Source organism: Ruegeria sp. N10, assembly GCF_056531545.1.
The window spans coordinates 1-110,687 of record NZ_JBQFLY010000009.1; the positions used below are offsets into that span (position 1 = coordinate 1).

Annotated in this window: 119 protein-coding genes and 1 tRNA gene (1 of these 120 running past the window's edge); 50 read left to right on the plus strand and 70 right to left on the minus strand. The window is 57.1% G+C overall.

Features of this window, described 5'->3' with window-relative positions:
* Window positions 1–261 precede the first annotated feature (261 nt).
* Window positions 262–876 carry a protein-methionine-sulfoxide reductase heme-binding subunit MsrQ gene (msrQ, locus tag ACR0JI_RS12940; RefSeq protein ID WP_480494588.1) on the minus strand — a complete coding sequence of 205 codons (615 nt, stop codon included), beginning with the start codon at window positions 874–876 and terminating at the stop codon, window positions 262–264.
* Window positions 877–880: 4 nt separating this feature from the next.
* Window positions 881–1,783 carry a protein-methionine-sulfoxide reductase catalytic subunit MsrP gene (msrP, locus tag ACR0JI_RS12945; protein WP_480476886.1) on the minus strand — a complete coding sequence of 301 codons (903 nt, stop codon included), beginning with the start codon at window positions 1,781–1,783 and terminating at the stop codon, window positions 881–883.
* Window positions 1,784–2,161: 378 nt separating this feature from the next.
* Between msrP and ACR0JI_RS12950 the strand changes: the two genes are divergently transcribed.
* Both ACR0JI_RS12950 and ACR0JI_RS12955 read left to right on the plus strand, forming a co-directional pair.
* The gene (locus ACR0JI_RS12950) at window positions 2,162–2,977 is read left to right on the plus strand and encodes a cyclase family protein (RefSeq protein ID WP_480474870.1); all 816 of its coding nucleotides are present in this window, start codon (window positions 2,162–2,164) and stop codon (window positions 2,975–2,977) included.
* Between the two features lie 97 nt (window positions 2,978–3,074).
* The gene (locus ACR0JI_RS12955; protein ID WP_480474869.1) at window positions 3,075–3,698 is read left to right on the plus strand and encodes a class I SAM-dependent methyltransferase; all 624 of its coding nucleotides are present in this window, start codon (window positions 3,075–3,077) and stop codon (window positions 3,696–3,698) included.
* Window positions 3,699–3,751: 53 nt separating this feature from the next.
* Here ACR0JI_RS12955 and clpB read toward each other — a convergent pair whose 3' ends face one another.
* Both clpB and ACR0JI_RS12965 read right to left on the minus strand, forming a co-directional pair.
* Window positions 3,752–6,370 carry an ATP-dependent chaperone ClpB gene (gene clpB, locus ACR0JI_RS12960; protein ID WP_480494586.1) on the minus strand — a complete coding sequence of 873 codons (2,619 nt, stop codon included), beginning with the start codon at window positions 6,368–6,370 and terminating at the stop codon, window positions 3,752–3,754.
* A 125-nt stretch (window positions 6,371–6,495) separates the two neighbouring features.
* Window positions 6,496–6,813, minus strand: a complete 318-nt coding sequence (locus tag ACR0JI_RS12965) for a hypothetical protein (RefSeq protein ID WP_209599181.1) — start codon at window positions 6,811–6,813, stop codon at window positions 6,496–6,498.
* Between the two features lie 140 nt (window positions 6,814–6,953).
* Between ACR0JI_RS12965 and pyrF the strand changes: the two genes are divergently transcribed.
* Together pyrF and ACR0JI_RS12975 are read left to right on the plus strand one after the other, a co-directional pair.
* Complete coding sequence (gene pyrF / locus ACR0JI_RS12970; RefSeq protein WP_480474867.1) at window positions 6,954–7,658, plus strand: orotidine-5'-phosphate decarboxylase; 705 nt, start codon at window positions 6,954–6,956, stop codon at window positions 7,656–7,658.
* A 350-nt stretch (window positions 7,659–8,008) separates the two neighbouring features.
* On the plus strand, window positions 8,009–9,262 hold the full coding sequence (locus ACR0JI_RS12975) for a DNA polymerase IV (RefSeq protein WP_480474866.1): 1,254 nt from the start codon (window positions 8,009–8,011) through the stop codon (window positions 9,260–9,262).
* Between the two features lie 2 nt (window positions 9,263–9,264).
* Here the strand turns inward: ACR0JI_RS12975 and ACR0JI_RS12980 are convergent, their stop codons facing one another.
* Window positions 9,265–10,125, minus strand: a complete 861-nt coding sequence (locus ACR0JI_RS12980) for an N-formylglutamate amidohydrolase (RefSeq protein ID WP_267365028.1) — start codon at window positions 10,123–10,125, stop codon at window positions 9,265–9,267.
* Window positions 10,126–10,274: 149 nt separating this feature from the next.
* On the opposite strand from ACR0JI_RS12980, the gene ACR0JI_RS12985 reads away from it, so the two are divergent.
* Both ACR0JI_RS12985 and ykgO read left to right on the plus strand, forming a co-directional pair.
* Window positions 10,275–10,349: transfer RNA gene (locus ACR0JI_RS12985), tRNA-Val, on the plus strand.
* Window positions 10,350–10,439: 90 nt separating this feature from the next.
* A complete protein-coding gene (gene ykgO / locus ACR0JI_RS12990; RefSeq protein ID WP_008755722.1) occupies window positions 10,440–10,565 on the plus strand; it encodes a type B 50S ribosomal protein L36 in 126 nt (41 codons plus the stop codon).
* 65 nt (window positions 10,566–10,630) lie between these two features.
* On the opposite strand, the gene ACR0JI_RS12995 is transcribed toward ykgO, so the two are convergent.
* A complete protein-coding gene (locus ACR0JI_RS12995) occupies window positions 10,631–10,954 on the minus strand; it encodes a SemiSWEET transporter (RefSeq protein WP_480474865.1) in 324 nt (107 codons plus the stop codon).
* A gap of 283 nt (window positions 10,955–11,237) precedes the next feature.
* On the opposite strand from ACR0JI_RS12995, the gene ACR0JI_RS13000 reads away from it, so the two are divergent.
* From ACR0JI_RS13000 to ACR0JI_RS13010, 3 genes are all read left to right on the plus strand, one after another.
* The gene (locus tag ACR0JI_RS13000) at window positions 11,238–12,254 is read left to right on the plus strand and encodes a Fe(3+) ABC transporter substrate-binding protein (protein ID WP_480494584.1); all 1,017 of its coding nucleotides are present in this window, start codon (window positions 11,238–11,240) and stop codon (window positions 12,252–12,254) included.
* A gap of 117 nt (window positions 12,255–12,371) precedes the next feature.
* Window positions 12,372–12,926 carry a helix-turn-helix domain-containing protein gene (locus ACR0JI_RS13005; protein WP_480494582.1) on the plus strand — a complete coding sequence of 185 codons (555 nt, stop codon included), beginning with the start codon at window positions 12,372–12,374 and terminating at the stop codon, window positions 12,924–12,926.
* The gene (locus tag ACR0JI_RS13010) at window positions 12,923–13,444 is read left to right on the plus strand and encodes an N-acetyltransferase family protein (protein ID WP_480494580.1); all 522 of its coding nucleotides are present in this window, start codon (window positions 12,923–12,925) and stop codon (window positions 13,442–13,444) included. The genes ACR0JI_RS13005 and ACR0JI_RS13010 overlap by 4 nt, the downstream gene beginning before the upstream one ends.
* 16 nt (window positions 13,445–13,460) lie before the next feature.
* On the opposite strand, the gene ACR0JI_RS13015 is transcribed toward ACR0JI_RS13010, so the two are convergent.
* On the minus strand, window positions 13,461–14,261 hold the full coding sequence (locus ACR0JI_RS13015) for a phenylalanine 4-monooxygenase (protein WP_480494578.1): 801 nt from the start codon (window positions 14,259–14,261) through the stop codon (window positions 13,461–13,463).
* 119 nt (window positions 14,262–14,380) lie between these two features.
* Here ACR0JI_RS13015 and ACR0JI_RS13020 point away from each other — a divergent pair, with 119 nt between their 5' ends.
* A complete protein-coding gene (locus tag ACR0JI_RS13020; RefSeq protein WP_480494575.1) occupies window positions 14,381–14,839 on the plus strand; it encodes an Lrp/AsnC family transcriptional regulator in 459 nt (152 codons plus the stop codon).
* A 151-nt stretch (window positions 14,840–14,990) separates the two neighbouring features.
* Here ACR0JI_RS13020 and ACR0JI_RS13025 read toward each other — a convergent pair whose 3' ends face one another.
* From ACR0JI_RS13025 to ACR0JI_RS13045, 5 genes are all read right to left on the minus strand, one after another.
* A complete protein-coding gene (locus tag ACR0JI_RS13025; RefSeq protein ID WP_480494573.1) occupies window positions 14,991–17,783 on the minus strand; it encodes a bifunctional aconitate hydratase 2/2-methylisocitrate dehydratase in 2,793 nt (930 codons plus the stop codon).
* A gap of 921 nt (window positions 17,784–18,704) precedes the next feature.
* Entirely contained in the window at window positions 18,705–19,214 is a 510-nt protein-coding gene (locus ACR0JI_RS13030; RefSeq protein WP_480474858.1) for an adenylate/guanylate cyclase domain-containing protein, read from the minus strand.
* Window positions 19,215–19,503: 289 nt separating this feature from the next.
* Window positions 19,504–20,220 (minus strand): hypothetical protein, encoded by a 717-nt coding sequence (locus tag ACR0JI_RS13035; protein WP_480494571.1) that lies wholly within the window; start codon window positions 20,218–20,220, stop codon window positions 19,504–19,506.
* 186 nt (window positions 20,221–20,406) lie between these two features.
* Window positions 20,407–22,824 carry a DNA topoisomerase (ATP-hydrolyzing) subunit B gene (gyrB, locus tag ACR0JI_RS13040; protein WP_480474814.1) on the minus strand — a complete coding sequence of 806 codons (2,418 nt, stop codon included), beginning with the start codon at window positions 22,822–22,824 and terminating at the stop codon, window positions 20,407–20,409.
* A 114-nt stretch (window positions 22,825–22,938) separates the two neighbouring features.
* Window positions 22,939–23,511, minus strand: coding sequence for a TetR/AcrR family transcriptional regulator (locus ACR0JI_RS13045; RefSeq protein ID WP_480494569.1), 573 nt, complete (start codon window positions 23,509–23,511; stop codon window positions 22,939–22,941).
* Between the two features lie 100 nt (window positions 23,512–23,611).
* Between ACR0JI_RS13045 and ACR0JI_RS13050 the strand changes: the two genes are divergently transcribed.
* A complete protein-coding gene (locus tag ACR0JI_RS13050) occupies window positions 23,612–24,178 on the plus strand; it encodes a carboxymuconolactone decarboxylase family protein (protein ID WP_480494567.1) in 567 nt (188 codons plus the stop codon).
* Here the strand turns inward: ACR0JI_RS13050 and recF are convergent.
* The 6 genes from recF to mutM all read right to left on the minus strand — a co-directional run bounded on the left by recF (window position 24,175) and on the right by mutM (window position 30,800).
* Window positions 24,175–25,272, minus strand: coding sequence for a DNA replication/repair protein RecF (recF, locus tag ACR0JI_RS13055; protein WP_480476884.1), 1,098 nt, complete (start codon window positions 25,270–25,272; stop codon window positions 24,175–24,177). The genes ACR0JI_RS13050 and recF overlap by 4 nt on opposite strands.
* Before the next feature lie 57 nt (window positions 25,273–25,329).
* Window positions 25,330–26,451, minus strand: coding sequence for a DNA polymerase III subunit beta (gene dnaN, locus ACR0JI_RS13060; RefSeq protein WP_480474811.1), 1,122 nt, complete (start codon window positions 26,449–26,451; stop codon window positions 25,330–25,332).
* Window positions 26,452–26,675: 224 nt separating this feature from the next.
* A complete protein-coding gene (gene dnaA / locus ACR0JI_RS13065; RefSeq protein ID WP_480474810.1) occupies window positions 26,676–28,061 on the minus strand; it encodes a chromosomal replication initiator protein DnaA in 1,386 nt (461 codons plus the stop codon).
* Between the two features lie 555 nt (window positions 28,062–28,616).
* Window positions 28,617–28,880 (minus strand): 30S ribosomal protein S20, encoded by a 264-nt coding sequence (gene rpsT / locus ACR0JI_RS13070; protein ID WP_039541017.1) that lies wholly within the window; start codon window positions 28,878–28,880, stop codon window positions 28,617–28,619.
* A gap of 225 nt (window positions 28,881–29,105) precedes the next feature.
* Complete coding sequence (locus ACR0JI_RS13075; RefSeq protein ID WP_480494565.1) at window positions 29,106–29,882, minus strand: enoyl-CoA hydratase; 777 nt, start codon at window positions 29,880–29,882, stop codon at window positions 29,106–29,108.
* Window positions 29,883–29,948: 66 nt separating this feature from the next.
* On the minus strand, window positions 29,949–30,800 hold the full coding sequence (gene mutM / locus ACR0JI_RS13080) for a bifunctional DNA-formamidopyrimidine glycosylase/DNA-(apurinic or apyrimidinic site) lyase (RefSeq protein WP_480474808.1): 852 nt from the start codon (window positions 30,798–30,800) through the stop codon (window positions 29,949–29,951).
* A gap of 86 nt (window positions 30,801–30,886) precedes the next feature.
* On the opposite strand from mutM, the gene ubiE reads away from it, so the two are divergent.
* Entirely contained in the window at window positions 30,887–31,639 is a 753-nt protein-coding gene (ubiE, locus tag ACR0JI_RS13085; protein ID WP_480494563.1) for a bifunctional demethylmenaquinone methyltransferase/2-methoxy-6-polyprenyl-1,4-benzoquinol methylase UbiE, read from the plus strand.
* Between the two features lie 3 nt (window positions 31,640–31,642).
* Window positions 31,643–33,172 carry a 2-polyprenylphenol 6-hydroxylase gene (ubiB, locus tag ACR0JI_RS13090; RefSeq protein ID WP_480474806.1) on the plus strand — a complete coding sequence of 510 codons (1,530 nt, stop codon included), beginning with the start codon at window positions 31,643–31,645 and terminating at the stop codon, window positions 33,170–33,172.
* Between the two features lie 95 nt (window positions 33,173–33,267).
* Here the strand turns inward: ubiB and ACR0JI_RS13095 are convergent, their stop codons facing one another.
* Window positions 33,268–34,443 (minus strand): acetyl-CoA C-acyltransferase family protein, encoded by a 1,176-nt coding sequence (locus ACR0JI_RS13095; protein WP_480474805.1) that lies wholly within the window; start codon window positions 34,441–34,443, stop codon window positions 33,268–33,270.
* A 116-nt stretch (window positions 34,444–34,559) separates the two neighbouring features.
* Here ACR0JI_RS13095 and ACR0JI_RS13100 point away from each other — a divergent pair, with 116 nt between their 5' ends.
* The 5 genes from ACR0JI_RS13100 to ACR0JI_RS13120 all read left to right on the plus strand — a co-directional run bounded on the left by ACR0JI_RS13100 (window position 34,560) and on the right by ACR0JI_RS13120 (window position 39,241).
* The gene (locus ACR0JI_RS13100) at window positions 34,560–35,123 is read left to right on the plus strand and encodes a helix-turn-helix domain-containing protein (RefSeq protein WP_480474804.1); all 564 of its coding nucleotides are present in this window, start codon (window positions 34,560–34,562) and stop codon (window positions 35,121–35,123) included.
* 110 nt (window positions 35,124–35,233) lie between these two features.
* Window positions 35,234–36,418: a glycine C-acetyltransferase gene (locus ACR0JI_RS13105; RefSeq protein WP_480474803.1), complete on the plus strand. Its 1,185-nt coding sequence runs from the start codon at window positions 35,234–35,236 to the stop codon at window positions 36,416–36,418.
* 14 nt (window positions 36,419–36,432) lie between these two features.
* Window positions 36,433–37,461 (plus strand): L-threonine 3-dehydrogenase, encoded by a 1,029-nt coding sequence (gene tdh, locus ACR0JI_RS13110; protein ID WP_480476882.1) that lies wholly within the window; start codon window positions 36,433–36,435, stop codon window positions 37,459–37,461.
* A gap of 64 nt (window positions 37,462–37,525) precedes the next feature.
* Window positions 37,526–38,410, plus strand: coding sequence for a tryptophan 2,3-dioxygenase (locus tag ACR0JI_RS13115; RefSeq protein ID WP_480494561.1), 885 nt, complete (start codon window positions 37,526–37,528; stop codon window positions 38,408–38,410).
* A gap of 3 nt (window positions 38,411–38,413) precedes the next feature.
* Window positions 38,414–39,241 carry an alpha/beta hydrolase gene (locus ACR0JI_RS13120; protein ID WP_480494560.1) on the plus strand — a complete coding sequence of 276 codons (828 nt, stop codon included), beginning with the start codon at window positions 38,414–38,416 and terminating at the stop codon, window positions 39,239–39,241.
* Window positions 39,242–39,307: 66 nt separating this feature from the next.
* Here ACR0JI_RS13120 and infB read toward each other — a convergent pair whose 3' ends face one another.
* The 6 genes from infB to pip form a co-directional block, all read right to left on the minus strand.
* Window positions 39,308–41,794 carry a translation initiation factor IF-2 gene (infB, locus tag ACR0JI_RS13125; protein ID WP_480474800.1) on the minus strand — a complete coding sequence of 829 codons (2,487 nt, stop codon included), beginning with the start codon at window positions 41,792–41,794 and terminating at the stop codon, window positions 39,308–39,310.
* An 8-nt stretch (window positions 41,795–41,802) separates the two neighbouring features.
* Window positions 41,803–42,426 carry an RNA-binding protein gene (locus tag ACR0JI_RS13130; RefSeq protein WP_480474799.1) on the minus strand — a complete coding sequence of 208 codons (624 nt, stop codon included), beginning with the start codon at window positions 42,424–42,426 and terminating at the stop codon, window positions 41,803–41,805.
* 22 nt (window positions 42,427–42,448) lie between these two features.
* The gene (gene nusA, locus ACR0JI_RS13135; RefSeq protein WP_480474797.1) at window positions 42,449–44,068 is read right to left on the minus strand and encodes a transcription termination factor NusA; all 1,620 of its coding nucleotides are present in this window, start codon (window positions 44,066–44,068) and stop codon (window positions 42,449–42,451) included.
* Window positions 44,068–44,658: a ribosome maturation factor RimP gene (rimP, locus tag ACR0JI_RS13140; protein WP_480474795.1), complete on the minus strand. Its 591-nt coding sequence runs from the start codon at window positions 44,656–44,658 to the stop codon at window positions 44,068–44,070. Before rimP ends, nusA begins: the two co-directional genes overlap by 1 nt.
* Before the next feature lie 160 nt (window positions 44,659–44,818).
* A complete protein-coding gene (locus tag ACR0JI_RS13145) occupies window positions 44,819–45,640 on the minus strand; it encodes an ABC transporter substrate-binding protein (RefSeq protein WP_480474793.1) in 822 nt (273 codons plus the stop codon).
* Window positions 45,637–46,614, minus strand: coding sequence for a prolyl aminopeptidase (gene pip, locus ACR0JI_RS13150; RefSeq protein WP_480474792.1), 978 nt, complete (start codon window positions 46,612–46,614; stop codon window positions 45,637–45,639). The genes ACR0JI_RS13145 and pip overlap by 4 nt, the downstream gene beginning before the upstream one ends.
* Window positions 46,615–46,662: 48 nt before the next feature.
* Here pip and ubiG point away from each other — a divergent pair, with 48 nt between their 5' ends.
* Both ubiG and ACR0JI_RS13160 read left to right on the plus strand, forming a co-directional pair.
* Window positions 46,663–47,409 (plus strand): bifunctional 2-polyprenyl-6-hydroxyphenol methylase/3-demethylubiquinol 3-O-methyltransferase UbiG, encoded by a 747-nt coding sequence (gene ubiG / locus ACR0JI_RS13155; protein WP_480474791.1) that lies wholly within the window; start codon window positions 46,663–46,665, stop codon window positions 47,407–47,409.
* 36 nt (window positions 47,410–47,445) lie between these two features.
* Window positions 47,446–47,940 (plus strand): hypothetical protein, encoded by a 495-nt coding sequence (locus ACR0JI_RS13160; protein ID WP_480494558.1) that lies wholly within the window; start codon window positions 47,446–47,448, stop codon window positions 47,938–47,940.
* Window positions 47,941–47,963: 23 nt separating this feature from the next.
* Here the strand turns inward: ACR0JI_RS13160 and ACR0JI_RS13165 are convergent, their stop codons facing one another.
* From ACR0JI_RS13165 to ACR0JI_RS13180, 4 genes are read right to left on the minus strand one after another with little or no spacing between them, the layout of a single operon-like run.
* Entirely contained in the window at window positions 47,964–48,404 is a 441-nt protein-coding gene (locus ACR0JI_RS13165; protein WP_480474789.1) for a MarR family winged helix-turn-helix transcriptional regulator, read from the minus strand.
* Between the two features lie 12 nt (window positions 48,405–48,416).
* Window positions 48,417–49,247: a carbon-nitrogen hydrolase family protein gene (locus ACR0JI_RS13170; protein ID WP_480494556.1), complete on the minus strand. Its 831-nt coding sequence runs from the start codon at window positions 49,245–49,247 to the stop codon at window positions 48,417–48,419.
* Window positions 49,247–49,504, minus strand: coding sequence for a glutaredoxin 3 (gene grxC / locus ACR0JI_RS13175; protein WP_480474786.1), 258 nt, complete (start codon window positions 49,502–49,504; stop codon window positions 49,247–49,249). The genes ACR0JI_RS13170 and grxC overlap by 1 nt, the downstream gene beginning before the upstream one ends.
* 38 nt (window positions 49,505–49,542) lie before the next feature.
* Window positions 49,543–50,307: a double zinc ribbon domain-containing protein gene (locus ACR0JI_RS13180; RefSeq protein WP_480494554.1), complete on the minus strand. Its 765-nt coding sequence runs from the start codon at window positions 50,305–50,307 to the stop codon at window positions 49,543–49,545.
* Here ACR0JI_RS13180 and ACR0JI_RS13185 point away from each other — a divergent pair.
* Both ACR0JI_RS13185 and hemH read left to right on the plus strand, forming a co-directional pair.
* A complete protein-coding gene (locus ACR0JI_RS13185; RefSeq protein WP_480474783.1) occupies window positions 50,288–51,118 on the plus strand; it encodes a methyltransferase domain-containing protein in 831 nt (276 codons plus the stop codon). The two genes, ACR0JI_RS13180 and ACR0JI_RS13185, sit on opposite strands and share 20 nt — an antisense overlap.
* A gap of 57 nt (window positions 51,119–51,175) precedes the next feature.
* Window positions 51,176–52,225: a ferrochelatase gene (hemH, locus tag ACR0JI_RS13190; RefSeq protein ID WP_480474782.1), complete on the plus strand. Its 1,050-nt coding sequence runs from the start codon at window positions 51,176–51,178 to the stop codon at window positions 52,223–52,225.
* A 161-nt stretch (window positions 52,226–52,386) separates the two neighbouring features.
* Here hemH and ACR0JI_RS13195 read toward each other — a convergent pair whose 3' ends face one another.
* Window positions 52,387–52,569 carry a hypothetical protein gene (locus tag ACR0JI_RS13195; RefSeq protein WP_480474781.1) on the minus strand — a complete coding sequence of 61 codons (183 nt, stop codon included), beginning with the start codon at window positions 52,567–52,569 and terminating at the stop codon, window positions 52,387–52,389.
* Window positions 52,570–52,708: 139 nt separating this feature from the next.
* Window positions 52,709–53,308: a L,D-transpeptidase gene (locus ACR0JI_RS13200; protein ID WP_480494552.1), complete on the minus strand. Its 600-nt coding sequence runs from the start codon at window positions 53,306–53,308 to the stop codon at window positions 52,709–52,711.
* A gap of 169 nt (window positions 53,309–53,477) precedes the next feature.
* Between ACR0JI_RS13200 and dalA the strand changes: the two genes are divergently transcribed.
* The gene (gene dalA, locus ACR0JI_RS13205) at window positions 53,478–53,993 is read left to right on the plus strand and encodes a divisome-associated lipoprotein DalA (protein WP_209507204.1); all 516 of its coding nucleotides are present in this window, start codon (window positions 53,478–53,480) and stop codon (window positions 53,991–53,993) included.
* A gap of 53 nt (window positions 53,994–54,046) precedes the next feature.
* On the opposite strand, the gene ACR0JI_RS13210 is transcribed toward dalA, so the two are convergent.
* The 7 genes from ACR0JI_RS13210 to ACR0JI_RS13240 form a co-directional block, all read right to left on the minus strand.
* Window positions 54,047–54,511, minus strand: a complete 465-nt coding sequence (locus ACR0JI_RS13210) for a PTS sugar transporter subunit IIA (protein WP_267363095.1) — start codon at window positions 54,509–54,511, stop codon at window positions 54,047–54,049.
* Window positions 54,512–54,568: 57 nt separating this feature from the next.
* The gene (gene hpf, locus ACR0JI_RS13215) at window positions 54,569–55,132 is read right to left on the minus strand and encodes a ribosome hibernation-promoting factor, HPF/YfiA family (protein WP_480474777.1); all 564 of its coding nucleotides are present in this window, start codon (window positions 55,130–55,132) and stop codon (window positions 54,569–54,571) included.
* 252 nt (window positions 55,133–55,384) lie between these two features.
* Window positions 55,385–56,143: an LPS export ABC transporter ATP-binding protein gene (gene lptB / locus ACR0JI_RS13220; RefSeq protein ID WP_480474775.1), complete on the minus strand. Its 759-nt coding sequence runs from the start codon at window positions 56,141–56,143 to the stop codon at window positions 55,385–55,387.
* Window positions 56,143–56,634, minus strand: coding sequence for an LptA/OstA family protein (locus tag ACR0JI_RS13225; protein WP_480494550.1), 492 nt, complete (start codon window positions 56,632–56,634; stop codon window positions 56,143–56,145). Before ACR0JI_RS13225 ends, lptB begins: the two co-directional genes overlap by 1 nt.
* 3 nt (window positions 56,635–56,637) lie before the next feature.
* Window positions 56,638–57,237 (minus strand): LPS export ABC transporter periplasmic protein LptC, encoded by a 600-nt coding sequence (gene lptC, locus ACR0JI_RS13230; protein WP_267363092.1) that lies wholly within the window; start codon window positions 57,235–57,237, stop codon window positions 56,638–56,640.
* 11 nt (window positions 57,238–57,248) lie between these two features.
* Entirely contained in the window at window positions 57,249–58,217 is a 969-nt protein-coding gene (locus tag ACR0JI_RS13235; protein ID WP_480494548.1) for a KpsF/GutQ family sugar-phosphate isomerase, read from the minus strand.
* Complete coding sequence (locus ACR0JI_RS13240) at window positions 58,214–58,828, minus strand: ribonuclease D (protein ID WP_480474769.1); 615 nt, start codon at window positions 58,826–58,828, stop codon at window positions 58,214–58,216. Before ACR0JI_RS13240 ends, ACR0JI_RS13235 begins: the two co-directional genes overlap by 4 nt.
* 133 nt (window positions 58,829–58,961) lie before the next feature.
* Here ACR0JI_RS13240 and ACR0JI_RS13245 point away from each other — a divergent pair, with 133 nt between their 5' ends.
* From ACR0JI_RS13245 to ACR0JI_RS13280, 8 genes are all read left to right on the plus strand, one after another.
* Window positions 58,962–59,219, plus strand: a complete 258-nt coding sequence (locus ACR0JI_RS13245) for a metal-sensing transcriptional repressor (RefSeq protein WP_480474768.1) — start codon at window positions 58,962–58,964, stop codon at window positions 59,217–59,219.
* A 3-nt stretch (window positions 59,220–59,222) separates the two neighbouring features.
* A complete protein-coding gene (locus ACR0JI_RS13250; RefSeq protein WP_480474767.1) occupies window positions 59,223–60,542 on the plus strand; it encodes an MFS transporter in 1,320 nt (439 codons plus the stop codon).
* Between the two features lie 52 nt (window positions 60,543–60,594).
* Complete coding sequence (locus ACR0JI_RS13255) at window positions 60,595–61,023, plus strand: Lrp/AsnC family transcriptional regulator (RefSeq protein ID WP_480474766.1); 429 nt, start codon at window positions 60,595–60,597, stop codon at window positions 61,021–61,023.
* 72 nt (window positions 61,024–61,095) lie between these two features.
* A complete protein-coding gene (locus ACR0JI_RS13260) occupies window positions 61,096–61,794 on the plus strand; it encodes a transglycosylase SLT domain-containing protein (RefSeq protein ID WP_480494546.1) in 699 nt (232 codons plus the stop codon).
* A gap of 69 nt (window positions 61,795–61,863) precedes the next feature.
* A complete protein-coding gene (flhA, locus tag ACR0JI_RS13265) occupies window positions 61,864–63,891 on the plus strand; it encodes a flagellar biosynthesis protein FlhA (protein WP_480476880.1) in 2,028 nt (675 codons plus the stop codon).
* Window positions 63,888–64,661, plus strand: a complete 774-nt coding sequence (locus ACR0JI_RS13270) for a flagellar biosynthetic protein FliR (RefSeq protein ID WP_480494544.1) — start codon at window positions 63,888–63,890, stop codon at window positions 64,659–64,661. Before flhA ends, ACR0JI_RS13270 begins: the two co-directional genes overlap by 4 nt.
* Window positions 64,658–65,746 carry an EscU/YscU/HrcU family type III secretion system export apparatus switch protein gene (locus ACR0JI_RS13275; RefSeq protein WP_480494542.1) on the plus strand — a complete coding sequence of 363 codons (1,089 nt, stop codon included), beginning with the start codon at window positions 64,658–64,660 and terminating at the stop codon, window positions 65,744–65,746. The genes ACR0JI_RS13270 and ACR0JI_RS13275 overlap by 4 nt, the downstream gene beginning before the upstream one ends.
* Entirely contained in the window at window positions 65,743–66,126 is a 384-nt protein-coding gene (locus ACR0JI_RS13280; protein ID WP_480494540.1) for a hypothetical protein, read from the plus strand. The genes ACR0JI_RS13275 and ACR0JI_RS13280 overlap by 4 nt, the downstream gene beginning before the upstream one ends.
* 34 nt (window positions 66,127–66,160) lie before the next feature.
* On the opposite strand, the gene ACR0JI_RS13285 is transcribed toward ACR0JI_RS13280, so the two are convergent.
* From ACR0JI_RS13285 to ACR0JI_RS13325, 9 genes are read right to left on the minus strand one after another with little or no spacing between them, the layout of a single operon-like run.
* Window positions 66,161–66,661, minus strand: a complete 501-nt coding sequence (locus ACR0JI_RS13285) for a flagellar basal body-associated protein FliL (RefSeq protein ID WP_480494538.1) — start codon at window positions 66,659–66,661, stop codon at window positions 66,161–66,163.
* Between the two features lie 9 nt (window positions 66,662–66,670).
* Window positions 66,671–67,402, minus strand: coding sequence for a flagellar basal body L-ring protein FlgH (gene flgH, locus ACR0JI_RS13290; protein ID WP_480494536.1), 732 nt, complete (start codon window positions 67,400–67,402; stop codon window positions 66,671–66,673).
* Window positions 67,402–67,818: a flagellar basal body P-ring formation chaperone FlgA gene (gene flgA, locus ACR0JI_RS13295; protein WP_480474755.1), complete on the minus strand. Its 417-nt coding sequence runs from the start codon at window positions 67,816–67,818 to the stop codon at window positions 67,402–67,404. The genes flgH and flgA overlap by 1 nt, the downstream gene beginning before the upstream one ends.
* Complete coding sequence (gene flgG / locus ACR0JI_RS13300; RefSeq protein ID WP_480474753.1) at window positions 67,818–68,603, minus strand: flagellar basal-body rod protein FlgG; 786 nt, start codon at window positions 68,601–68,603, stop codon at window positions 67,818–67,820. The genes flgA and flgG overlap by 1 nt, the downstream gene beginning before the upstream one ends.
* Window positions 68,604–68,624: 21 nt before the next feature.
* Window positions 68,625–69,335, minus strand: coding sequence for a flagellar hook-basal body complex protein (locus tag ACR0JI_RS13305; RefSeq protein ID WP_480474751.1), 711 nt, complete (start codon window positions 69,333–69,335; stop codon window positions 68,625–68,627).
* Window positions 69,335–69,607, minus strand: a complete 273-nt coding sequence (locus ACR0JI_RS13310) for a flagellar biosynthetic protein FliQ (protein WP_480474749.1) — start codon at window positions 69,605–69,607, stop codon at window positions 69,335–69,337. The genes ACR0JI_RS13305 and ACR0JI_RS13310 overlap by 1 nt, the downstream gene beginning before the upstream one ends.
* A gap of 4 nt (window positions 69,608–69,611) precedes the next feature.
* Window positions 69,612–69,902, minus strand: coding sequence for a flagellar hook-basal body complex protein FliE (fliE, locus tag ACR0JI_RS13315; protein ID WP_480474747.1), 291 nt, complete (start codon window positions 69,900–69,902; stop codon window positions 69,612–69,614).
* A gap of 11 nt (window positions 69,903–69,913) precedes the next feature.
* On the minus strand, window positions 69,914–70,300 hold the full coding sequence (flgC, locus tag ACR0JI_RS13320) for a flagellar basal body rod protein FlgC (RefSeq protein ID WP_480474745.1): 387 nt from the start codon (window positions 70,298–70,300) through the stop codon (window positions 69,914–69,916).
* Between the two features lie 12 nt (window positions 70,301–70,312).
* On the minus strand, window positions 70,313–70,699 hold the full coding sequence (locus ACR0JI_RS13325) for a FlgB family protein (protein WP_480474743.1): 387 nt from the start codon (window positions 70,697–70,699) through the stop codon (window positions 70,313–70,315).
* An 87-nt stretch (window positions 70,700–70,786) separates the two neighbouring features.
* Between ACR0JI_RS13325 and ACR0JI_RS13330 the strand changes: the two genes are divergently transcribed.
* The 6 genes from ACR0JI_RS13330 to ACR0JI_RS13355 all read left to right on the plus strand — a co-directional run bounded on the left by ACR0JI_RS13330 (window position 70,787) and on the right by ACR0JI_RS13355 (window position 78,025).
* On the plus strand, window positions 70,787–72,124 hold the full coding sequence (locus ACR0JI_RS13330) for a FliI/YscN family ATPase (protein WP_480494533.1): 1,338 nt from the start codon (window positions 70,787–70,789) through the stop codon (window positions 72,122–72,124).
* 88 nt (window positions 72,125–72,212) lie between these two features.
* On the plus strand, window positions 72,213–73,052 hold the full coding sequence (locus ACR0JI_RS13335) for an OmpA/MotB family protein (RefSeq protein ID WP_480494531.1): 840 nt from the start codon (window positions 72,213–72,215) through the stop codon (window positions 73,050–73,052).
* Between the two features lie 91 nt (window positions 73,053–73,143).
* Window positions 73,144–74,439 (plus strand): flagellar hook protein FlgE, encoded by a 1,296-nt coding sequence (locus ACR0JI_RS13340; protein ID WP_480474739.1) that lies wholly within the window; start codon window positions 73,144–73,146, stop codon window positions 74,437–74,439.
* 33 nt (window positions 74,440–74,472) lie between these two features.
* The gene (gene flgK, locus ACR0JI_RS13345; protein WP_480494529.1) at window positions 74,473–75,924 is read left to right on the plus strand and encodes a flagellar hook-associated protein FlgK; all 1,452 of its coding nucleotides are present in this window, start codon (window positions 74,473–74,475) and stop codon (window positions 75,922–75,924) included.
* A 2-nt stretch (window positions 75,925–75,926) separates the two neighbouring features.
* Entirely contained in the window at window positions 75,927–76,934 is a 1,008-nt protein-coding gene (locus tag ACR0JI_RS13350; RefSeq protein ID WP_480474734.1) for a flagellin, read from the plus strand.
* Window positions 76,931–78,025: a flagellar basal body P-ring protein FlgI gene (locus ACR0JI_RS13355; RefSeq protein ID WP_480474732.1), complete on the plus strand. Its 1,095-nt coding sequence runs from the start codon at window positions 76,931–76,933 to the stop codon at window positions 78,023–78,025. Before ACR0JI_RS13350 ends, ACR0JI_RS13355 begins: the two co-directional genes overlap by 4 nt.
* Before the next feature lie 53 nt (window positions 78,026–78,078).
* Here ACR0JI_RS13355 and ACR0JI_RS13360 read toward each other — a convergent pair whose 3' ends face one another.
* The 8 genes from ACR0JI_RS13360 to ACR0JI_RS13395 all read right to left on the minus strand — a co-directional run bounded on the left by ACR0JI_RS13360 (window position 78,079) and on the right by ACR0JI_RS13395 (window position 85,324).
* Window positions 78,079–78,723: a DUF1523 family protein gene (locus ACR0JI_RS13360; RefSeq protein WP_480474730.1), complete on the minus strand. Its 645-nt coding sequence runs from the start codon at window positions 78,721–78,723 to the stop codon at window positions 78,079–78,081.
* A gap of 10 nt (window positions 78,724–78,733) precedes the next feature.
* On the minus strand, window positions 78,734–79,000 hold the full coding sequence (locus ACR0JI_RS13365; RefSeq protein ID WP_480474728.1) for a hypothetical protein: 267 nt from the start codon (window positions 78,998–79,000) through the stop codon (window positions 78,734–78,736).
* A 1-nt stretch (window position 79,001) separates the two neighbouring features.
* Complete coding sequence (locus tag ACR0JI_RS13370) at window positions 79,002–80,339, minus strand: DUF6638 family protein (protein WP_480494527.1); 1,338 nt, start codon at window positions 80,337–80,339, stop codon at window positions 79,002–79,004.
* A 148-nt stretch (window positions 80,340–80,487) separates the two neighbouring features.
* Window positions 80,488–80,820 (minus strand): hypothetical protein, encoded by a 333-nt coding sequence (locus tag ACR0JI_RS13375; RefSeq protein ID WP_480494526.1) that lies wholly within the window; start codon window positions 80,818–80,820, stop codon window positions 80,488–80,490.
* The gene (locus tag ACR0JI_RS13380; RefSeq protein WP_480494523.1) at window positions 80,817–82,748 is read right to left on the minus strand and encodes an AAA family ATPase; all 1,932 of its coding nucleotides are present in this window, start codon (window positions 82,746–82,748) and stop codon (window positions 80,817–80,819) included. The genes ACR0JI_RS13375 and ACR0JI_RS13380 overlap by 4 nt, the downstream gene beginning before the upstream one ends.
* A 55-nt stretch (window positions 82,749–82,803) precedes the next feature.
* Window positions 82,804–83,925, minus strand: coding sequence for a hypothetical protein (locus ACR0JI_RS13385; protein WP_480474721.1), 1,122 nt, complete (start codon window positions 83,923–83,925; stop codon window positions 82,804–82,806).
* Complete coding sequence (locus tag ACR0JI_RS13390) at window positions 83,925–84,227, minus strand: hypothetical protein (RefSeq protein WP_480474719.1); 303 nt, start codon at window positions 84,225–84,227, stop codon at window positions 83,925–83,927. The genes ACR0JI_RS13385 and ACR0JI_RS13390 overlap by 1 nt, the downstream gene beginning before the upstream one ends.
* A gap of 14 nt (window positions 84,228–84,241) precedes the next feature.
* Window positions 84,242–85,324 carry a hypothetical protein gene (locus ACR0JI_RS13395; RefSeq protein WP_480494521.1) on the minus strand — a complete coding sequence of 361 codons (1,083 nt, stop codon included), beginning with the start codon at window positions 85,322–85,324 and terminating at the stop codon, window positions 84,242–84,244.
* A gap of 286 nt (window positions 85,325–85,610) precedes the next feature.
* On the opposite strand from ACR0JI_RS13395, the gene ACR0JI_RS13400 reads away from it, so the two are divergent.
* Entirely contained in the window at window positions 85,611–87,086 is a 1,476-nt protein-coding gene (locus ACR0JI_RS13400; RefSeq protein ID WP_480474715.1) for an NAD-dependent succinate-semialdehyde dehydrogenase, read from the plus strand.
* A 168-nt stretch (window positions 87,087–87,254) separates the two neighbouring features.
* Here the strand turns inward: ACR0JI_RS13400 and ACR0JI_RS13405 are convergent, their stop codons facing one another.
* From ACR0JI_RS13405 to ACR0JI_RS13435, 7 genes are all read right to left on the minus strand, one after another.
* Complete coding sequence (locus ACR0JI_RS13405) at window positions 87,255–88,181, minus strand: DMT family transporter (RefSeq protein WP_480494519.1); 927 nt, start codon at window positions 88,179–88,181, stop codon at window positions 87,255–87,257.
* Between the two features lie 170 nt (window positions 88,182–88,351).
* Window positions 88,352–88,819: an Hsp20 family protein gene (locus ACR0JI_RS13410; RefSeq protein WP_209599221.1), complete on the minus strand. Its 468-nt coding sequence runs from the start codon at window positions 88,817–88,819 to the stop codon at window positions 88,352–88,354.
* Window positions 88,820–88,941: 122 nt separating this feature from the next.
* Window positions 88,942–89,757 (minus strand): trypsin-like serine peptidase, encoded by an 816-nt coding sequence (locus tag ACR0JI_RS13415; protein WP_480494517.1) that lies wholly within the window; start codon window positions 89,755–89,757, stop codon window positions 88,942–88,944.
* Complete coding sequence (locus ACR0JI_RS13420; RefSeq protein ID WP_480494515.1) at window positions 89,754–90,545, minus strand: trypsin-like serine peptidase; 792 nt, start codon at window positions 90,543–90,545, stop codon at window positions 89,754–89,756. Before ACR0JI_RS13420 ends, ACR0JI_RS13415 begins: the two co-directional genes overlap by 4 nt.
* A gap of 120 nt (window positions 90,546–90,665) precedes the next feature.
* Window positions 90,666–91,979 (minus strand): glycolate oxidase subunit GlcF, encoded by a 1,314-nt coding sequence (glcF, locus tag ACR0JI_RS13425; protein ID WP_480474707.1) that lies wholly within the window; start codon window positions 91,977–91,979, stop codon window positions 90,666–90,668.
* Window positions 91,980–91,983: 4 nt separating this feature from the next.
* Window positions 91,984–93,084, minus strand: coding sequence for a glycolate oxidase subunit GlcE (gene glcE, locus ACR0JI_RS13430; RefSeq protein WP_480474706.1), 1,101 nt, complete (start codon window positions 93,082–93,084; stop codon window positions 91,984–91,986).
* A gap of 49 nt (window positions 93,085–93,133) precedes the next feature.
* Entirely contained in the window at window positions 93,134–94,573 is a 1,440-nt protein-coding gene (locus ACR0JI_RS13435; protein ID WP_480494513.1) for an FAD-linked oxidase C-terminal domain-containing protein, read from the minus strand.
* Window positions 94,574–94,653: 80 nt separating this feature from the next.
* On the opposite strand from ACR0JI_RS13435, the gene ACR0JI_RS13440 reads away from it, so the two are divergent.
* Window positions 94,654–95,364, plus strand: coding sequence for a DUF599 domain-containing protein (locus ACR0JI_RS13440; protein WP_480476878.1), 711 nt, complete (start codon window positions 94,654–94,656; stop codon window positions 95,362–95,364).
* A 35-nt stretch (window positions 95,365–95,399) separates the two neighbouring features.
* Window positions 95,400–95,747 (plus strand): hypothetical protein, encoded by a 348-nt coding sequence (locus tag ACR0JI_RS13445; RefSeq protein WP_480476876.1) that lies wholly within the window; start codon window positions 95,400–95,402, stop codon window positions 95,745–95,747.
* Between the two features lie 3 nt (window positions 95,748–95,750).
* On the opposite strand, the gene ACR0JI_RS13450 is transcribed toward ACR0JI_RS13445, so the two are convergent.
* The 4 genes from ACR0JI_RS13450 to ACR0JI_RS13465 form a co-directional block, all read right to left on the minus strand.
* Window positions 95,751–96,236 carry a flavodoxin family protein gene (locus ACR0JI_RS13450; RefSeq protein WP_480474704.1) on the minus strand — a complete coding sequence of 162 codons (486 nt, stop codon included), beginning with the start codon at window positions 96,234–96,236 and terminating at the stop codon, window positions 95,751–95,753.
* A gap of 1 nt (window position 96,237) precedes the next feature.
* Window positions 96,238–96,708 carry a 23S rRNA (pseudouridine(1915)-N(3))-methyltransferase RlmH gene (gene rlmH, locus ACR0JI_RS13455; RefSeq protein ID WP_480474703.1) on the minus strand — a complete coding sequence of 157 codons (471 nt, stop codon included), beginning with the start codon at window positions 96,706–96,708 and terminating at the stop codon, window positions 96,238–96,240.
* 44 nt (window positions 96,709–96,752) lie between these two features.
* Window positions 96,753–97,112, minus strand: coding sequence for a ribosome silencing factor (gene rsfS, locus ACR0JI_RS13460; RefSeq protein WP_209599225.1), 360 nt, complete (start codon window positions 97,110–97,112; stop codon window positions 96,753–96,755).
* A gap of 164 nt (window positions 97,113–97,276) precedes the next feature.
* Window positions 97,277–98,629, minus strand: coding sequence for a mechanosensitive ion channel family protein (locus ACR0JI_RS13465; protein WP_480474701.1), 1,353 nt, complete (start codon window positions 98,627–98,629; stop codon window positions 97,277–97,279).
* Between the two features lie 115 nt (window positions 98,630–98,744).
* Here ACR0JI_RS13465 and ACR0JI_RS13470 point away from each other — a divergent pair, with 115 nt between their 5' ends.
* Genes ACR0JI_RS13470 through leuD form a run of 4 tightly spaced genes read left to right on the plus strand, consistent with a single transcriptional unit; the run spans window position 98,745 to window position 101,514 of the window.
* The gene (locus ACR0JI_RS13470) at window positions 98,745–98,840 is read left to right on the plus strand and encodes an isopropylmalate isomerase (RefSeq protein ID WP_245220657.1); all 96 of its coding nucleotides are present in this window, start codon (window positions 98,745–98,747) and stop codon (window positions 98,838–98,840) included.
* Between the two features lie 43 nt (window positions 98,841–98,883).
* The gene (gene leuC / locus ACR0JI_RS13475; protein ID WP_480494511.1) at window positions 98,884–100,287 is read left to right on the plus strand and encodes a 3-isopropylmalate dehydratase large subunit; all 1,404 of its coding nucleotides are present in this window, start codon (window positions 98,884–98,886) and stop codon (window positions 100,285–100,287) included.
* Between the two features lie 37 nt (window positions 100,288–100,324).
* On the plus strand, window positions 100,325–100,867 hold the full coding sequence (locus ACR0JI_RS13480) for an HdeD family acid-resistance protein (protein ID WP_480494509.1): 543 nt from the start codon (window positions 100,325–100,327) through the stop codon (window positions 100,865–100,867).
* 41 nt (window positions 100,868–100,908) lie between these two features.
* Window positions 100,909–101,514: a 3-isopropylmalate dehydratase small subunit gene (leuD, locus tag ACR0JI_RS13485; RefSeq protein ID WP_480474698.1), complete on the plus strand. Its 606-nt coding sequence runs from the start codon at window positions 100,909–100,911 to the stop codon at window positions 101,512–101,514.
* 24 nt (window positions 101,515–101,538) lie between these two features.
* Here the strand turns inward: leuD and ACR0JI_RS13490 are convergent, their stop codons facing one another.
* A complete protein-coding gene (locus ACR0JI_RS13490; RefSeq protein ID WP_480474697.1) occupies window positions 101,539–101,742 on the minus strand; it encodes a hypothetical protein in 204 nt (67 codons plus the stop codon).
* Between the two features lie 105 nt (window positions 101,743–101,847).
* Between ACR0JI_RS13490 and ACR0JI_RS13495 the strand changes: the two genes are divergently transcribed.
* Both ACR0JI_RS13495 and ACR0JI_RS13500 read left to right on the plus strand, forming a co-directional pair.
* Complete coding sequence (locus ACR0JI_RS13495) at window positions 101,848–102,678, plus strand: hypothetical protein (RefSeq protein WP_480494507.1); 831 nt, start codon at window positions 101,848–101,850, stop codon at window positions 102,676–102,678.
* A complete protein-coding gene (locus ACR0JI_RS13500; protein ID WP_480494505.1) occupies window positions 102,675–103,703 on the plus strand; it encodes an endonuclease/exonuclease/phosphatase family protein in 1,029 nt (342 codons plus the stop codon). The genes ACR0JI_RS13495 and ACR0JI_RS13500 overlap by 4 nt, the downstream gene beginning before the upstream one ends.
* Here the strand turns inward: ACR0JI_RS13500 and ACR0JI_RS13505 are convergent.
* Complete coding sequence (locus ACR0JI_RS13505; RefSeq protein ID WP_480494503.1) at window positions 103,700–104,602, minus strand: Rossmann-fold NAD(P)-binding domain-containing protein; 903 nt, start codon at window positions 104,600–104,602, stop codon at window positions 103,700–103,702. The two genes, ACR0JI_RS13500 and ACR0JI_RS13505, sit on opposite strands and share 4 nt — an antisense overlap.
* An 84-nt stretch (window positions 104,603–104,686) precedes the next feature.
* On the opposite strand from ACR0JI_RS13505, the gene ACR0JI_RS13510 reads away from it, so the two are divergent.
* On the plus strand, window positions 104,687–105,580 hold the full coding sequence (locus ACR0JI_RS13510) for a LysR family transcriptional regulator (RefSeq protein WP_480494501.1): 894 nt from the start codon (window positions 104,687–104,689) through the stop codon (window positions 105,578–105,580).
* A 3-nt stretch (window positions 105,581–105,583) separates the two neighbouring features.
* On the opposite strand, the gene ACR0JI_RS13515 is transcribed toward ACR0JI_RS13510, so the two are convergent.
* Window positions 105,584–106,111, minus strand: coding sequence for a redoxin domain-containing protein (locus ACR0JI_RS13515; protein ID WP_480494498.1), 528 nt, complete (start codon window positions 106,109–106,111; stop codon window positions 105,584–105,586).
* Between the two features lie 91 nt (window positions 106,112–106,202).
* On the opposite strand from ACR0JI_RS13515, the gene leuB reads away from it, so the two are divergent.
* Entirely contained in the window at window positions 106,203–107,306 is a 1,104-nt protein-coding gene (gene leuB, locus ACR0JI_RS13520; protein WP_480494496.1) for a 3-isopropylmalate dehydrogenase, read from the plus strand.
* A gap of 70 nt (window positions 107,307–107,376) precedes the next feature.
* Here leuB and ACR0JI_RS13525 read toward each other — a convergent pair whose 3' ends face one another.
* Window positions 107,377–109,551 carry a transglycosylase domain-containing protein gene (locus tag ACR0JI_RS13525; RefSeq protein WP_480494495.1) on the minus strand — a complete coding sequence of 725 codons (2,175 nt, stop codon included), beginning with the start codon at window positions 109,549–109,551 and terminating at the stop codon, window positions 107,377–107,379.
* Window positions 109,552–109,810: 259 nt separating this feature from the next.
* Between ACR0JI_RS13525 and ACR0JI_RS13530 the strand changes: the two genes are divergently transcribed.
* Both ACR0JI_RS13530 and ACR0JI_RS13535 read left to right on the plus strand, forming a co-directional pair.
* On the plus strand, window positions 109,811–110,149 hold the full coding sequence (locus ACR0JI_RS13530) for a P-II family nitrogen regulator (protein WP_117871083.1): 339 nt from the start codon (window positions 109,811–109,813) through the stop codon (window positions 110,147–110,149).
* A gap of 33 nt (window positions 110,150–110,182) precedes the next feature.
* Window positions 110,183–110,687: the beginning of an ammonium transporter gene (locus ACR0JI_RS13535; RefSeq protein ID WP_480494493.1), read on the plus strand. It continues 821 nt past the right edge of the window; 505 of the gene's 1,326 nt are visible here — the first part of the coding sequence; the start codon lies at window positions 110,183–110,185; its stop codon lies beyond the right edge, outside the window.

Below are 110,687 nucleotides of genomic sequence, written 5' to 3' on the forward strand. Positions count from 1 at the left end.
GGTGCGTCTCAACCGTCTTTCCAGTCCGTCAGGCCAACCTCAGCTGCGCCGGTGAAGGGGTATTTACGGATTAGACTCCCCACCCGCAAGCGGAAAATGAACAAAAACTATAGAAAATGCAGATTGCAAAATTAGTTATTTATTTTCAAATTGTTAGCGGCTCGCTATCAAGCGGAAGTGAGCCAAAATCGTCGGAAACACAGACGGGGTTCCGCACTTTATCGCCTTGTTCACAATGTTACTCACAGACTCGCTTCCGAGTCAGGCAGAATCTGCTGTGTTGGACTGGAGTGACAGGCTTGGAATCGGCAACCGGAGGGTAAGAAGGATGACGATAGCTGCCAAGTAGATCAGCGGCTCGATCTGAAACCCTTTTGCCAGCATCACATAATGCAGGCCACCCAGCAAAGCGGCCGGGTACACCAGCCAATGCAGCCTGCGCCAACGCGGCCCCAGATGGCGCACCGACCAGTTGTTGGATGTTACCGTCAGAGGCAACAGCAAAAGAAACGCCCCCATTCCAACTGTAATATAAGGACGCTTGAGAATATCCGCCCAAATCTGGCTGGGAAGCTGTACGTCCAGAACCAGCCAGACAAGGAGATGCAGGCTGACATATACAAAAGTCAGCACGCCAATGGCCCGACGGAACTTCATCAGGTTCAAGCCCACAAATCGGCGCAAAGATGTGATGGCCAGGCCGGCAATCAGCAATTGTAACGCCAGTTCGCCATAGCGGTGCTCCAGCGCCTCAATCGGTTCGATCCCCAAACCGCCAGTCAGGCCAAGATAGAACAGCCAGGGCGCAGGCAGCACCCCCATCAAATAAACAGCCCATACCGGAATACGCCGGAGTGTCTGATTGATGGCTTGCATGATTCTAGTAATTCCTGGCCAGATCCATACCTTCATAAAGGCTGGCGACTTCTTCTTCATAACCGTTGAACATCAGCGTCGGTTTACGCGAGGCAAACAAGCCGCCGCCGATTTCACGTTCAGAGGCTTGTGACCAGCGCGGATGATCCACGTTCGGGTTTACATTGCTATAAAACCCGTATTCTCGCGAATTGGCCATATTCCAACTGGTGGGCGGCTCTTCTTCAGCAAGCGTGATGCGGACAATCGACTTGATCGATTTAAACCCGTATTTCCACGGCACGACCAGACGCAAAGGCGCGCCGTTCTGATTTGGGATCGGCTTGTTATAGATACCAGTGGCCATGATCGTAAGCGGATGCATCGCCTCATCCAGGCGCAAACCCTCGCGATAGGGCCATTCCAGAATTGGATAGCGTGTTCCCGGCATCTCATCCGGGCGGTGGGCCGTTTCGAACGCCACGTATTTCGCGCCCTCTTTAATCCCTGCCATGTTCAGAAGATCGGCCAATTCGAACCCGTTCCATGGAATGACCATCGACCAGGCTTCAACGCAACGGAAGCGATAGATGCGTTCTTCGATCGTCATCTCGGACAGGATGTCCTTGAAATCATACTCACCGGGACGATCGACCAGACCGTCAATCTTGACGCTCCAGGGTTCGGTCACCAGCGTATGTGCATATTTCGCCGGATCATCTTTTCCGGTCCCGAACTCATAGTAGTTGTTGTAACTCGTGATCTCTTCCCACGTGTTCGGCTCCAGCGCATCCTGCGCCGCAGCTGGTCGACCCATTGCCGCCAAACCAACACCCGCCATCCCGGACATGACCTGCCGCCGGTTCAGGAACGCCGCCCGTGGGGTGACGTTGGCATGTGTCAATGTATTGGTCCAGCGATGCGCCATCTGGGTCTCCGTCATATTCGTTTGTCATTACATATTTAGGGTGCTGATAGCACAGACCCATGGAAACAGGCGTCACGTTTGAGCGACGTGATTGTAACGTTCCGGTTGGCGACAGGCCCAGACAGGCGGACTGTGCCGCGCTTTGCCCGTTTTCGACGGTCGTCACGACCTGAGCCAACTCGCGGTGCTCGAACATTACGCCGGGCATATACGTTTTACTCAGAGCTGGCTCTGAAAGGAGAATTACAGCCGGGTAGCCTGCCTGCAGTCTTTACAACTGCGGGTCTAAAACTGCACTCTGTCCGACAGGCACCATACGCGATCAACAGTGTGGCGGGCCTGTTTTTGCAGCCTCGTGGCCGCAATGGGAGGACAAAAATGTGTGATATCTGTGTAATGAACGCCGTAAAAGACAGGATGCTGTCCCGGCGCGGGTTCTTCAAAGCTGCTGCGGCATCGGGTGTTGCGGCTGCCGCAACCGGAGCAATGGCACCGGCCACACTGGCCGCGGGGCATGGCGGTGTCCAAGACATGACCCACACGCTCAGCCCGGAGTTCCCGACCTGGGGCGGAGAGCCGGGCATCTCGGCTGAACAGGCATTCAATTTCGCGGAACACGGATTCAATCTGTTCAATTTGTCGATTAATGAGCATACGGGCACGCATATAGATGCCCCACTGCACTTTTCTGCGGATGGAGCTTCAGTCGATGAAATCCCGGTCTCAGATCTGGTTGCACCACTTTGCGTGGTCGATATCGCAGCCCGCGCAGCAGAAGACGCCGATACGCGTTTAACCCCTGATGACCTGAAAGCCTGGATAGCCACCAACGGTGACATCCCCGACGGGGCCTGCGTCGCCATGCACTCGGGATGGGCAGGCAAAACCGCTACGGATAAGTTCCGCAATTTCGACGGCGAAGCGCAGCATTACCCAGGCTTTCACGTTGAAGCTGCGCAGATGCTGATGGAGGAAACCGGGGCGCGGTCAATTGCCGTTGACACCTTGTCACTGGATCACGGCATGTCTGCGGATTTCGCCACCCATTATGCCTGGTTGCCTTCTGGCCGGTTCGGGATCGAATGCCTGGCCAATCTGGACCGGGTACCCGCGACGGGCGCGACACTTGTTATTGGCGCACCGAAACACGCTGGCGGCACCGGAGGTCCGGCGCGGATACTTGCGCTGATCTGACCTAACTGACGTACGGCGAAACTGGCCCGCTTTCTTCAGTGGGCCAGTTTCCTTCTGCGCATTCCATGAGTGGTAGGCACTGAGAGAAAGCCAGCCAATGGGCAAGACCAAATCTGATACCACACGGCGCTATGATACCGCTGCACCAAAATGGCGGGATAAGATGCGTGCTCTTGGTTATTACGATGCGTATCTTGGTTTTCTGTCAGCAAGTCAGCTCGCGCCAGAGCACAACAATCGGGTTGTTGATATCGGTGCCGGAACCGCCTCGTTTGCAGAAGCCTGGGTCGCTGTTCATGGGTCACCCGTCGAAGTAACCCTTCTCGAACCCAGTCAAGCCATGTTGAAACAGGGTCAAAGCGCGTTACAGGCGCGGGGTGTCGAGCCAAGACTTGTGCAGGGCTTGTTAGGGTCTGTCGTTCTGGAACCCGCTGATGTGGCACTGGCTGCGCATGTCATCGAACATTGCCTCGATCCTTTGTGCGCACTTGAGCAGATTCACGATTTGATGCGCCCTAGTGGTCGTTTGTATCTGGTGGTGTCAAAGCCGCATTGGTGCAATGCGATCATCTGGCTGCAATGGCGCCATCGCACATTCGGCAGAGAAGAAATTCTGGGACTATTGCACAAAGCTGGCTTCGAATGCGAATGTGAGCACTCATTTCCCGCAGGCCCACCATCCCGGACAAGCCGGGGAATTTTGGCGCGTCGGAGAACGTAGATTCAGACAAATAAAGACCCGCCAATACGGCGGGTCTTCCGTTTGTGCCTAAGTCAATGCACCACTGCGTCATCCGGGCGGGGCCGCTCCGACGTCCCCAACCGGTCACCGATGATCAAGCCATCTGCCCCGGCGGTGACTGGAACGACCTCACCATCCTTGATATCACCAGCCAGCAGCGCTTCGGCCAGCGGGTTCTGCAGGGCGCGCTGAATCACGCGTTTCAGCGGGCGGGCTCCGAAGACAGGGTCATAGCCTTCGTTGGCCAGCCATTCCTTGGCGCCATCGTCCAGGGCCAGCTCGATCTTGCGGGCCGCCAGGCGTTTTTGCAGACGCGCCATCTGGATATCGACGATGCCATCCATATCGGCCCGCTTGAGCCGGTCAAAGATGATTGTTTCGTCCAGACGGTTCAGGAACTCGGGCCGGAAATGTGCCCGCACCGCATCCATCACGTCACGGCGGGCCTGCGCGCTGTCCGCGCCATCGGGCAACTGGCTGAGCGCCTGAGAGCCGAGGTTTGACGTCAGAATGATCAGCGTCTGCTTGAAGTCCACGGTGCGGCCCTGACCATCGGTCAGCACACCGTCATCCAGAACCTGCAACAGCACGTTGAACACATCCGGGTGCGCCTTTTCGACCTCGTCAAACAGCACGACCTGATAGGGCCTGCGCCGCACGGCTTCGGTCAGCACACCGCCTTCGTCATAACCGACATAGCCCGGAGGGGCACCGATCAGACGGGCAACCGCGTGTTTCTCCATGAACTCGGACATGTCGATGCGCACCATCGCGTTGTCGTCGTCGAACAGAAAGTTCGCCACGGCCTTGGTCAGCTCGGTCTTACCCACGCCGGTCGGTCCGAGGAACAGGAACGACCCCAGTGGGCGGCCTTCGTCATTCAGACCCGCTCGCGCACGGCGCACGGCGTTGGCGACAGCAGTCACCGCTGCATCCTGACCAATCACGCGGGAATGCAGAGCGTCTTCCATCCGCAACAGCTTCTCGCGCTCACCTTCCAGCATTTTCGAGGTCGGGATACCGGTCCAGCGTTCCACGACAGAAGCAATCTGTTCAGGGCGCACCGTTTCCTCGGCCATCATACCATTGCTTTCGGCGTTCTCGGCCTCGGTCAGCTTTTTCTCAAGCTCGGGGATGACGCCATAGGACAGTTCCCCCGCTTTGGCCAGGTTGCCTTCACGCTTGGCGATCTCAAGATCAGCGCGCGCCTTGTCGAGCTGTTCCTTCAGGTCACGGGCACCCGCCAGCTTGTCGCGTTCGGCCTGCCATTGCGCTGTCATCTCGGCGGATCGTTCCTGCAAATCGGCCAGGTCCTTTTGCAAGGTTTCTAGACGATCTTTCGAGGCCGCGTCATCTTCAAGCTTCAGTGCCTCTTCCTCGATCTGCATCTGGAGGATGTTCCGGTCGAGTTGATCGAGTTCTTCGGGCTTGCTGTCGACCTCCATCCGCAAACGCGATGCGGCCTCGTCGACAAGGTCGATCGCTTTGTCGGGCAGAAAGCGGTCAGTGATATAGCGGTGCGACAGGGTCGCCGCTGAAACAAGCGCTGAATCCGAGATGCGCACACCGTGGTGCAGTTCGTACTTTTCCTTGATGCCGCGCAGGATGCTGATCGTATCTTCGACCGTCGGCTCCTGTACCATTACAGGCTGGAACCGGCGCGCAAGGGCTGCGTCTTTTTCCACGTATTTGCGATACTCATCCAGCGTGGTTGCACCGATACAATGCAGCTCGCCTCGGGCAAGCGCAGGCTTGATCAGGTTGGCAGCGTCCATGGCGCCGTCCGATTTCCCGGCACCGACCAGCGTGTGCATCTCGTCGATGAACAGGATGATTTCACCCGCAGCTTCAGTCACCTCGGTCAGAACGGCCTTGAGGCGTTCTTCGAATTCACCGCGGTATTTCGCGCCAGCAATCAACGCACCCATGTCGAGCGCCAGCAGCTTCTTGTCCTTCAGCGATTCCGGCACGTCACCGTTGATGATACGCAGGGCCATGCCCTCGGCAATCGCGGTCTTACCGACGCCGGGCTCACCAATCAGAACCGGGTTGTTTTTGGTGCGACGCGACAGAACCTGCATCGAACGGCGGATTTCCTCATCCCGACCGATGATCGGATCAATTTTGCCTTCGGCTGCAGCCTCGGTCAGGTCACGCGCATATTTCTTGAGCGCGTCATAGCCTTCTTCCGCCGACGCGCTGTCAGCAGTGCGACCCTTGCGAATGTCGTTGATCGCCTCGTTCAGTTTTTGCGCTGATACGGCTCCGGCGTCCAATGCATCCTTGGCCTTGGACTTCACCATGCACAGCGCCATCAGAACACGTTCAACCGGCACGAAACTGTCGCCTGCCTTTGAGGCTATCTTTGCGGCCTCGTCCAGGACTTTGACAGTCTGGCCATCCATGTAAATCTGGCTCGCGTCACCGCTGACCTTGGGGATTTTCCCCATCGCGCTGTCCAGCGCTTCAACCACGCGGTTCGGGGCCCCACCCGCGCGCGTGATCAGGTTGCTGGCCAACCCCTGATCGTCATCCATCAGTGCTTTGAGTATATGCGTTGGCTCCAGCCTCTGGTGCCCCTCGCGCAGCGCAATGGTTTGCGCTGCCTGCACGAATCCCCGTGCCCGCTCGGTGAACTTGTTCAAGTCCATGATATTCTCCTTTTCCAAGCGCCCCGTTTTGACATGCCCGCCTGGCAGCACATGTCGGTCGAAGCCTCACATTCAATCTGGGAAATATCTTCGGTGGTTCAAGAGGCTAAAACACAGAAATCGACCTATTCGCGCTGGATGGTATAGACTGAATAACCACCGGTCTCGGCAACCTGAACGGCACCCAGATCATTTACCAAAGATTGGGCTGCCGCACTTCCCGTCGGGCAAGAAACCAGATCTGCCGTATGGTCCAGGAAATTGCCGGTAAACGCCGTTTCACCAGTAAGTTGACACCAATCATCCTCGGACCTGTAACCACCAACCAAACGCAAATCGTCATTGGTCGGCACAGGTGCAGCCCCTGTATCCGTCTCCTCGGGCGGCGTTTCATTACATGCGGCCAGTGCAATCAACGCGCCCAACAAAACCAGCTTTTTCATTTGTCGCCCCTTATTTTGAATTCGAGTTTTCAATACAGAGCACGATAACACGATTTGAAGCTGCCTGCGCGGCTTAGCAGATGGACAGAGCGGCCCGAAGCCGCTAGGACGCAGACGTTTGCCAAAAAGGAGCGCCCCCCATGTCTGATGACCGCCTGATCGTAGCCCTTGATGTTCCCAACGCTCTGCAAGGGTTGGCCATGGCAGAACGTTTGGGGGACAGCGTTTCTTTCTACAAAATCGGGCTGGGTATGCTGACCGGTGGCGGGTTGGCATTGGCCAACGAGCTGAAACAGGACCACGGCAAGCGCATCTTCCTGGACATGAAATTGTTCGACATTGGCAATACTGTAGAAAATGCCGTTCGGGGGTTGGCGCAATTCGATCTGGATTTTCTGACCGTGCATGGTGACCCTCATGTGGTGCGCGCTGCCAAAGAAGGTGCTGCGGGTAAAGACCTGAAGATCCTCGCCGTGACCATCCTGACCTCGCTGAACCGCGACGATTTGGACGCAAGTCTTCTGAAATCCGGCGATGTGCAGGACTTGGTTGTCGAACGCGCGGCCAAAGCCTTTGAAGCCGGAGCTGATGGCGTTATCGCCAGCCCGCAGGAAGCCGCCCTGATCCGTGCTCTGCCACAGGCTGAAGGGCGTCTGATTGTAACCCCTGGTGTGCGCCCGGCTGGCGCAGCGCTTGGTGATCAGAAACGTGTAGCCACCCCGGCAAGCGCCATTCAGGATGGCGCAGATCACATCGTTGTTGGCCGCCCGATTTATCAGGCAAAAGACCCAAAGGCCGCTGCTGAGGCCGTTCTTTCCGAATTAAATTCTCTCAAGGTGTGCTAAGACCACCTGGTCATTTCAGGTGGGTTTTGCGTTGGATTTTCCGCGCAACAAGTTGACCTAAGGTCACTTTTTGACGAAACCGCGCCAAATCGTCTCTGTGCCAGAAAACACACATTCAAAACCCGAGTTTTCTCGGCACAACCTTCATCCTATCGAAACTAATGATTTTCAGCGATTCTGAAGGGGAAATACTCCCCTACGAACCGCTTCTTCCTGAGGTTCGTTACTTCCCCCCGCGATGTGCGGGGGGTCTTCTTTTCAAATCATCCCATGCCAGCAGGGCCTTTGATCCAGGATCACAGGTGATATAAAGAACTTCCAAGCCAACTGCGGAACGCATGAGGACGCAGATGCCCGGTCTTTGCCGAGATTGCCTGACCACATTGTCAAACGAACAACGCTGTACTGCCTGTGGCAGTCCGCGGGTAAAGACTCACTCGGAACTGTTTGACCTGTCGATTGCCCATATGGATTGTGACGCCTTCTATGCCTCGGTGGAGAAACGTGACAACCCTGAACTGGCGGACAAACCGGTTATCATTGGCGGCGGCAAGCGCGGCGTTGTTTCAACTGCCTGCTACGTTGCCCGTATTCGCGGTGTCCGGTCGGCCATGCCCATGTTCAAGGCGTTGCAACTCTGCCCCGAAGCCGTCGTGATCAAGCCGCGCATGTCCGTCTACGCCCAGGTGTCGCGCGACATCCGCGCCATGATGGATGAATTGACACCCGTGGTCGAACCCCTGTCGCTGGACGAAGCCTTCATGGACCTGTCGGGAACCGAACGTTTGCATGGCGCGCCACCGGCCGTCATGCTGGCGCGTCTGGTCAAGCGCATGAAGGATGAAATCGGTGTCACCGGCTCAATCGGGTTAAGTCACAACAAGTTTTTGGCCAAGGTCGCATCGGACCTCGACAAACCGCGCGGATTTTCAGTGATTGGCAAGGCGGAAACGGCAGAGTTTCTGAGTGACAAACCCGTAAGGTTGATCTGGGGCATTGGCCCGGCTGCGCAGGAAGCGCTGGACCAGGCCGGGATCAGAACTTTCAGTGATTTGCTGCGTTGGGATCAGGAAGCGCTGACCGCGCGGTTCGGCTCAATGGGATATCGCCTGTGGCACTTGGCTCGGGGTCAGGACAAGCGACGCGTATCGGCGCATGAGCCGATGAAATCCATCAGCAACGAGACGACATTTTTCGAAGATACGTCGAGCCTTGATATTCTGGACGGTCATTTGTGGCGGATGGCCTTGAAAGTGTCGGACCGCGCCAAGGCAAAGGATCTGGCTGGTCGGGTTGTCACGTTGAAACTGAAGAAAGCCAATCACAAGATCCTGACGCGGCGCGTATCCTTGCGGGATGCGACACAGATTGCCGACCGGATTTACCGCACGGCCCGGGGCCTGTTCGATCAGGTTGGCGATCAGGGGCCATATCGATTGTTGGGCTGTGGTTTGTCCGACCTTTGCCCGGCTGATCAGGCGGATATTTCCGGCGACTTGCTGGATCCGGATGCTGCCCGCAGATCCAAGGCCGAACGGGCCACGGACGAGATTCGCCAGCGGTTCGGGGCCGAAGCAATCATGAAGGGCCGTGCGCTGCGCTGAAGCTACTCCGCCGCCAGACGCTCTGGGCTCGCACCCAGGCTGGAAATCTCGCGAACCACCTGCCTGAGCAGCTTCGAGAACGCCATGAAATTGGCATTGGGCGCGATTTTTTCTTCGTCCATGTACAAAGCGCGATCGATCTCGATCTGTACAGCGTGCTGCTGGCGACCGGGACGACCATAGGTTTGCGTCACATATGCTCCGGCAAAAGGCGCATTGCGTGCCACGTTGAGACCCGCTGCCGCGAAAGCGGCTTCAATGATATCGACGACCTCTGACGACGCGGACGCGCCAAACCGGTCGCCCAGCACGATCTCGGGCCGCCTTCCGCGCGCAGTGCCCGCCATGGCCACCGCCTCGTGCGGCATCGAGTGGCAGTCCACCAGAATTGCCTGTCCGAACATCTCGTGTGATTCGGCCAGCAGGGATTTCAACCGCGCATGATAAGGGCGCCAATAGGTGTCGATGCGCAGCCGCGCTTCGTCCATGGTAAGTTTGCCGCGATAGATTGCCCGACCGTTGGCAACTACGCGGGGAATCACCCCCAGCCCTGACGCGACCCTTGGATTATGCCCGTGCCTGCGGGCACCGCTGATCAAGGCCGGGTCAAGCTCATCCAGGCTGCGGTTCAAATCCAGATAGGCACGCGGCATGGCCGCCTTGATCAAAGGGGCACCGTTTTCCGCCGCGGGCGCGAACAGCTGATCAACAAAGGCGTCTTCTGAGGATCGAATCACGCTCCGGTTCAACACGGACCGGTTCAGAAATGCCTCAGGATACTCCCGCCCGCTGTGTGGCGATGAAAAAACCACGCACGAGGTGCGGTTTTCGGGCATATCCAATACATAGGCTGCGCTTTGCATGATCCCTCCGTGTTCGCAATCAACATAGACCGGAAAAATTGTTCTTCCAAACCCCTTGAACCCTTTTGCGACTCCTTTTATAGACCCCGCTACCGGCGCGGGGATCCGCGCCCCATTTCGTTATGGGGCACGGCACGCAAAGGGAAAGTGGGCGGTTAGCTCAGCGGTAGAGCACTTCGTTGACATCGAAGGGGTCACAAGTTCGATCCTTGTACCGCCCACCATCGTTTCACTGTTCCGGTTGTCCGGGGCACCCGAGTAACCCAGGCGCTGGCCACGTCCTTGATGAAGGCGCCGCAGATTGGAGACAGACCATGAAGGTCAAGAACTCGCTCCGCTCGCTCAAGAACCGGCACCGCGACTGCCGGATTGTGCGTCGCAAAGGCCGCGTCTACGTGATCAACAAGACGCAGCGCAAGTTCAAAGCTCGTCAGGGCTAAGAACTGCACATCACTGCTTAAAGAAACCGCACCTTCGAGTGCGGTTTTTTTTGTTCTACCCGCGCCTAAAATGTAATCCCTGCATGGATCAGAATGCCCACGACCATAAGAAAGTTCAGAACCATCGAAATCCCGTTGCCGACATAGATTGGAAGCTTTCCAACAACCAAGCCGTAAGCAAACCAAAGCAGGGACAAGGCGGTATATAGCGACCAAGACAACAAGGATTGTCCCGAGGCATGGTGCGAATGCGTCAAATACAGCTTCACGAGCTGCGGCAGTGTGGCAAAAGGACCAACCACGCCAACAAAAACCATGAACCCTTCAAAGCGCGACATCCAATGGCCAAGGTTAGATTTCTCCAATTTTTCAGCCAGTGTTTCGGGCATATCTCACGTTCTTCCTTTAAGTGAATAAGACGGCATGTTCTTTTTCTCGGACAATCTGTCTTGCCAAAATATCCGCTAGAAGCGCTTGGACCAAGTCCCTCGACCACGTTACCACCAACCTTCCCCCCCTCGTATGCCTTCAGAGCATCGCATATTGAACGTCACTAGCGACCTTTTGACCAAGTAAATCAGTCAGATTTACTTGCATCCCGCCCAGAATCGTATAATTGAGAAAATCAGTCGGATTAATGACCGACCCGAAATTCAATTGTTGAGGCACACAATGCTGAAATCCACGACCTGCCTGGCCGCCGCGCTGTCGGCTCTGATCGCAACCTCTGCCGCCGCCGAAGGCGAGCTGAACCTTTATTCGTCGCGCCACTATGACACCGACGAACGGCTGTATACCGACTTTGAAGACGCAACCGGCATCAAGATCAACAGGATCGAAGGCAAAGCGGATGAACTGATTGCCCGGATGGAAGCGGAAGGCGCAAACTCACCTGCCGACGTGATGCTGACCGTGGACACGTCGCGCCTGGCACGAGCCAAGAACGCAGGTATCCTGCAATCGATCGACAGCGCAAAACTGGAAGAGCGCATTCCAGCCAACCTGCAGGACAGCGACAATCAGTGGTTTGGTTTCTCGCAACGCGGTCGGATCATCTTTTTCGACAAGGAAAACGTGACCAACCCGCCGGCCACCTACGCTGATCTGGCCAAACCGGAATACAAGGGAATGGTTTGTATCCGGTCTTCGACCAACACCTACAACCAGACCCTGCTGGCGTCGATCATCACACACGAAGGCACTGAGGCCGCCAAGTCCTGGGCCGAGGGTGTTGTCGCCAACATGGCGCGTGACCCGCAGGGCGGGGACACCGACCAGTTGCGCGGCATCGTTTCGGGCGAGTGTGACATCGCGGTTTCGAACACCTACTATTTCGCGCGTTCCATTCGCACAGACGTCAAAGGCTTGTCCGCAGACCGCGACATGATCGGCTGGGTCTTCCCGAACCAGGACAGCTATGGCGCGCATATGAATCTATCCGGTGGTGGGGTCGCCGCGCACGCACCCAACAAGGAAAACGCGATCCTGTTCCTTGAGTATCTGGCCAGCGATCAGGCGCAGAAATACTTCTCGGCGGGAAATGACGAGTTCCCGGCTGTTCCAAATGTCGAACTGGCCGAGTCCGTCAAGGCGTTGGGTGAATTCAAGGCCGACGACGTGAACCTTTCAGACGTTGCAAAGAACATCCCCGAAGCGCAGAAGATCTTTAACGAAGTTGGCTGGAAGTGATCTTTCTTAGCGCTGACTTATTGAAAAGGATGCGGATTGTCCGCATCCTTTTTCGTTGATATGTGATATTTGTTAGTGTATTTTCTCATATATGAGAAATTTTTTCACGATGGTGTAATGCCTGACACCCTGTCAAACCGCCTTGCCAATCGCCTGAGCGAGCTGCGCCGCGGGCGCGGTTGGTCTTTGGATTACCTTGCCGAACGCAGCAGGATCAGCCGCGCCACCTTGTCCCGTATGGAAAAAGGGGATGTCAGCCCAACAGCCGACAACCTAGGCCGTCTGTGTGCTGCATACGATCTGCCGATCTCACGCCTGCTGATGATGGTTGAAGACAGCTTTGACCCCAAGGTTCCATTCGAACACCAGACCGAGTGGCGCGACCCTGAAACCGGCTTCACCCGCCGTGCTGTTTCACCACCCGCAAGTGGATTAAACGCCGAGGTTCTGGAATGCCACCTTCCCCGGGACAGGGTCATTACCTACGAAGTGCCAACTAAATCGGGGCAAGAGCATCATCTGATCTTAGTGGACGGAGCGCTTACCCTGACAGTCGATGGAGCACCCCACGCGCTGAACGCCGGGGATTGCCTGCGCTACCATCTGTCGGGACCGACCCGGTTTGAAACAGGGGCGTCGCGTGGCGCACGTTACCTGCTGGTGCTTATATGATCACGCGCCTGACCGATAACGATTTTGACGCGGCTCTGGACGACCTGGCAGAAATCCTGCATGCCTGTGTTCATGATGGGGCCAGCATAGGTTTCATACTTCCGTTTACCCTGAATGATGCGCGTGCGTACTGGCAACAAAACGTACAGCCCGATCTTAGGTCAGGTAAGCTGGACTTGTTCGTTTCGAATGACGGTTCCCGCATTGCAGGCACCGTTCAACTGATCCCGGCGACAATGCCCAACCAACCCCACCGCGCCGACGTGGCGAAACTTCTGGTCCACCCCAACGCCAGACGGCGGGGGTTAGGCCGATCCCTGATGAATGCGCTTGTTCTTCGGGCGCGAGAGGTGGGGCGCACGGTGCTTGTACTTGATACGCGCAGCACCGACCCCTCGCGGCTGCTTTATCAAAGCCTTGGGTTTCAGATCGCGGGGGAAATACCGAATTACTGCCGGAACCCATTTGAACTAAAATTTGAGCCCACAACCTATATGTACAAAAACCTTGACCCTTGAAAAGACGCGGCCCCCGCTACTCGGCGGCGCTAACCTTTTCGGGGAACTTGTTCGGCAACAGCCCGAGGCGGCGCGCACGACGAACATCTGCCAGCAGGTCCCGTTCGGCGGCCTCAAACAACTCTTCAGGGTCATCCAGAACAAAATACCCCATCTGGTGCATGTCGATCCGGTAGGGCGTTCGCAGAATCGTAAGAACGTCAAATGGGTCACGATCGGGTATGTCGCTGGTCACGGCATAGACCAGTTCTGTCGGCGACGACGCCAACCCTGAACCCAGCGCCTTGATCTGACCGTTCTGGCGACGCAGGCCAAATTCGATCGAAAACCAGTAGAGCCTGATCAACCAGGCATAATCCGCGTCATCTGCCTGCTTTCCGGCTAGCCCGATGGCGTGGCTGAACGCGGCAAAACGCGGATCACTTAACAACGGGGTGTGTCCGAAAATCTCATGAAAGATATCCGGCTCTTCGATATAGTCGAAATCTTCCCGGGAGCGGATGAAAGAAGCGGCCGGAAAAACCCGATCCGCCAGCATCCCGAAAAACGTCTTGAACCCGATCAGCGCCGGAACCGGCTGCACCCGCCAGCCGGTCAGGTCCAGCAGCCGTTTCGAAATTTCTGCACAAGAAGGCACTTTGGTCTTCGGTAGGTCCAGCCGCGCCAAACCGCTTAAGTATTCCGGCGCCATATAGCGCCGTACGTTTTCTTCCTGTGCCGCGTAAAGATCAGCCCAGACCGCATTCTCTTCGTCTGTGTAGGTAATGTGGCCATATTCATCCGCCAGTTTGGCGACATATTTGGTCGATTTGGGCATCAGCATCCTCCTGCATGAGATCAGGATACCTCAACTCACATGGAGAATTTGTTTTGATATTCTGAGTATCGCCCGTATTATGAACGAAACATTCCGAGATATTGCCATTTGCGGGCCAAATGCTTCACCCTGCCGACATTGATATTTTGCGAGAGCTTCAGGCCAGTGGACGCCTGTCCATGCAGGAACTGGCCGACCGGACCGGGTTGTCGGCCTCGCAATGTTGGCGCCGCGTCCGTGACCTTGAATCGTCCGGGGTGGTTTCAGGGTATCGCGCGCAGGTCTCTGCCAAGGCAGTCGGCCTGAATGCCATTGCCTATGTCCACGTCGCGCTGAAGGACCATCAGGAAAACAGCATCTCGGCGTTTCTTCGTCTGGTCGAGACCGAGCCGCAAATCGTCGAGTGCGCCTCGATCACCGGGGATCACGACTTTATCCTGAAGGTTTACGCCAAAACCCCTGAGGATCTTGAGGTCTTCATCATGCAGCGCCTGTTGAAATCAGGGCTGGTCCGCGACACCCGCAGCAACTTTGTGCTTCGCCAGACCAAGACCCGCGGCCCTTTACCCATTCTTTGACAGGGTCCACCGAAACGGAACCTGAGCGGCTCTGTTAGCGGCATAACCCATCCTTTCAAAGACGTGGTGTTGAAGGGCTGGGTGTGTCACTCAGTTGGAAAAGCTCGGCCACCATTTATTGGCGGCCGGGCTTACAAGGATCAAAACGTCTTCAGAAGTGAGCCGATTTCGCGGTCGCGGGCTTTTCCATCGGCGGCGCGAACTTAGTCAAATCGATCCCCTTTACTGCCGACTTGTATTCCTCGGCGGTTGGGGTCCGGCCCAATATAGCCGAGAGCACGACAACCGGTGTCGACGCAAGCAGGGACTCACCCTTTTTCTCATCGGAGTCTTCAACGACACGACCCTGGAAAAGGCGCGTGGATGTCGCCAGAACGGTATCGCCTTTTGCAGCCTTTTCTTGGTTCCCCATGCAAAGGTTACAGCCGGGCCGCTCAAGGTACAGGATATTTTCGTATTCCGTGCGTGCCTTGTTTTTCGGAAACAGATCGTCGAATTCAAAGCCCGAGTATTTCTGAAGAATGCTCCACTCGCCTTCTTCTTTCAGCTCATCGATGATGTTGTAGGTCGGTGCTGCGACAACCAGCGGGGCCTTGAATTCGACAGTGCCCTGTTCCTCTTCAAGGTTCTTAAGCATCTGCGAGACGATAATCAGATCGCCCTTGTGCACCATGCACGACCCGACAAAGCCCAGATCGACCTTCTTTTCACCCTTGTAGTAGGAAACCGGGCGGATAGTGTCGTGGGTGTAACGCTTTGATACGTCAGCGTTGTTCACATCCGGGTCGGCTATCATCGGTTCGTCGATCTCATCCAGATCAACGACGAGCTCGGCAAAATACTTGGCGTTTTCATCGGGTTTCAGGGCCGGCTTTTCACCCGACCTGATCTCCGCTATCCGCGCATTCGCCTTGTCGATCAGACCTTGCAGCGTCTGGGCTTCGTTTTCCATACCCTTGTCGATCATGATCTGGATGCGGCCTTTGGCGATTTCCAGAGATTCAATCAGCGTGTCATCTTCGGAAATACAGATCGAAGCCTTGGCCTTCATCTCGGCCGTCCAGTCGGTGAAGGTGAACGCCTGATCCGCCAGCAAGGTGCCGATATGAACTTCGATGATCCGGCCCTGGAAGACGTTGTCACCGAATGTCTTCAACATCTGCGACTGGGTGGCGTGAACCACGTCGCGGAAATCCATATGGTCTGCCATCTGGCCCTTGAAGGTCACCTTCACCGATTCAGGGATCGGCATCGTGGCTTCACCGGTGGCCAGCGCCAGCGCAACGGTGCCCGAATCCGCTCCAAACGCTACGCCCTTGGACATGCGGGTGTGCGAGTCGCCGCCAATGATGATGGCCCAGTCATCCACGGTGATGTCGTTCAGCACCTTGTGGATTACGTCTGTCATCGAATGGTAAACACCCTTGGGATCACGCGCAGTGATCAGGCCAAAGTTGTTCATGAACTTCATCAGTTTGGGAATGTTCGCCTGCGCCTTTGCGTCCCAAACTGACGCTGTGTGGCACCCGGACTGATATGCGCCATCAACGATGGGCGAGATCACGGTTGCCGCCATGGCTTCCAGCTCCTGCGCGGTCATCAGGCCGGTGGTGTCTTGCGACCCAACGATATTGACCTTCACCCGAGCATCCGAGCCCGCGTGCAGAACCTTTCCGTCAGCCATGCCAACCGCGTTTTTGTTGAAGATCTTCTCGACAGCTGTCAGGCCCTGACCCTCGTGCGAGATTTCCTTGGACGGAGCAAATGCAGATTCCAGCGCAACGCCAAGGGTTTCGGCCGCAAAGGTCTGCAGCTTCTTGCCAAAGACAATAGCGTAAGAGCCGCCAGCCTTGATGAATTCGACCTTTTGCGGCGTGAAGGACGACGATACATCGACAAGCTCTTTATCGCCTGCTTCGTTGTAAAGCTTCTTGTCCTTTGTGTTGATGGTCAGAACGGTTCCGGTTTCGACCGAGTATTTCTGTTCAAGGACAGGACTTTCGTCGTTGTTCAGGATCGGGTTGCCGTCGTCATCCAGCTTTTTGACCCAGTTCTTCAGGTCAATGCCGATACCTCCGGTCACGCCAACGGTGGTCAGAAAGATCGGTGAGATTCCGTTTGTTCCCGCGACAACTGGTGCGATGTTCACAAAGGGAACATAAGGGCTGGCTTGCGTTCCGGTCCACAAGGCGACGTTGTTGACGCCGGACATGCGCGACGACCCGACGCCCATGGTCCCTTTTTCGGCGACCAGCATGACACGTTTGTCCGGGTGTTGTTTCTGCAAATCCTGAATCTCGGCCTGTGCCGCCGGTGTGATCATGCATTTGCCATGCAGTTCCCGATCCGCACGAGAATGCGCCTGATTACCGGGCGACAGAAGGTCGGTGGAAATGTCTCCTTCGGCCGCGACATAGGTCACAACCTTGATTTCCTCTTCGATGTCAGGCAGCCGGGTAAAGAACTCGGCCTTGGCATAGCTTTCCAGAATGTCCTTTGCGATCGCGTTTCCGGCCTCCAAAGCAGACTTGAGGCGCTGGGTATCCGCATCATACAGGAACACCTGCGTTTTCAGCACCTCTGCCGCCTGACTTGCGATCGACGCATCATCGCCCAGCGCCAGATCCAGCAGAACCTCGACCGAGGGGCCGCCTTTCATATGTGACAACAACTCGAACGCGAAGGCCTGCGAGATTTCTTCGACCGAGGCTTCACCCAGTATGATCTCTTTCAGGAACCGCGCCTTTTCACCAGCTGCGCTGGTTGTACCCGGCAGCGTGTTGTAGATGAAATAGGACAAAGACTCGGCGCGATGAACGTTGTCCACATCTTTGATTTGTTCAATGATTTCCTGAAGCAGCGCACCGTCTTCAATGGGTTTGGGGTGCAAACCTTGCTCTTTGCGCGTCTCGATCTCGTTCAGGTATTCTGTATATAGGCTCATGACGGTTCCGACCATTTAGCTGGTGCGCTGGCAGGTAATAAACCAGCGCCTTAATTTTGTATGCCGCGGTATACTAAATGCTCACAACTTGCAAGACTCTCTCCTGCGACCCTGTGTCCTGATCGAGGATGTATCTGTCGAAATATCTGTCCGTCATGCGTGATTTGTCTGTCGCGGCCAATTGGTATCAGCACACTGGTACCCTAGCCCCCAGTGGCGGAAATCAGTTCCTTGGCCAGTGGCAAGTGTGAGTAACCCAGCCGAGACGGTGTCAATCCCAATCGCAAAATCACCATATCATGAGAGGGGAAGATTCCAATGGACTGTCCATCATGCCCCCGCAACCAGACCGCATCTTCAAAAGGTGGCACATCTCCGGGTGCTTCCAGCCAAAGGTGGCCCTTGGCATATTTGCCATCCGAAGCCGCTTATCGCTGACTCATGCCCTCAGCACACGGCAAACGAACTTTACGATACAAATCCACGGTGAAGATCCTCCCTCCCTCCGTCAAAAGAAAGGGCAAAGCTGGACGACTTATTCGCGCCCGCAGCAGGGTCATCCCGCCGCTACTGTGGCAGGCTTTCTCACCGCCGTTCTCATGGTCGTCCGCCTCAGTGGAGCTGAACCTGTAGGTCGCTGCCTGTGCTCGCAGGAAGTGATCATATGCTCCTAGCATATACGGGCGCTTGTGGGCAGAACGAGATCGATCTTAACCTGTCTTATGCTTGGTGCAATTGAAGCTACAACGTTCTCAGAAATTTGACCCTGGAGGTCAAAAACATCGTCGCGCTTGCCATCGTATCGATCCGCCCAGTCATGCGATCCGGTTTGCGCGCCAATCAGCTTTCCAGTCACACCCAACCGGTTACCAACTCCACAATCAGAACCCTCCAGCACGTAGCGGACACCAAGTTCACGGCCTATACGACGCACATCAACAGAAAGCCCTTTGTAAGAAAAGAAGAGTTTCGGGCGACTACGAATGTCCAGGGCACTCTGGACAAGCTGGTAATAATGTCTTCGGTAATACCTTCTGCGAAATAGTCCTGCTCTGCGTCAGACGGCAGATTTTCAAACGCCAATACGGCCACTGGAGGTTTGTCAGGGCGAGATTGAGCTGCTGGGCGCGTGGTGACGAATGAAGTCTGAACAGAGTAGGCTGTCACAGTGCGCGCGATATTCTTCAGGTATTGCGATCCTATTTCTGCGAACGCAATATCCACCTTACCTATGACGTCTTCGTATACCCCCATTGAAACGATAATGCCTACGGGAGGAGCCAGACCTTCCAGCCGGGCCGCGATGTTGACGCCGTCACCAAGAACATCACCGTTGTCATCAAAAACATCACCCGCGTGAATTCCCATACGAAATTGAACCTCCGGGATTTGCCCGCGTGCCGCGTTCCGCTCAACCATCTGACGCTGCATCGTTTCCGCACACGCCACCGCATCCAAAACCGAAGAAAACTATGCAAAAAACCGTCACCGGTCTTTTTGAACAGGCGCCCGCCATTCAATCCGATATGCGGCTCCAGCGCTCCAAAGTTACCCTTGTTAGCGTGCAAAGTGGCCTGCTCGTCAGTACTGACAAGCGCGCTATAGCCAACAATGTCAGCTGCGAGTATTGCCGCTAGGTGTCGTTCCAAACAAAAACCCTCCCGCGCATCCAATTTAAAGAAGTGTCACAAGGATATTAGGGGCTTCTCGTACAAATCGCTTAGGCTACGTCTCGAAAGTCGGCCGCACGATAAGGCACAATCAGTTCAGAAATCGGCGCCAGGATACCGCGTTTGCGAAGTGGGTCCGCACTCATGTCGAGTAGGAGTTCATCGTGATAGTGGAACATGTGAAGCAGAAGTGTGGCGGAACGTGCCGGCCCTTTTGGCATCCATGATTGTTTCCAGGACTTGAGCGCATCGATATCGCTTTGCATGGCCTCAGCATCCGGTAGGAGCACACGACCTGCAACGACTTCCGCAAGCCATTTGGCCTGAAGCGCGAAGGTCGTCACACTCATGAAGGAGGACGCCCGACCCACGAATGCAAGGTTTGGCACCGAGGGGTGCAGGACATGCCGGTATAAATAGAACCCATCCGGCCCATCATCCAAAGAGTTGAGTATCGACTTCGGTAGATATGGGTAGCCGGTCTTCCAGCCCGTGCCGAAGACCACGCAATCGACCTCAAGAGAATCCCCATCCGCAAGGTCGATTCCGTTGGAAGAGAATGCACTCACACCTGTTCGATGTGCAGAAATCTTACCAGATCGGATAAAGTCGATGAGCTCAGGACGTGGAACCATAGTTACTTCCGTAAACGCGTCGAATTCGACAGGCGTCTCAGGCATCAGGGTCTCACCACGTGCGATTTGCGTTCGCAATCGTTGCTGGGTACTGAGCAGCAGTTCTACGATACGCCAGAACAGCCAGGGCAACGGATATCCTATTGAGTGGATAGCGCGCACGATTGGGCTGGGTCTCACATACGGAGGGATCAGGGCTGCAACAAGGCGTGTCAGCATTCCCCATTTGAAAGGAAGAACACCCAGCAATTTGCGCGGAACAGGCCAGTGTGCGGTTCGGAATACGAGGTGAACCTTTTCCGCGACACCCACAAACCGTCAGAAATCCAGATTCTCGACGCTCAGTGCGTTTTTCTGGATAAATTCTCGACGAGGTTCGACAACATCACCCATTAGCTTGGTGAACAGATCGTCAGCTTCCACCATATCGTCAACGCGCACTTGCAGCAGCGTGCGTGCATCCGGGTCCAAAGTCGTTTCCCAAAGCTGGCCGGGGTTCATCTCTCCCAGACCTTTGTAGCGCTGCAAGGACAGGCCCTTTTCCCCTTCTTCCAGAATGGCGCGCAACAGGTCCAGCGGACCGTGGATCAATTGGCTACGATCACGGCGGATCAACGTGGCCGAAGTGTTGTAGACCTCTTGCAGGCTTTGCGTGAAGTTGCCTGTTTTGCGCGCTTCGCCCGACCGCAACATCGGGCCGTCCAGGGTGCGAACCTCTTCGACACCACGCAGAATGCGGGCCAGCCGAATTCCGTGATCCTGTGTGATCCGGCCCTGCCAGCCACGCTCATACTCCAGCGCGATCAGGTCCAGACGGGCTGCAACCTTGTCAGCCACCCCTTGCAGGTCTGCGTCCACCGCACCCGGCACAAAGGCTCCTGCAACGGCGGCCTGTTCCAGAATGTGGCGCGGGTAGTGCGTCGGGAAGGCGTCCAGAACGCGTTTCAACTGGCGCGCTTCGTCCACCACGCGGGCCAGGTCCTGCCCGGTGATCTCTTCACCCGAACCCAGTTTCAGCACGGCGCCCTCGATCCCCTGGTTGACCAGATAATCGTCCAGAGCCGCCTGATCTTTCAGATAAACCTCTGATTTTCCACGAGAAACCTTATAAAGCGGCGGCTGCGCAATATAAAGATACCCACCTTCGATCAGCTCAGGCATTTGCCGGTAGAAGAACGTCAGCAGCAGAGTCCGGATGTGCGCACCGTCCACATCCGCATCGGTCATGATGACAATCTTGTGGTAACGCAACTTTTCAATATTGAACTCATCACGGCCGATACCCGTGCCCAGAGCCATGACAAGATTACCGATCTCTTGCGAGGACAACATCCTGTCAAACCGCGCGCGTTCCACGTTCAGGATCTTACCGCGCAGAGGCAGAACCGCTTGTGTCAGCCGGTCACGGCCCGTTTGCGCCGACCCTCCGGCTGAATCACCCTCGACAAGGAAGACTTCGGTTTTGGACGGGTCTTTTTCGGAACAATCCTTCAGCTTCCCCGCCAGATAGTTCACATCCATTGCCGTTTTGCGGCGGGTCAGTTCACGCGCCTTGCGCGCGGCCTCGCGCGCCAGTGCAGCTTCGATGATCTTGCCGACGATCGCCTTGGCCTCGGTCGGGTTTTCTTCGAACCACTCGGCAAGTTTTTCGTTCATCAGACCCTCGACCGCTGGGCGAACCTCGGAACTGACCAGCTTGTCTTTGGTTTGCGACGAGAATTTCGGATCAGGCACTTTGACCGACAGCACACAGGTCAGACCTTCGCGCGCGTCATCACCGGTAAAGCTGACCTTTTCCTTTTTCGCGATCCCGCTGGACTGCGCGTAGTTGTTGATCGTCCGGGTTAGGGCACCACGGAAACCCGCCACATGGGAACCGCCATCGCGCTGAGGAATATTGTTGGTAAAGGGCAGTACAGACTCGTGATAGCTGTCATTCCACCACATTGCGATTTCCACACCGATATCGTCGCGCTCGCCCTTGATATAGATCGGCTCGGACATGGCAGGGGTTTTGGACCGGTCGAGGTACTTGACGAACTCCTTGACCCCACCTTCATAGAACAGCTCGGTTTCCAGCCGTTCCGCCGGACGCTCGTCAATCAGGATGATCCGAACGCCCGAATTCAGGAAAGCCAGTTCGCGCAGGCGTTTTTCCAATGTCTCGAATGAGTATTCAAGGTTCGAGAATGTGTCGGTCGAAGCCAGAAACCGCACCTCTGTTCCTGTCCGGTCCCCGCATTCGCCGACAACCTTCAGGTGCTCAACGGTTTCGCCACCTTCAAATCGCGCGATGTGCTCTTTGCCATTGCGCCAGACGCGCAGTTCCAGCCAATCCGAAAGCGCGTTCACCACGGAAACACCCACACCGTGCAGGCCGCCCGAAACCTTGTACGAGTTGCTGTCGAATTTCCCACCGGCGTGCAGCTGGGTCATGATGACCTCGGCCGCCGACACGCCTTCTTCCGGGTGGATGTCCACCGGAATACCGCGTCCATTGTCGCTGACCGAAACACTGGAATCGGCGTGAATTTTCACCGTCACATGGTCGGCATGACCCGCCAAAGCCTCGTCAATCCCGTTGTCGACAACCTCATACACCATATGGTGCAGACCCGAGCCATCATCCGTGTCCCCGATATACATGCCGGGGCGTTTGCGAACTGCCTCCAAGCCTTTGAGAACCTTGATAGAATCTGCGCCGTATTCTTGGGGGGCCTGTGCGTCTTCGGACATTCAGTCAGTACCTATATTATTTTGGTAACTTATACGTTTTCTGGTAGGGATTGTCACGCCATCCCCCAATATTTTGTGTTGTTCCGGATCGTTTTTTGCCGCCCGAAAAAGGGATCACAAACGATCGATATCAGAAGCGATATCCGCGGCAATTTCCAACGCGTCGACATCCTTGCGCTCGGCCGACAATCGCAGCCCGAGAATGTCCGACTGATACCGTGCCGCCAGTCGATCCGGATCATGTCCCGCCCCGATTTCACCGGCATCCTGAGCCCTGCGAAACAGATCAGCGAAACAGCCTTTCATTTCCGCCATGTGATGCGCCGCCTGATCCGCAAGGTCATGATCCTTCGCCTTCAACTCGGCATATGTCTTTGCCAACATGCAGGCCTTTGCCGGGGTCTCGACCACTTCGATCACCAATCGGGGCTGCGCTTTCAGCGCCTCCTTCGGACCCAGTCTCTCTGCCAGGGCCTTTAAGCGCGCCACACCTTCTTGCGTATAACTCTCCAGCGTCAGCGCATAGAGCGCATCTTTCGACCCGAACGCCGCATAAAAACTGCCAGGCTTCAGCTTCAGTTCCCGCTCCAGATCCTTCAGCGATGTACCAGCCCAGCCCTGACGCCAGAAGATATCCTTCGCCTTCGCGATCAACACGTCACGATCGTATGCGGGTTTGCGGGGCATCAGCATCACCAATTTTTGAACGTTCACTCAAGTATATACTTGAGCGTTCACTCAAGAAACCCTAAATACGACCCACCGCGCCAGAAACAGGAGTTCCGACATGGCCAATTTCCCGTCTCACGACCTCGAAACCGCGCCTGAAGCGTCCAAACCGCTGCTGCAAAAGTCTCAGGCCGCTTTTGGTCGCTTGCCCGGCCTGCATAAGGTCATGGCCGAAAGCCCTCAGCATCTGGAAGGCTATCAGGTTCTGCACGGCCTGTTCCTGCAAACTGATTTCGACAATGATGAGAAAACCGTCGTCTGGCAGACCATCAATGTGGAAAACGAATGCCACTACTGCGTGCCCGCCCACACCGGGATCGCCAAGATGATGAAGATCTCGGACGAGATATCGGACGCCCTGCGTAACGAAACTCCGTTGCCTTCAGCCAAACTCGAAGCACTGCGCACCTTCACCCTGCAAGTGATGGAAACCCGCGGCAACCCGACCGACGACCAGCTTCAGGCGTTCTTTGACGCGGGCTATTCACACCGCGCGGTTCTGGATGTCGTGCTTGGTCTGGCCCAGAAAACCATGTCGAACTACGTCAACCACATGGCCAAAACCCCGGTGGACGAGGTTATGCGCGGCTTTCTGTGGGAACGCAAAGTCAGTGAACCGGCCTAAGCGGTCACGACCGAGCCCTGATCGCTGTCGGTAACGATCAGCGTCTGGGCCCGGTCGCCCATTTCCGCAAACAGTTCGGGCCCGGTACCCGTCATCCAGGCCTGAGCGCCCAGCGCGCAAATCTCGTCATAAAGCGCTGCGCGCCGCCCAGCATCCAGATGCGCGGCCACCTCATCCAGCAGAACGATCGGAGGTGCGCCCAGCATCGCCGCCAGCGCCCGCGCATTGGACAGGATCAGCGACACCAAGAGCGCTTTCTGCTCACCAGTGGAACACTCCCGTGCCGGCACGCCCTTGGCCGCGAACACACCGTACAGGTCGGACCGATGCGGCCCCACCAGGGTTCGGCCCGCTGCCAGATCCCTGAACCGGCTCTCGCTCAACGCGTCTCGCAAATCTTCCGCCGTCTCGGGCATTGCGCCTTCGGTTTGCACCAACTCCAGTTCGGCAGAAGGAAAGACTGTTTCCGCCCGGTCCTGCGCCGCCCGCAGAAGATCCAGCGACCTCAACCGCGCGGTATGGATGCGGTGCCCCGTCTCGGCCAACTGCCCTTCAAGCGCGGCGTACCAATGCGCATCCCTGATCTGCTCTTTCAGCAGACGGTTACGTTCGCGCATCGCTTTTTCATAAATCAGCGATGTTTCAGCGTGGGCCGGGTCAAAACTCAGCGCGATACGGTCCAAAAACCGACGGCGTCCCTCAGCCCCTTCAATCCACAGACGGTCCATGGACGGGGTCAGCCAGACAACCCGCGCAAGTTTCCCCAGATCGATCTGGGTCGCCGACTTGCCATCAATTCGAACCTGTCGCGCCGCGCCGACCTCGGACCAGGTTTCGATCTCAAACCGCTGCCCCTGAGCGTCCAGCAACCCGGACAGTTTCCAACCCAACGCCTCGGGCCGCCGGGTCATCTCGGCCGCGCTCGCCCGCCGCATCCCGCGACCGGGCGAAAACAGCGACACCGCTTCAAGAATATTGGTCTTCCCGGCCCCGTTCGGCCCGTGAATGGCAACCGGCCGGCCGTCCAGAGACAACCGCGCCAGCTTGTGAGATCGAAAATGCGAGACCGTAAGCTCGGTCAGGGCCAATCCCATGACCCCTCCCTTCATCTTTTCAAAAATACTCCCGCCGGAGGCATCGCATCCGCGCGATCAGACGCGCATCGGCATGACGACGTATACAGCGCTCAGATCGTTGCCTTCACGCATCAATGTCGGGTCACCAGCTGAGTTGAACAGGAATACTGCATTCTCACGATCCACCTGAGACGCAATCTCCAACAGGTATTTGGCGTTGAACCCGATCTCCAACCGCTCATCCCCGTAAGCGACAGCCAGTTCTTCCTCGGCGGCGCCACTGTCAGGTGCGTTCACCGACAAGATCAGCTTGTCGCCTTCCAATTGCAACTTCACTGCCCGCGACCGTTCCGACGAAACAGTCGCCACGCGATCTACGGCCTGCGCGAATTCAGCGGCATCCACTTCAAGCTTGCGGGTATTTCCTTGTGGGATAACACGTGTGTAGTCGGGGAAGGTGCCGTCAATAACCTTCGACGTCAGCGTGATATCCGGCGTGGCAAAGCGTACCTTGGTTTCACTGACCGAAACGGCGATATCCATCTCGTCGTCATCCAACAGCTTGCGCAACTCGCCCACTGTTTTGCGAGGCACGATCACGCCGGGCATATCCGCCGCGCCATCCGGCAAATCTGCGTCAATTCTCGCAAGCCGGTGGCCATCGGTGGCCACACAACGCAACACTTTTCCACCCTCGGACCCATCTGCCACATGCATGTACACACCGTTAAGATAGTACCGGGTCTCTTCGGTCGAGATGGCGAATTTTGACTTGTCGAACAACCGGCGCAGCAATGCTGCCGACGCGCTGAAATTCGATTGATATTCCGAGGACGCCATCATCGGAAAATCTTCTTTTGGCAGTGTCGCCAGCGAAAAATTCGACCGACCCGCTTCAACTGTCAGCCGTCCTGCGGCGCTGTCAGCAGTCAATGTCACCAGCGCACCGTCCGGCAGTTTGCGCACAATCTCATGCAGGGTTGTTGCCGCGACGGTCGTCGCGCCCGCCTTTTCGACCTGTGCGGGTGCCTTATCGACCACTTCGATATCCAGATCGGTAGCACGGAACTGGACCTGATCGCCTTCGGCCTCGATCAGGACATTGGCAAGTATAGGAATGGTATTGCGACGTTCTACAACGGACTGAGCCTGCGAAACGGCTTTAAGAAGGGTGCCGCGTTCAATGCTGATCTTCATACCCTCAATTCCTCTGACTTGCGTACCGACATGGGCGGGACTGGCACGTTAGCGGTTCCACCCCGAGGCACAAGGATTTTTTACGGATTTCTGGGTTGGAATGCACCAACCGTCAAGTGCGGCGTGCCCCACACGCCTCAGTTCTGGTGCAACCGTGGATTCTTACGCACAAAAAACGCCCCGGCACAGAAGTCCGGAGCGTTCCTTAGCACTACTGGCCCGGTTCAGGCTTCGAGAGAACGGCGCAGCATCTCCACGTCTTCAGCGATCTGACCATCGGTCAGTTTCAGCTCTTCAATGCGCTTAACGCCATGCATGACCGTGGTGTGGTCGCGCCCGCCAAACCGGCGGCCGATCTCTGGCAGCGACCGGCTGGTCAGCTGCTTGCACAGATACATCGCCACCTGACGGGGGCGCGCGTAGGATCGCAGGCGCTTGGGACCGATGATATCGGACATGCGGATGTTGTAGTATTCGGATACTTTCCGCTGAATCTCTTCAACCGTGATCTTACGCTCGGATGCGCGCAGGACATCTGCCAGACAATCCTGCGTCAGCTCCATGTCGATCTCGCGTCCAACCAACGAGGCAAAGGCAAACAGACGTGTCAGAGCACCTTCCAGCACGCGGACATTGGTCGAGATACGATGAGCCAAAAATTCAAGGACGCCATCTGCAATCGTCAGGTCGGGATAGGAACCGCTATATTGCTGGACCTTGTTCTGAAGAATGCCCAGACGCAATTCATAGTCGGTCGGATGCAGGTCAACGACCAAACCACATTGAAGGCGGGACTTTACGCGATCTTCCAGATCCTTGATTTCGCCTGGGGCGCGGTCGGCCGAGATGATGATCTGCTTGTTCTGATCCACCAGCGCATTGAACGTATGGAAAAACTCTTCCTGAGTAGAATCCTTTCCGGCAATGAACTGCACGTCATCGACCATCAGCACATCCACCGAACGGAACAAATGTTTGAAATCCATCATCCGGCGTTCCCGCAGGGCCTGCACGAAGCGATACATGAACTGTTCGGCTGACAGGTACAGGACATTCAGTTGCGGATGCTTGGTTTTCAGCTCCCAGGCAATTGCGTGCATCAGGTGGGTCTTACCCAGACCCACTCCACCATACAGAACAAGCGGGTTGAATGTTACCGGGCCGCCTTCGGACACACGGCGCGCGGCAGCATGGGCCAGCTCGTTGGGTTTACCCACCACAAAACTGTCAAAGGTGAAACGTGAATCGAGCGGCGCGGCCTGCAACGACTCCAAAGCGTTCTGCGCACTATCCGTCGCCGCTAAGGGTACCGGCTCTGGCTGAGTTTCGGTGACCACCTTGGCTGCGGGCTTGGGACGCGCGGGCGAGTTGGCAGCAACACGGAAGTCCAGACGCTGAACGGTTTCCCCAGCCGTATTCAGCTCGTACAAGATGAGGTCCGCAAAATTCTGGCTAACGTAGTTCCCCATAAAGTTCGTTGGCACGGAAAAAACCGCCACACCATCCTGCAGCTCTTTAAATTCCAGAGGCTCGATCCATGTGGTGTAATTATTCCGACCGACAGCCTTCAGCAATTTGTTACGCAGTAGTCCCCATTTCTCTTGTGTCATTCAGCGCCTCACGCATCCCATTCTTATTGGCCTGTCGGCCTTATCATACGAAGCCGGTTGCCCGGTCTTGTATTCACACGCCCAAAGGGAACCTGTCGCCAAACCTAACGGCTTGGCGGGATTGCCCCTGAAAGTTCGGTGCACCCGGATTTTCGACGCTCAACAATAAATGAGCGTCCCGAAACTCGGGCTGCACGTCACAATCTCAATTTTCAGACAGGGCCGAGAATCCCGGATAATCCGGACTTCGCGGCAGATCGGCAGCCCAGCTTGCGCCAGTCGTCGACGAATGTTTCCTGATCGATCTGATGCCCGTCAGTCCGATCGAGTAAACAGCCTGTCCCCCCAAGCGAGTGAATCGCTGACATCAGTGGTAGCAACTTGAAATGGGGCGCGGCAACGAAACTCTGATATTGACTCGGGTCTTTGGTCGAAAGAATCTCTCGGTTTCGTGAAGGCGCGGTATTCCGGCAACACGAAAAAAGGCGCCGCAATGCGCAGCGCCTTTGACATTAGTTCAGCCTTGCTGACTTGACCTAAGGTAACCCGCAGGCTTCAACCCAGAGCTTTGACCCGGGCCGACAGGCGCGACATTTTACGCGCAGCAGTGTTCTTGTGGAACACGCCTTTGGTGACGCCGCGCATCAGCTCGGGCTGGGCGGCGCGCAATGCTGCGGTTGCCGCATCTTTGTCACCGGATGCAATCGCTTCTTCGACTTTACGCAGATAGGTGCGGATGCGCGAACGACGCGCTTTGTTAACAGCGAAACGCTTTTCGTTCTGACGGGCGCGTTTCTTTGCCTGGGGCGAATTTGCCATGTGTCTCTGACCTTCGTTCGGTACGGTTATCAAGGGTTGCGCGCCACGGATATATCCGCACCGGATCAGAAATCACGAGTGTGAGTCGGGCCAAGCGGGCCGCACGCGCATGTATTGCGGCGCTCAATACCGAACATTTCAAGGATTGCCAAGCCGATTCTTGGATCTCACAGACCCGGCAAAGAAAAGGCAGGCAACACCCGCCTTTCATTAATCTCTTGCGTTTTACTTGTCGCGAAACTGCGCAGCCCGCTTTTCAAGAAACGCCGCCATGCCCTCTTTCTGGTCTTCGGTGGCAAACATGGAATGGAAGACCCGACGCTCAAACAGCATACCTTCACTCAGCGGAAGCTCGTAACTACGATTGACCGCTTCTTTTGCCGCAGCTGCCGTCAGTGCCGATTTCTCGGCTATTTTTTGCGCCGCACCGACGGCTTCTTCGATCAGCTTCTTGGCCGGTACGACCCGGCTGACCAAACCAGCGCGCTCGGCTTCGTCCGCGTCCATGAACCGCCCAGTCAGGTTCATGTCCATCGCCTTGGACTTGCCGACAAAGCGCGTCAAACGCTGGGTGCCGCCCAACCCGGCTATGACGCCAAGGTTGATTTCAGGCTGGCCGAATTTTGCAGTGTCCGCCGCAATGATGAAATCGCAAAGCATTGCCAACTCGCATCCCCCACCCAGAGCATAGCCCGCGACCGCGGCGATGATCGGTTTGCGAATCGCCGAAACCCGATCGTTTGCATCAGCAAAAAGGTTGGTTGTGTAGACATCGACAAAGCTCATCTCGGACATTTCCCTGATGTCCGCGCCTGCGGCAAAGGCCTTGTCCGATCCGGTGATGACGATGCAACGCACCTTGTCGTTGCTGTCCGCCTCTTCCAGCGCGGTACACAACTCACCCAGTAACTGGGAGTTCAGCGCATTCAACGCATCTGGTCTGTCGAGTTTGATTAGGGCGACGTGGTCTTCGATTTCGACGATGATCGTCTCAAAAGCCATGAGAAAAAAGCTTCCGGTTGTTCCGTTCAGTTACGAGTCCTTACCACGCGAATTCTCTGGATCAAGCTATCTTTGGCATTGCGCACAGTAGAAGGATGAGCGACCGGACTGGGTGATTCTCTGGATCAGACCATTGCAACCCTCGGTCCGGCAGGGCTTTCCTTCACGACCGTAGACATCAAAGCTGTGCTGAAAATATCCAAGTTCTCCATCAGCTTGCCGGAAATCCCGCAGGGATGATCCGCCTGCTTGGATCGCGTCCTGCAACACCTTCCGAATGATAGGAACCAGCGACGCGACACGTGCCGCAGAAATTTGCCCTGCTTTGCAACGTGGCGACACCTTGCCGCGATAAAGCGCTTCGCAAACATAGATATTCCCCAATCCGGCAACGATTCCCTGATCCAGCAGGGCTGATTTGACTGGGGTATTCCTGCATTTGAACGCCTCAATCAGGTGTTGCTCGTGGAAATCATTGCCCAAGGGCTCTGGTCCCAGAACCGCCAGAAGCTTGTGATCCTCGGCTGTGGCTGTGGGCAGCAGGTCCATCGCTCCAAACCGGCGAGGATCGTTAAAGGTGATACGCGCCCCGTTGGCCATGTGAAAAACAACATGGTCATGTTTCTCAGCGGCAGGATGTTCGCGCAGGAAATGACCTAGTGGATCGCCTGACACCGTCATTCGCCCCGACATCCCCAGATGAATCAACAAGGTCTCACCACTGCTGAGATCGGCCAGGATATATTTTGATCGCCGCCTTAACCGATCCACCCGCTGCCCGGTCAGCCGTTCTGCCATGCGTTCGGGAAATGGCCAGCGCAGATCCGGGCGGTTCACATCGGCGCGTGCGATCTCGACTCCCTCCATCGCAAGGCTCAGGCCGCGTCTTACGGTCTCGACCTCGGGCAATTCTGGCATTACAGGGCTCCTATTCCAAAGGGCCGCATTGTGCCCCGCTTCCAGAGCCCTATAACAGAAGCGAAATTCGACAAACGGCAAGGCTTATGTCCAACAACAGCGACAACACCACTCATTTCGGGTTCGAAACCGTACGCGAGGCTGACAAGGCCGGGCGCGTGCAGGGCGTGTTCAACTCGGTCGCCTCGAAATATGACGTGATGAACGATGTCATGTCGATGGGTATCCACCGGGTCTGGAAAGACGCGATGATGGACTGGCTAGCTCCGCGTCCCGGTCAGCGTTTGCTGGATGTTGCGGGCGGAACCGGTGACATTTCCTTTCGCTTTCTGAAACGTGCAGGCTATGGCCATGCCACGGTTCTTGATCTGACAGAACCCATGCTGGTCGAAGGCCGGCAACGCGCCGAAGCCGACCAGATGGCCGACAGCCTGAACTGGGTGGTGGGCGATGCCATGGCCCTGCCGTTCGAGGACAACACCTTTGACGTCTACACGATCTCGTTCGGCATCCGGAACGTGACCCGCCCGCAAGAGGCCCTGAACGAAGCCTTTCGCGTGCTGAAACCCGGTGGCCGCCTGATGGTGCTGGAGTTCAGTCAGCTTCCCAATGACGGGTTGCAAAAGCTCTATGACCTCTACAGTTTCAATGTCATTCCACGCATGGGAAAGCTGATCGCGAATGATTACGACAGCTATCAGTATCTGGTGGAGTCGATCCGTAAGTTTCCTGATCAGGAAACCTTCCTGAACATGGTCCGAACTGCTGGCTTCGAAAACGCCAAATACCGCAATCTCAGCATGGGTATCGCCGCGCTGCATTCCGGCTGGAAAATCTGACACATGCGTGGCCCACATAATATCATCCGCCTGATCCGAACGGGTGCCACGCTTGAGCGCACCGGTGCCATGAATGTCGTGCTGGATGCATTCGAAGCCCCGCGCCCGCTTCGCGTCATCGCCCATGCTTTGGGCAAACCGTTTCAGTGGCTGGGCTACAAAGGCGACCCGCAGATGCCACCCGCAACCCGCGCCCTGACCGCTTTGGGTCCGGCATATATCAAATTCGGGCAGGTGCTTTCCACCCGCCCTGATGTCGTCGGCAACGAACTGGCAGAACAGTTACGTGTCCTACAGGACAAACTCCCGCCTTTTTCCCGGACAAAAGCCATGGCCGAGGTTGAAAAGGAACTTGGACAGCCTGTGGCGGACGTGTTCTCTGAGTTCAGTGAACCTATTGCAGCCGCATCCATCGCTCAGGTCCACAAAGCCAAACTGGTTAGCACAGGCGAAGATGTCGCCGTCAAAGTTCTGCGCCCGGGGATCGAGCGCGCATTTCGCAAGGATGTGGATGCATTTTATTTCGCCGCTCGCATCGTGCAGCTTTTCGCCCCCGGTGCCCGCCGTCTGAGGCCCATGGAGGTCATTGAACATTTTGACGGCGTTGTTCGGGGCGAATTGGATCTGCGTCTGGAAAGCGCTGCCGCCTCGGAATACGCGGCCAACACAAAAGACGACACAGGGTTCTGGCTGCCGCCCGTCTTGTGGTCACTGTCAGCACGGCGCGTGATGACACTCAGCTGGGCCGACGGTGTTGCATTGGGTGAAAATGACGCACTGGACGCCGCAGGCCACGATCGCCGCGACCTGGCTGAACGTGTGCTGCGTCTGTTCCTTCTTCACGCCTTGCGCGACGGCTATTTCCACGCCGATATGCATCAGGGCAACCTAAAGGTCGCCGCCAACGGTGACATCATCGCTTATGATTACGGTATCATGGGCCATATCGACGAATACACGCGCCGGGTCTATGCCGAGATCCTGTTCGGTTTCATCCGCCGCGACTACAAGCGCGTGGCCGAAGTGCATTTCGAAGCCGGTTACGTTCCTGCACACCAGGACGTCGATGAATTCGCCCGCGCCCTACGTGCGGTTGGTGAACCCATCTTCGGTATGGATGCCTCGCATATTTCGATGGGCCGTTTGTTAAGCTATCTGTTCGAAGTGACAGAGCGTTTTGGCATGGAGACACGTACCGAGCTGATCCTCCTACAGCGCACGATGGTCGTGGTTGAAGGTGTTGCCCGGTCACTGGATGACCACATCAATATCTGGGAAGTCGCCCGCCCCGTGGTCGAAGATTACATTAAACAATCCATCGGCCCGCGCGCCGCGCTTCGTGACTTTGCCAAAACCGCTTTGGTTCTGGCACGCTTTGGTCCGCGCCTGCCGACATTGGTCGAAAACGCGTTGATTGCACAGACACACAAAGAAGAACCGGAAAACTCGGGTCTTTTGCCAAAAATCCTGCCCGCCGCTCTCGGTGCAGTTGCCGGCGCAGCCATAGTTCTGTTGATCACGACACTCGGCTGATTGTGATCCGCAGCTTCATCTGGCTGAAAATATCCTCGGGGGGAATCGCGCCTTGCGCGATGGGGGGCAGACAGCCCCCCTTGCCCAAACCCGGATCAGAGCCGCTCGATGGCAATGGCGATCCCCTGACCGCCGCCAATACACATGGTGATCAACCCTTTTGATCCGCCTGTACGCTCCAACTCGTAAAGTGTCTTCATGGTAATGATGGCGCCCGTCGCGCCTACAGGGTGCCCCAGTGCTATCGCGCCTCCATTCGGGTTCACTTTCGCTGCATCCAACCCAAGCTCCTGATTGACGGCCAGCGCCTGCGCGGCAAATGCTTCGTTGCTTTCGATCACATCGAAATCTTCCACCGAAAGACCCGTCTTCCTGAGCAGGTTTTGCACGGCCGGTACCGGGCCAATACCCATGACTTCGGGGCGCACGCCAGCATGTGCATAGCCGATTACACGTGCTTTTGGCTTCAACCCGGCCTTTTCCGCCGCATCCGCCGTTGCCAGAACCATCGCCGCCGCGCCATCGTTGATGCCCGAGGCATTGCCTGCCGTTACACGCCCATCTTTCTTGAACACAGGTCGCAACCCGGCCAGCGCTTCGGCGGTCGTCGCTTTGGGATGCTCATCAACTTTGAAATCCACCATGTCCCGCTTGACCTTCACCTGAACGGGCACGATCTGACTTTCGAAATATCCGGCTTCAATTGCGGCGGCCGCGCGGGTCTGGCTGGCAAGGGCGAATTCGTCCATCTGTTCACGGCTGATCTGGTGTTCATCGGCAACGTTCTCGGCCGTCACACCCATGTGCCCTGTGCCAAAGGGGCAGTTCAACGCACCCAGCATCATGTCCAGTGATGTGACATCACCCATTTTCGCGCCCCAGCGTGCCTGTGGAACAATGTAAGGGCTTCGCGACATGCTTTCTGCCCCACCTGCCACGGCAAAATCGGCATCGCCAAGCATCAAGGACTGCATTGCCGACACGATCGCCTGTGCGCCTGAACCACACAGTCGGTTTACATTCATCGCAGGGGTGCCGTTCGGAATCCCGGCCTGCATCGCGGCAACGCGCGACAGGTACATGTCCCGAGGCTCGGTGTTGATGACATGACCAAACACAACATGCCCGATTTGAGCACCTTCTACCCCTGACCGCTCCAAGGCCGCTTCGGTGACCACCGTCGCCAGATCAATGGGCGCGGTTGACGCAAGTGCGCCACCAAAAGTTCCAATCGCGGTGCGCGCACCATCCAACAATACGATGTCTGTCATGTCTTTCTCCTCTTGGAATCGTCGTCAGTATGCACATGCAGCATGATCCTGTCCTATAGGACGTGCCGTCACGGATGGAATTGACAAGCGGGATCCCAACACGCATGGATTCCGTCATGACGGAGAACACAGACGATATCCTGAACCTTTTGCCCGCCCGCCTGAAAGACGCACGCCGGGCCAAAGGACTGTCGCTGGAAGCAGTCGCAAACCTGAGTGGCGTGTCCAGATCCATGGTTAGCCAGATCGAACGCGGGGAAAGTAGCCCGACGATCTCGACCCTCTGGAACCTGACCCGTGCGCTACAGGTGGATTTTGCCGGTCTTCTGGAAGGTTCAAAAGCCAGTGATCAGATCGAGGTGCTGCGCGCGTCCGAAGTGCCCAGCATCGACAATATGGGGCAGAACTGCCGCATTCGCATCCTGTCCCCGCCGGAAGAGGCCGGAGGTCATGAGGTTTACGATATCGAGTTCGACAAAGGCGGGGCCTTGAACAGCCAGCCCCATGCGCGCGGCGCGCGTGAGCAGCTGACCGTGCTGGAAGGCGCCGTCAAGGTTACATCGGGCAGTGCCGTGTCGGAACTGAGCCGAGGGGATACCGCCCGCTATGCCGCGGATATCGTGCATTCCATCTCGGCCAAAGAACCAGCGCGGGTGTTTCTGATCGTAAAGAACGCGTAACATCAGCAGATTTCCGCCTTCACGGAAAATTTTCCTGTATATTGAAATTCCCCTATTTGGGAAATCCATCCGCTATGTTAGACGTGCGACTCAGTTGAACGGAGGTCGCCATGGCAGATGCATTCCTGTCCCACATCACGGACACACTCGCGCAGATCGAATCCGAGGGGCTGTATAAGCGCGAACGAATGATCACCTCGCCTCAGGGCGGTGAGATTACGGTTGGCGGCAAACGGGTGATCAACCTGTGCGCCAACAACTATCTGGGTCTTGCGGATCACCCCTCGCTGATTGAGGCCGCAACAAATGCGATGGGTCCGAAAGGATTCGGTATGGCCTCGGTCCGGTTCATCTGCGGGACGCAGGATATTCACCGTGAACTGGAACAGCGGTTGGCCAAGTTCCTGAACAAGGACGACGCGATCCTGTTTGCGGCCTGTTTTGATGCCAATGGCGGGCTGTTCGAACCGTTGCTGGGGCCTGAAGATGCGATCATTTCGGACAGTCTGAACCACGCCTCGATCATTGACGGGGTGCGGCTGTGCAAGGCCAAGCGCTATCGCTATCTGAACAATGACATGAACGACCTGGAAGCGTGGCTGAAGCAAGCGCGCGAGGATGGCGCGCGTCACATCATGATCGCAACCGATGGCGTGTTCTCGATGGATGGCTATCTGGCCAACCTGCCGAAAATTCGCGAACTGGCTGACAAATACGACGCCATCGTGATGGTCGATGATTGCCATGCAACGGGCTTCATGGGGCCGCGCGGTGCAGGAACACCGGATCACTTTGGTGTTGATGTCGACATTCTGACTGGAACTTTGGGCAAGGCACTTGGGGGGGCAATCGGCGGCTACATCGCCGGGCCGCAGCCAGTGATCGACCTGCTGCGGCAGCGGGCGCGGCCCTATCTTTTCTCGAACTCGCTGCCGCCATCCATCGTCGCCGCAGGGATTGAGGCGATCCGCCTGGTCGAAGAAGGCGACATTCTACGCGCGCAGTTGTTCGGAAACGCAAAGTACTGGCGTGCCGGTTTGGAAAAGCTTGGCTTTGACGTTTTGCCCGGCGAACATCCGATCATCCCTGTCATGCTGGGCGACGCGACGCTGGCACAAGAGATGGCCACCAAGCTGTTTGACGAGGGCGTGTATGTCTCGGGCTTCTTCTTTCCTGTTGTTCCCCGCGGGCAGGCGCGGATCAGAACACAGATGAACGCCGCCCTGACGCGGGACGAACTGGACCGCGCTCTGGCGGCCTTTGGCAAAGTCGGCAAGGAACTGGGGGTGATCTGATGCGACCCAACACGATGAAAGCGCTGGAAAAGTCGAAACCCGAAGAGGGGTTGTGGATGGTACAGGCCCCGGTCCCGGAAATCGGGCCGGATGAGGTGCTGATCAAGATCAACAAGACCGGAATTTGCGGTACCGACATTCACATCTGGAACTGGGATGAGTGGGCCTCTCACACCGTTCCGGTTCCGATGATCACTGGTCATGAGTTCGCTGGGGAAATCGTTGAGATTGGGCGCAACGTAACCGGCCTGAACGTTGGGCAGCGCTGTTCCGGCGAAGGGCATCTGATCGGCACTGAAAGCCGTCAAAGCCGCGCAGGCAAGTTTCACCTCGACCCCGGCACGCGCGGGATCGGGGTGAATGAACAGGGCGCGTTTGCGCAATACCTGAAACTGCCTGCCTTCAATGTTGTTCCCCTACCGGATGATATCCCGGATGAGATCGGGGCAATCCTTGATCCGCTGGGCAATGCGGTACACACCGCGTTAAGCTTCGATCTTCTGGGCGAAGATGTCCTGATCACCGGCGCAGGACCCATTGGCATCATGGCCGCCGCCGTTGCCCGCCATGCAGGTGCCCGTAACGTGGTGATTACCGACATAAACGCTGAACGATTGAAACTCTCGGAACATGTCGTGCCGTCGGTGCGGACCGTTGATGTTTCCAAACAAGATTTGCACGATGTCATCGCACAGCTAGGAATGAAAGAAGGCTTTGATGTGGGGCTTGAAATGTCCGGCTCACAAGCCGCGCTTGACCAGATGGTCGAAGCGCTTGTGATGGGTGGGAAAATCGCCTTGCTGGGGATACCGCCGGGGAAATCTCCAGTCGACTGGTCGCGTATCGTTTTCAAGGCGATCACAATCAAGGGTGTCTATGGTCGCGAAATGTTCGAGACCTGGTACAAGATGATCGCCATGCTGCAAAATGGCTTGGATGTGTCCCGCGTGATCACGCATCGCTTTGCGGTTGATGATTTCGCGGATGGTTTTGCCGCGATGAAATCCGGCCTCTCAGGCAAGGTTGTCCTTGACTGGACCTAACCCGCTGGAAAGTTACGAACTCAACGCCTAGACAGGTGCAAGGATCGCACAACGGAGGCATGAGATGGGCGAGAACAAAGACGATCGTCTGTTGCAAAGAGGTGTCGAAGACACTCTGATCACTGATTTCGCCGAGACACATCGCAAAAGCTATGGAGATTTTCTGCAACTCAAAACGTTGCTGAATCTGCAAAAGACCTTTCAGGACCCTGCGCAGCCGGACGAGATGCTGTTCATTATTATCCATCAGGTCAGCGAACTGTGGCTGAAACTGATGCACCACCAACTGGTCGAGGTGCGCCGTTTTCTGCAACAGGATGAATTTGGCCCAGCCATGAAAAACCTCGACCGAATCAAGGCCATTCAACGGCAGTTGATTGCGGCTTGGGAAACCCTGCTGACCATGACGCCTGCCGACTATATGACGTTTCGGCAGGCTCTTGGCAGCTCGTCAGGGTTTCAGAGCTACGGGTATCGGCAGATCGAATTCATTCTCGGCAACAAGGATGCCTCAACACTGAAGGTCCATACGCATGACCCAGAGGTGATGGAGATGCTGAATGCCGCACTGACCAAACCGTCGCTTTATGACGAGGTGTTGCACATGTTGGCCCGCCAAGGGTTCGATGTGCCCAAAGATCTGATCGAACGCGATTACGCCCAACCCTATTCCGGCGATTCGCGCGTGGTGCAAATTTGGGTGGAGGTGTTTCGAAACACTGAAAAATACTGGGATCTTTATGCTTTGGCCGAAAAGCTGATGGATGTGGAAAGTTTGTTTCAACGCTGGCGCTTTGACCATGCCACCGCGGTTGAGCGCGTGATCGGGATGCAACCTGGCACTGGTGGCTCAAGCGGCGTGGCCTTTTTGCGAAAGGCGCTAGAGCTGCGGTTTTTCCACGACCTTTACGACGTGCGTACGGAATTGATGTATAGCGGGCAGAACTAAGACATGTTGTATCGAGGATTTTCGCAATCCGAGCTGGAGCGGGAGTACTCCCCCAGCACAATGATCGGCGGCGACCTAAGCCCGTATCTTGCCAGCTATAAGGCGCTAAGCGCTCAGGCGCGGGCCGACTATCCGGTACGGGAAAACCTGGCTTATGGTGACAGCCCCGTACAAGTCCTTGATTTCTTTCCCGCTCGCGATGACAAGGCACCCCTGCACGTCTTCATTCACGGCGGGTACTGGCAGGCGCTCAGCCAGAATGAATCGTCTCTGATGGCACCAGGTCTGGTAGAACACGGGCAAGCTTTTGCGACTGTAAACTACACGCTGGCACCCGATGCCCGGATTGGCGACATGATCGACGAGTGCCGTGACGCGTTGTTGTGGCTGGCGGCCCAGGCTGAGGAGTTGGAGTTCGACCCGTCGCGGATCACCCTGTCAGGTCACAGTGCAGGCGCGCATCTGGCGGCGATGGTGATGGCAACCTCATCAGACGCCCTTGCCAAAGCGGGGCTCCGGGTGCGGGATGTGCTTCTGATCAGCGGCATATACGACCTGGAACCGATCAGCCTGATGTCGGTGAACGATCCGCTGCAATTGACACCGGTCGAGGTCAACGATCTGTCACCCATCCGCAATCTGCCCCGGCCCGGTCCTCGATACCATGTTTCGGTGGCCGAACGGGATACGGATGAGTTCATTCGCCAAAGCCGTGACTATGCCGAAAGGCTGCGAAAGTCCGGACACTCTGTCAGCTTTATGCTCGCGCAAGGAATGCATCATTTCGATATCATCATGCATTCAGCTACGTTTCTGCCCCAAACAAAATAAGCGCCTCGACAAATGAAAACAGCGGCCTAAGGGGGTCGCTGTTTTTCGTTTTCAACTTATGCCGGGTTAGTCCAGCGTGCGGGTGACTTCTTCGCGCTCGAAGATTTCGATCACGTCGCCTGCGCGAATGTCATCGTAGTTCTCGAATGCCATACCGCATTCCTGACCCGACTGAACCTCGGCCACTTCGTCCTTGAAACGCTTCAGTGTTTTCAGCGTGCCTTCGTGAATAACCACGTTGTCGCGCAGCAGGCGGACACCGGCGGAACGGCGCGCCACACCTTCGGTAACCAGACAGCCGGCAACCTTGCCAACGCCGGTGACCTTAAAGACTTCGCGGATTTCGGCGTAACCGATGAACTTCTCGCGAATCTCGGCGCTCAACAGACCCGATGCGGCAGCTTTCACGTCGTCCACCAGATCGTAGATAACCGAGTAATAGCGAATCTCGACACCTTTCTGGTTTGCCGTGTTCCGGGCAGACGCATTGGCCCGCACGTTGAAACCCAGGATCGGAGCACCCGAGGCCTCGGCAAGACCGACATCGGTTTCGGTGATTGCACCCACGCCCGAATGCAATACGCGCACGCGTACCTCGTCGTTGCCGATCTTCTCCATCGCCTGAACGATGGCCTCAGCCGAGCCCTGCACGTCCGCTTTCATCAGAATCGGCAGTTCGGTGACGCTTTCGTCTTCCTTGGCCTTCTGCATCAGCTGCTCAAGGGTGGTAGCGGCACCGGCGGCAGCGCGTTTGTCCTTGGCGGCCTGCTCGCGGTAGGCGGCGATCTCGCGCGCCTGTGCTTCAGTCTCGGTCACGTTCAGAACGTCACCGGCTTCCGGTGTGCCATTGAGACCCAGAACCTCGACCGGAACCGAAGGACCCGCTTCCTGAACGCGTTCACCCTTGTCATTGATCAACGCACGGACCTTACCGTACTGCTCACCCACAACAAAGATATCGCCCTGACGCAGCGTGCCGTTCTGAACCAGAACGGTCGCGACCGGACCACGGCCCACATCCAGCTGCGCCTCGATCACGGCACCCTGGGCTGCGCGATCAGGGTTGGCTTTCAGTTCCAGAATCTCGGCCTGCAATGCGATGGCTTCCAGCAGCTCGTCCAGACCCTGACCGGTGATGGCGGACACTTCTACGTCCTGAACCTCACCCGACATTTTCTCGACGATCACCTCGTGTTGCAACAGATCGGTGCGCACCTTGTCCGGATTTGCATCATGCTTGTCGATCTTGTTGATCGCCACGATCATCGGCACCTTGGCTGCCTTCGCGTGATTGATCGCCTCGATTGTCTGCGGCATGACCGCGTCATCGGCAGCGACAACCAGAACCACGATATCGGTCACCTGAGCACCGCGCGAGCGCATCGAGGTAAACGCCGCGTGGCCGGGTGTATCCAGGAATGTCAGCGTCGATCCACCATCGGTTTTCACCTGATAGGCGCCGATATGCTGGGTGATGCCACCGGCCTCACCAGCCACAACGCGCGCATCGCGGATTGCATCCAGCAGCGATGTTTTCCCATGGTCGACGTGACCCATGATGGTGATGACGGGCGGACGAGGCTTCAGATCGGCTTCGCTGTCTTCGACCTCTTTGATGACGTCCTCAACATCCGAATCAGAGACGCGTGTGACCTTATGGCCAAACTCTTCGATGATCAGCTCGGCAGTATCAGCGTCGATGGTCTGGTTCTGCGTGACCATCATACCCATCTGCATCAATGATTTGACCACGTCAGCCACACGTTCGGCCATACGGTTGGCCAGTTCCGAGACCATGATCGCCTCAGGCAGTTGTACGTCGCGGATCACCTTTTCACGCTCGACCGAACCGCCCATGGCTTTCTGACGGGCGCGTTCCTGCTTGCGCTTCATCGCTGCCATCGACCGCTGGCGGCTGCCTTCGTCACCAGTGGCCTGACCCAGTGTCAGCTTGCCTGAACGACGGTTGTCTTCGCGGCCCTTGCCACGACCGCGCTGTTCGCGTTCGCGATCCTGCTTGCGAGGCGCGGCTGCAGGCGCAGGTTTGCTGGCCGGGCTACGTGCAGCTTTGGCTTCTTCAGGGGCCGGTGAAGCGACAGCAGCAACAGCAGCACGCTTGGCTTCTTCTTCAGCCTCCACGCGCTTGCGCTCTTCGTCTTCGGCTTTCTGACGGGCGCGCTCTTCGGCTTCACGCTGCTCGCGCTCTTTCGCTTCCTGTTCCGCACGGCGGCGCACACGTTCTTCTTCGCGTGCCTTTTCAGCGGCTTCGCGTTCAGCGGCCTCTTCGATCTCGCGGGCCTTGGCAGCCTGCAAAGCTTTCATACGGCGCGCCATTTCCGCGTCGGAAATACCTGCGGGACGACGCGACGGATCACCCGAAGGGGCGGCACCGCCACCCGGCTTTGCCGCGCCCGGCTTGGGGACCACCACGCGCTTGCGTTTGGTTTCCACCACGACATTCTTGGTGCGTCCGTGGCTGAAACTCTGTTTCACATTTCCGGGGCGTGCCCCGCCACGAAGACCCAATGTCTTTTTGCCGTCACTATCGCTCATAAAGCTTCTTACCCTTCCGCGCGGCCCTTGCCGCCGTCATCCGTTTCGCGCAAGCCACGCAGGCGCTGCGCTTCCTCTACAACACGTTTGGCGAGTCCGCCAGAGGCCAAGGCCGCATGAATCACCGTTTGGCGCCCAAATGCTTGCCCTAATTCGTCTGCCGTCAGCCAACCGATGTATTTTCCTAAGTGCGGCGTACTGAGCTTCGACTTGCCGCGCCCCGATCCATCAGTGGCCTGAATCAGCACCTGAGCCTCTTCCCGGTCCAGCCACGACTTGACCTTTTCATACCCGGCAACCGCGTCGCCGGACTTGCGCGCCAGACTGAGCAACTCAATCACACGGCGCGCGATCTGTTTTTCAACCTCTGCCGTCAGGTCCTGAGGCACGGTCACCTGTGCCTTGAACCCCCGCGCAAACAGTTTCTTGCCAATGGCCTTGTCCAGCGCGGCACGATCCGCCGCCACATAAACGCCCCGCCCCGGCAACTTTGCCGCGACATCCGGAAAGACCTGACCGTCCGGCCCCGTCACAAAGCGGATCAAGCCATATTTAGGCTGAACCTCGCCTGTGGCGATGCACTTGCGTTCGGGTCCGTCAGACCGATCCTTATGGACGCCACCGCGACCCATACGCGCCACCCGAGACCTGAGATCAGGCCTCGACCTCCTCGTCTGCTGCGTCGCCGTCGATGTCTTCTTCCGCCTGCTCCAGCTCGGCCGGATCAACCCAACCCAACAGGATACGCGCAGTCATGACCATGTCTTGTGCTTCTTCGAGCGTGACGCCAAAGGGCTCCAGAACGCCATCATCCTTGACGCGTTCACCGTCAACTGTGGTCCAGCCACCGGCCAGTTCCCAGTCTGCACAGGTTGCGAAGTCTTCCAGCGTCTTCACATCGTCCTTGGCCAGAGCCTCTACCATCTGGGGTGTCAGGCCTTCGAATTCAATGAGGCTATCCTCGGCACCCAGTGCGCGCGCGGCATCCAGAGCGGCTTTGGCCTGGGCTTCCAGGAATTCACGCGCCCGGGTCTGAAGTTCCTGCGCGGTGCCTTCATCGACGCCGTCAATGACCAGAAGTTCATCAATCTCGACATAGGCAACTTCTTCGAGATTGGTGAAGCCTTCGGACACCAGCAGCTGCGCAAAGAATTCGTCCAGATCCAGACTGTCCATGAACAGCTTGGTACGAGATTCGAATTCCTTCTGACGGCGTGCTGATTCTTCAGCTTCGGTCATGATGTCGATGTCCAGGCCGGTCAGTTGGCTTGCCAGACGCACGTTCTGACCGCGACGACCGATTGCAAGAGACAGTTGCTCTTCAGGAACCACAACCTCGATCTTGCCTGCTTCTTCGTCCAGAACAACCTTCGAAACCTCGGCAGGTTGCAACGCGTTCACCAGGAAGGTCGGTTGGTCTTCGTTCCACGGGATGATGTCAATCTTCTCACCCTGTAGTTCGTTCACAACGGCCTGTACGCGGCTGCCGCGCATACCAACGCAGGCGCCAACGGGATCAATCGAGCCGTCATAGGAAATTACGGCGATCTTGGCGCGTGAACCTGGGTCACGGGCCACGGCCTTGACCTCGATGATACCGTCATAGATTTCCGGTACTTCCATCTTGAACAGCTCGGCCATGAATTCCGGAGCGGTACGCGACAGGAAGATCTGGTGGCCACGCACTTCGCGGCGGACTTCCTTGATATACGCGCGCACACGATCATTCGGGCGATAGCTTTCGCGCCCAATCTTGTCGTTGCGGCGCAGAACGGCCTCGGCACCGCCCAGATCGACGATAACATTGCCGAATTCTTCGCGCTTGACGGCACCGTTGATGATGGTGCCCGCACGATCCTTGAATTCCTCATACTGACGATCACGCTCGGCTTCGCGGACTTTTTGCAGGATCACTTGCTTGGCGGACTGCGCCGCGATCCGGCCCATTTCGACCGGCGGTACTTCTTCAACAAAAACGTCACCGACCTGCGGGTCTTCCATGTACTGTTTGGCCTGTTCGACGGTGAATTCGGCCTGATAGTTCTCAAGCTCGTCATCCTCGACCACGGTGCGCACACGGGTGAATGTCGCCTTGCCGGTCTTGCGGTCGATCGACACGCGAATGTCCATCTCGGCACCGTAGCGGCTCTTGGCAGCGCGGGCGAGCGATTCCTCCATCGCTTCGACAACCAGACCGGGGTCGATCATCTTTTCGCGGGCCACGGCCTCGGCAGTCTGCAGCAGCTCCAGCTGGTTGGCTGAGGTAATTGCCATCAGTTCGTCTCCTCTTCGGACCCTTCGGTCTCAATCTCGTCGAAAGCTTTTTCGTTCAGGGCGCCTGCATCTTTGCGCTGGCGCAGCATTTCTTTGATCAGATCATCGGTCAGGACCAGCTTGGCATCACTCAGCCAGTCGAATTGCAGGCCGATTGTGATCGTCTCGGACCCTTCGGGAATATTGATCAGAACCTCTTCCCCTTCGATCCCGGCCAGTTCCCCTTTGAACCGGCGGCGGCCATCGATCAGTTCAGAGGTTTCGATCTTGGCCTCATACCCCTCAAAAGTCTCAAAATCCTTGAGGCGCGTCAGGGGGCGGTCGATACCGGGGCTGGACACCTCAAGCGTATAGGCGTCGAGGATCGGGTCCTCCACATCCAGGGTGGCGCTGACCGCATTCGAAATCTCGGCGCAGTCATCCACTTCGATGCCGCCTTCAGGTTTGTCAGCCATGATTTGCAGCGTGGTCTGCTTGCCACTCATCAGCCGGACACGGACCAGCTCATACCCCAGGTCTTCGATCACCGGGGTGATGATCTCGGCAAGTCGCCGGTCGATGGCAGCTTTGGCTATTAGGTCGTTTGTCATCAGGTTCTCTACCCTGTCAATCGGGCACAAAAAAACGGGCGCGCGGCCCGTCGAATTTTCCGGTGGAGCCTTGGACCGAAAGTCCAACGCGCCGCTGTTGAAACTGCATATACGCAGGATGATCCGAGTCTGCAACCCCCGACAGAAGTGTTACCCGGAATTACACGATCCACCACCGTTCAGCGATACGACCGTCGTCCAGAACCGTGCGTCCGGCAATCTGCCGCGGCAATCCCACCGTCCCAGAAACGGCCAGTGCCATATCGGTCTCGGAAGGATGGAAGCGAAGACCGCGCGTACTGCGGATCTCGGACGGATCTGGGAAAGCCGCAATATCGACGTAGCCATCGCGCAATGCCTCGGCGCGGACACAGGCATCGGGAATAACGATCACTTCGAATGCATCGACCCAACCGGCCTGACCGTCCTTGTAATGTCCCGAAACACGGCGACCCAGGAAATGTCGCCCGTCTTCGGCGCGCTCGACACGGTAGCAACCCGTACCGTTGGCCCTGTGTAGCGGCGTGACGCCTTCGCCATTGCGGGCAATGACAAAACGACTTTCCGCCAAAAGGAATGGAAGGCCCGGATTTGCCTCGGCCAGTTCCAGCCGCAAACGGTTGGCGGTCAATGCCTCGGTATACCCGACTTCGGCCAACACGGTAGCAACGTCTGAGATGTCCAAAGGCGCGCCGTCGTGGAACACCGCATCATTGCGCAGATCAAAGCTCCAGACCTTCGCATCGGCGTCGGTTTGCCAGCCCGTCGCAAGCTCGCCCCGCAAAGTGCCATCCGGGGCAATCTCGGTCAGCGTGTCGAAAACCGCACCGCGTGCCACCTGCTCAAGACTGTCGTCGCGCGGCACGGCCAATCGCAACGTGCCGCCCTTCTCTGGCCTGTCCGCCAGGGATGCGCCAGTCGCGGCAAGCAGCGCGGCTGCGGCACCCGAAGCAAACAAGGCACGCCGGTCGATGCGTGTCACGCCAAACCCTCCGCCACGCGATCCATGATCCGGATCAGTTCTGCGCTGATCCCGGGTTCAGAAAGCGCATGACCGGCCTGACGTACCATCTTAATCTCGGCATTCGGCCAGCGTTCGCTTAGCGACCAGGCGGCCTGCGGCGGGCAAATCATGTCGTATCGCCCCTGCACGATGTGACCCGGGATATGAGCGATCCGGTCCATTTGATCTAGGATCTGCCCATCCTTTTCCAGAAAAACCTTATTGTAGAAATAGTGATTCTCGAGCCGCGCAAATGTACGGGCGTATTCGCCGGGACTTTCGCCCACTGATCCGTTCGTATGGATCGATGCCAGCGCATTTTCCCAGTGCGACCATGCCCGCGCATACAGGGTCTCGGTCGCGCGGTCCCCCGAGAACAGGCGTTTGTTATAGGCGGTGATGGTGTCCTTCAGCTCGGCCTCGGGCAAAAGCGCGGTGAATTTCTGCCACTGCTCCGGCCAGAAACGCCCCACTCCGCCGCCATAAAACCAGTCAAGTTCAGCCTGAGTTGCCAGAAACACGCCCCGCAGCACCAAACGGCTGACCCTGTCGGGATGCGACTGCGCGTAGATCAAGGCAAGGGTCGCGCCCCAGCTGCCGCCAAAAGCTATCCATTCATCAATCTCGAGCAGGTCGCGCAACCGTTCAATGTCGGCCACCAAATGCCATGTCGTGTTGTTTTCAACCGAAGCCGTGGGGCGAGACCGGCCACACCCACGCTGATCAAATAGAATCACCCGGTAGACACGCGGATCAAAGTAGCGGCGCATTGCAGGGCTGCAACCGCCACCCGGACCGCCATGCAGGATCAGCACCGGTATGCCTTCGGGATTACCGCATTGTTCCACATAGATACGGTGCCCGTCGCCCATATCGACCATACGCTGGTCGAACGGGTCGATCGGCGGGTACAGATATTGAACTGCGCGCTTTTGGTCCGGGTACTTGTCCATTATGGCCCTATATAGTCCTTAAGCGTAAAAGAGCATACGGAGACAGGAATGCAAGCGCATCCGAACACGGTGGATCCATCCGAGATCGCAAAATTCGAAGCGATGGCGGCGGAATGGTGGGATCCTCATGGGAAATTCAAACCCTTGCACATGCTGAATCCTTGCCGTTTGGATTATATCACACAGCAGATCGCCGGTGAATTCGACCGCGATCTGAAAGTGCGGAAACCGTTCGAAGGTCTGCGCCTGTTGGATATCGGTTGTGGCGGTGGTCTGCTGAGCGAACCGATGGCGCGTCTGGGGGCCGAGGTCGTCGGGGCCGATGCCGCCGGAGGTAACCTGCCTGTTGCGCGTATCCATGCCGAGCAGTCCGGTTTGCAGATCGACTATCGCCACACCACAGCCGAAGACATGGCCGCCGCGGGTGAGCAGTTCGACGTGGTCCTGAACATGGAAGTGGTCGAGCATGTGGCCGACCCGGCGGGTTTCCTGACCGCCTCGCAGCAGTTGCTCAGGCCCGGCGGGCTGCTGATCTGCTCAACCATCAACCGCAACCCGAAATCTTATGCGATGGCTATTTTCGGGGCCGAGGTGGTAATGCGCTGGCTGCCGCGCGGCACGCATGATTGGAACAAGTTCATCACCCCTGACGAGTTGTTCGACCTGCTGCGCCAAGCGGGGGTCGAGCCGGTGGACCGCAAGGGTTTCGTGTTCAACCCGATCCTGTGGAGCTGGTCGATTTCGGACCGGGATTTAAGCGTGAACTATGTGACGGCAAGTGTGAAACCGGGGTAAAGGTAGTCACGACAACCAAATTAGGAAAACCTGTCGATGTGGGGCAAAAGATTTTTTGATGTTCCGGTCTATCGCTTGAAAGAAGAAAAGTACCAGCAACAATTGAGCGCGAAGATTGATCGCGACATGAGAGAAATTGTAGGATCAGACATTCCTGAAGACATCCTTTCGCGGAATCGCAAAATGCGAGTCGAACATCAACGGCTGAAGTACGAAACGTGGGATTTCAACGAAATCATCGGCTACATCCGGCTTTATTTTCGCGGGTCACAAGTTCTTGGTGAATATTTTAGCGCTGAAAAGAAACGTGCGGTCTTAACCAGACGGAAAGTCTTTTTGTACAAGACTTATAAACTCGCCGCAGATCTCAACATTCCCGCGAACGCAACAAACGAAGAAGTGTTTAGCTTCATCAAGGAGTATCTAGAGCGATGCAAAAAGGAACTGAGGAAAGATAGATTTATCGACACAACATTCTTGGAACAGATTGGGCCACACGTCGATTGGAACACGCTTCGGCAAGAAGACTAAAATCACGGCCGTGATCTTGCGTCTCAACCTTGCTCCAACTGCAACCGCAAATCCCGCAGCACCGGCAGTGTCGAACGAACACGGTCGTCCCCCAACTCTCCGACCACGCGGTTGATCAACGGGGCAATCGAGGAAATCGCCTGATCCCGCGCGCGTTTACCGGCGGGGCTGATCGCCACCATCTTGCGGCGGGCATCGTCCCAATCGGGTCGGATGTGGATGTATCCGGCCCATTCCAGCTTGGCCAAGGTGTTGGTCATCGCGCCGCGGGTGACGTGGAACGTGTTGGCCAGCTGCGCCGGGCTGCGCTCATCCGCGACAAAAGCCAGGTGGTTCAGAACCGAGAAATGCGAGATTTCCATGCCCTTGGGCAGCACGCGGCTAAGCCGGTTCCGCAATAGCTGGTCGGCGGTCAGGATCTCGCTGAACAGCGTGACCGCAAGGGCATTGGTGTCGTCTGTCATTGTTCCGTTCTGTCAGGGTCCGTCGAAGGATCGGCGGTGGTGCAGTGAAGGGACACGTCGGCGTGCCTCAGTTACAGAACTATCATCCAAATCGAAAATGTGAATGCCTGGATCGGTCCCTGCGTCGACCAGCACCTTTCCCCACGGGTCGACGACCATGCTGTGACCGTGAGTATAACGTGTTTTGCTACCGGTTTTCGGGTGTTCCCCTGTCTGGGCCGGGGCCAGCACCCAACACCCGGTTTCGATTGCGCGTGCGCGCAGCAAGGCTTCCCAATGCGCGGCGCCCGTGACCGGTGAGAACGCAGCCGGGACGGTCAGAATGCGCGCGCCCGCCTGCGCCAGCGCCGCGTGCAAGTATGGAAAGCGGATATCGTAACAGATTGTCAGACCAACCTTGCCGAAATCCGTTTCGGCGATGACCGCTTTTTCGCCAGGGCGGTAGTTTTTTGATTCGCGGAACGTCTCGGTCTCGGTGACCTGCACATCGAACATATGGATCTTGTCATACCGCGCCACGATCTGACCTTGCGGTCCGATCATAAAGCAGCGGTTGGCAAAACGACCGTCATTGTCATGAGTCTTGAGCCCCAACGAGCCGATCAGAAGCCATACACCCAGATCAGCAGCCTGTTCGCGCAGGCCCGCCAAGGTGATGTCATCTTCTTCATGTTGTAAAACCGCGTGCTGCCGTGTGGTGCTGGTCGAAACGCAATTCGTAACCTCTGGCGTCAGAACAAAGCGGGCACCCTGTTCTGCCGCTTCAGCCATCAGGCCTCGTACCATCCCGAGGTTTTCAGCCGGATCGTCCGACGAGGTGATTTGCAGCAGCGCGGTTTTCATCAGGCCGCAAGCAGACGGTCAAGCTTGCCCTGACGCTCCAACTCGTACAAATCATCGCAACCGCCGACATGCGTGGTGCCGATGAAAATCTGCGGGACCGTGCGTTTGCCTCCGGCACGTTGAATCATTTCAGGTTTGCGTTTGGGGTGCATCAGCACGTCGATTTCCTTGAACTCAACACCTTTCTGCTTCAGAAGGCGTTTGGCTGCATGACAATACCCGCACAGTGGCGATGTATAGATCTCTACCGACTTCATTTTCCGTTCCCTTCGGATTTCGCGCAATCTTGGGCGAATTAGGCATTCTTAGCAACGCGCGCCAGAGCCAACACAAAAATATGATTTGCCCCCGCCGCCTGACAGACCCGAGTGCATGCGGCCAGTGTTGCCCCGGACGTCATCACGTCGTCTACCAGCAAGACGTTCCGGCCAGTTAGATGGCGGGCATTTCGGGGTTGAAGGCATGTCGCGTCTTCCAAGATCTGTGCCCGCTCGGCTGCTGTTTTGCCGTCCAGCACCGGCGTCTTTTTTTTGCGAATCAACAAATCGGGCACGCATTTCAATCCTGTCTCACGCCCCAGGTTCTGCGCCAAGAGAGCTGACTGGTTGTATCGCCTTTTGAGCAAGCGTGACCAATGCAGAGGAACCGGAGCAATCACCATACCCGCTCGCAGCAATGGGCGCCCTGCCTGCGCCATCCACTGCGCGGCAGGGCGGGCCAGTTCGGGCTGATCACCATGTTTCAACGCCAGGATCAGTGACCGAGCCTTGCCGTCATACAAAAGCGCGGCGCGGCCTGCCCTCCAGGGGCGCGCGGTCTTCAGGCAATCATCGCACTCGGTCCGAAACTCGTCCTGCCCTCCGATCAGGGGCAGACCGCAACTTTCACAGACCGTGCCGCCAATGAATGGCGTTTCCCGCCAGCACGGGCCACACAGGCCAAAATCGGACTCGGTCAGGTCGCCGCACCCCATGCAACGTGGTGGATAAATCAGCGCAAGTGCGGTTTGAATCCGTTGCGCGATACGATACTTGCCAGTTATGAAACTGCCCGAACCCACTGCACCCTCACTTTTTGACCGTGCCGCCATTCTGCGTCATCGCAACCGCGTGCAGGATGACGCCCTTTTTCTGCACCGCGTCGCGATGGACGAGGTTCAGGATCGGCTCTCCATGGTTAACAAAACCTTTACGGCGGCAGCGATCGTGACGGCCTACCCACAGCTTTGGACGGACGCTTTTCCCGAAGCCTCGATCGTTGCGGATAACGACGTGCTGGCACTGCAACCCGGCGCACATGATCTGGTGATCCACGCCATGACACTGCATTGTGCAAACGATCCGGTAGGTCAGTTGATCCAATGCCACCGCGCGCTTAAGCCCGATGGGTTGTTGCTGATTGTTTGTCTGGGCGGCGAAACGCTGCACGAATTGCGCGCGGCATTGGGTCAGGCCGAGATTGACGTTACCGGTGGCCTCAGCCCCCGCATCGCTCCAATGGCCGAGCTGCGGGACATGGGCGGTTTGTTGCAGCGGGCCGGTCTGGCCTTGCCCGTCGCAGACTCGGTGACACTCACGGCTGAGTACCGTGACATCTGGCACCTGATGCACGATCTGCGGAATATGGGTGAGGCCAATGCGTTATCCGCGCGCCTGAAACACCCGACCAAACGCGCAGTATTTGAAACCGCGCAAAACGTCTACGCGACTCATTTCACCACGGGGTCCGGGCGCCTGGCAGCCACGTTCGAACTGATCTGCCTGACGGGATGGGCCCCCCACGACAGTCAACCAAAGCCACTGCGTCCCGGGTCGGCGCAAACACGTTTGGCTGACGCCTTGCGCACCGACGAGGGCAAACTGCCCGATTGACGCGCGACCAAATCCCCTTATTTCAGGCCCTAACGCAAGAAATTCAGGAAGCCACATATGTTTGATGCCACGCGACCCGCTCATGCTCCTACGGATCACCCCAAGATCAGGATGGGGCGCGTCGGCATATTGCTGGCCAATCTGGGCACGCCGGACGATTACACCTATTGGCCGATGCGTCGGTATCTGAATGAGTTTTTGTCGGATCAGCGCGTCATCGATTATCCGAAGTGGAGATGGCAGCCGATTCTGCAGGCGATCATCCTGACTAAACGGCCATTCAGTTCCGGCGAGGCATACAAATCAATCTGGAATCAGGAAAAGGGCGAAAGCCCGCTGATGACCATCACCAAGGACCAGGCTGCCAAGCTGAGCCAGGCCATGCACGCACGATACGGTGATCAGGTCATGGTCGATTTCTGTATGCGTTACGGCAACCCGTCGACCAAATCCAAAGTGCGCGAGATGGTAGCGGCAGGGTGCGATCGCATCTTGTTCTTTCCGCTTTACCCTCAATACGCTGGCGCAACGACGGCCACCGCCAACGACCAGTTCTTTCGCGCGCTGATGGACGAAGCCTGGCAGCCCGCCACGCGAACCGTTCCGGCCTATTTCGATGAACCTATTTATATCGATGCGCTGGCACAGTCAGTTGAACGTGCATACGAGGCTATGGAAACAAAACCCGACATTCTGGTCTGCTCATATCATGGGATGCCCGAGCGGTATTTGCAGCAGGGCGATCCCTATCACTGTCAGTGTGCTAAAACGACGAGGCTGTTAAAGGAGCGATTGGGCTGGACGGATGATCAATTGGTATCGACCTTCCAGTCGCGCTTTGGCCCCGAAGAATGGTTGAAACCTTACACTGTGGATCACGTGGCCGACCTGGCGAAGCTAGGCAAAAAGAACATTGCTGTTATTGCCCCGGCGTTTTCTGCGGACTGCATCGAAACGCTGGAAGAGATTAACGAAGAAATCAAAGAGAGCTTCGAAGAAGCAGGCGGCGAGACGTTTACCTATATTCCATGCCTTAACGATGACGGCGCCCATATCGCGGCACTTGGAAAGGTGATCGAAGACAATCTGCGCGGGTGGCTGGCGTAAAGCGTTTCCAGAACACAAGCCGCATTTCTCATGAGAACGTCAGGCTCGGCTTGATACTGGCGCGTCAGTATCCCTTCGGCGCGCAACAGGCTTGAAGACCTGTTGGAATTAAAAAAGGCGGTGGATTGCTCCACCGCCTTTTTCATGAATTCCGTGTCGGATTAGCTTGCAGCAACAGCAGCAGCAACAACGACCAGCAGGATCAGCGGCAGCAGAATGCCCTGCGACGAACCCTGAGTTTCTTCAACAACAACAGGTGCTTCAACAACCGGCTCATTCAGGTTGCCAGCATATGCAGTCGAAGCTGCTGCAGTCAGAGCTGCGGCGAGAACGAGTTTCTTCATATTAACCTCCAGAATTTGCACGGTTCCAATATCCGGAGCCGCACATCTAAGACTTACCTCGTAGTTTTTTCTAATCAGCATTAGAGCGGGAATGCAATTGCAACTTGACCTGTAAGCGGCTTCGCACATGAAAATGTCGTCATATTAGCAACACTTGCGTGCCAACCTTTGCCATCGAAAACAGCTCGGCGATGTCTTCGTTGAAAAGGCCGATACATCCATTCGACGATCTGCGACCAATTTTACGCGTATCATGGGTGCCGTGAATGCGATAATACTTCCAGCTCAGATATAAAGCGTGCGTTCCCAATGGGTTATCAGGACCCGGAGGAATATAGTCCGGCCATTCCGGATTTCGCTTTTTCATCGACGGCGTCGGAGACCAGCTCGGGCCTTCGACCTTGCGGATCACACTGGTGCGCCCGCGCCGGGTAAGGTCTTCGGTCAGCGGAACCGACGACGGGTACAATTTGTACACCGATTGATCATCCGACCAATAATGCAGCGCTCTTGAGACGGTATCGACCAATATGGCGCCATTTCTGGTGTTCGAGAAATACGGTTGCCAATCCAATGCCCGGAACCCGGATACGTTGCGGCGAACCGCTGGTTCGCTCTCGGGCGCGGGACGTAGCGGGTCGCCTGGGATATATTGCGCCAGTGCAGGTGTCGCCAGAGTGGCGATAGCCCCTGCTAGAAATCCCCTGCGGGTAGGCGAAAGAATGCGCTTTTTGACCATGACAACGGGTCCTGTGTTTTGGTGAAGTCTGAAATCAGAGGCATTCTATGGCCAGAATGCTTCAGTCGCAAACCAAACCGGCAGAATCACGCAAGTTGTGGCCATTGCGCGTTTGCTCAGAACAAGCAGGCACGCTATGCCCTGTTGTGATACAATAATCAGGTCGAACATGACGCGCATCGTTTCTTTACTGTTGATTTGCTTTGTCGCGCTTGCGGCATGTACCAACACTGGCTCAACCACCCTGGGGTCTGATGGTCGCCCATTGCCGACCGTATATAAGATCCGCGGCAATCCGGAAAAGCTGCAGTTCCGCATGCTAGATTCGGTCAATGCCTTGCGTCAGGCCCAGGGATTGCAGCCCGTACAGCTGAACGCACAGCTGAACGCAGCGGCGGCGACTCATTCGAAGGATATGTCGCGGCAGAACCGGCCCTGGCACTTTGGTTCAGACGGTTCATCACCGATCGACCGGGCAGCGCGTGTTGGCTATTTCGGCACGTTTCTGGGGGAAGCCATTTCCGAAACTTATGAGACCGAGACTGAAACGCTTGCCGCCTGGATGCAGGAACCCGGACCGAGGGCTGTCATAATGGACGCCAAAGCCACCCAAATGGGATTCGCCTGGCATCAGGAAGGCGGTGGTAAAATCTGGTGGACGCTGGAAATGGGAACCGGCGGCTGATCCGGCCAAACGGAAAGAAAAAAGCCCCCGGTTTTCGGGGGCTTTTTTGTTAATCAGGCGGCTTGCATAGACTGCGCCTCAGTCAGGATCGCATAGAGCTTTACCGGATCAGGGTTCGCCCGGAGCTTGGTGCAAACCGAAGTATCCCGCAATGTGCGAGACACCAGTGCCAGAGCTTTGAGGTGATCAACGCCCGCCTCTTCCGGTGCAAACAACGCGAAGGCAATGTCCACAGGCTGGCGATCAACCGAACCGAAATCGATCGGCTTCTCAAGCATGACAAAAACACCTGAAACCGAATCAAGATCGGGCAGGCGCGCATGTGGCAACGCCACACCATGGCCGACACCGGTCGGTCCAAGGCTTTCCCGCTCCAGCAGGAAATCAACCGCTTCCTGAGGATCGATACCCAGCGTCGCCGCGGCGACGTCACCGATTTCCTGAAACAGCCGCTTCTTGCTGGAAGCCGCGGACAAAACACGCACCGCTTCGGGCTTCAGTATGCTCGAAAGCTCCATGATCACGCTCCATGGCACGCACCCGCATCAGCGGGCGCGGCCCCGTATCCTTGCCTGTTACGGATCAATCCAGCCGATATTACCGTCATCGCGACGATAAACGACATTCAATCCGTCCTTGTTTTCATTTCTGAACACCAGTACTGGCGCACCGGCAAGTTCCATTTGCATAACGGCCTCTCCGACGCTCAAAGATGGGATTTTTGTTTCCATCTCGGCCACAATCATTGGCTGAAGCGATTCGGGTTCATCGGCCGACTCCGATTCGTTAGAAGCGAGGATATAAGAGGACGCCCCAAAGAGTTCAACCGGTTCGACCCGATCCTTGTGGTGGTCCTTCAGGCGACGCTTGTAACGACGCAACTGTTTTTCCATTTTATCACAGCATGCCTCAAATGCCGCGTAGATCTCGGTTGCATGGGCTTTGGCCTGAGCCGTCAGGCCAGTGGACAGGTGCACTGTTGTCTCGCATACATATTCATGCGCCGAACGGGAAAAGACGACGTTTGCATCCGTAGGCCGCTGCGCATATTTGCCCACGACCTCATTCAGTTCGGTCTGCACGTGTGTCTGTAACGCCGCACCGATGTCGATCTGTTTTCCGCTGATTTGGTAACGCATGTGATCTCCTTCACAATTCACACCCATTCTGACGCCGCGAAACGCGACGAGCTTGTTTTTATCGGGTGGGGGGTCGAGACATTTTCCGCGGTTGCCTTGTTTCCAGCCCTTCGAAGAAGGGACATCGAGATCCAGACTGGAGCCGGGTAAATGCCATAAGCCAATTGAGGCAAGAGACGAGGGAAGAGTCAATCAAAACAGATGTGTATATACGCGATTTCCGCCATGCAATTGGCACAACTCCGCGCAAGATTATGAAATGCGGAAATTCTCGCCCAGATAGACGCGGCGCACATTCTCGTTTTCGACAACCTCATCAGGTGTGCCGGACATCAAAACCTGACCGTCATGCAGGATATAGGCCCGGTCGACAATTTCCAGCGTTTCCCTGACGTTGTGATCGGTGATCAGCACACCAATACCGCGTTTTTTCAGATCCGCGACCAGATGGCGAATATCCCCGACACTGATCGGGTCAACGCCTGCAAACGGTTCATCCAGCAGCAGGTATTTGGGGTCTGCGGCCAAACAGCGCGCGATCTCGACCCGGCGGCGCTCGCCGCCTGACAACGCTAATGCCGGGGCCCGGCGCAAGTGTTCGATCGAGAAGTCCGACAGCAGCTCTTCCAAACGCTCTTTGCGCTTATGCGCATGAGAGACCGTGATATCCAGAACGGCAGCAATGTTGTCCTCGACGCTCATGCCGCGAAAGATCGACATCTCCTGCGGTAGATAGCCGATCCCCATCCGCGCCCGCCGGTACATCGGCAAAGTAGTCACATTCTGGCCGTCTATCGTGACTTTTCCCGCCTCGGGGAATACAAGTCCCGCAACTGAATAAAACGTTGTGGTCTTACCTGACCCGTTCGGCCCCAGCAGCGCTACCACTTCGGACCGGCCCAACGTCATCGAGACATCGCGGATCACCGTCTTTTTTTTGTAGGACTTCCGCAGTTTTTCGATGCGCAGCCCGGAACTGCCCTCGGTCAGTTTCAGGTCGGGACGCGCCATCAGTTGTTTCCCTGCTGCAAGATCGTTTTGACCCGCCCGGTCATGGTCGCAGTGCCCGTAGTCAGGTTGGCGTTCATCTGATCGCCACTGATGATGCTGGGGCCCTGTGTCAGCAGGACATTGCCCTTCATGACAATCTCACCCGAACCGATCTTGTATTCAGCCCAGTCGCCTTCCGCTGCATCCGGCGGGCTGACCAGAACCACATTCTCGGTCGCTTCCATTCGCTCGATCGCCGAGCGTTCCTGATTGTAGATAACCAGCACACGTTCGGCTGTCAGGCGCATGTCACCCTGCACGACGATAACGTTCCCAATGAACTCGGCCGATCCGTCCTCTTGATTGACGTTCAGGGTTTCCGATGTCACCTCGACCGGCAGGCTCGGATCGGCATTCGCGGACCCAAAAGCCACCTGCGCCTCCTGCGCAATCACGGGCGCGGCGCCCGCGATCAACGCGAGGCACAAAGGAACAAATCGAAAATCGAACACAAGTTATCTTTCTGCTTTTTCAGGCTCGTATACCAGCTTCACACCATCTGTAAAAACAATATGGACTGGCCCGTCCGTTTTTTCAGTGCCAAAGGTCATACGCCCCGCAGAAAAGTTACCGATCGGACCGGTTCCGTTCACCTGCCCCGGCGTATCGCCCCGGACTTCGTCCAACGAGGTATTGAGCAGATCCGTCGTAACCTTGAGCCCATCCGCCGTGGTGATGACCACGTCACCAACAAAGGTAGCTGTTCCACTATCCGGACGGATCAGGCCGGAATTCGAATCCAGCGTAATTGTGCCGCCATTGAGCAGCCCAAATCGGCCGCGAAACTCGGACGCGGTCGGAACCGACGCCTCGGTGCCCTGCGTGGCTTGCACCGCCTCGATATGCACGGTCTCTCCCTTGCGGGTCGTTCCGCGGTAATCCGGCCGCGTTACCACCTGTTGTGCCAGTCTCTCATCAATGTCTTTCTGCGCGAAAGGCACGGAAACGTTTGTTTCGATGCTGCGGGACAGCAGGAATACCGTGGACAACATCACAATAGCCGCAAGCGGCAACAGCACCTTCAGGAACTGCACCATGCGGGAATATCTGTCCACTTCAGCCTCCCTCAGCCCAGACCGACGCGCAGGCAATCGTGGATGTGAAGCAGCCCCAAAGCCTGACCTGATGTCGCCTCGTCAACCACGAAGAGCGAGGTGATCTTACGGTCATTCATGATTGCTACCGCTTCTTCCGCCAACGCACCCGGGGATATGGTTGTGGGGTTGGGGGTCATGACCTGCTCGGTCGTTTTGTTCAGCAGCCCATCCATGTGGCGCCGCAAGTCACCGTCTGTAATGATCCCTGCCAATTGACCCTGCGGGTCTGTTACGCCAGCAACACCAAACCCCTTCTGGCTGATTTCGATCAGCGCATCGCTCATCGGAGTATGTGCCGCAACCAGAGGCAGGGCCTCTCCGACATGCATCAGATCCTGTACTGTGCTCAGCCGAGCACCCAGTTTGCCACCGGGATGGAAGGCACGGAAATCCTCGGGCCGGAAATCGCGGTATTTCATGAGGGCAATCGCCAGTGCATCCCCCATGGCAAGGGTCAGCGTTGTGGAGATCGACGGCACCATACCAAAACCGCAGGCCTCGCCCATCGACGGGATCAGAAGATGTACGTCGGCCTGTTTCATCAATGTGCTGTCAGGTTTGCTGGACAATCCAATCAGCGGAATGCCAAAGCGGCGCGTAAAGGCCAGCAGATTGGCAAGTTCCGGTGCCTCGCCCGAATTCGAAATCGCCAGAACCACATCACCCTTGGAGACCATGCCAAGATCACCATGGCTGGCCTCGGCCGGATGCACGAAATAGGCAGGCGTTCCGGTGCTGGCCAGCGTGGCCGCAATCTTGTGACCTATGTGGCCTGACTTGCCGATGCCGCTGATTATGATGCGCCCGGTGGCCTGAAGGATCAGCTGCACGGCTTCAGCAAAATGCGCGTCCAGACTGTCGGCAAGTACGTCCAGCGCGCGGGCTTCGTCAGTCACCACCTGACGGGCGGTTTTCAGGAATGCTTCGGTATCGGTCATGAGTGCGCAAAGATATCCGTTTCGGGCCAACCGGCGAGGTCCAGTTTCGCACGCATCGGCAGGAAGTCAAAACAGGCCTGCGCCATTTCAGTCCGGTCCTCGCGAACCAGACGAATGTTTAGCGCATCGCGCAGCTGATGCAGATAGAGTACGTCTGACGCAGCATAATCCAATTGAGCGTCTGTAAGTGAGACTGCGCCCCAGTCGCTCATCTGTTGCTGTTTGGAAATATCGACACCGATGAGTTCCTGACACAGGTTCTTGAGCCCGTGCCGGTCGGTATAGGTCCGCACCAGGCGGCTGGCGATCTTGGTGCAATAGACCGGCGCGGCCAGAGCACCAAAGGTATGGTACAGGGCGGCGATGTCGAAGCGCCCGAAATGGAACAGCTTCAGTACGTCAGGGTTTTCCAGCATGGCACATAGGTTCGGCGCCTCTGTCTGGCCTTTTTCCACCTGCACGATATGGCTGTTGCCGTCTCCACCCGACATCTGAATCACACACAAGCGGTCACGATGTGGGTTCAGACCCATGGTTTCACAGTCAATGGCCACAACGGGGCCCAGATCCAACCCGTCCGGCAGGTCGTTTTTGTACAAATGGTTCGCCACCCGATTATTCCTTTGTGCGATATCGCCTCCGAGATAGGCGGTTTGGTCCATAAACTCAACGCCGTCCAAAAGTCACGGGCAGATCCCCGCAACAGGATTGACAATATCCTCATGGGGGGGATAGGGATACATCATGACAAATTTACCCCGCGAGTCGCATCCGCATATCACGGCAAGGCTGAAACGGGCCCACGGGCATCTGGCAAAGGTCATTGCCATGCTTGAAGGTCAGGCGCCCTGTTCAGACATCGCCCAACAGCTGTTTGCCGTTGAAAAAGCGGTCACCAACGCCAAGCGCGCCTTGATCCATGATCACATCGACCATTGCCTGTCTTCTGATGGCGATAGCGGCGGGATCGAGGATTTTAAAGCCATCACGAAATACCTCTGAACCATGCTGAGCATTCTAAAAAACCGGACCTACCGCCACCTGTTTGCCGCCCAAATCGTCGCCCTGACCGGAACCGGGCTGGCCACAGTCGCGCTTGGGCTGCTGGCCTTTGATCTGGCCGGAGACGCTGCTGGCCTTGTGCTGGGCACCGCGCTGACAATCAAGATGGTGGCCTATGTCACCGTGGCCCCCCTGGCCGCCGCTTTTGCCGAACGGCTGGACCGTCGGAAAATGCTGGTTTTTCTGGACCTGATCCGCGCCGCAGTCGCCGTATGCCTGCCTTTCGTGACCGAGGTCTGGCAAATCTATGTGCTGATCTTCGTGCTCCAATCCGCCTCGGCCGGGTTCACGCCCGCCTTTCAGGCGACGATCCCGGACGTCTTACCAGATGAAAACGAGTATACCCGCGCTTTGTCTCTGTCACGTCTGGCCTACGACATGGAAAGCCTGCTGAGCCCGATGTTTGCCGCGGCACTTCTGTTGCTGGTCAGCTTCAACAGCCTGTTCTGGGGCACAGCGCTGGGGTTTGTTGCCTCGGCATTTCTGGTTGTCTCGGTCGCCCTGCCCTCGCCCAAGCCCAGCAAACCACGCGGAATCTATGACCGCACTACACGCGGAATTCGCATCTACCTGAAAACGCCCCGGCTGCGTGGGCTGCTTGCACTCAATTGGAGCGCGGCAGCGCTGAGTTCGATGGTGATCGTCAACACAGTGGTCATCGTGCGGGCCACGCTTGGCCTGTCCGAAAGCGCCGTGGCCATTGCACTGGCCGGATTTGGGGGCGGGTCGATGCTTGCGGCGTTCACTCTGCCCCGCCTGCTGGATCGGATCGAGGATCGCAAGGTTATGCTGTCCGGAGCCATTCTTGCGTCGGGCGCTATGGCCGTCGCCTCGGTTCTGACCGCGACGATCCCGCTTACGCTGGGTGTCCTTGCCGTTTTTTGGGCCTTTACCGGCTTTGGGTATTCTACAACCCTTACGCCTTCGGGTCGTTTGTTGACCCGTTCGGCCCATCCTGAAGACCGCCCCGCTGTCTTTGCTGCACAGTTTACTCTGTCGCATGGCTGCTGGTTGGTGCTTTATCCGCTGGCTGGGTGGATAATGACCGTCTATGGACCGACTGTCGCGCTCGGCAGTATGTCTATTCTGTCCATGACGGGTGTGATTGTAGCAGTCAGCCTTTGGCCGCGTGACGATCAGGAACCGGTTGTTCACAATCACCCCGATCTGCCGACCGATCATCCGCATCTGGCCGGGGTAGGCCCGCACGCGCACCCGATCATTATCGATGATCTGCACCCACGCATGCCGCGTGAGCCTTGAGAAAGGGCGTCAATCTGATCTAAACCCGGACTTGCCGCAAACCGGAGCCCCAATGGACCAGCTTGACCGTCGTATTATCGCCGCCCTGCAAGCCAATGCACGTGCCTCGACCACGCAGATCGCGGCCTCGCTGGGTGTGGCCCGCACGACTGTGCATGAACGGATCAGTCGGCTGGAACATCGCGGCGTAATCACGGGATACACCGTGCGCCTTGGGTCCACGGAAGACACGCCTAAAGTGCAGGTCATCGTTATGCTGGAAGTGCAGCAGAAGGAAACCAACCGAATCCTTAAACGGCTCGAGGCCTATCCCGAGGTCAAACTGTGCCTGTCGATCAATGGCGAATTCGATCTGATGCTGACCGCAGATGCCCCGAGGCTGGAGGATCTGGACATTCTGGTGGACGATCTGGCGAAGATCCCTGGCGTCCTGCGCACCAATACAAGCGTTGTTTTCGGGCGCAGGATCGACCGAAATTGAGGCCGCGATAACCCTCTGTAAACCGATCGGTGTCTAGCTTGGCCGGGAACACCAGAATCCCGGACCGGCAGAATGCCAATTCACAGAATACCGATTGCTTTCATGATACTGCATGTGCTGTTGGCGCAGGCGGGTACCGCCATGCACAATGTGCCAACAGGCGGGCTTTGTGATCAGGCCGCGCGCCGTGCATCACTGTCCGAAGATGTTCCGCTGGATGTACTGCGCGCCATAACACGCGTTGAAACCGGGCGAACAGTTGGCGGAATGTTGCAGCCCTGGCCCTGGACTATAAATGTCGAAGGCCAGGGGTATTGGTTCAAGTCCGAGGCCGAGGCCAAGGCCTATGTTTTCGATATTTTCAAAGCGGGCTCTCGTAGCTTTGACGTCGGGTGTTTTCAGGTCAATTATCGATGGCATGGCAATGCCTTCCGCTCGATCGATTCGATGTTCGATCCGGATGAAAATGCGACCTATGCTGCCCGCTTCCTGAAAGACCTTTATTTCGAGCTTGGTTCGTGGTCGGCTGCGGCCGGGGCCTACCATTCCCGCACGAATGCTCTGGCCAAGGCTTATCGTGGTCGGTTCCAGACAGTGATGGCCCAGTTGGACAACCCGTCCTCGTACGGGTTTTCTGGTAAGTCACTCGATCCATTCACAAGGGCCGCAGCGCCCTTGATTGCGATGCTAGTGGCCACACCCGCCACCACTGCCCTGGGCTCTCTGGTCCCGACCAATAGCACAACAACTGCATTCATCCCTTTCAATTAGGATACCTGCGTGCCCCAGTTTGACATCCGGCCCCTGTTTTCACCTACTGTCCTGTTGGCAGTGGCGCTGATGACCGTCATCGTCATGATGATCCTGCCCATGCCCGCCTGGGTGCTGGACGTCGGGCTAGCCGCCTCTTTCGCGCTTGCCATCCTGATTTTCACGCTGACGCTGTTCATCGAGCGTCCGTTGGATTTCTCATCCTTCCCAACGATTCTTTTGGCATCGCTGATGTTGCGCCTGTCGTTGAACGTCTCGTCAACCAAACTGATCATCGGTCAGGGGCATACCGGACCCAACGCAGCGGGTGACGTGATCGAAGGGTTCGCCAATTTCGTCATGGGCGGCAGCATCTTTCTGGGTCTTGTTGTATTCGGCGTGCTGCTGATCGTGAATTTCATGGTCATCACCAAAGGGGCCGCCCGTATGGCCGAGGTCGGTGCGCGCTTTGCCTTGGACGGGATGCCGGGCAAGCAACTTGCCATCGACAGCGACATGTCAGCCGGGGCCATCGACCATCAGCAAGCCAAGGATCGGCGGGAACGCGAACAGCAGGAGACAACGTTCTTCGGCTCGCTCGACGGTGCGTCGAAATTTGTCAAAGGTGATGCCGTTGCCGGTCTTCTGATCACTCTTTTGAACCTTGTTATGGGTTTGGTCATGGGGGTGATCGTGCACGGAATGCCGGTGTCTTCGGCGTTCGAGACATATGCAATCCTGACCGTCGGTGATGGTCTGGTCTCGCAGATCCCCGCTGTTATCATCTCGATTGCCTCTGCATTGCTGCTGGCGCGCGGCGGAACACAGGGTGCCACTGACAATGCCATTTTCTCCCAACTCGGGCGGCATCCGGCGGCGCTGTCTACCGTGGCAGTTCTGATGGTCCTGTTTGCGCTGGTGCCCGGCCTGCCTTTCCTGCCGTTCATCCTCGGTGCAGCTGTGCTTGGATATGCGGCCTACAGAATTCGGAAAAAGCAGAAAGAAACGGACCCGTCATTGCATTCGCAGGCGACCGAAACCGAGGTGCCTTTCTCGCAGGCTATTGGTGATATTCTGGATCTGGATGACGTGCACCTTGAATTCGCACCTGATCTGGTAAGTCTGGTGCTGAATCCCGGGACCGGGTTGGATGCCCGCATCGCCAATATGCGCACCTACGTGGCGTCCACCTTCGGATTGATCCTGCCCGAAATTCGTCTGACTGATCGAGCCGACCTGCCAACCGGAACCTATGTGATCAAGGTTCAGGGGGTCGAACAGGCGCGCGGCGTTCTGAACCCCGATCTGGTTCTGGCTCTGGTTCAGGACGGGTTCGATCTGTTGCCCGAAGGCAACGACGTGACAGAGCCGGTTTACGGCGCGCCTGCCCGTTGGATCCTGCCCAAACATCAGGAGGACGCGGCGTTGAACGGGGCCACCATAGTCTCACCGCCCGAGATCCTGGCAACGCATCTGCTTGAAATTATCAAACAAAACTTTTCACGCCTGCTGACCTTGAAATCCCTGCGCCGCCTCTTGACCGAAATGACCCGCCTGAGCGACCCGGTACGGGCTGAGGCAAACCGCAAGCTTCTGGATGAATTGATCCCCGACAAAGTTCCGATCGACACATTGCACGCCGTTCTACGACTACTTTTGGAGGAACGGGTTTCGATCCGGAACATGGCCCTGATCCTTGAAAGTGTGGCCCAGGCACGGCTGACAACCACCCAACCCGAAACCATTTGCGAATTGGTGCGCCAGCGTCTCGGATTTCAGCTGGTCGCAGACATGAAGCGCGAAGACGGTTCAATCCCGCTTATCCAACTGGCTCCCGAATGGGAGGAAACGTTCACCACCTATCAGGTCGACGCGCCCAGCGCCGGGTTGGATGTCGCACTGCCGCCGAACCTGTTTAACAAGCTGGCCGACGGCATGGTCAGCAGTATCGCCAGATCTGCTGATAACGGTCTGTTTCCTGCAGTCGTGACCTCGACCCGGCGACGCCGATTGTTGCGTACGATCATGTATGCGCGCGGCATTTCAAACCCGGTTCTTTCTTTTGAGGAGATCGGATTGGAAGCCAAACCCGCGCTGGTAGGAACTGTTCCCGCGTGATCGCTTTGCCGCCAGAGTTGTTGACGCAGCTGGCCGAACCGCTCTGGCAGGTCTTTGCGGTGTTTCTGCGCGTCTCTGCTTTGGTTTCACTGCTGCCCGCTTTCGGCGAGCGCAGCATTCCAACACGGATGAAACTGGGGATTTCCGTCGCCTTTACCCTGATCATTTTTCCGGCAACCCAACCTTTCGACCTGTCTCCCAGCCTCAGGACGCTGGGACGGTTGGTTGGGACAGAAATCCTGATTGGACTGGCGCTTGGAACAGGGTTGCGGCTGTTTGTTTTGGCGCTGCAAACCGCCGGATCCATTGCCGCGCAATCCACGTCATTGTCGCAATTGCTGGGTGCAGCGGCCGCTGATCCTGTTCCGGCGATGGGATATCTGCTGACGATCGCGGGGATAACGCTTGCCGTCATCATGGGCTTGCACGTTCGGGCCGCGCAATTCCTGATCCAGAGTTATGCTTTATTCCCCATGGGGTTGGCACCAAGCTCGGCAGACTTGTCCCATTGGGGTGTGCAACAAATCTCACGCAGCTTTGGTTTGGCCTTCTCGCTGGCAACGCCATTCGTTATCGCCTCGTTGATCTACAATCTTGCACTTGGGGTTATCAACCGGGCCATGCCGCAATTGATGGTCGCCTTTGTGGGCGCGCCAGCAATAACATTTGCCGGGCTGTTTCTGCTGTTTCCGGGCGCACCATTGATCGTCTCTGTTTGGTCTGACGCGCTGATTGCCTTCTTCATGAACCCGATCGGAGGCCAGCGATGAGCGGTGCCGATGACGACAGCGACAAGTCATACGAGCCGACGCCACAAAAGCTTCAGAAAGCCCGTGAAAAGGGTGAGGTTCCCAAGTCCAACGACTTGTCGGTTGTTGCGGCATATACCGGGCTGCTGGTCGCATTGTTGGCAGCAGGGCAGTACCCCGTCACGCAGCTGGGGAATCTGTTCATGGTCCTGATAGACCAATCCGACCAGATTGCGAACCTTCTGAACACCGGGCCTGCAACAGCGACGGTTGCCGGAATTCTGAGCGGCGCATTGCCACCCATTGCCGTGCTTTTCTGCCTGCCCGCGGTGGCCGTTCTGTTAAACCTGATTGCCCAGCGCTCACTGGTATTCGCCCCCAGCAAACTGAAGCCAAGGCTTTCGCGGATATCCCTTGTTTCGAATGCCAAAAACAAATTCGGGCGCGGTGGTTTGTTCGAGTTTGCCAAGAGTACAACCAAACTGGTGATTTACAGCCTGTGCCTCGCACTTTTCATCAAATCGAACTTGGTTGAAATTCTGTCTGCCAGCGCGGCCCCGGCAAAGTCATCCATACTGCTGATGATGAACCTGTTGTTTCGCTTCCTGTTCATTGTGGTAGCCATCGCCCTGGGCATCGGCGTTATCGACTTTCTGTGGCAATACGCCGAGCACATGCGCAAGAACCGCATGTCGCGCAAAGAGATCCAGGATGAAACTAAGGACGCCGAAGGCGACCCGTATGTAAAGCAACACCGCCGTCAACGTGCGCAGGAGATCGCCTCCAGCCAGATGATGGCAGATGTTCCGGGCGCGGATGTTGTTATCGTTAACCCCACCCATTTTGCCGTTGCACTGAAGTGGTCCAGGGCTACTGGCAGCGCACCTGTTTGTGTCGCCAAGGGTGTGGATGCAGTAGCCGCTTCAATCCGTTCTGCTGCGGCTCAGGCCGGCGTTCCGATCCGCTCGGATCCTCCGACGGCGCGTGCGCTTCACGCAACTGTCGACATCGGGCAGGAGATCGCCGAAGAACATTATCGCCCTGTTGCCGCTGCAATCAGGTTCGCCGAAGCGATGCGGAAACGTTCAAGGGAGCAGATCCGTTGAAGGACACTCAGTTAAGCGGGCTGGAAAAAATAGCCGACGTCGCTTTCCAGAAGCAATTTCAGACACTCCGCCCGATCCTCGAGGCCGAGGCCAGGATTCAGCACCAATTGGCGAAACTGGATCTTCAGCTTGACCAGATGCGCAAAGCCAGCGGGTTAATCGAAGGATATCAGATATCGGGGGCCGACATTCTTTGGAATGGCTGGGAATCTGCCACGCGCCGCACGTTGAATATGCGACTTGCCCAAACACGCGCTCAGAAACTTGCCGGTCTGGAAGCGCTCAGAATTGCATTTGGCCGCAAACAAGCCGTCGCAACCCTGCGGGAGCAGCAGCTGAAAAGCCATCGGCAGGCCGTCGTGCGAAAGCAAACCCGTTAATGCTGGCCGGATCCGCGCCGTGAAGCGACCTTCGTCAGGTATCTTGACGGTTCACGCTCATGATCAGCACTTTTGAAACATCTTCACCCAGTTCTTTTTTTGCCACTTCCAACAGGGACTTACGCAAGACATCCAGATTTCGGGATTCTGTGAAAGTCCCATCAAATCCCCCGGTATTTGCGTGATCAAACAGAACCTGAAGAAAGCCATCCCGCAGCTTGGGCTCAATGGAATAAAAAGTTTCTTCAATTGCTGTGTTCGCCTCAAGGCTGAGGGACAAAGTGACCATCGCTTCGATTTCGTCATCCCCAACCACCGGAACGACAAAATGTTTGGTCAACTTTAGATACCCATAAGCTGGCTTTTTTTCCTTGGACTTTTCAGACTTCTCGTGACCGGCCTTCTCTGCTTTTGCCACTTCTTTTTCGGCGGCTGTTTTGTCGGGCTTGCCCGAAGGTGACAGAAACAGCCCGGCACCGACACCCGCACCCAGGCCGACAATCAGGAAAACGACTGGAACCAATTTTGCAATCACGGTCGCACCTCAGAACGGCAAGAGTGAGTCAAGAACTTGCTGGCCGTATCGGGGTTGCTGAACATCCGTAATCTGACCTCTTCCACCATAAGACACTCGCGCCGAGGCGATCTTGTCGTAGGTAACTTCGTTTTGACGCGAGATATCCTGAGGACGCACATACCCGGCCACCAAAAGCTCGCGCAGCTCAAAATTGACCCGCAGTTCCTGCGAGCCGGAAATCGAAAGAACCCCGTTCGGCAGAACATCTAGGACCGTCGCGGCGACACGTAGCGTCAGTTTCTCGTTTCGCCTCACAGATCCCCGCCCGGAGCTTGAGGAATCCGCTTCGATTGACACAGCATCATCCAGCGATGCCCCGTCTGGTAGGTGCTTTTGTACGCGCTGGGGCAAGCCAAAGAGGCCAGGAACCTCAAGGTTTTCCGAGCCTGACCTGGACCGTCTGGTGTTGTTTGATATCTCAGCTTTTTCATCCAGCTCGATGACCACTGTCAGTATGTCACCTTTCTTGATCGCCCGCTGGTCGCCCAGCAACGATTGCTGCCCTCCGCTCCATAGAGATGAGCGGTCAACAGTGCGTTGTGGTTGCGTGTGCAAGGGCAGACCCGGCCACAGCATGGCAACCTGCTCGGGAGACTCTTCGCTTGGTGTAAAACTCGGCGGCTTGCCAAGATGATCCAGACGGCCACACGCGGCCAAAGACAAAGCTATAAGTAGAAGAATTTTCGACAGTCCGGTCATCACTTAACCTCGACTTGACCATCCGCGCGGATTTGGCCGGTTACTGTTGTTCTGGACGACAGGTTCATGACCCGGATGCGGTCCCCGGCAGCACCGCGTCCCAAGGCGCGGCCTTCCGCAGTTATCGACAAGGCTTGGCGGTCGAATATCAGGACGACCAGATCGTTGCGGTCAACGATGGCGGGGGGTCTTGCATCAGTGATTCGGATCGGCCGGCCTGGATAAAGTGCCACCCGCGCCTCTTGCCCGATCAGAAAATCAGGGTCAGCCACTGCGCCGGGGACATCCGTCGGGCTTGTTCTCAAATCCGCTGCGGAAATGATTTCCTTGGCCCGGATCGTGCGTGTTGGAACCACAATGTCAGCCTGCGCTGCAATTGGAGCCAGTAGTGCCAAGTATATGCCGAGTCCTCGCATCATCGCACCTGCGTTGTCGCGCTCATCATTTGATCCACTGCCGAGATGACTTTGGCATTCATCTCATAGCCGCGCTGCGCCTCGATAAGTTCGGTTACCTCGCGCACTGCATCGACTGAGCTGTCTTCTAGATAACCCTGCCGCAATGTGCCCAACCCATCACTTCCCGGAGTTCCCAGCACCGGGGCACCAGATGCCTCGGTCTCCTTGAACAGATTGCCGCCAATGGCTTCCAGCCCCTTGGCGTTCGAAAAGCTGGCAAGGACAAACTCACCCAGCAACTGCCCCTCGGGAGAGTCGTCGAAATATGCGTAGACCTCGCCCGCGGCATTGATTGAAATTGACCTTGCGTCGTCGGGAACGGTGAGTTCCGGCGAAACCGCATAACCGTCGGAGGTGACAATCAGACCCTCTGCCGACCGCTTGAGGCTGCCGTCACGTGTATACGCGGACTGACCGCTGGGCAGCGTGACTTCCAGATATCCGCGCCCCTCGATCGCCACATCCAGATCACTGCCGGTGGCTGACAAAGCACCTTGTTCCAGTTGCACGGTAACAGCTGCGGGCCGCACGCCAAGACCAAGTTGAATACCCGTTGGCAATACTGTTCCGTCCGAGGCGTTTACAGTTCCGGCGCGCGCCATCTGTTGATAATGCAAATCGGCAAATTCGGCCCGGCGGGCGTTGTAGCCGGTGGTGTTCATGTTTGCCAGGTTGTTCGAAATCGTCTCGACCCGCATCTGTTGCGCGGTCATTCCGGTGGCGGCAATTTTCAGGGCTCGCATGTCAAACTCTCCTTATACCGTTCAGCGCATCAGCGCCTTGAGCGCCCCGCGCACGCGTTCGTCTTCGCTGTCAAGAAAACTTTGCCCCAGCTCATACGCGCGCTGGATTTCCACCAAGCGGGTCACCTGCTGAATGGCATTGACGTTTGAACCTTCGAGAAAGCGATGCAAAACAACGGGTTCATCAACCGGGTCTATCGCACCGTTGGCACGAAACCGCGTATTTCCTTCGCGGACCAGCTCCTGCGGATCAGTAACATTGAAAACGCCCAACTGGCCCAGAAACTGGCCGTTGACACTCAACGTTCCATCACTGCCGACATCAATCGAAGCTGCATCGGGCGGGATAAAGACAGGGGCACCGTTGGCATCCAGAACGCGTGCGCCATCCATCGCAACCAGATCGCCTTCGGCGTTTGGCGAGAAGCTGCCCGCGCGCGTCAAACGGTTACCATCCGGGGTTTCAACCATGAAAAACCCGTCCCCTTCGAGGGCGAAATCAAACTGCCCTCCGGTTTCCGTAAGAACGCCTTGTTGCAACGATGTGTTACGCGCCTCTGCCCGGCTCATGGAGAGGGACGGATTGTTCGGCATGTCCCGCACGTATTCCGAAAACACCAGCCCTTGCTGGCGATATCCGGTCGTGTTGGCGTTTGCGATGTTATTCGCCACCAGCCGCATTTCATTCATCAGCCCGGACTGGCGGGACAGGGTGACGTAAGCCGTGTCCATCAGCGGCCTCCTGCAATCAAGGGAACAAGCGTTCCGGTAAAAAACGCAACAAGGGTCTGAGTCATGAACCCCATCGAAATCCAGAACACGACGACAATGGCGATCAATTTGGGAACGAAAGTCAGGGTCATCTCTTGAATCGAGGTCAGCGCCTGGAACAGACCGACAATCAGGCCAGAAACCAGCGCCACGGCAAGGATCGGGACGGATGTGATGACCGCAACCCACAACGCCTGACGAACGATGTCATAAAAAAGCCCTTCGCTGAGCATCGGGTCAGACCGGCATTCTTAGGATTTCCTGATAGGCTTCGACCACTTTGTTGCGGACGATCACCGCGGTTTCTACCGCCAGTTCAGTCTGGGCCAGCGCCTGAACAAGTGCATGGGGATCAGCCTGACCGATCATCGCAGACTGAGATATCTGTTCGCTGTGTCTCAGCGTGGTTGCAAAGTCCTGAAAGGTCGCCCTCAATCCTTGTGCCGCCCCGCTATGATCGGGATCGGCCTGTGTGGCAGAGCGTGCGCCGGCATAATTCTGCGCGGCGTTGAGTGATCGGATATCCATTCTGGTTGTCCTTATTTTCTGAGCAATTCCATCAGCGACGACGACATCTGCCGCGTCTGATCAAACATCTTTAGATTGGCCTCATAACTGCGCTGGGCTTCCCGGGCGTCCGCGATTTCAATCATCAAATCGACGTTGGAGCCTTGGTAGTGACCACTTTCATCTGCCAACGGATGACCGGGGTCGTAGATGCGGCTCAGCGAACGCTGATCAAGCGTCACGAGGCCGGCCTGTACCATGTCCCCACCGTTCTTCTGCACGGTTTCAAAGGGTACAGTCTTGCGCCGATAGCCGGGCGTGTCTGCGTTCGAGATGTTTTCGGACACATGCCGCAACCGTGCGGATTGCGCGCGCAGGGCACTGGCTGACGCAGCAAGGGAATGGGAAAAATCGCTCATACCTGCCGCCCCTTATCCGCGACCCAAACTGGTGCGCAGAACGTCCATCGAGGATTTGTAAATCGCCAGCGCTCGGTCATGTTGTCGTTTGACATCGACCGATTTCAGCATCTCTTCCTCAAGCGACACGCCATTGCCATTGGGATCGCCTGATGGGACAGCTTCAACCTCAGCCCAGTTTTGCGCACCCATACTGCCGTGCAGATGGCCCGGCCGCGTGGCTTCCATGGTCACGTCATGCCCGGTGGTTTCGAAAGCTTTCTGAAAGGCCTCGATATCGCGCGGTTGATAGCCCGGCGTATCCGCATTGGCCATGTTTCGCGCAATGATCGCCTGCCGTTGCCCTGCATGGGTTGCCATTGCGTACGCTGTCTTAAAGACGTTCAGGTCATAGAACATCGGGGCTTCTCCCTCGATCAATTTCAATCAAGGCTTAACCCCGATTCCTTTAGAAACCGTTTTCAGAACTCAGTTGGAGACCCCACGATGTCTGATCTCGACCCGGTACTTCTGAAACACGAGCTCGACAGGATGACCGCAGTCCGTCACGTGGGGCTGGTCACCGGCGTCGCACAGGGTCTGATCGAGATCGGTGGATTGAACACGCATGCCCGGGTCGGGGATTTGCTGACATTGCGGCGGCGCGTCGGGTCCGATCTTGCGGGCGAGGTGCTTCATGTCAGTGCTGGCCATATCAAAATGCTTCCCAATGCGGCGCCCGACGGCGTTAGCCTGGGGGATCGCGTCTACCTTGACCCATCACCGGATTTTGCACCAGGATTGCACTGGCTTGGACGAGTAATCGACCCCTTTGGCAGACCCTTGGATGGAAAGCCGTTGCTGAGCGGCCCGCAGACACGCGATATCATACAGGCCCCTCCACCAGCCGTGGCGCGCAAACCGTTGGGGCAGAGGATGGGCACCGGTTTGTCGGTTCTCAACACTGTGTTGCCCGTCGTGCGCGGTCAGCGGGTGGGGTTGTTCGCCGGGTCGGGTGTCGGAAAATCGACCCTGCTTTCCACACTGGCTAGGTCCATGCAGGCCGATGTCGTCGTAGTCGCGCTTATTGGCGAACGCGGACGCGAGGTGAATGAATTTGTCGCGCAGGCCATTGGCCCCGAAGCCATGAAACGCACGATCGTGGTGGCTGCCACCTCTGACCAGTCGGCGTTGGCGCGCAGGCGGTGCGCCTGGTCGGCCATGTCGATGGCTGAGTATCTGCGGGATCTGGGGCTGAACGTTCTTTTTTTGGCTGATTCTGTGACCCGCTTTGCCGAAGCGCATCGTGAAATTGCTGTTTCTATGGGGGAATCGCCGTCTTTGCGGGGATATCCACCCTCAGTCACACCCCTGATCGCCAGTCTTTGCGAACGCGCAGGCCCCGGAACGCAGGAACAGGGGGATATTACCGCAGTGTTCAGCGTTTTGGTGGCCGGTTCGGACATGGATGAACCCATCGCTGACATTCTGCGCGGCGTTTTGGACGGGCACATTGTGCTGAGCCGTAACATCGCCGAACGGGGACGTTTCCCGGCCATTGACGTCAGCAGATCAGTGTCGCGGAGCCTGCCAGGAGCCGCATCCGAGGCCGAGAACCAGATGATCACCGAAACCCGAAAACTCGTGGGCAGTTACGAGCAGTCCGAAGTGATGATCAAGGCCGGGCTGTATGCCGAAGGGTCTGACCCGCTGCTGGATCAGGCTGTTCGCATCCATGAGGAACTGGACGCCTTTTTTGCCAAACCAGAGTCTGAGGGAATCGAAAACAGTTTTGATCGCCTGTCATTGATACTGCGCCGTGCATCAATCAGCTTGCCACGCTAGGCGGAACTCTGAACAGTTTTAAGTATTAAGGCCACCTTAAGACCTGCTCTGCTAGGCAGATAGTCGGGTGATTATATAGGTGGTGGAGATGGGTGCGCAGACCAATGCGGCGCCAATCATCATCAAGAAGAAGCGTGTATCGGGTGGTGATGGTCACCACGGCGGGGCGTGGAAAGTTGCATATGCCGACTTTGTCACGGCCATGATGGCCTTCTTCATGTTGATGTGGCTGCTGAACGCGACAACTGAACAGCAACGCAAAGGATTGGCGGATTACTTCGCCCCGACAATCCCTCTGAGCCCCGAATCCGGCGGCGGAGACGGTGCCTTTGGCGGCGACAGTATGTTGTCGGAAAAGACGTTGCTGCGGGATGGTGCCGGGGCCAGCACCAAACACGCAACTGAATCCCGTCAGGCGCGCGGATCAACCGGTGTGAACGCCAACGGTGGTGGCAAAGGTGACACCGAAGACTTCTCGACGCTTGAAGCTCAGCTTTTGGGGCGAACCGGTGAAAGCGAGGTGTCAGATAAGCTTCTCAGGCATATCGTGACACGCGTCACCGACGAAGGATTCGTCGTTGAGCTATTCGATACGGATACCCAGCCATTGTTCGAATCCGGTTCCGAGAAACCAACCGGGATCATGCGGGCGCTTGCTTTGATCATAGCGCGTTCTTCGGATCTGGTGACCAACCCGATTGCAGTCACAGGCCATGTCAGCGCATCTCCTGTTGTGCAGGTTCGTAATACCGCCTGGGATCTGTCCACTGCCCGGGCGCAATCAGTCCGCCAGCTGTTACAGGACAAAGGCGTGGCGGCAAGCCGTATGGATCGCATCACAGGTCATGCTGACAGAAAACTCTTCACCGACAATCCGATGGCAGTTCGGAACAACCGAATCGAAGTGATATTTCTGCGTCGACCCTAAAGGATAGAACGCATTTTACCTGTTAGCGCGCTGTTAAGGGGCAGCGCGTTACCTGTTGCATCGAAGCTTGACGCAACAGAAGGGCGCGCCAATGACCATTTCCTCTTCGCTGAATGCCGGTGTGGCAGCGTTGAAGGCCAACGCCAACAGGCTGGCCACGATTTCCGACAATATCGCAAACTCTTCTACCTACGGATACAAACGGGTGGAAACTGACTTTCATTCGATGGTCACGTCTGGTCAGGGTGGCAGTTATTCGGCAGGGGGCGTGCGCACGACCAGCCAGCGCATGATTGACCAGCGCGGATCACTGGTGACCACCAGCAACTCTACCGATTTGGCAGTGCGCGGACGCGGCATGTTGCCGGTGCGATCCAGCTCGCAGGTCGGCTCAAATTCCAACGAGATGTTGCTGACGACCACAGGTTCCTTCCGGACCAATGACGAAGGATATCTGGTGACCGAATCCGGCCTTGTTCTATTGGGATGGCGTGCTGCGGCAGACGGGTCCATCCCGCCCGTTCCACGCGACACGCCCGCCGCGCTTGAACCAATTCAGTTGAGCGTCAATCAGTTGTCCGGTGCCCCGACGACAAAGATGAACCTGCGTATGAACCTTCCCGCAACGGCAACAGATGCGGGTGCGCCAGGTGACACACAGCCTTTGTCGGTCGAGTATTTCGACAATCTCGGAAAATCCGAAAGTATTGATATCCAACTGATCCCGACCGTTCCGGCAACCGGCAGCAGCAATGAATGGACCATGGTTCTACGCGACTCGGCATCTGGCGGCGCGGTTATCGGGGAATATACTTTGACCTTTACCGACAACCGAACAGCCGGGGGCACTCTGGCCAGCGTCACTCCTGTATCCGGCGGCGCTTACGATCCGGCAACCGGCAGTGTCATGGTCAACGTCGCTGGCGGCCCGATGGAGGTCAATATCGGGCTGATCGGCGATGCCGATGGCATTACTCAGCTATCCGATACATTCGCTCCGGTTTCAATCACGCGGGATGGCTCTGCCGTTGGTACGATGACCAGCGTTCAGGTCGATGAAAGTGGCTATGTCTATGCATTCTACGATACCGGTGTCAGCCGCCGAATGTTCCAGATCCCGCTGGCCGATGTTCCCAATCCCAACGGCCTGACGGCACTGGACAGTCAAACCTACGCGCCATCCCGCGAAAGCGGCACGTTCTTTCTGTGGAACGCGGGCGAAGGTCCAACCGGAGATATCGTTTCTTTCGCGCGCGAGGAATCCACCACGGATGTGGCAACCGAGCTGACATCACTGATCCAGACACAGCGCGCCTATTCATCCAGCGCCACGGTGATCCAGACGGTGGACGAGATGCTTCAGGAAACGACCAACTTGAAGCGCTGATCCAGGCACTGACCAAAGGAAAGGAGCGGCCTCATGAATATGTCGACAGCACTCAATAACGCATTGGGCGGGCTGACAGCGGCCAGTCGCGGGGCCGCTGTGGTGTCGGGGAATATCGCGAATGCCCTGACACCGGGCTATGCGCGCAGGTCCCTTGAACTGGCGACAAGCCCCATATCTGGCAATGGCGTGCGTACGGTTGGGGTGATCCGGCATCAGGATCCGGTTCTGACGGCCAACAGACGATCGTCAGACGCCGAGCTTGCCTTTCAATCCGCCATCTCAGATTTCCGTTCACGGTTCGAAAACCTTGTGGGAACAGCAGACGGCACGCCATCCCTTGCCAGCCGTATGTCTGCCTTGGAAAACAACTTCATCACCGCAGCCAGTCTCCCCGACTCGATCGAAAGACTTGATCAAGTGGCGCGCGCGGCGAGCGATCTTGCGGCAGAGCTGAATGCGGCTTCCGAAGGTGTGCGACAGGCACGCTCGGACGCGGACCGCAAGATAGGCGCTCAGATCGAAAGCCTGAACCTGGTTCTGAAAGACATCGAAATTTTGAACGCAAAGATTCCGGCCATTCAGAATTCCGGCGGAGATATCGGGGCCTTGCTGGATCAACGGCAAGTCCTGATCGATCAGGTCAATACCCTGATCCCGGTCAACGTTGTGCCACGCGCCAACGATCAGGTATCCCTCTATTCAGACGGCGGGTTGATACTTTTGGAGGGTAAGGCGTCCGAGTTCACCTTTTCCACGACCGGTGAAACGAAACCCCACATGACGGTTGCAAATGGTCTGCTGTCCGGATTGTCAATGAACGGCAATCCGGTGCGCACCAGCGGGGACACTGCGCAAGTCCGCGGTGGCGCATTGGCAGCGCAGTTTTCGGTCCGTGATGAATTGGCGGTTGAGGCACAGTTGCAGCTTGACACCGTTGCCCGCGATCTTATCGAACGATTTGAAACGCCGGGCTTGGATCCCACGGCACTTGCGACAGATCCCGGTTTGTTCACGGACAACGGAAATCGGTTCGACCCGATAACCATTGTCGGGCTGTCATCGCGCATTTCGCTGAATTCGGTTGCAGACCCCGACAACGGCGGCGACAGCTGGAAGCTCCGCGCCGGGCTGGGTGCCGCAACACCGGGCGATCCCGGACAAGCGTCGCAACTGCGTGCTTTCGGTGCCATTCTGAATGATGCGCGCACCGTACCTGGCGGGCTGTTTGGCACTGGAAACATGCGCGCCGCCGAGTTGACCGAGGCGCTTATATCGAAAGCCGGGGCGCAATCTCAAGCCGCGGAGCGGCGGAAGGCATTTGCCAGCAACAGCCAACAACAAATGTCACAGATTGAGGCCGAACAGGGCGTCGATACGGATCAGGAACTACAGCGCCTCATGCAGATCGAACAGACATACGCAGCAAACGCACGTGTCATCTCGGTTGTCGATGAGCTTATGGAAACGCTTCTGAGGTTATGAGCATGAACTTGACTGCCATCGGCGATCTGGCGCGCGGTATGACCCTTCGCACTCGCGCCACTGAAATCAAAACACAGATTGAAACCCTCTCTTACGAGATGTCCACCGGCAAAGTGCAGGACATATCTGACCGGCTTGGCGGAGATTACTCTCAGATCCTGGATTTGGACCGTTCGCTTGCCAGACTCGACGCCTTTGGCATCGCCACAGCCGAAATGGCCCTGTTCACGGATGCCATGCAGTTGAGCCTGAAGACATTTGGAGATTCGGTTGGCGAAATAACCGCGTCTCTGTTGGCCTACGGGACGGCCAATCAGCCTGTAAATCATGCACAGGCGTCAGATCATGCCAGGAATGAGCTCGACACGATGGTATCGGCATTGAACACGCGGGTTGGTGGACGCAGTCTGTTTTCGGGTACAGCCACGGATGTCTCGCCACTGCCATCGACTGACACGCTGTTGGCTGCGTTGAAGACACAACTGACGGGGGCCATGACCGTCTCCGACATACGCCTGGCTGCCGATACATGGTTCAATAGCCCTGCCGGGTTTGACGCCATGATTTATCAGGGTGCGAACACCACGCTCTCTCCTATGCAGATCTCGGAAAATGAAAGCGTTACGCTGCCACTCACGGCAACCGACCCAGCATTCAAGGCAGCCCTGAGGGATGTTGCCGTAGCAGCAATAGCCACAGACAATACTTTGGCTCTTTCTTCCGATCAGCGCACTGCATTGTTCACACAGCTGGGCGTCGATCTGGCCAACGCACAGGATGCCACAGTAAACCTGCAGGCCCAGGTCGGCAGCGCCGAGGCCCGCATCGAACAGGCCGCCACGCGAAATTCGATGGCCCGAACCAGTCTGGAATTCAGCCGGAACGTGCTGATCGCAGCAGATCCTTATGAAACAGCGGCGAAATTGCAAACGGTGCAGTTTCAGTTGGAAAGCCTCTATTCGGTAACCGTTCGCAATGCGAACCTTTCGCTGGTGAATTTCCTGAGATGAGGGCGCTGATACTTCTTCTGATCCTTCTTCCCGGTATGGCCTGGGCGGGGGCAATCCGCCTCAAGGACCTCGTCGATTTCGACGGTGTCCGAGGTAATGATCTTGTGGGTTATGGCCTGGTTGTCGGTTTGAACGGAACCGGTGACGGATTGCGCAACTCCCCTTTCACCGAAGAGATCATGTCCAACATCTTGGAGCGTTTGGGTGTCAACGTAACGGGCGAGGATTTCCGGCCTAAGAACGTGGCAGCCGTGTTGGTGACAGCCAGTCTGCCGCCTTTTGCCAGAGTCGGCGGCCAAATCGATGTAACGGTTTCGGCGATAGGCGATTCAAACAGCCTATTGGGTGGGACGCTGGTTATGACCCCACTTAACGCAGCAGACGGGCAAATCTATGCGGTTGCACAAGGCACAATCCTTGCAGGTGGCGTTTCCGCTGAAGGAGAGGCCGCGTCGGTCGTGCGCGGGGTGCCAACCTCGGGTGTGATCCCGTCCGGCGCGCGTGTTGAGCGTGAAATTGAGTTCGACTTGTCAACTCTGACCCAAATGCGCCTGGCATTGAGAGAACCCGATTTCACCACGGCCGCGCGTATCGAATTCGCCATAAATACCGAGTTCAACAGAGCTGTGGCAATCATGCGCGATTCAGGCACGGTTGAGCTCAACATTGCTGCAACTCAGGCAGTATCAACGGCCCATGCCATCGGGCGTATCGAGAATATTCTGGTCGAGCCGGAAGCAAAAGCGCGTGTGGTGGTCGATCAGCGGTCCGGCACTATCGTTATGGGGCAGGAAGTCCGGATATCGCGTGTGGCTGTCTCTCAGGGTAATCTGACCCTGACAGTTCAGGAAGCGCCGATTGCCGTGCAACCCAACCCGTTTGCCAAGGGCGAAACAGTAATCGTGCCGCGCACTATTGCGGGGATCGAAGAGGAAGAAGGAACTGGCCTTGCCGAAATCCCCGAAGCTACGACCCTGTCCGAGGTTGTCGCAGGCCTGAACGCGCTGGGGGTGTCGCCCCAGGATATGATCGACATCTTGAAAACCATCAAGGCGGCGGGTGCCTTGCACGCAGAATTTGTCGTCAGGTAGCCGGCATCTCTGGCCCAACGGGCGTGCTGAGAACATGCCCGCGACGTTAAGGCCTATTTCGACTTCCAGCTGTCCAGCCAGCGCTGAAATCTGTTTCGGCGTTCTTCAATCGCGTCGCCGGCAGCATAAAAGCCGTCTTCCACATTCTCAATCATCGGATCAATTCGGGCCTTCCGGAACCTGCGCCAGCGCACCCAAACCGCCCAGACCAGCGCGGCAAAAATTGTCAGGAAAATGATGTTGAACCAGGGAATGACCTGCGCATCCGGCCCTTCCACATGTTTGATGAAAATGGCGTTGGGAAAGATCGACATGAACTCGTTGCGCCACCCGTAATGGGTCACGACCACCCATTTCGGGTTTTCCTTGGTCGATTTCGCATCATTGGCTTCGGTGTAAAGGTTCGCCGTGTCGAACTTGAAGTAGGGTGGCCACCCCCACCCGGTGTCTTCGTTTCGGTACACGATCGGCTTGCCATTTTCGCGCACGGCCTGAATGAATTGCACATCCCGGTTGGACAGGCTGGTGGACTGGTCTTCGGGTTCAGACCAGAAAATCCGTGTCCAGTCGTTCAGATCCTGCCGCTCTTCGTAGGTGTTTACGATACGCACAACGTCGTGTTGCGGAAGCGAGTATTGCAGGACCGCAGCGATCATTCCCCAGAAAATGATGATGAACGCCCATTTTACGTAGGCCATGCCTAAACCCTCACATGTAATTCACGATGTAGATCAGCGCGCCAATCGCCACCCATGGCACAATATAGACACCCAGGATCAGTTTGCGCCGGAACGAATTGTCATACACATGCAATCCGCGTTCGACAAAAGCGTCCTTGTTGCCCGACTTGCCCTTCTCGTCCCACCAGCTTTCCAGTTTACGACGGCGTATCCCGCGCGAGTAGAAAGACAGCGCGACATAGGCGATCGTTTGGATCACCAACAAGATCAGCAAAAGGCGCAATAACCCGAACATCTCAGCCTTTCCTTACCGAACCCCACGGACCGACCCGCGCGATTATGTCATCGCTGACCCGGTCTTCGCCGCTCATGTCCGGCTCATGGCCGAACAGCGCGGCACGGGCCCCTTGCTTGTCCACCTGATACTCGCGCGCGAGGAAGTCGGCAACATAGGCTTTCTTGCTCTCGGGCCATCTGGAATAGGTGTTATAGAACAGCTCTTTGTGGCAGATGAACATCTGGCGTGGATCCAGCGGGGCCAATTCGGCCAACAGCATATTCACCAGATCACGGTTCGGCGTGTCAGCGGCGCGCAAAGTGTAGAAATAAGCCGGATGATCCGACGTGATACGCGGCCACGGCCCCCCATCGCTTGCCCAGCGCAGCAGTTGCGCAAGGCCGTGATAGGCTTCGGGCAAGCGATCCGAGTGATTGCGCGCCAACCGCCGCATATCGCTTCGGTCCAGCCCGGTCAGGTCGACATCCGCATCCGCCGCCGCGTCGACAGTCAGAAAATCCATCTTCTGCTGCAGGATCGCAGCGGCGTCTACGCCGCGCGCTTTGACGATAGGTTCAACCAGATCATTGTAATCCAGAAACTTTGCAATCTGGTTCCGCTGCGACGGGTCAAAAACGTATTTGATCGGCAAATCGTCAGGCTTTTCGCCCATGCAGATCGCCGCCGGGTGGTCCAGATCCGGGAACAGGTACAGCCCGCCGAAATGCGCCGTCCAGAAATTGCGTTGCTCAAAATCCGTGTGGCGCAGATGGACGGGGTTGCGCGTGACGTCGCCGGTTTCCTTGGCCGTTTCTATCATCTTCGCGATCAGCACATCGTCGAACCAGGCGTCCTCGGCGGTTTTGAATTGTTCGACCATGCCCGCCAGCTGCTGCGCCTTGCGCAAGGTGCCGCCTGCGGTGTCGGCCTCAATCTCGATCTTGCGCAGATTAAACAGATCGCGGGGACTGCTAAGTTTGAAGACCGAGTTCACCAGCTCTCCGGCCACCGCATCGGTGGCGGTCAGGGCGAACAGCTGCGCCTCGTTCATCTCAATGAATTCGCGCAGGATATCGCGAGAGGTCGAGAACTTGACGTTCAGCAAAGGCGCGCGTTTCTGCTCGGTCGTCAGCAGGATGAACTGCCGGTTGACCCCGTTGGGGTTGAGGTAGAGCTCGTCCTCCAACTCAATCCCCACCTCCGGCGAATAGCCCGAGATATCCACATGAAAATCCGAAAGCTGAGTGGTCTTGCCCGCCAGATGCTGCAGCGCGCGGTTATACCTCTCGACTAAGGCCGGGCTGGAGATGTGGACGAGGTTGCCGAACATCAGGCCTTTTTCGATGAGGCGGATCATGGCGATTGCCTTCCTGCGCAACGGTAGCGATGCGCCCGGCTCGAGGGTGGGTGCGGAACGCGCCCGCCCTGGGGGGCGGGTCGGGCGCGTCGCGGCTGCGCCGCGATATTGCAACCTAGCGGAAACCTGTACTCTATGAATACGAAACTCATGCTCGCAGTCCTTTTGCAAATGCAAAAATGGTCGCGAAACCAAGTGGTACAGCAATCAACCAGAACTGTAGCTGAAAACAAACTATAACATCTGCGGGATTTGCATTGCCATGGTCCACGGCAAATCGGTCGACAAAAACAGCCATCAAAGTATAGCCGGCAAGAATTGCGAGAATGGCGCAAGCCGCACCATAGGCTAAGAATGGAAGAAGCCATTCCTTTCCATTGACTTTAACCGCACGAGCCGTTCGATAGGCTCGGAACGCTATTGGAATAACACCCACCGTGCTCAGCAGTAGAGGTAGACCTATAGCGATCAAATAAGTCACCCCTTCCCCTCCAGATACCGCCGCTTGGCCTCTTCCATCCGGCCCATCTCACGCACGGCACTCTCAATCGCGACCTCGTCGCTCTTGTCGGCATAGCGGAACTCGCTGTCGGCGTAGCGGTTGATCTCTTGCATCACCATGTCCACCGTGATCGGCTGGCGCAGGTCCTCAATCATGGCTTTCTTGGTGTCGTAGTCGCGGAACAGGAACAGGTCGGGGTTTTCCATCCATTCATCGGGCAGTTCAAAATCCATCGCGCGCACCTTGACTGCGTCGGTGATGTTCTTGATCGCGCGACCGGTAAAGCGCTCATCCGCCTGCTGGATCGCCTTGAGGTAGGTGCCCAGCTTGGCGATTGTGTCCATCTGACCGATCACGCCCGAGACCCGGTCATAGACCTGCAACAAAGCATCCTCATGCGGGCGGGAATGGCTTTCGAAACTGGCGGCGACGGCCTTTTTGATTTCCTGCGCGGCGTAAGCCTCGTGTTCGCCCAGCGGGATGTCGTGGTTGCGACCCATCAGCAGGTGCAGGATGTCGATGTAATCCTCGCGCGTCTGCGGCCCGTCCACCAGAAACCGGGCGCCCGCCCGCTGGCGCAGGGCGTCGTCCACATTCTCGGGGTAGTTCGAGAACATGCCAAAGGTACAGTTGCCGCGCACGACGGTATTGGCACCGGCAAAGCTCTCCATTAGCACGGCGGTAATCTCCAGCTGCCCGGCTGACGACTGCCGGTCGCCGCGCTTGCCCGCGAGCTGGTCGATATCGTCGATGGTGCCGAACCCGATGACCGAGGGGTCGATGATCGTGTTGATAAAGGCCTTGGCGTTCTGGCCGGATTTGCCCTGATAACTGTCGATATTGTCGGTGCTCAGGTTCTGATAGCGGAACGGATAGCCCGCGTTCTGGCAATACTCGTTGATCAGCCCGGCCATCATCTGGATCAGTGTGGTCTTGCCGGTGCCCGGTTTGCCGTCACCCATGAAGGTAAAGATGAACCCGCCAAGTTCGGCAAAAGGGTTCAGGCGGCGGTCGAAATCATAGGCCATCACCATCTTGGCCAGCTTCATCGCCTGATACTTGGCGATATGGTTGCCGACCACTTCGTTCGGCTTCTTGAACGTCATGGTCAAGGTGGTGGATTTTGCCTTTGAAGCGGGCTCGAACCCCCGTATCGTCAGATCATCCGCCTCAATATGCCAGGCCGCATTCTGGAACGGGGCCAGATGACCTGCGGACCCTGCGCGCAGGGCTGACTTCTCCATCAGTTGTTCGGCATAGGCACTGGTGGCCGCAATCAGATGGGCATCGTCCGAGGCGTATTTGGCCAGCGTCCGGTCCAGCTCCCACAACGCGCCGTGCAGGGCAAGTTGGCCGTTGTCGGTCAGGACCTCTTCGATATCACCAATATCAACCGTGGTCTCACCCAGATGCGAGGACAACAGATAGGCCAGCGCATTGCCGAACGTGTGTAACGTGATCAACGCTTCGGCTGTCAGTACCTCCGAAAACTCGGTCTTCCGCGCGGCGGGCAGATCCCCGGCCAGGTTGGCACGTTTCAGATCGGCAAGCGGGGTTTGTTCCGCATAAGTGTCCGCCACGGCCAGAGCGATTGCGACGGCGCGGCGGATCACCTGTTGTGCAGTCGCTTGCGGCGGCGAAACCAAGGCATCACCATCGTCCGAGGCTTCGATCCTCTCAACCAGATGCACCCCGTCTGCGCGCACGGTCCGGTGTGTCACCAACCCCGGTGTCGTCGAGCGAAACCGGCGACCGGTTGACACGCCCGGCGAGCGTTCAACGGTGGTTTCCACGGCTTTGGCGATCCGCGGCGCATGTTCGAACCCATTCAGCAAAGCGGTCGCTGCCGGATAATGCTTGCGAATATCGTCTTCGCGCAATTCCATCTGATCTGACGTCAAACTCATCTAAAAAACCGCCCTTGCTTCATCTTTTCAAAAATACTCTCGCCGAAGGCGAAAATTAGTACCTCAAAACCTGCCCCGCATTGCTGACGACGAACTTGCGCACATCTGCAAATCCCGGCGGGTTGCGTTCGGCCAGCACCTGAAACGGGCGCTGTGGCAGGATGATTGACCGTTGGGTGCGGGTGGCTCCCGTCTCGGCCCCCTGCCCGCCGAAAGGATCCAGCGCAAAAACCTCGCGCTCGACAGTTGAAAACCAGCCAGCGCGTTCCTCGATGACCTCTTCGCTGTGCAACTCTTCGGTAGTCCAGGCCAGCGCCCAATCCTGACCTTGCGGAGATTGCGCATCCTCCAGCACCTGCCGCAAGGGGCCGGATTGTTCGGTAAAGGCCGAAGAATACATCGGACCCACATGAATGCGGCGCAGGTGTTTGGGGTGCAGGTCGTTGAAATCCTGATCAAAGCCCTTGGCGATCGTCACCAGTTTCAGCCCGCCCAAGGATTGCGCCATCAGATGCGCCTGCACTTCGGGCCAGCGGCGTTGATCCTTGGGCAGGGCGGTTTTGCCTGTGTCCTCCAGCTGCATCAGATAGATGACGGGCAGGTTGATCTGGCTGTCATAGACCGCCCAGTGGATCATGAACTTGCGCCGTTCGCCTACATTCCCGATCCAGTGGCACTCAGGATCGTTGCGGGCCCAGAACAGCTGACCCTTCAGCAACTCTTCGTAGTAGAGCCGTTGAGACAGCGCAAATTGCAGTTTGGTGGGGATTTCCCGGTCACCGATGATCGTGCGGACCATGTCGGTTTTCAGGTCATCTTCCGAGGGCATATTCGCCAGATGCACCTGCGCCTGCTGCGCGTCATTGGCCATGGTCAGCAACTCGGCCGCCACCGGAAACCCGCTGTCGCGCTTGTCCATTGCAAGGCTGCCAAAGAACCGCCCCGTATCGCGCCCGACCAGCAGGTATTTCATGCTGAGCGCGCGAAAGGTGTAGAGCAACCCCGAAAGGTAACGCGACACAATCCGCACCTCTTGCTTCGAGATCGCGCCCTCGGCCTCCATCGTTGCCGCCACGCGCAGGAGGTGGACGGTGATCACCTCGAATTTGCGGAAATAGCGGCGCGAGGCGAAGGTGTCGGTCAGGCCGACATGGTCTTGGGTGGCGTCATTCACCATTAGTCTCCACCGTCTCCATCACCATCGGCATCCCCTGAATGAAACCCATCTGCCTCGTTGTGAAAGGCGATTTCAGCAGAAACCGGATCCTCTTTCCGATAGAGACGATAAACCACGTGCCCTACAGCAATGAACACAGCAAAGCCCAATATTGGAAACCAAATAGACTCAGTGATCCAGTAGAGTACGACACCAATGCCGATTGCGAACCATCGCATGATCATCGCGGTCTCAACCCAATCGGGTAGCTCGATATCCTTGCGCGTTGGTCGGTAGGAGGTGCCTTTGCCGCTGTCTTTCATTGCGACTGCGCCCTTCAAGAGCCCCCATACAAATTCTTATCATGCTTCTCGACAATCGAGGCAAATCGGCGCGCGAACCGCTCATCCGCCTTGGCCTTTTTCTCCAGCACGTCGCGGGCAAAGACCATGTGGTCCTCATGCGCCTCAAGCATGTCGGCCATTTTCTGGTTGGTCGCGGTACCAATAGCAGCCATTGCCGTCTGAGCCTCCTGGTCGGTTTGCACACCGATCTCGTTGATGCGATGGGCCACATCCTGCTGCTGCGCGGTTTTCAGCGATTTTGTCAGGGCGTCATACAGCACCACGCGCTGCTGCGTGTCTGTTTGCAGCTTGTTGATCAGCACCATCTGTGTCGCCGCCTGGTTCTGGAGTGAATCGACCCAAGTTTTACCCTTTTCGATATAACGCTCCAGTGTCTGAGACTTGGCCAACTTGACCTGCTCTTCCTGAACCTTGGCGTTGTATTGCTTGTTCAGCTCGGCCAGCTGCGTTTCCAGCCGGGTCCGCGCGGCGGCGTCCTGTTCGACACTGATCTTGTTCTCCAGCGTGATAATCGCCGGGTCCATGCCCTGAATCTCGGCCCGCAGCGCTTCCAGTTCGGCCACGGTTGCCTCGCGATCGTCCAGCGTGTCTGTCAGGTTGTCTTCGACCTTTACACGTTGCTCTTCCAGCACGGTCAGCTGCCCTTGCAGCAGCTTCACGATCACATCGGATTTGGCGATCAGGTCCTGCAATTTGTCGTCGATATTGGCCGTGCGCATCCGCTCTTGCCGCAGCGACTCGGATTTACCCTTGGAAAAGATGCCAACAAACGATTCCCACCCGGTTTTCGAGCGCATCTCGTCGAAATCCTTGGAAAACGCGTTGGTAACATCGTCCAGACCCATGATCAGCTCGGCGATGTTGGCGTTCATCACCTCAGTGTGGGCGTGAACATCCTCGAGCGTGGCATTTTCGATGTCGATATCGGCCTCGGCCGTTCCAATCTTGGCCCGCGCCGCTTCGATGCGCGAGGTCAGCCCCTCAATCTGCGACTGGCTTTCGCGCACTTTCGTTTGCGTTTCTTTGATGAGCGCTTCGAATTGCTGGTTCGACATCTCTGCTGTCCTTTTTTTCTTTAATTACCCAATAAGATAGGAAATGTTACGGTCATTTACATCCCCTTGAGTCCAAAAATCACGCAAACTCTGGCAAACTTGGGGTGGAAAGAAAAGCCGCGTGATCGCAACCTGACGTAGAACTCAACGCTGCGACTATGCTGCAACGATTAGGTCCGAAAATAATTTGATCAAAACTGGGCTGATCGACCTGTATCAGTGGCCATAGACAAAGCCTTCAACACCTGATTGGGTGCGCCAACTCAATTTCTGCGCGGAGAATGACATGCTGGACGCAACGACTGATCTAAAATCAATTCTGAAGAACCCAGGCCTGCTTGTAACCAAAGCCTATATCGGCGGTCAGTGGGTGGATGGTGACAACGGAACGTTCGACGTGACCAACCCGGCCCGGGGCGATGTGGTGGCCAAAGTGGCCGATGTCAGCCGCGCGCAGGTTGCCGGAGCAATCGCACAGGCCGAAGCCGCGCAAAAGGAATGGGCCAAGCTGACCGGCAAGGAACGTGCCGTGATCCTGCGGCGCTGGTTCGACCTGATGATGGAGAACGCCGAAGATCTGGGCAAGATCCTGACCGCAGAACAGGGTAAACCGCTGGCTGAGGCCATCGGCGAAATCGGCTATGGCGCGTCCTTCATCGAGTTTTTCGGTGAAGAAGCCAAGCGAGTGTATGGCGAGACCATCCCGGGACATCAGCGCGACAAGCGGATCATGGTGCTGAAACAGCCCATTGGTGTGGCGGCTTCGATCACACCCTGGAACTTTCCAAACGCCATGATCACGCGCAAGGCAGGGCCGGCGCTGGCGGCGGGGTGTGCCTTTGTTGCCCGCCCGGCGGCAGAAACACCACTGTCCGCGCTGGTTCTGGCGCTTCTTGCGGAACAAGCCGGCGTGCCAGCTGGTGTCTTCAACGTGGTGCCTTCATCCCAGGCCAGCGAGATCGGCAAGGAGTTCTGCGAAAACCCCGGTGTGCGCAAGTTGACCTTTACCGGCTCGACCGAGGTGGGGCGTATCCTGCTGCGGCAAGCTGCTGATCAGGTCATGAAATGCTCGATGGAACTGGGCGGCAATGCACCCTTTATCGTGTTTGATGACGCCGATCTGGATGCAGCCGTCGAAGGCGCGATGCTGTGCAAATTCCGCAATAACGGCCAGACCTGTGTCTGCGCCAACCGCATCTATGTACAGGCCGGTGTTTACGACGCGTTCGCTGCCAAACTGAAAGCGGCAGTTGAAGCCCTGAAAATCGGCGACGGTCTGACTGAGGGCACCACAACCGGCCCGCTGATCAATGCCGATGCGGTCGCCAAGGTGGAAGAGCATATCAGGGATGTCACGGACAAGGGCGGCACCGTTCTGACCGGCGGATTGCCTCACGGTCTGGGCGGTACGTTCTTTCAGCCGACCATTGTGACCGGCGTGACTCAGGACATGATGGTGGCGCAGGATGAAACCTTTGGCCCGCTGGCACCGCTGTTCAAGTTCGAGAATGAAGATGACGTGATCGCAATGGCGAATGACACGATCTTTGGCCTAGCCTCGTATTTCTATGCTAAGGATCTGAGCCGCGTCTACAAAGTGGCCGAGGCGCTGGAATATGGCATTGTCGGCGTGAACACCGGCATCATCTCGACCGAGTTGGGCCCGTTCGGCGGCGTCAAGCAATCTGGTCTGGGCCGAGAAGGCAGCCATCACGGCATGGAAGACTATCTTGAGATGAAATACGTCTGCATGTCGGTCTGATCTGGGGGGCCATCGCCTTGGGGCGGTGGCCATTCTGCCCACGGGCGAGGCGTTGTTCTGGTCAATCGGATCATTGACGGCTGGGCAATGAGCTTATTTCACCAAACATGAATTCCCTGCGGGCAAGCTTCGTGGGGACTTTTCTATAGGCCCGATCCGATCCCAAACTTACGTCTTCTCCTCTTTGGCTATCACGGTCGTTACGGTGCGCGTCACCCGACTTCTGGTGATTGCAATCGCTCCTAAAACCAAAGCACAGGCTATGGCTTGCGCAGTAGTGATTGCTTCTCCAAACGCAAAGAACCCGACTGCAAACATCGTGGGCAATTCAATGCTTCCGACAACTGCAGTTTGAGAAGCGCCGATCAGCGGCGAACAGATCGTGTAGACAAGCTGCGGCACAAGCGCCGTGACCAATCCAATTCCAATGATCAGAACCCAATCGGATTGACCGTCAGGAAGCAGCGTGGAAACGTCTGCACTCAGCATCAAAGGCAAAAGCCCAAGAACCGATCCCAGCGACACCGAGGCGATACGTGCAAGTGGCGCAATTCGGGACAACCTGTGGACCAGAACAGAAATCCCGAAGCCAAAACCAAATGGCGCAGCCAGCGAGATTAAAAGCGTAGGAATGTGCTCGAACGGAACGGATGCTGGCGAGCCTGCTATGATGGCAGCCAGAATTATGAGACCAGAAGCAAGAATCGCACGCCTTGTGGGAGTATCGGCGAACAAAGCCCACGCAATGATCAACGTGAAAACCGGATATGTCATATAGAGCACGCCCACCGTCGATGCGGGCAGTGTCTTTAAGGTTGTGACATATCCAATCCAGCCAAGCCCCATCACCACTCCGACCGCAAGACCCCAACAAATCTCGCGCCAGGCTTTTCGGTGTACGATGAGCACTGGCAGTAACAAAACCGCTGGAACGATGTAGCGATAGAATGCGACCGCGAAAGGTGCAACGCCCTGCTCAGTCAGCCCCCTGCTGAAATAGGGAACAAGCCCGAAACAGATTGAAGCAAAAAGAACGCCAACAACCGCAAGCGGTTGCGGAATAGCCGGTCTGGTCTGCGTGGATGTCGTCGACATCTGCAAGTTCTAGCACAGGTTCGCGATGAGTGTAGCCGAGTTTACCGGGCCGACGCATTGATGAGCATAGGCGCTGACATCAAAAAACAACGCCCCGCGTCTGGAGGAACGCGGGGCGCGGGTGTTGCGGCAGTCCGGGAGGAGGAGACTGCCGCCAGGCTTTCAAAGCCTCAGTTCACGGCCTTGGCGTCAACCACGTCTTTTTCGATGGCTTTAGCCGAGGTAATTTCGATCCGGCGCGGTTTCAGGGCCTCGGGCACTTCGCGCTTCAGGTCGATGTTCAGCATTCCGTTTTCATGGCTTGCGCCGGTGACACGGACATGATCGGCCAGAGCAAAGCGACGCTCGAACGCGCGGGTTGCGATGCCGCGATGCAGATAGCTGCGGCTCTTGTCCTCGGATGCCTTCTTACCGGCAACAACCAGCGAGTTTTCTTTCACTTCAACGGACAGGTCGCTTTCCGAAAAACCGGCAACGGCCACCGAGATACGGTAGGTGTCGACATCGGTTTTTTCGATGTTGTAAGGCGGATAGCTTGGCTGTGCCACATCATTGGTCAGAACGCGATCCATCATGTCGGCGATCTGGTCAAAGCCAATGGTGGCGCGGTGCAGCGGTGCAAAATCAAATGTACGCATGTGTCATATCCTCAGTCTTGAGCGATTCACGATCTGGCCCTCCGGCTGGACGGACCAATGTTGATAACGGACCCCGTTGTGGCGATCCGATATCAGTGACATGGGAAGCGATTTGACCGAGTTCAACCCCCGCCGGAGCTGATGAATTTCGCGCCAGACCCGGACGCACCGGACCCAGCCTGTAACCGGCGGATCTTAGCCGTTGGTTTTGGCGCATCGCGCCGCATGATGGACTTGAGCTCGGCCACGACCTCGTCAAGCTCCATGCCGAACCCCACCTTTCTGCGACCGTTCGTGCCAACCGCTGAAACCACGGACAAAACCTGCCAGCGCGATCCGTTTTTTGCCAGAATGGCGGATCCGGAAGACCCGAAAGTGACGTCGCAATCAAAAGTGATCAGGCCTTGCCTGCGATCCAAAACGCGGCACGACCTTTCCCGCGTGATCGCCTCGGATCGTCCGCGCCCATACGAGGCTATGCTGATCTCGTTTCCTGAAACTCGCCCGCTGTGCAACACGAAAGGATCGGCAATCGAATACGGGATGGGCTCATTCAACCGCATCAGGGCGACATCCATCCGAACGCCTTCGTGCGAAAGCGGGTTATTTGAAGCGTAGCCGGGCAAAACGGCAATCTGCGTGACCTGACGCTCGGCCAACGCGCTGCCGTTGCTCAGACCCGCACGAAACGTGATGTCTTCGGGCGCGTATGTTTCCCCGGTACGACGGTCCACAGCACAATGGGCAGCGGTCAGCACCATGTCCTGCGCGATCAGCGTACCTGTGCAATAGGACGCTTCGCGCACATCCAGCCGCCCGATTGCTTCCCAACCGTAAAGGTCGTCCCGGTCTGTCAGCTTGCGTTTGTTGGCTTGCGCATGGGATGCGGTCGCCAGAACACTCAGGCCCAAAAGCAGGCTTATGAAGACCTTGGTCATGGTCGGACAAACCTTGCACCGACGTTCTTGCCCGTCCCCGAACCGGAGGTCGACAATCCAAATCCGTGCCCGGCAGACAGCTCGTCGCGCAGCAGTTGCAGCGAATGTTCAACCGCAGTGCCGATCGCAACGCTCTGGCCATCCATGCTGGCCTTTGCCGCCACAACCGACACGATTTGAGGGCGCGCGCCTGTAAAGGAAAAAACCGGTGCCCCTGAAGATCCGAAATCGACGTCGCAGGACATGATCATAACGCCTGCCTGCCGGTTCATGACCGAACAAACCTGTTGCAACGAAGGTGCTTCCGACCGGTCATGCGCATATGACACCACACCCACCTCCGCACCCCGGCGGGGCTGATCTCCTGATTCAAACGGAATGACCGATGTGTTGCGGATCGGCTGCCAAAGCTCGATCAGGGCGACATCCGCGCCGACACGGTCCGTCGACGACTCGGCACTGAATTGATAATCCGGGTGAATTACAGCTTGTCTTGCCGTTCGATAAGCCAGAGCGCGGCCCAGCCGCCACCCAGCCAGAAATTCGATATCGGACGGGTTCACCCGCTGCCCGGACACCTTGTCGAACAGGCAGTGCGCAGCTGTCAGCACAAGGGTCGGCGACACAAGCGTTCCGGTGCAAAACCCTTTTCCGGCAATATCCAGACGCCCGACAGCCATCCATTCGCGCCCGGAATCCGAGGTCTCCAGGCTTTCCAGCCTGGTGTCCTGTGCTGTAGCCGCCATCGGCAAAGCACAAAGCACAATCGCCTTAATCCATTTGCGCACTCGGATCTCCGGGGACTCACTCTGAAGCTTTTGTCCTACGTGTCACGTTGGGCAAAAATAGGGCGATCGGACCCCAGGTGAATTTCCTGAGGAAATGATGCGGGGCGGCATCAGAGTGGCTTATCGCAAAATAGGAACAGAATCTCCTGCCCGTTGCAAGGCGGGTGGCTTTGGCCCCCCTGTCGCCCAATCCAGCAGCTCGACCGTATGAACGACTGGAACTTGGGTGCCGGACCCGATCTGTATCATGCAGCCGATATTGCCTGCGGCGATGATGTCGGGTTTCTTGACCTCCAGTGTCTTTATTTTACGCTGCTTCAACTGACCCGAGATTTCCGGCTGCATGAGGTTGTAAGTCCCTGCACTACCGCAGCACAAATGGCTGTCGGCGGGCTCGACCACTTTGAACCCGGCACGTTTCAGCAGGTCTTTGGGATAGGTCTTGATCTTCTGCCCATGTTGCAGTGAACAGGCTGCGTGATACGCAACAGTAAGGTCCTGATCACGCCCTTCGGGCAAATTCAGTTGCATAACCAGCTCACTGATATCCATCGCAATACCCGAGACCCGCGCAGCATCATCCGAGAGCGTGTCGTTCCGGAACATATGCCCGTAATCCTTGACCGTCGTCCCACAGCCCGAGGTATTGATCACGATGGCGTCCAATCCGTCGCCGTCCATCTCGCGAATCCAGGCCCTGATATTGGCGATTGCGGCTGCATGGCTGTCTTTCACCTTGCCCATGTGATGGGTCAGTGCTCCACAACATCCAGCACCCTCAGCCACCACAACCTCACATCCAAGCCGGGTCAGCAGACGGATCGTGGCGTCATTAATGTCGGTATTCAGCGCTTTCTGCGCGCATCCCGTCATCAGGGCCACCCGCTTTTTCCGCTCGCCTTCGGGCGCAAAGTTTTGTGGATCATCGTTGCGGCTGACCGGTGGAATGTTCATTGGCGCCATGTCCAGCATGGCACGCAACCGGGCATCTGGCATCAAGAACCGGAACGGGCGACCCAGTTTAGCCCCGATCAAGGCCCAGCGAAAGCGCATCGGATAGGGCAGGATCCGCGCCAGAACCCAACGCAAAATGCGATCCGTCAAAGGGCGCTTGTAATTCGCCTCGATATATTCACGCGCGTGATCGACCAGATGCATGTAGTGCACACCTGATGGGCAAGTGGTCATGCAAGCCAGGCAGGACAGGCACCGGTCGATATGTTTGACCGTCTTTTCATCGGGCTGCCGCTCGTTTTCGAGCATATCCTTGATCAGATAGATGCGCCCGCGCGGGCTGTCCAACTCGTCGCCAAGAACCTGATAGGTCGGACATGTTGCCGTGCAGAATCCACAATGGACGCAATTTCGCAGAATTTCGTTCGCGCGTTTAGTTGCCGGGTCTTGCAACTGCCGTTCTGTGAATGATGTCTGCATAAACCTATCCCATCAGCCCCGGATTAAACAAACCACGTGGGTCAAACTTCGCGCGCAATCCCTTTGTCAGGGTCGAGACGGCCGCGTTCTCCGGTTGAAAGCGCCCCAGTCGCGCGACCGTTTTTGCATCCGCTCGCACAAGTGTCGCGTGGCCGGAAAACACTCCAAGCCGCACGCGCAGATCCGTACCTTTCGGGACGCGCAGCCAGACAAGCCCGCCGCCCCAGTCAAAAAGCAACTGATCCGCTTCAGCACGCGCTGAAACTTCGGCCGCATCTCCGGGTTTAACTGAAAGCCGCCAGACATCCCCGTCCTGCCCCTGAAACGGATGAGCATCGCGGATACCAGCCCAAAGCGTGTCTGCATCCGCTTCCTCTGAAATCTCACCAAACCGGGACAGTTCAGCCGTCAACCTGCCTGTACGATATGCGACCGCATCCGTGAAGCCTTCGACCCTAAGCAGGGCTTTCCCGGCGTCGGGATCATACGCAGCCCCGGTTATCTCGAACGGCGATCTCAGTGCAGCGGACAACACCCGAACCGCAGTTCCAGCATCCCGAACCGCAACAGATAATGTTGCCGCCCGTTCCGGTTTGGGCAGCACCTTCAGCGAGACCTCGGTCAAAACCCCTAAAGTACCCCAGGACCCGCCCATCAATTTGACCAGATCGTACCCGGTGACGTTCTTCATCACGCGGCCACCGTTCTTGATCACCTGCCCGCGCCCATCGACATAGCGCACCCCCAGCAGAAAATCCCGGCAGGCCCCGGCCTGAATCCGTCGCGGGCCCGAAATATTGGCCGCGACGACACCGCCAATGGTCGGTTCACCCTGTGTTCCCAGCAAACCGCGATGGTCCATCGGCTCAAATGCGAGGTGCTGGCCCTCTGCTTCCAGCGCCGCCGTGATCTCGGCCAAAGGCGTCCCTGCCCGTGCAACAAGGGTCAGCGCCCCGGGTTCATATAGCGTGATACCGCGCAAAGCTCCGGTTTCGATTTCTGCATGCGGACCGAAAATTCCACGCGTCCCGCCTCCGACAATGCGTACAGGGTTTTCCAACCCGGCCACCAGCTTTGCCAGATCGGCCTCAGTCTCAGGTCTCATTGGCTTCATCTTTTCCAAAATACTCCGGGGGCAAGGGGGCAGCGCCCCCTTATTCTGCAGCCATACGCCGCGGCTCCGACACGTCGAGCGGAAACACTTTGGCCGCGTTCAGCAGCCATTTAGGATCGAAAACGTCCTTAACCGCCATCTGCGCCTCAAGGTCGGCAGGTGAATATTGATGAGACATCAGATCCCGCTTTTCGATCCCCACACCATGTTCCCCAGTCAGACAGCCACCCTCGTCAACACACAGCTTCAGAATCTCTGCCCCAAAAGCTTCGCATTTTTCCAGATCGCCGGGTTTGTTGGCATCGAACAAGATCAGCGGATGCATATTTCCGTCGCCCGCGTGGAACACATTTCCGACCGGCAACCCAAACTCCTCACTCAGCTCTCCGATGCGACGCAGAACGGTTGGTAGGGCTGACACCGGGATCGTGCCATCCAGACACATATAATCGTTCAATTGTCCCATGGCACCGAATGCAGATTTCCGACCCAACCAGATCTTAGCGCTTTCCTCAGCCGACTGGCTTTCGCGCAATTCAACCGGGTCATGGCGTTTTGCTATCTCGATGATTTTCGAAAGCTGAAAATCTATTTCAGCGTCAGACCCCTCCACTTCGACGATCAGCAGCGCGTTGCAATCGGGATACCCGGCATGGGCAAAGTTTTCGCAGGCCCTGATGCACAATGTATCCATGAACTCGATCGCGACCGGCAATATGCCCGATTGGATGATGTCCGAGACACACTGCCCCGCAACCTCATTGTCATTAAAACCCATCAGGACCGGTCGTGCGCCCTCGGGCTTGCGAAGAATACGCAGCGTGGCCTCGGTCACCACACCCAGTTGACCTTCGGACCCACAGATGACGCCCAACAGATCCAGACCTGGTGCATCCAGATGCGCACCACCGATTTCGACAACGCTGCCGTCCATCATGACCATGGTCACGCCCAACAGGTTGTTTGTTGTCACCCCATATTTGAGGCAATGCGCACCGCCCGAGTTCATCGCGATATTGCCAGCAATGGCACAGGCCAGCTGCGAAGACGGATCAGGGGCGTAGAAGAAATCCTCCTCTTCGACCGCGCCGGTAACGCTCAGATTGGTGCGACCCGTCTGTACTCTGATGAAGCGGTTGTCGTAGTCGATTTCCAACACCTCATTCATCCGTGCGACGCCCAGAATGACGCAATCCGCCGTGGGCAAGGCTCCACCGGCCAATGAAGTGCCCGCGCCGCGCGGCACCACAGGCACGTTTTCGTCATGACAAATGCGCAGAACGTCCGAAACCTGCTGTGTGCTTGACGGCAGCACGGCCAGCATCGGCGGGCATTTATAGGCTGTCAAAGCGTCACACTCGTAAGCGCGGGTTTCGGCGGGGTCATGGATGATCGCATCTTCGGGCAGAACCCGCGACAGCCGCGCAACAAGCGCAGATTTCCGGCTCAGAACATCCGGGCTTGGCTTTGGCATCTCCATGGCATCACTCCTTTTGGTAAAATAATATTACCAATTTCTTACTATGGCAAGTTCCCATGCCCGGCCTTACTGTCGCGGCCATGACCTGGATCGAACGCGCCGCTCTTTTTGCCCCTTTGGACTATGCATCACTGCTTCTGCTGCTGGGTGCGTGGCTGTGGATCGGGTGGAAAATCGAACATCCGTCGCCGCAGAGACAATCCGTAGCCCTCATGATGGACGATTACCGGCGCGACTGGATGCGCGAGATGGTGACCCGCCAACCGCGCATGTTCGACGCGCAAGTCGTGGCGGCCATGCGGCAGGGCAGTACATTTTTCGCGTCGACCACGATGATTGCCATCGGGGGCGGGCTGGCCCTGCTGGGCAACACTGAAAGACTGGCAGGCGTCGCAATCGACCTTGCCATCGGCAGTGTTCCGGCAATGGTCTGGGAGATCAAGATCCTTTTCGTCGTATTGCTGCTGGCCAACGCATTTCTGAAATATGTGTGGGCGCACCGCCTTTTCGGGTATTGCGCCGTGTTGATGGCTGCAGTTCCCAATGACCCCGAAGACCCGCAAACCTATCCCCGCGCCGGTCAGGCGGCCGAGATCTGTGTCACCGCAGCGCGCAGCTTCAACCGAGGCCTGCGCGCCACCTATTTTGCATTGGCATCGCTGGCGTGGTTTCTTGGACCTGTCGCGCTCATTTTGGGCACAGCGGTCACGTTTGGCGTCTTGTATCGGCGCGAGTTCGCCTCACATTCCCGGGAAATACTGATGGCCCGAGCCGCCAGCACGGATACGTGATACCGATGCGCTACCTCACTGGCTACACTGGTGCGATGCGATACTTTATTCTCTGTGCCTTAATGGCCAGCCCTGCCCTTGCCGACCCGCCAACAATCGAGCAGGTCCGCACTAGTGCGAACGGCGATACATGGCGGTTCGATGTAACGATCCGGCATTCCGATACGGGTTGGGATCATTACGCCGACGGCTGGCGTGTTCAGGATATGGATGGAAACGAATTGGGAATGCGCGTGCTGGTCCATCCACACGAAACCGAACAACCCTTTACCCGCTCTTTGGGTGGGGTGGTCATTCCAAAAGGCCAGAACCAGGTGCAAATTCAGGCACGGTGCATCGTCGATGGATGGAATGGAGGCACCACGGTTGTCAAACTGGATTGACCCTCAGAAAATACCTATGGCCAGACCCGCACCCAAAGCGGCTCCTGTCTCGCGGCATTGATCCAGCTGGTCTTGCGGGATTGTCTTTTCGGCCAATATGGCCTCGGGCGATTGCGCATGGGTGCAAATGATCAGCGGAGGCTGAACAGCTTTCAATCGCCAACCGGTGGCTATCCGTGCGATCTGACGGGCGGCGTTTTCGCCATCTGATCCTGCGCAAATCATCTGCACATAGGGTCGGCCTTCTAGTCTTCCCAGCACCGGGTAGTAGCAGCGGTCGAAGAATTCCTTCATCAGACCCGAAATTGCCGCCAGATTTTCTGGCGCGCAAAAGATGTAGCCATCGGCAGCCAGCAGATCTTCCGGCCCGGCTTGATTGGCTGGAATAAGCTTTGTGTCAGCCTCACCTCGCGCTGCTTCGGCCGCCGCTTCGGCCATCTGCCGGGCACCGCCTGTGCGAGAGTGATAAACGATCAGAAGCTGCGCCATGTCAGACCCGGTGGTAGGGGCCACCTGACAGAATGGTCGCGGCCCGGTAAAGTTGCTCGGCCAGCATCACACGGACCAGCATATGGGGCCAGACCATCGACCCGAATGAAATGGAAAAATCCGCCTCGGCCCGCAGAACTGGGTCGATTCCATCCGCGCCACCGATAACAAATGCCAGGTCCTGCCGGCCCGCGTCGCGCCAATCACCCAGCTTCTTCGCGAAATCGGGCGAGGACATGACCCGCCCCCGTTCATCCAGCGTGCACAACACTGCCCCTTTGGGTAGGGCCTTGCGCAGCAGCGCGGCCTCGGCTGCCATGCCTGCGTTTTTCTTGTCTTCAACCTCGATCACCTGCGCAGGCCCAAGGCCCAGCGCACGGCCGGTCCGGTCAAATCGTGTCTGGTAATCGTCAAGCAGTGTCTTCTCGGGTCCGGCGCGCAATCGCCCGACCGCAACTATGCTGATACGCATATCTCTCTCGCCTCCGGCCTGTTAATGCAGGCCGGGATGGCGCCTCAGTTCGCCGAGGCGCTGCCGCCCTGAGGCAGCCACATCTTTTCCAGCTGATAGAATTCACGCACTTCGGGGCGGAAGATATGGACGATGACGTCGCCCGTATCGATCAGCACCCAGTCGCCGGTGTCCTTGCCTTCGACCTTCGAGGTGAAACCGAATTCCTGCTTGATGCGATCCGTCAGCTTTTCCGCCATGGCCGAAACCTGACGGGTCGACCGACCCGAGGCAATCACCATGTGATCCGCAACCGATGATTTGCCCTGCAGGTTGATCTGCACGACGTCTTCGGCCTTGTCATCGGAAAGTGAGGAAAGGATTCGTTCAAGCAGCTTGTCGCTGATTGACTGAGAGTGGGCCATTATGTTGACCCCATCATCGGCGGGCAAACCCGCCTGTGTATGTAGAGACAGGACATAGTCCTCCTTTGCTGCGCGCCGTGAAACCCCGGCGCCGGGGTACTAATAAGGTAGCAAGGGGAATGCAACATTTCAATGAATGCACGCTGCAGGGCGTACACAGACGCTTACTCTGTGATGATCTGTTGCGCAGTTGCGCCGTCCGACAACAGCCGGACTTCGCGCTGCGGGAAGGGGATCGAGATACCTTCTTCCTTAAATGCGTCCCAGAGCGCCAGATAGACGTTGCCCCGGATATTGGTCAGCCCCTTTGTCGGGTCGCTGATCCAGAACCTCAGCACATAGTCCACGCTGCTGTCACCAAATCCGGTGATGTGGCAAACCGGTTCATGTTTGCCGCCGCTCAGGACCCGGGCAACCGCCTTCACCGCCCTGATTGCCGTCGCGCGCACTTTATGCGGATCGTCGTCATAGCTGGTACCAAAATCCAGATCCAACCTTACGAACCGGTCGGAATGAGACCAGTTCACCACCTGGTTGGTAATCAGATCTTCGTTTGGGATAAGGTATTCGCGCCCGTCCCGTGTTACGACCGACACGTATCGCGCGCCCAGCGCATTGATCCAACCGAACGTGTCCCCCAACGAGATTACGTCGCCCGGCTTGATCGAGCGGTCCATCAGGATGATGATCCCCGATATCAAGTTCGACACCACTTTTTGCAAACCGAACCCGATACCCACGCCGATGGCGCCAGACAAAAGCGCGATGCCGGTCAGGTCGAACCCCAACGTTCGGATCGCAGCCATAAAGACCGCCCCGTAAAGCAGAACCTGTACGCCTTTTGACAATAGCACCTGCATGGACGGGGTTATGTCGTCATTGCTTTGCAATGCGCGTTCGGCCGCGCGCGTGCCGATACGGGCCAGTGTCAGCAGGATACCAATCAGCAATGTGGCTTTGAGAATACCAAGGGCCGAAATATGCAGATCCCCGATGGAAATCGCCACTCCGTCAAGAAAACCCGCGACGTCATCCGTCAGATTCAGTGCGACTAGCGTTGCGTAGATCCACATTGCCCACTTGAAAATCCGGCGAAGCGTGCGGTTTTGGACCAGCCTCGCGACCAGTGCTATTGCCAGCCATGCCGCCGCCAGCGTAGCTATCACCCCGATGATATAGCTGCGCGACGGCCAGGTGAGCTGCTGCATGATCAGATACAATGCCCACGAAAGCAGGATGAAATAGACCAGCGCCAACCGCCGCATCAACTGTACCAGAACCCGGAGCCGCCATTTCGGCCATCCCGTGCGTGAACGGGCCCAGGCATCCCATCTAGACTGGGTCAGGAATTTCATCAGCAAAGCCAGCGCCCACAGCAACAGGATGATGAGCAGTTGATATTGTCGCCAGCCCGGCGTGACGATCAGATCAAGCAGCTTTGCAAATTGCGCGGAAAAAGCCGCAACCATGTTGTTATAGAGGTCAGTCAGCGTACTTGGGATCAGGTCTTGGTTCATGCACGTCTCCTGCGGGCCAGCTTGAACAGCAATGCGGGGTGATGCAAGCCTGACACCGGTTTTGAACCTTGATTGCCGGAAGGGCGCGGTATATCTGAACCGCATGAGACTCAATGTGGCCCAACTTCAGAATCTGGAAGATCGCGCGCGCTTGCGTGAACGGTTCTTTGGCGCTGCCCGCACGGTTCTGGCGCGCCTATCCGTCGCCTGAGCCAACTCGCCAGCTATTTCTCATTACATACGGGAGAGGACCAATGTCCCCCAAGACACTCTATGACAAGATCTGGGATGCCCATGTCGCGCACGAAGCCGATGATGGAACCTGCCTGCTTTATATCGACCGCCATCTGGTGCACGAAGTCACCAGCCCGCAGGCTTTTGAAGGGCTGCGCATGGCAGGCCGCAAGGTGCGCGCGCCGGAAAAGACCATCGCCGTACCGGACCACAACGTGCCGACCACGCCGGACCGCGTGAACGGGATCGAAAACCCGGAATCGCGCATTCAGGTCGAAGCGCTGGACAAGAACGCCAAGGATTTCGGCATTCACTACTACCCGGTGAATGACGTGCGCCAGGGCATTGTCCACATCGTTGGCCCGGAACAGGGTTGGACCCTGCCGGGTATGACCGTTGTCTGCGGCGACAGCCACACAGCGACCCATGGTGCATTCGGCGCGCTGGCTCACGGTATCGGTACGTCTGAGGTTGAGCATGTTCTGGCAACGCAAACGCTGATCCAGAAGAAGTCCAAGAACATGAAGGTGGAAATCACCGGTAAATTGCAACCGGGCGTGACCGCTAAGGACATCACTCTGGCCGTAATCGGTGAGACCGGCACCGCTGGCGGTACCGGCTATGTCATCGAGTATTGCGGTGAAGCAATCCGTGATCTGTCGATGGAAGGTCGCATGACCGTCTGCAACATGGCAATCGAAGGCGGTGCTCGTGCCGGTCTGATCGCGCCGGATGAAACAACGTTCGACTACGTTAAAGGCCGCCCGCACGCGCCGAAGGGCGCGCAATGGGAAGCGGCTCTGACTTGGTGGAAAACGCTCTTTACTGATGAAGGCGCGCATTTCGACAAGGTCATCACCTTGCGCGGCGAGGACATCGCGCCGGTCGTGACCTGGGGCACCAGCCCCGAGGACGTTCTGCCGATCACCGCGACCGTCCCGAACCCCGAAGATTTCGAAGGCGGCAAAGTCGACGCGGCCCGCCGCTCCATTGAATACATGGGGCTGAAGGTCGGTCAGAAGCTGAGCGAAGTTGAGATCGACACCGTCTTTATCGGCTCGTGCACCAACGGCCGGATCGAGGACCTGCGTGCTGCCGCCGAGATTCTGAAGGGCAAAAAGATCAAGGACGGCATACGCGCCATGGTCGTTCCGGGCTCCGGTCTGGTCCGCGCGCAGGCCGAAGAAGAAGGTCTGGCGGATATCTTCAAAGAAGCCGGTTTCGAATGGCGTCTGGCAGGATGTTCGATGTGTCTGGCAATGAATCCCGACCAGTTGCAACCGGGTGAACGCTGCGCCGCGACTTCGAACCGCAACTTCGAAGGCCGTCAAGGCCGGGGCGGGCGTACCCACCTGCTAAGCCCGGCAATGGCCGCCGCAGCGGCAATCACAGGACGGCTGACAGACGTCCGTGAAATGATGTAAGCTGCCCTCATAACTGGATATTTGAGGGATTGAAGACATGAGTGACTGGACAAAATGGCTATTGCTAGGACTTCTGTCCATCCTGTTCGGCATCTTTGTGCTGGGCGCACCGGTCGTGGCATCAATTACCGTGACGGTGGTCACAGGTGTATTGCTGCTGATTTCTGGCGCATTGCAGGTTGTTGGCGGCTTCACAGTCGAAGGGACCGGCAACAAGATACTGTCATTTATCATGGGTGTCGTGATGCTGTTTCTGGGCTGGTCCTTTCTGGATCACCCACTGCAAGGAACGCTGACGCTGGCAACCGTCTGCCTGATCCTGTTCATGGCTGGCGGCATTGCCCGAGTGATCCTATCGTTCCAGATGCGCGGAACACAGTATTTCTGGGCGACGCTGGTCTCGGGCATCATGTCAATTGTTCTGGCGATCCTGATCTGGCGCTTTGCCGCGATGGATCCTTCTGTGCTGCTGCAATTGCTGGGCATCCTGCTGGGGATCGAAATGATCTTTAACGGGCTCGGCCTTGTCTTCATGGCGTTCTTCGTCAAGGACGCTCCAAAAGAAACGAAACAAGCTTAACGCGGGGCCTGGGCGCGGCCCTCTCCCGCAGGAGTGTGAACATGGATAAGTTTGAAAAAGTCCACGGGGTGGCCGCCCCAATGCCGCTGATCAATATCGACACCGATATGATCATCCCGAAAGTGCACCTGAAAACCATCAAACGGTCCGGCCTGGGCATCGTTCTGTTCGACGAGATGCGCTATCACGATGACGGTCAGGAGAATGAAGAATTCGTCCTGAACAAGCCCGCCTATCGCGAGGCCGAGATTCTGGTTGCAGGCGACAACTTCGGCTGTGGGTCCTCGCGCGAACACGCGCCCTGGGCGATCAAGGATTTCGGCATCAAGGTCGTGATCTCGACCAGTTTTGCCGACATCTTCTTCAACAACTGTTTCAAGAACGGCATTCTGCCGATCGTTGTCGGGGCAGAACACCACGCGATCCTGATGGATGATGCGCATAAAGGCGAAAACGCCCGCATGACCGTACATCTGGAAGATCAGCAGATCACCACATCGGACGGCGTCGTGATCGATTTCGAAATCGATCCTCACCGCAAGCACTGCCTGCTGAATGGTCTAGACGATATCGGGCTGACGATGGAAAAAGATCATCACATCGACAAGTTCGAGGATCACGCCAGTCAGGCCCGTCCCTGGGTGTGATTCTGGGGGCGAATCTGTGGATACTCAACCTGACGGGGTCGCCAAGGCGGCCCCGCTCGCATTCTTGGGGTTGATTTTTTGAAAACCACAACATGTGGGTATCAATTTGAGATACACGTCGGATTTGCGTCGAAAATGATGCAATACCGCACCAGTTGCGCCATCTTTTTGCCCGAAATCACGTGTTTTCTGCACCTCGGCTTGAGCAAAATGCCGCTTATCGTTCATGTTGACGCTAAAGAGGCATCCGTCAACGTCAGACGAAGCGACGGGCACAAGTTGGAAACAAGTCGACAAAGATCGGCTGATCCGGTTTGAAAAAGGGTTCGGATAGTGATTGCGCGCACAACAGGGGCGGCTATACGCGGTATACTTGTTGCACTTATGGTGCTGACACCTGCGTTGTACCTGCCTGTCTCATCTACGAACGGGACCGAGATACTGGTCTTTCTCGCGATCCTCGCGTTTATCCTGACCTTTGCCGAATACAATTCCGCATTTCCCAGCTTTATCGAATTCCGTGACGCGCCCCCGGTCAATCGCCTTCGGTTTGTCGGCCTGATGTCGATGGTCACCTTTCTGACGCTGATCTGCAAAAACGCCTTTGAACCAACGCAGCTGACCACATTCTCTTATTCGGTTGGCCTGGCTGTCGCAAATGTGGTGGACTTCCCCTATTCTCCGGTGCGCCTCATCGTGCTGATGTTACCCCCGGATGCCAGCCACGCCTTGATCGAATTGGTCCGCATCACGGCCAGCGTGGCTTATGTTGCGGCTTTGGCCACGATTGTCAGCTTTGCCTATGCGGTCAGGGTTCGGGGATGGCCAACCGGCAATGGTGCCTTCAATGTGTGGACAAACTTGCCGCTGTTTGACCCGACCAAAGGGGGTGATGTCGTTATGCGCCTTCAAAGGGATGGCCGCCTGAACATCTGTATCGGCATTCTGCTGCCATTCCTCATTCCGGCGATCATCAAGTTGATGAGCAGTGTGATCGCCCCGATCTCCCTCGGGAATCCACAGACCTTGATCTGGACCATGAGCGCATGGGCCTTCCTGCCCGCCAGCATGATCATGCGCGGCATGGCGACCCTCAGGATCGCGGGCTTGATCATGGAAAAACGCCGCGCCTATTCGACCAGCGAGTCAACACAGACCGCATGATCCGCATCTTGTGTCTGCTATGGCTGCCCTTTGCGGCACAGGCAGAAGTCGTGCGCATTGCCACCTATAATACCGAGCTTAGCAGAAATGGTCCCGGTTTGTTGCTTCGCGACATTCAACGCGATGACGCGCAAGTTCTGGCCGTTGTCGACGTTATTGCGTCTGCGCGCCCTGACATAATCGCCCTTCAGGGTATCGATTGGGACCTGAACAATACCGCTGTAATCGCCCTGATTGGGAAACTGCGCAACGCGGGGCTTGATTATGGATATTACCTTGCCACACAACCCAATGCCGGCCTGGAAACCTCGCTTGATCTGGACGGTGATGGCAAGACCCAAGGCCCCGGCGACGCGCAAGGCTGGGGGCAGTTCACCGGTCAGGGTGGGTTGGCGGTGTTGTCGCGATACGAAATTATCACCGCCGAGGTTCAGGATTATTCCGAGCTGTTGTGGCGGAGTTTACCGGGCGCCACCTTGCCTAGAGTAAACGGGCAACCCTTCCCGTCTGACGCGGCACATCAGATACAACGCCTGTCTTCGACCGCACACTGGGTTGTACCGATCGAAACCCCTTATGGGCGGCTCAACTTGATGACCCTTCATGCGACGCCACCCGTTTTCGATGGGCCCGAGGATCGAAATGGCTTGCGCAATCAGGATGAGATCCGGCTCTGGTCCGTTTTACTGAACGGTGAACTGGGGCCAGTCCCCGAAAGTCCCTTTTTGATCGCCGGCGATGCCAACCTTGACCCAACGCGTGGGGAGGGCCGTAAACAGGCCATTCAGTCCCTTCTGGCCCATCCGCGTTTGCAAGACCCGCTGCCGAAAGACCCGTCAGGCTCGACCTCAACGGTCGCTTGGAAGGCCACGGGTGAAATGCGCGTGGATTATGTGTTGCCGTCCGCCGACCTGCGCATTTCGGACGCCGGTGTTACGTGGCCGAAAGAAGGCAGTAAGCTATACGAATCTGCCCTGCGCGCCAGCAGGCACCGATTGGTCTGGGTTGACGTCACCCTGCCCTAAGGCGTGACCGTCTCTCCGTTCGCATAGGGCAAAGCCACTTGGCTGGGTGAGATCGCAGAACGCAATGCATCATCCAGATCTGTCTGATACACAGAACCCAGCAACTCGGTCAGGTACGATCCGTCCAACTGGTGCGACACCTGCCACAGATACCGCATTTCAATCAGGTGTGAGGACATGCGCCAGAATGGTCGCGCCAGCTGCAATGGCCACCATTGCATAGGCTTCACGAATATGTCCCTTCCAGTCACTCTCGACAAAGACTGCGCGATCTCAGTTCCGGTCAGAGTATAGCCAGCGAAAGGAACATCGCAGAACCGCGGCAAATCCTTTCGGATTTCACACAGCGCGACGGCAGCTTGGGCCAGATCAGGCAGATAGGCCCAGGCGTGCAAAGCTTCTGGATCTCCGGGATACACGAATTGATTGCGCGACAGATGCTTGATCATGACCTGATCGAACCAGTTTCCAGATGCCTCGGTGTCAATGAAATCACCCGCACGCAGAAGGATCGTTCTGACGGTTGAAGCGCGATACGCCTCCTCCATCTCGATCCGGATACGGCCAAGCGGATTGGTGGCCAAGTGCGGTGTAAGGCCGGACCATGGGCCTTGCGTGTCCGGTCCAAAAACGTAGACGTTTCCGGGAACCAGTACGGTGGCTCCGGTCTCGGACGCGGCGTCTATCACACGTCTGGTCAGGTCGGGCATTTCACGCGACCAATCAGGATAGAGCGGGTTCCACCCGTTTACGATGACATCCACCCCTTTTGCCGCCTGGGAAAGAGAACCGGACCCGCGACGGAATGTCTGCACGGCCCAGCCTGCATTCCGAAACGCCTTTGCAGCATTGCGCCCAAACCGGCCCGATGCGCCGAGTATCAGTGCAGTTTGTGTCATTGATGCCTCCTGTTTCAGACCAATCTATCCATTCAATGCACGTATTGAATTGCCGAGAAATGCAGAATGTGTATTCAATTTTGAATGGACAAAGCACTGACACATGCGGATTGGTCTCTGATCCAGAGCTTTCTGGCCGTGGCCGAAACGGGGTCCCTGTCCGCCGCTGCACGGCACCTTGATCGCAGCCAGCCCACATTGGGACGACAAGTACAAAGCCTTGAGACCGAACTGGGCGTATCCTTGTTCGACCGGCACGCGCGCGGCCTGAAACTGAGCGTGGCAGGGTCCCAGCTTTTGCCGATGGCGCAGCAAATGCACAGCGCCATGACTGCATTCAGCCTTGCCGCCGCAGGGCAGTCGCAGCAACTTGAAGGCTCGGTCCGCATCACCGCTTCGGTCTTCGCGTCGCATCACCTGCTGCCACCGATTCTGGCGTATATCCGAAGGCAGGAACCCGCCATTCAACTTGAGCTGGTCGCCACAGACACCACGGAAAACCTGTTATACCGCGAGGCGGATATTGCCGTTCGCATGTATCGCCCGGCGCAGATGGATATCATTTCGCGATATCTGGGGGAGGTGCCGCTATGCTTTTGCGCGGCCAAGTCCTATCTCGACCGTAGGGGACGCCCCAAGACACCCGAAGAACTTTTTTCCCACGACCTAGTGGGGTTTGACGCCAATCAGGAAATCATCAAGGCAATGCGAGAAAAAGGGTGGCCCGCAAGCCGCAACAGTTTTGCGACCCGCTGCGATCTGCAAAGCGCCTATTGGGAACTGATCCGCGCGGGATGCGGCATTGGCTTCAGCCAGGTCCAGATGGCCGAAGCCGACCCGGATGTCGAAATCTTGCCGCTGGATGTTGAAATCCCGGTTCTGCCCGTGTGGTTGGCTGCGCCGCAGGCCATGCGCCAGACCCCGCGTATCCGCAGGGTCTGGGATTTGTTGGCAGAAGGGCTCAAAGCCTCTCTTTGAGCGTCAAAGTGGGCCGGTATAAGTTCCACGCGCGGGATAGTTGTTGCCCAAAGTGAACTTCAGACCACCCGCGATATCCGACATCGACGGGCGACCGAAAGGCGTGGTCTGTCGCCAAGCATAGTACAGCGTCCGGTCAGGTGCGATGTAGAAATGTCCAGGCTCTGCGAACAGGTCTGGTTCGGCACTGCCTTCGCGCTTGGTCGAGATGTTCAGCCCCCAACCCTCCCGCGCCTCAGACAGGGGCAGGCTGTGGCCTACGCGTAAGCGGGAAACATTGGCTTTTGCGGCGGTTTCAGCGGCACGTTCGGCGGTATCGGTGGTGATCATGATAACCTCGACACCCAGCGCCGCGAAATCGTCCAGCGCCGCCTCGGCCTCGGTCATCTGTCTGATGCAGATCGGGCAATGCAATCCGCGATATTGAATCACCAGCGTTCCGTTTTCGCCCTTGTTGGTCTCAAGGTCGAAACTGCCATGGGCGACGGTTTCAATTTTCAGTGCAGGAACCGGATTTCCAGGTGTCAGCATGTATTTTCCTTGTGTTTTGACAGGTCTGTCTCATTGACCCGATGCTGCGCAGACGCTAGGGCCTGTGCAACAAAACGCAAGGAGACCCTTCATGCCCAACCCCTCGCTCCTCATCCTGCCCGGAGACGGAATTGGCCCAGAAGTTATGGCCGAAGTGCGCAGAATCATCAATTGGTTCGGTGCCAATCGTGGTCTTCAATTTGACGTGAGCGAGGATCTGGTGGGCGGTGCCGCTTATGACGCCCACGGCAAGCCTCTCTCCGATGAGACCATGGCAAAGGCGCAAGAGGTTGACGCGGTTTTGCTGGGCGCTGTCGGCGGTCCGAAATACGACGATCTGGATTTCAGCCTGAAGCCCGAGCGTGGCCTGCTGCGCCTGCGCAAGGAAATGGACCTGTATTCGAACCTGCGCCCCGCGCAGTGTTTTGACGCGCTTGCCGATTTCTCGTCGCTAAAGAAAGACATCGTTGCCGGTCTCGACATCATGATCGTCCGCGAACTGACGTCGGGCGTCTATTTCGGTGAGCCGCGCGGCATCTTCGAGGAAGGCAACGAACGCGTCGGCATCAACACCCAGCGTTACACCGAATCCGAGATCGAACGTGCCGCGCGCTCGGCTTTTGAACTGGCAATGCGCCGCAACAAAAAGCTGTGCTCGATGGAAAAAGCCAACGTGATGGAATCGGGCATCCTGTGGCGCGAAGTCGTCACCCGCGTCGCAGCGGACTACCCCGAAGTTGAGCTGAGCCATATGTACGCCGACAACGGCGCGATGCAGCTTGTGCGCGCTCCGAAACAGTTTGATGTGATCCTGACCGACAACCTGTTCGGTGACATCCTGTCCGACTGCGCCGCGATGCTGACCGGGTCGCTGGGCATGTTGCCTTCGGCCTCTCTTGGCGCGCCGATGGCCAATGGTCGACCCAAGGCAATGTATGAACCCGTCCACGGCTCGGCCCCGGACATCGCGGGTCAGGGCAAAGCCAACCCGATCGCCTGTATCCTGAGCTTTGCCATGGCCCTGCGCTACAGCTTTGATCAGGGCGAAGAAGCGGATCGTCTGGAGGCCGCGATCGAGAAAGTACTGGCCGATGGTGTACGCACCGGCGACCTGCTCGCAGATGAGGGCGTTCAGCCCGTATCAACCACTGAAATGGGCGACGCGATCCTTGCGGCCTTGGATGCCAGCGTCTGAAACACGCAATCAGCGAAATGGCAAAAAGGCGGTGCCCAGTGCACCGCCTTTTTTTCCATCAAAGAAGGCTCTAGTTTCCGCCAAAAATATTCTTCAGCAGATTGTTGATGTCCTCGGCAAAACCTCCGCGCTTTCGACGCGGCTGTGGCTGTGCGACCTGAACCGGCGGTGCTGGTGCCATCATCGGCAAGGGTGTCGGTGTCATCCCTTCGGTGACACGCAGCATGGTTTCTCTCCAGATTTCCGCGGGCAAACCGCCGCCGGTCACACCAGACAGGGGCGTGTTGTCGTCATAGCCCATCCAAACACCGGTTACATAGTCCGCAGTAAACCCGATGAACCACGCATCCCGCGCCGCTTGGGTCGTGCCTGTTTTGCCCGCGACCTGCCAGCCAGGCAACTTTGCCCGTCCACCTGTGCCTTCGGACACTACACGTTCCATCATCCATGTCAGCTGCTTGGCGGCCGCGTCGTTGATCACCCGTTCACCGATACCGGTTGTCGTGACCATGACAGGTGCTTCATCACCCAGCAGCTTCAGCTCGGTCAGGCCATAAGGTTCGACGGCAGAGCCACCGTTCAGAATACCTGCATAAGCCCCCGTCATCTCAATCAGCGTGCTTTCCGACGCGCCCAGCGCCAGGGCAGGCCCTTGCGCCAGATCGCTGGCAATCCCAAAACCACTGGCCACCGTGCGGACGTTATCCAAGCCAGATATCTCAGCAACTTTCACCGCCGGAATGTTCAGCGAGTTCTTCAACGCATCCGCCAGTGACACCCGCCCGTAGTACTTGTTGGTGTAGTTCTTGGGGCACCATTGTCCGGACCCGGGAATGTCCACGCAGTAAGGTTCATCCATCACCGTATCCAGCGGGGAATAGCCGAGTTCCAGCGCGGTGGCATAGACAAAAGGTTTGAAGGACGAACCGGTTTGGCGCTTGGCGATGGTGGCCCTGTTGAACACCCCGGCAACCCGTGTTTCTCGGCCGCCGACCATGGCTCTTACCGCTCCGTCCGCGGACATGACCACGATGGCCGCCTGCGCCTTGGAGCCTTCGCGCACCTTTTCCTGAAAGATGAATTGCAAAGCCTCTTCCGCCGATCGCTGAACCCGCTGATCCAAAGTCGTCTGGATTACAACATCTTCGGTCGTGTTGTCGCCAAAATAACTGGGAAGTTCCGAAACAACCCAATCTGCGAAATAACCGCCCGCTCGGGCAGCTGCCGCTTCAGACAGTTGCGCTGGTCGCGTACGCGCTTCGCTGGCCTGTGCGGCGGTCAGATATCCCTGATCCTCCATCAGACCGATCACCAGCCGCGCCCGATCCTGAGACCGTTGCAGGTTGTTGGTCGGTGCATAGCGTGTAGGCGCAACCAGCAGACCAGCCAGCATCGCGGCCTCTGCGGGCGAAACCTCGGCGGCGGATTTTCCAAAGTAGCGCTGGCTTGCGGCTTCGAACCCACGCGCGCCTGCGCCAAGAAAGGCACGGTTCAGGTAGATCGTCAGAACCTCGTCCTTGGAGTATTTCACCTCCATTGCCAGCGCATAGACGGCTTCCTTGGCCTTGCGCCACAAGGAGCCCTGACGGCAGTCGGCCTCATACGCGGCCTCGGAATCCCAATCGCTGGGATCATAGGGAACGCCCAGACACAGGAGTTTCGCGGTCTGTTGCGTGATTGTCGATCCGCCATGCCCCGACAAAGGCCCGCGGCCTTCGCTCAGGTTGATGCTGACCGCGCTGGCGACGCCACGCGGGCTGACCCCGAAATGCCGGTAAAATCGCTTGTCTTCGGTTGCGACAACCGCGTTTTTCAGATGCGGAGACACGGTATCGGCCGTGATCACCCCACCAAACTGATCGCCACGCCAGGCAAAGACCTTGCCATCACGATCCAGCAAGGTCACGGAACCCCGCGCGCGCCCATCCAGCAAGGCATCGACATCCGGCAACGTGGTGTAGACGATACCCACCGCCAGCGCGAGCAGCATGGCCGAAATCGCACCTACACGCCAGGTCAAGCCCCAGATCAGCCGCCAGATCCACCGGAACAAACGGCGAAAGATACCACCGCCTTTGCCCCCTGATGACTTACGGGTTATCCTGCGCGTGGTTTTGCGCGTGGTCGGTTTGCGCACCGTCGATTTCTTGCCCGCCGTGCTTTTGGTCGCAGCCAGTTTTCGGCCCTTCGAAGGGTACCGTTTATCCGCGACCAATGTCGGCTTGCGGCGCTTGGACTCAGTCATGCTCAAACTCTGCCCGGTTATACTTTTTGGTCACCATACCTCGACAACCGCAGTATGTAGAGGTCCGATTTTCCGGAATTTCCCCTCTCTATAGTGCTCAATTATTAGTCGCAACGGCTGCGTTGTGCAAAAATTGTGCAACTTTGCATTATTTTCCGACAGGTTTTGGCCCCGAAAGCGTTTCTTACTGCGTCGCGGCGCGCTTTTTTTCTGCAGGTGCAAACAAGCCGGTCCCACCGGACAACCAGAGGGGAAAGACGTGAAACTGATCATTGCGACAATCAAGCCGTTCAAGCTGGAGGAGGTGCGCGAAGCTCTGACCGAGGCTGGCGTGCGCGGCATGATGGTAACCGAGATCAAGGGCTTCGGCTCGCAGTCCGGTCACACCGAAATCTATCGTGGGGCCGAATATGCGGTGAACTTCGTGCCCAAGATCAAGCTTGAGATCGTGGTGCCTGCGACAATGGCCGACCAGATCGTCGAGACGATCACCAAAACCGCCAAGACCGGCAAGATCGGTGACGGCAAGATTTTTGTCCTCGATGTCGAACAGGCGCTGCGTGTGCGTACCGGGGAAACCAACGAGGACGCGCTGTAAGCGCGCCCATTCACAATCATTCGAGGACTGACAATGAACCTGATGAAATCTCTCATCCCTGCCGCCGCCATTGTTGCGCTGCCGCAGATGGGTCTTGCGCAAGAGGCCGCCGCAACCGGCGAAGCGGCACAGCACACCCAGTATATCTTTACCACGCTGCTGTTTCTGATGGCGGGCTTTCTTGTTTTCTTCATGGCCGCAGGTTTTGCCATGCTGGAAGGCGGTCTGGTACGATCCAAGAACGTTGCCATGCAGATGATCAAGAACGTGGCATTGTTTTCATTTGCCGCAATCATGTACTGGCTGATCGGGTTCAATCTGATGTATCCCGGCGACGGCTGGTCCATCACGGGCTGGCTTGGCCCGTTCTTCTCGACCACAACGCTTGATGCGGTTGGTGTTGCGCCGGCGGATGCGGCACTGGACTATGCTTCGGTCGGTTCGGACTTCTTCTTCCAGCTTGTGTTCGTGGCCGCGACTGCGTCTATCGTGTCGGGCGCCGTGGCGGAACGGATCAAGCTTTGGCCCTTCCTGGCCT

Bases quoted from the DNA above. Each gene is read 5' to 3' on its own strand.
- ACR0JI_RS13490 (WP_480474697.1), bottom strand. From the start codon at position 101,742: ATGAACGATAAGCGGCATTTTGCTCAAGCCGAGGTGCAGAAAACACGT.
- ubiG (WP_480474791.1), top strand. From the start codon at position 46,663: ATGCAAGCGCATCCGAACACGGTGGATCCATCCGAGATCGCAAAATTC.
- ACR0JI_RS13385 (WP_480474721.1), bottom strand. From the start codon at position 83,925: ATGGTGAATGACGCCACCCAAGACCATGTCGGCCTGACCGACACCTTC.
- ACR0JI_RS13275 (WP_480494542.1), top strand. From the start codon at position 64,658: ATGAGCGGTGCCGATGACGACAGCGACAAGTCATACGAGCCGACGCCA.
- ACR0JI_RS13305 (WP_480474751.1), bottom strand. From the start codon at position 69,335: ATGGACACGGCTTACGTCACCCTGTCCCGCCAGTCCGGGCTGATGAAT.
- ACR0JI_RS13400 (WP_480474715.1), top strand. From the start codon at position 85,611: ATGCTGGACGCAACGACTGATCTAAAATCAATTCTGAAGAACCCAGGC.
- hpf (WP_480474777.1), bottom strand. From the start codon at position 55,132: ATGCGTTACCAAATCAGCGGAAAACAGATCGACATCGGTGCGGCGTTA.
- ACR0JI_RS13255 (WP_480474766.1), top strand. From the start codon at position 60,595: ATGGACCAGCTTGACCGTCGTATTATCGCCGCCCTGCAAGCCAATGCA.
- ACR0JI_RS13105 (WP_480474803.1), top strand. From the start codon at position 35,234: ATGGCAGATGCATTCCTGTCCCACATCACGGACACACTCGCGCAGATC.
- msrP (WP_480476886.1), bottom strand. From the start codon at position 1,783: ATGGCGCATCGCTGGACCAATACATTGACACATGCCAACGTCACCCCA.
- ACR0JI_RS13120 (WP_480494560.1), top strand. From the start codon at position 38,414: ATGTTGTATCGAGGATTTTCGCAATCCGAGCTGGAGCGGGAGTACTCC.
- ACR0JI_RS13130 (WP_480474799.1), bottom strand. From the start codon at position 42,426: ATGGGTCGCGGTGGCGTCCATAAGGATCGGTCTGACGGACCCGAACGC.
- ACR0JI_RS13500 (WP_480494505.1), top strand. From the start codon at position 102,675: ATGATCCGCATCTTGTGTCTGCTATGGCTGCCCTTTGCGGCACAGGCA.
- leuB (WP_480494496.1), top strand. From the start codon at position 106,203: ATGCCCAACCCCTCGCTCCTCATCCTGCCCGGAGACGGAATTGGCCCA.
- ACR0JI_RS13170 (WP_480494556.1), bottom strand. From the start codon at position 49,247: ATGAAAACCGCGCTGCTGCAAATCACCTCGTCGGACGATCCGGCTGAA.
- recF (WP_480476884.1), bottom strand. From the start codon at position 25,272: ATGGGATTGGCCCTGACCGAGCTTACGGTCTCGCATTTTCGATCTCAC.
- flhA (WP_480476880.1), top strand. From the start codon at position 61,864: ATGACCGTCATCGTCATGATGATCCTGCCCATGCCCGCCTGGGTGCTG.
- dalA (WP_209507204.1), top strand. From the start codon at position 53,478: ATGACGCGCATCGTTTCTTTACTGTTGATTTGCTTTGTCGCGCTTGCG.
- ACR0JI_RS13365 (WP_480474728.1), bottom strand. From the start codon at position 79,000: ATGTTCGGGTTATTGCGCCTTTTGCTGATCTTGTTGGTGATCCAAACG.
- ACR0JI_RS13395 (WP_480494521.1), bottom strand. From the start codon at position 85,324: ATGTCGAACCAGCAATTCGAAGCGCTCATCAAAGAAACGCAAACGAAA.
- ACR0JI_RS13010 (WP_480494580.1), top strand. From the start codon at position 12,923: ATGATCACGCGCCTGACCGATAACGATTTTGACGCGGCTCTGGACGAC.
- ubiE (WP_480494563.1), top strand. From the start codon at position 30,887: ATGTCCAACAACAGCGACAACACCACTCATTTCGGGTTCGAAACCGTA.
- leuC (WP_480494511.1), top strand. From the start codon at position 98,884: ATGTCCCCCAAGACACTCTATGACAAGATCTGGGATGCCCATGTCGCG.
- ACR0JI_RS13185 (WP_480474783.1), top strand. From the start codon at position 50,288: ATGAAACTGCCCGAACCCACTGCACCCTCACTTTTTGACCGTGCCGCC.
- ACR0JI_RS13100 (WP_480474804.1), top strand. From the start codon at position 34,560: ATGACGGAGAACACAGACGATATCCTGAACCTTTTGCCCGCCCGCCTG.
- ACR0JI_RS13310 (WP_480474749.1), bottom strand. From the start codon at position 69,607: ATGCTCAGCGAAGGGCTTTTTTATGACATCGTTCGTCAGGCGTTGTGG.
- ACR0JI_RS13325 (WP_480474743.1), bottom strand. From the start codon at position 70,699: ATGTTCTATGACCTGAACGTCTTTAAGACAGCGTACGCAATGGCAACC.
- ACR0JI_RS13480 (WP_480494509.1), top strand. From the start codon at position 100,325: ATGAGTGACTGGACAAAATGGCTATTGCTAGGACTTCTGTCCATCCTG.
- ACR0JI_RS13250 (WP_480474767.1), top strand. From the start codon at position 59,223: ATGCTGAGCATTCTAAAAAACCGGACCTACCGCCACCTGTTTGCCGCC.
- ACR0JI_RS13350 (WP_480474734.1), top strand. From the start codon at position 75,927: ATGAACTTGACTGCCATCGGCGATCTGGCGCGCGGTATGACCCTTCGC.
- ACR0JI_RS13465 (WP_480474701.1), bottom strand. From the start codon at position 98,629: ATGAACCAAGACCTGATCCCAAGTACGCTGACTGACCTCTATAACAAC.
- flgG (WP_480474753.1), bottom strand. From the start codon at position 68,603: ATGCGAGCCCTGAAAATTGCCGCCACCGGAATGACCGCGCAACAGATG.
- ACR0JI_RS13355 (WP_480474732.1), top strand. From the start codon at position 76,931: ATGAGGGCGCTGATACTTCTTCTGATCCTTCTTCCCGGTATGGCCTGG.
- glcE (WP_480474706.1), bottom strand. From the start codon at position 93,084: ATGAGACCTGAGACTGAGGCCGATCTGGCAAAGCTGGTGGCCGGGTTG.
- ACR0JI_RS12975 (WP_480474866.1), top strand. From the start codon at position 8,009: ATGCCCGGTCTTTGCCGAGATTGCCTGACCACATTGTCAAACGAACAA.
- ACR0JI_RS13020 (WP_480494575.1), top strand. From the start codon at position 14,381: ATGCTTCACCCTGCCGACATTGATATTTTGCGAGAGCTTCAGGCCAGT.
- ACR0JI_RS13390 (WP_480474719.1), bottom strand. From the start codon at position 84,227: ATGAAAGACAGCGGCAAAGGCACCTCCTACCGACCAACGCGCAAGGAT.
- ACR0JI_RS13335 (WP_480494531.1), top strand. From the start codon at position 72,213: ATGGGTGCGCAGACCAATGCGGCGCCAATCATCATCAAGAAGAAGCGT.
- flgC (WP_480474745.1), bottom strand. From the start codon at position 70,300: ATGAGCGATTTTTCCCATTCCCTTGCTGCGTCAGCCAGTGCCCTGCGC.
- ACR0JI_RS13005 (WP_480494582.1), top strand. From the start codon at position 12,372: ATGCCTGACACCCTGTCAAACCGCCTTGCCAATCGCCTGAGCGAGCTG.
- ACR0JI_RS13330 (WP_480494533.1), top strand. From the start codon at position 70,787: ATGTCTGATCTCGACCCGGTACTTCTGAAACACGAGCTCGACAGGATG.
- lptB (WP_480474775.1), bottom strand. From the start codon at position 56,143: ATGGCGCGTCCCGACCTGAAACTGACCGAGGGCAGTTCCGGGCTGCGC.
- gyrB (WP_480474814.1), bottom strand. From the start codon at position 22,824: ATGTCCGAAGACGCACAGGCCCCCCAAGAATACGGCGCAGATTCTATC.
- ACR0JI_RS12980 (WP_267365028.1), bottom strand. From the start codon at position 10,125: ATGCAAAGCGCAGCCTATGTATTGGATATGCCCGAAAACCGCACCTCG.
- ACR0JI_RS13015 (WP_480494578.1), bottom strand. From the start codon at position 14,261: ATGCCCAAATCGACCAAATATGTCGCCAAACTGGCGGATGAATATGGC.
- ACR0JI_RS13195 (WP_480474781.1), bottom strand. From the start codon at position 52,569: ATGAAGAAACTCGTTCTCGCCGCAGCTCTGACTGCAGCAGCTTCGACT.
- tdh (WP_480476882.1), top strand. From the start codon at position 36,433: ATGAAAGCGCTGGAAAAGTCGAAACCCGAAGAGGGGTTGTGGATGGTA.
- dnaA (WP_480474810.1), bottom strand. From the start codon at position 28,061: ATGACACAAGAGAAATGGGGACTACTGCGTAACAAATTGCTGAAGGCT.
- ACR0JI_RS13160 (WP_480494558.1), top strand. From the start codon at position 47,446: ATGTGGGGCAAAAGATTTTTTGATGTTCCGGTCTATCGCTTGAAAGAA.
- ykgO (WP_008755722.1), top strand. From the start codon at position 10,440: ATGAAGGTCAAGAACTCGCTCCGCTCGCTCAAGAACCGGCACCGCGAC.
- ACR0JI_RS13000 (WP_480494584.1), top strand. From the start codon at position 11,238: ATGCTGAAATCCACGACCTGCCTGGCCGCCGCGCTGTCGGCTCTGATC.
- ACR0JI_RS13410 (WP_209599221.1), bottom strand. From the start codon at position 88,819: ATGCGTACATTTGATTTTGCACCGCTGCACCGCGCCACCATTGGCTTT.
- pyrF (WP_480474867.1), top strand. From the start codon at position 6,954: ATGTCTGATGACCGCCTGATCGTAGCCCTTGATGTTCCCAACGCTCTG.
- flgA (WP_480474755.1), bottom strand. From the start codon at position 67,818: ATGCGAGGACTCGGCATATACTTGGCACTACTGGCTCCAATTGCAGCG.
- ACR0JI_RS13450 (WP_480474704.1), bottom strand. From the start codon at position 96,236: ATGGCGCAGCTTCTGATCGTTTATCACTCTCGCACAGGCGGTGCCCGG.
- ACR0JI_RS13075 (WP_480494565.1), bottom strand. From the start codon at position 29,882: ATGGCTTTTGAGACGATCATCGTCGAAATCGAAGACCACGTCGCCCTA.
- ACR0JI_RS13440 (WP_480476878.1), top strand. From the start codon at position 94,654: ATGACCTGGATCGAACGCGCCGCTCTTTTTGCCCCTTTGGACTATGCA.
- ACR0JI_RS13165 (WP_480474789.1), bottom strand. From the start codon at position 48,404: ATGACAGACGACACCAATGCCCTTGCGGTCACGCTGTTCAGCGAGATC.
- mutM (WP_480474808.1), bottom strand. From the start codon at position 30,800: ATGCCAGAATTGCCCGAGGTCGAGACCGTAAGACGCGGCCTGAGCCTT.
- ACR0JI_RS13050 (WP_480494567.1), top strand. From the start codon at position 23,612: ATGGCCAATTTCCCGTCTCACGACCTCGAAACCGCGCCTGAAGCGTCC.
- ACR0JI_RS13245 (WP_480474768.1), top strand. From the start codon at position 58,962: ATGACAAATTTACCCCGCGAGTCGCATCCGCATATCACGGCAAGGCTG.
- ACR0JI_RS12955 (WP_480474869.1), top strand. From the start codon at position 3,075: ATGGGCAAGACCAAATCTGATACCACACGGCGCTATGATACCGCTGCA.
- flgK (WP_480494529.1), top strand. From the start codon at position 74,473: ATGAATATGTCGACAGCACTCAATAACGCATTGGGCGGGCTGACAGCG.
- ACR0JI_RS13435 (WP_480494513.1), bottom strand. From the start codon at position 94,573: ATGGAGATGCCAAAGCCAAGCCCGGATGTTCTGAGCCGGAAATCTGCG.
- ACR0JI_RS13510 (WP_480494501.1), top strand. From the start codon at position 104,687: ATGGACAAAGCACTGACACATGCGGATTGGTCTCTGATCCAGAGCTTT.
- glcF (WP_480474707.1), bottom strand. From the start codon at position 91,979: ATGCAGACATCATTCACAGAACGGCAGTTGCAAGACCCGGCAACTAAA.
- fliE (WP_480474747.1), bottom strand. From the start codon at position 69,902: ATGGATATCCGATCACTCAACGCCGCGCAGAATTATGCCGGCGCACGC.
- ACR0JI_RS13405 (WP_480494519.1), bottom strand. From the start codon at position 88,181: ATGTCGACGACATCCACGCAGACCAGACCGGCTATTCCGCAACCGCTT.
- rlmH (WP_480474703.1), bottom strand. From the start codon at position 96,708: ATGCGTATCAGCATAGTTGCGGTCGGGCGATTGCGCGCCGGACCCGAG.
- grxC (WP_480474786.1), bottom strand. From the start codon at position 49,504: ATGAAGTCGGTAGAGATCTATACATCGCCACTGTGCGGGTATTGTCAT.
- ACR0JI_RS13515 (WP_480494498.1), bottom strand. From the start codon at position 106,111: ATGCTGACACCTGGAAATCCGGTTCCTGCACTGAAAATTGAAACCGTC.
- ACR0JI_RS13235 (WP_480494548.1), bottom strand. From the start codon at position 58,217: ATGACCGATACCGAAGCATTCCTGAAAACCGCCCGTCAGGTGGTGACT.
- ACR0JI_RS13415 (WP_480494517.1), bottom strand. From the start codon at position 89,757: ATGACCAAGGTCTTCATAAGCCTGCTTTTGGGCCTGAGTGTTCTGGCG.
- ACR0JI_RS13200 (WP_480494552.1), bottom strand. From the start codon at position 53,308: ATGGTCAAAAAGCGCATTCTTTCGCCTACCCGCAGGGGATTTCTAGCA.
- clpB (WP_480494586.1), bottom strand. From the start codon at position 6,370: ATGGACTTGAACAAGTTCACCGAGCGGGCACGGGGATTCGTGCAGGCA.
- rsfS (WP_209599225.1), bottom strand. From the start codon at position 97,112: ATGGCCCACTCTCAGTCAATCAGCGACAAGCTGCTTGAACGAATCCTT.
- infB (WP_480474800.1), bottom strand. From the start codon at position 41,794: ATGAGCGATAGTGACGGCAAAAAGACATTGGGTCTTCGTGGCGGGGCA.
- ACR0JI_RS12995 (WP_480474865.1), bottom strand. From the start codon at position 10,954: ATGCCCGAAACACTGGCTGAAAAATTGGAGAAATCTAACCTTGGCCAT.
- ACR0JI_RS13210 (WP_267363095.1), bottom strand. From the start codon at position 54,511: ATGGAGCTTTCGAGCATACTGAAGCCCGAAGCGGTGCGTGTTTTGTCC.
- ACR0JI_RS12965 (WP_209599181.1), bottom strand. From the start codon at position 6,813: ATGAAAAAGCTGGTTTTGTTGGGCGCGTTGATTGCACTGGCCGCATGT.
- ACR0JI_RS13045 (WP_480494569.1), bottom strand. From the start codon at position 23,511: ATGCCCCGCAAACCCGCATACGATCGTGACGTGTTGATCGCGAAGGCG.
- ubiB (WP_480474806.1), top strand. From the start codon at position 31,643: ATGCGTGGCCCACATAATATCATCCGCCTGATCCGAACGGGTGCCACG.
- dnaN (WP_480474811.1), bottom strand. From the start codon at position 26,451: ATGAAGATCAGCATTGAACGCGGCACCCTTCTTAAAGCCGTTTCGCAG.
- ACR0JI_RS13360 (WP_480474730.1), bottom strand. From the start codon at position 78,723: ATGGCCTACGTAAAATGGGCGTTCATCATCATTTTCTGGGGAATGATC.
- ACR0JI_RS13260 (WP_480494546.1), top strand. From the start codon at position 61,096: ATGCCAATTCACAGAATACCGATTGCTTTCATGATACTGCATGTGCTG.
- rpsT (WP_039541017.1), bottom strand. From the start codon at position 28,880: ATGGCAAATTCGCCCCAGGCAAAGAAACGCGCCCGTCAGAACGAAAAG.
- ACR0JI_RS13370 (WP_480494527.1), bottom strand. From the start codon at position 80,339: ATGATCCGCCTCATCGAAAAAGGCCTGATGTTCGGCAACCTCGTCCAC.
- ACR0JI_RS13445 (WP_480476876.1), top strand. From the start codon at position 95,400: ATGCGATACTTTATTCTCTGTGCCTTAATGGCCAGCCCTGCCCTTGCC.
- ACR0JI_RS13505 (WP_480494503.1), bottom strand. From the start codon at position 104,602: ATGACACAAACTGCACTGATACTCGGCGCATCGGGCCGGTTTGGGCGC.
- ACR0JI_RS13115 (WP_480494561.1), top strand. From the start codon at position 37,526: ATGGGCGAGAACAAAGACGATCGTCTGTTGCAAAGAGGTGTCGAAGAC.
- ACR0JI_RS13025 (WP_480494573.1), bottom strand. From the start codon at position 17,783: ATGAGCCTATATACAGAATACCTGAACGAGATCGAGACGCGCAAAGAG.
- msrQ (WP_480494588.1), bottom strand. From the start codon at position 876: ATGCAAGCCATCAATCAGACACTCCGGCGTATTCCGGTATGGGCTGTT.
- ACR0JI_RS13095 (WP_480474805.1), bottom strand. From the start codon at position 34,443: ATGACAGACATCGTATTGTTGGATGGTGCGCGCACCGCGATTGGAACT.
- ACR0JI_RS12950 (WP_480474870.1), top strand. From the start codon at position 2,162: ATGTGTGATATCTGTGTAATGAACGCCGTAAAAGACAGGATGCTGTCC.
- nusA (WP_480474797.1), bottom strand. From the start codon at position 44,068: ATGGCAATTACCTCAGCCAACCAGCTGGAGCTGCTGCAGACTGCCGAG.
- rimP (WP_480474795.1), bottom strand. From the start codon at position 44,658: ATGACAAACGACCTAATAGCCAAAGCTGCCATCGACCGGCGACTTGCC.
- ACR0JI_RS13525 (WP_480494495.1), bottom strand. From the start codon at position 109,551: ATGACTGAGTCCAAGCGCCGCAAGCCGACATTGGTCGCGGATAAACGG.
- ACR0JI_RS13380 (WP_480494523.1), bottom strand. From the start codon at position 82,748: ATGAGTTTGACGTCAGATCAGATGGAATTGCGCGAAGACGATATTCGC.
- pip (WP_480474792.1), bottom strand. From the start codon at position 46,614: ATGGACAAGTACCCGGACCAAAAGCGCGCAGTTCAATATCTGTACCCG.
- ACR0JI_RS13030 (WP_480474858.1), bottom strand. From the start codon at position 19,214: ATGCAGCGTCAGATGGTTGAGCGGAACGCGGCACGCGGGCAAATCCCG.
- ACR0JI_RS13340 (WP_480474739.1), top strand. From the start codon at position 73,144: ATGACCATTTCCTCTTCGCTGAATGCCGGTGTGGCAGCGTTGAAGGCC.
- hemH (WP_480474782.1), top strand. From the start codon at position 51,176: ATGTTTGATGCCACGCGACCCGCTCATGCTCCTACGGATCACCCCAAG.
- flgH (WP_480494536.1), bottom strand. From the start codon at position 67,402: ATGACCGGACTGTCGAAAATTCTTCTACTTATAGCTTTGTCTTTGGCC.
- leuD (WP_480474698.1), top strand. From the start codon at position 100,909: ATGGATAAGTTTGAAAAAGTCCACGGGGTGGCCGCCCCAATGCCGCTG.